Origin of the sequence: Paenarthrobacter sp. YIM B13468 (genome assembly GCF_042788025.1) — a bacterium.
In the GTDB taxonomy this organism is placed as follows: Bacteria; Actinomycetota; Actinomycetes; order Actinomycetales; family Micrococcaceae; genus Arthrobacter; species Arthrobacter aromaticivorans.
The window spans coordinates 56,765-172,107 of the sequence record NZ_JBHZPI010000009.1 but is presented as its reverse complement, the minus strand read 5'-3'; the positions used below and the strand labels follow the sequence as shown (position 1 = coordinate 172,107).

General features: G+C 62.0%; 97 protein-coding genes (2 of these 97 running past the window's edge). 34 read left to right on the top strand and 63 right to left on the bottom strand.

The features are described 5' to 3' along the window. The 6 genes from ACFX4T_RS10945 to ACFX4T_RS10920 form a co-directional block, all read left to right on the top strand. Positions 1 to 609, top strand: partial view of an SDR family NAD(P)-dependent oxidoreductase gene (locus ACFX4T_RS10945; RefSeq protein ID WP_377651817.1) — the 3' portion only. 120 nt of this gene lie to the left of the window's left edge; the window shows 609 of its 729 coding nt (coding positions 121–729); the start codon falls outside the window, past its left edge; its stop codon occupies positions 607 to 609. A 22-nt stretch (positions 610 to 631) separates the two neighbouring features. Beyond that, positions 632 to 1,744: a low specificity L-threonine aldolase gene (locus tag ACFX4T_RS10940; RefSeq protein WP_216923800.1), complete on the top strand. Its 1,113-nt coding sequence runs from the start codon at positions 632 to 634 to the stop codon at positions 1,742 to 1,744. A 69-nt stretch (positions 1,745 to 1,813) separates the two neighbouring features. Next, positions 1,814 to 2,473, top strand: a complete 660-nt coding sequence (locus ACFX4T_RS10935) for a DUF3000 domain-containing protein (RefSeq protein ID WP_216923118.1) — start codon at positions 1,814 to 1,816, stop codon at positions 2,471 to 2,473. 59 nt (positions 2,474 to 2,532) lie between these two features. Continuing rightward, entirely contained in the window at positions 2,533 to 3,876 is a 1,344-nt protein-coding gene (locus tag ACFX4T_RS10930; RefSeq protein ID WP_377651816.1) for an HRDC domain-containing protein, read from the top strand. Positions 3,877 to 4,081: 205 nt separating this feature from the next. Then, positions 4,082 to 5,350, top strand: coding sequence for a thiolase family protein (locus tag ACFX4T_RS10925; RefSeq protein ID WP_377651814.1), 1,269 nt, complete (start codon positions 4,082 to 4,084; stop codon positions 5,348 to 5,350). Next, positions 5,347 to 7,491 (top strand): 3-hydroxyacyl-CoA dehydrogenase NAD-binding domain-containing protein, encoded by a 2,145-nt coding sequence (locus ACFX4T_RS10920; protein ID WP_377651812.1) that lies wholly within the window; start codon positions 5,347 to 5,349, stop codon positions 7,489 to 7,491. The genes ACFX4T_RS10925 and ACFX4T_RS10920 overlap by 4 nt, the downstream gene beginning before the upstream one ends. Positions 7,492 to 7,568: 77 nt before the next feature. On the opposite strand, the gene ACFX4T_RS10915 is transcribed toward ACFX4T_RS10920, so the two are convergent. From ACFX4T_RS10915 to ACFX4T_RS10890, 6 genes are all read right to left on the bottom strand, one after another. Then, the gene (locus tag ACFX4T_RS10915; RefSeq protein WP_223948664.1) at positions 7,569 to 8,546 is read right to left on the bottom strand and encodes an aldo/keto reductase; all 978 of its coding nucleotides are present in this window, start codon (positions 8,544 to 8,546) and stop codon (positions 7,569 to 7,571) included. Between the two features lie 42 nt (positions 8,547 to 8,588). Next, on the bottom strand, positions 8,589 to 8,807 hold the full coding sequence (locus ACFX4T_RS10910) for a hypothetical protein (protein ID WP_223948663.1): 219 nt from the start codon (positions 8,805 to 8,807) through the stop codon (positions 8,589 to 8,591). 32 nt (positions 8,808 to 8,839) lie between these two features. Further along, positions 8,840 to 9,400, bottom strand: coding sequence for a hypothetical protein (locus ACFX4T_RS10905; protein ID WP_216923106.1), 561 nt, complete (start codon positions 9,398 to 9,400; stop codon positions 8,840 to 8,842). Continuing rightward, a complete protein-coding gene (locus ACFX4T_RS10900) occupies positions 9,397 to 9,966 on the bottom strand; it encodes a DUF402 domain-containing protein (protein ID WP_223948661.1) in 570 nt (189 codons plus the stop codon). The genes ACFX4T_RS10905 and ACFX4T_RS10900 overlap by 4 nt, the downstream gene beginning before the upstream one ends. Beyond that, on the bottom strand, positions 9,963 to 11,936 hold the full coding sequence (gene dxs, locus ACFX4T_RS10895) for a 1-deoxy-D-xylulose-5-phosphate synthase (protein ID WP_377651809.1): 1,974 nt from the start codon (positions 11,934 to 11,936) through the stop codon (positions 9,963 to 9,965). Before dxs ends, ACFX4T_RS10900 begins: the two co-directional genes overlap by 4 nt. A 98-nt stretch (positions 11,937 to 12,034) precedes the next feature. Then, the gene (locus ACFX4T_RS10890; protein WP_216923100.1) at positions 12,035 to 12,526 is read right to left on the bottom strand and encodes an Lrp/AsnC family transcriptional regulator; all 492 of its coding nucleotides are present in this window, start codon (positions 12,524 to 12,526) and stop codon (positions 12,035 to 12,037) included. Positions 12,527 to 12,698: 172 nt separating this feature from the next. Between ACFX4T_RS10890 and hisC the strand changes: the two genes are divergently transcribed. Genes hisC through ACFX4T_RS10875 form a run of 3 tightly spaced genes read left to right on the top strand, consistent with a single transcriptional unit; the run spans position 12,699 to position 16,943 of the window. Beyond that, entirely contained in the window at positions 12,699 to 13,832 is a 1,134-nt protein-coding gene (gene hisC, locus ACFX4T_RS10885; RefSeq protein ID WP_377651808.1) for a histidinol-phosphate transaminase, read from the top strand. Positions 13,833 to 13,842: 10 nt separating this feature from the next. Then, the gene (locus tag ACFX4T_RS10880) at positions 13,843 to 15,279 is read left to right on the top strand and encodes an amino acid permease (protein WP_377651806.1); all 1,437 of its coding nucleotides are present in this window, start codon (positions 13,843 to 13,845) and stop codon (positions 15,277 to 15,279) included. Continuing rightward, on the top strand, positions 15,276 to 16,943 hold the full coding sequence (locus tag ACFX4T_RS10875; protein ID WP_377651805.1) for a thiamine pyrophosphate-dependent enzyme: 1,668 nt from the start codon (positions 15,276 to 15,278) through the stop codon (positions 16,941 to 16,943). The genes ACFX4T_RS10880 and ACFX4T_RS10875 overlap by 4 nt, the downstream gene beginning before the upstream one ends. Positions 16,944 to 17,185: 242 nt before the next feature. Here the strand turns inward: ACFX4T_RS10875 and acnA are convergent, their stop codons facing one another. The 3 genes from acnA to ACFX4T_RS10860 all read right to left on the bottom strand — a co-directional run bounded on the left by acnA (position 17,186) and on the right by ACFX4T_RS10860 (position 23,603). Further along, positions 17,186 to 19,996, bottom strand: a complete 2,811-nt coding sequence (acnA, locus tag ACFX4T_RS10870) for an aconitate hydratase AcnA (RefSeq protein ID WP_216923093.1) — start codon at positions 19,994 to 19,996, stop codon at positions 17,186 to 17,188. 266 nt (positions 19,997 to 20,262) lie between these two features. Next, positions 20,263 to 21,630, bottom strand: coding sequence for a class I SAM-dependent RNA methyltransferase (locus tag ACFX4T_RS10865; protein ID WP_377651804.1), 1,368 nt, complete (start codon positions 21,628 to 21,630; stop codon positions 20,263 to 20,265). Continuing rightward, a complete protein-coding gene (locus tag ACFX4T_RS10860; RefSeq protein ID WP_216923089.1) occupies positions 21,627 to 23,603 on the bottom strand; it encodes an APC family permease in 1,977 nt (658 codons plus the stop codon). Before ACFX4T_RS10860 ends, ACFX4T_RS10865 begins: the two co-directional genes overlap by 4 nt. 115 nt (positions 23,604 to 23,718) lie before the next feature. Between ACFX4T_RS10860 and ACFX4T_RS10855 the strand changes: the two genes are divergently transcribed. Both ACFX4T_RS10855 and ACFX4T_RS10850 read left to right on the top strand, forming a co-directional pair. Further along, positions 23,719 to 24,390 (top strand): TrkA family potassium uptake protein, encoded by a 672-nt coding sequence (locus tag ACFX4T_RS10855; RefSeq protein WP_216923088.1) that lies wholly within the window; start codon positions 23,719 to 23,721, stop codon positions 24,388 to 24,390. After that, entirely contained in the window at positions 24,390 to 25,124 is a 735-nt protein-coding gene (locus ACFX4T_RS10850) for a TrkA family potassium uptake protein (protein WP_216923086.1), read from the top strand. Before ACFX4T_RS10855 ends, ACFX4T_RS10850 begins: the two co-directional genes overlap by 1 nt. Here the strand turns inward: ACFX4T_RS10850 and ACFX4T_RS10845 are convergent. Genes ACFX4T_RS10845 through dut form a run of 4 tightly spaced genes read right to left on the bottom strand, consistent with a single transcriptional unit; the run spans position 25,094 to position 27,570 of the window. After that, positions 25,094 to 25,876, bottom strand: a complete 783-nt coding sequence (locus ACFX4T_RS10845) for a DUF3159 domain-containing protein (protein ID WP_216923084.1) — start codon at positions 25,874 to 25,876, stop codon at positions 25,094 to 25,096. The two genes, ACFX4T_RS10850 and ACFX4T_RS10845, sit on opposite strands and share 31 nt — an antisense overlap. Next, the gene (locus tag ACFX4T_RS10840) at positions 25,873 to 26,199 is read right to left on the bottom strand and encodes a hypothetical protein (protein ID WP_216923082.1); all 327 of its coding nucleotides are present in this window, start codon (positions 26,197 to 26,199) and stop codon (positions 25,873 to 25,875) included. Before ACFX4T_RS10840 ends, ACFX4T_RS10845 begins: the two co-directional genes overlap by 4 nt. A 43-nt stretch (positions 26,200 to 26,242) precedes the next feature. Next, the gene (locus ACFX4T_RS10835; RefSeq protein WP_216923080.1) at positions 26,243 to 27,004 is read right to left on the bottom strand and encodes a DUF3710 domain-containing protein; all 762 of its coding nucleotides are present in this window, start codon (positions 27,002 to 27,004) and stop codon (positions 26,243 to 26,245) included. Between the two features lie 56 nt (positions 27,005 to 27,060). After that, positions 27,061 to 27,570 carry a dUTP diphosphatase gene (gene dut / locus ACFX4T_RS10830; protein ID WP_216923078.1) on the bottom strand — a complete coding sequence of 170 codons (510 nt, stop codon included), beginning with the start codon at positions 27,568 to 27,570 and terminating at the stop codon, positions 27,061 to 27,063. A 79-nt stretch (positions 27,571 to 27,649) separates the two neighbouring features. Between dut and ACFX4T_RS10825 the strand changes: the two genes are divergently transcribed. Next, on the top strand, positions 27,650 to 28,135 hold the full coding sequence (locus tag ACFX4T_RS10825) for a DUF3093 domain-containing protein (RefSeq protein ID WP_377651802.1): 486 nt from the start codon (positions 27,650 to 27,652) through the stop codon (positions 28,133 to 28,135). Between the two features lie 100 nt (positions 28,136 to 28,235). On the opposite strand, the gene ACFX4T_RS10820 is transcribed toward ACFX4T_RS10825, so the two are convergent. Next, positions 28,236 to 28,535: a DUF4193 domain-containing protein gene (locus tag ACFX4T_RS10820; protein ID WP_216923072.1), complete on the bottom strand. Its 300-nt coding sequence runs from the start codon at positions 28,533 to 28,535 to the stop codon at positions 28,236 to 28,238. Between the two features lie 306 nt (positions 28,536 to 28,841). Between ACFX4T_RS10820 and sepH the strand changes: the two genes are divergently transcribed. Further along, positions 28,842 to 30,233 carry a septation protein SepH gene (sepH, locus tag ACFX4T_RS10815; protein WP_377651800.1) on the top strand — a complete coding sequence of 464 codons (1,392 nt, stop codon included), beginning with the start codon at positions 28,842 to 28,844 and terminating at the stop codon, positions 30,231 to 30,233. 41 nt (positions 30,234 to 30,274) lie between these two features. Here sepH and ACFX4T_RS10810 read toward each other — a convergent pair whose 3' ends face one another. From ACFX4T_RS10810 to ACFX4T_RS10795, 4 genes are all read right to left on the bottom strand, one after another. Further along, the gene (locus ACFX4T_RS10810) at positions 30,275 to 31,033 is read right to left on the bottom strand and encodes a thymidine kinase (protein ID WP_377651799.1); all 759 of its coding nucleotides are present in this window, start codon (positions 31,031 to 31,033) and stop codon (positions 30,275 to 30,277) included. Then, the gene (locus tag ACFX4T_RS10805) at positions 31,026 to 32,255 is read right to left on the bottom strand and encodes an alkaline phosphatase family protein (RefSeq protein ID WP_377651797.1); all 1,230 of its coding nucleotides are present in this window, start codon (positions 32,253 to 32,255) and stop codon (positions 31,026 to 31,028) included. Before ACFX4T_RS10805 ends, ACFX4T_RS10810 begins: the two co-directional genes overlap by 8 nt. Next, complete coding sequence (locus ACFX4T_RS10800) at positions 32,252 to 32,977, bottom strand: DUF5998 family protein (RefSeq protein WP_216923064.1); 726 nt, start codon at positions 32,975 to 32,977, stop codon at positions 32,252 to 32,254. The genes ACFX4T_RS10805 and ACFX4T_RS10800 overlap by 4 nt, the downstream gene beginning before the upstream one ends. A gap of 81 nt (positions 32,978 to 33,058) precedes the next feature. Next, positions 33,059 to 35,746 carry a GNAT family N-acetyltransferase gene (locus ACFX4T_RS10795; RefSeq protein WP_377651796.1) on the bottom strand — a complete coding sequence of 896 codons (2,688 nt, stop codon included), beginning with the start codon at positions 35,744 to 35,746 and terminating at the stop codon, positions 33,059 to 33,061. Positions 35,747 to 35,800: 54 nt separating this feature from the next. Between ACFX4T_RS10795 and ACFX4T_RS10790 the strand changes: the two genes are divergently transcribed. Further along, the gene (locus ACFX4T_RS10790) at positions 35,801 to 38,326 is read left to right on the top strand and encodes a DNA topoisomerase (ATP-hydrolyzing) subunit A (protein ID WP_223948652.1); all 2,526 of its coding nucleotides are present in this window, start codon (positions 35,801 to 35,803) and stop codon (positions 38,324 to 38,326) included. A 114-nt stretch (positions 38,327 to 38,440) separates the two neighbouring features. Here the strand turns inward: ACFX4T_RS10790 and ACFX4T_RS10785 are convergent, their stop codons facing one another. Continuing rightward, positions 38,441 to 38,824 carry a VOC family protein gene (locus tag ACFX4T_RS10785; protein WP_216923059.1) on the bottom strand — a complete coding sequence of 128 codons (384 nt, stop codon included), beginning with the start codon at positions 38,822 to 38,824 and terminating at the stop codon, positions 38,441 to 38,443. A 128-nt stretch (positions 38,825 to 38,952) separates the two neighbouring features. Between ACFX4T_RS10785 and ACFX4T_RS10780 the strand changes: the two genes are divergently transcribed. Beyond that, complete coding sequence (locus ACFX4T_RS10780) at positions 38,953 to 39,471, top strand: DinB family protein (RefSeq protein ID WP_216923057.1); 519 nt, start codon at positions 38,953 to 38,955, stop codon at positions 39,469 to 39,471. A gap of 10 nt (positions 39,472 to 39,481) precedes the next feature. Here the strand turns inward: ACFX4T_RS10780 and ACFX4T_RS10775 are convergent, their stop codons facing one another. Genes ACFX4T_RS10775 through ACFX4T_RS10760 form a run of 4 tightly spaced genes read right to left on the bottom strand, consistent with a single transcriptional unit; the run spans position 39,482 to position 46,618 of the window. Further along, positions 39,482 to 40,492, bottom strand: a complete 1,011-nt coding sequence (locus ACFX4T_RS10775) for a GNAT family N-acetyltransferase (protein WP_377651794.1) — start codon at positions 40,490 to 40,492, stop codon at positions 39,482 to 39,484. 9 nt (positions 40,493 to 40,501) lie between these two features. Then, positions 40,502 to 43,924: a thiol reductant ABC exporter subunit CydD gene (gene cydD, locus ACFX4T_RS10770; protein ID WP_377651793.1), complete on the bottom strand. Its 3,423-nt coding sequence runs from the start codon at positions 43,922 to 43,924 to the stop codon at positions 40,502 to 40,504. A gap of 7 nt (positions 43,925 to 43,931) precedes the next feature. Next, positions 43,932 to 45,008 carry a cytochrome d ubiquinol oxidase subunit II gene (gene cydB / locus ACFX4T_RS10765; RefSeq protein ID WP_377651792.1) on the bottom strand — a complete coding sequence of 359 codons (1,077 nt, stop codon included), beginning with the start codon at positions 45,006 to 45,008 and terminating at the stop codon, positions 43,932 to 43,934. A gap of 17 nt (positions 45,009 to 45,025) precedes the next feature. Continuing rightward, complete coding sequence (locus tag ACFX4T_RS10760; protein ID WP_377651791.1) at positions 45,026 to 46,618, bottom strand: cytochrome ubiquinol oxidase subunit I; 1,593 nt, start codon at positions 46,616 to 46,618, stop codon at positions 45,026 to 45,028. Positions 46,619 to 46,898: 280 nt separating this feature from the next. Between ACFX4T_RS10760 and ACFX4T_RS10755 the strand changes: the two genes are divergently transcribed. The 3 genes from ACFX4T_RS10755 (at position 46,899) to ACFX4T_RS10745 (ending at position 49,655) form a co-directional block, all read left to right on the top strand. Continuing rightward, a complete protein-coding gene (locus ACFX4T_RS10755; RefSeq protein WP_189016115.1) occupies positions 46,899 to 47,285 on the top strand; it encodes a BlaI/MecI/CopY family transcriptional regulator in 387 nt (128 codons plus the stop codon). 5 nt (positions 47,286 to 47,290) lie between these two features. Continuing rightward, a complete protein-coding gene (locus ACFX4T_RS10750; protein WP_216923047.1) occupies positions 47,291 to 48,292 on the top strand; it encodes a M56 family metallopeptidase in 1,002 nt (333 codons plus the stop codon). A gap of 121 nt (positions 48,293 to 48,413) precedes the next feature. Beyond that, the gene (locus ACFX4T_RS10745) at positions 48,414 to 49,655 is read left to right on the top strand and encodes an MFS transporter (protein ID WP_377651790.1); all 1,242 of its coding nucleotides are present in this window, start codon (positions 48,414 to 48,416) and stop codon (positions 49,653 to 49,655) included. Positions 49,656 to 49,657: 2 nt separating this feature from the next. Here the strand turns inward: ACFX4T_RS10745 and ACFX4T_RS10740 are convergent, their stop codons facing one another. Continuing rightward, positions 49,658 to 51,766, bottom strand: a complete 2,109-nt coding sequence (locus tag ACFX4T_RS10740; RefSeq protein ID WP_216923045.1) for a type IIA DNA topoisomerase subunit B — start codon at positions 51,764 to 51,766, stop codon at positions 49,658 to 49,660. Between the two features lie 220 nt (positions 51,767 to 51,986). Between ACFX4T_RS10740 and ACFX4T_RS10735 the strand changes: the two genes are divergently transcribed. Then, positions 51,987 to 52,208 (top strand): hypothetical protein, encoded by a 222-nt coding sequence (locus ACFX4T_RS10735; RefSeq protein ID WP_021473125.1) that lies wholly within the window; start codon positions 51,987 to 51,989, stop codon positions 52,206 to 52,208. A 171-nt stretch (positions 52,209 to 52,379) separates the two neighbouring features. On the opposite strand, the gene ACFX4T_RS10730 is transcribed toward ACFX4T_RS10735, so the two are convergent. The 4 genes from ACFX4T_RS10730 to ACFX4T_RS10715 all read right to left on the bottom strand — a co-directional run bounded on the left by ACFX4T_RS10730 (position 52,380) and on the right by ACFX4T_RS10715 (position 57,667). After that, positions 52,380 to 53,699, bottom strand: a complete 1,320-nt coding sequence (locus ACFX4T_RS10730) for an RNA polymerase sigma factor (RefSeq protein WP_216923043.1) — start codon at positions 53,697 to 53,699, stop codon at positions 52,380 to 52,382. A 244-nt stretch (positions 53,700 to 53,943) separates the two neighbouring features. Beyond that, entirely contained in the window at positions 53,944 to 55,212 is a 1,269-nt protein-coding gene (locus ACFX4T_RS10725; RefSeq protein ID WP_377651788.1) for a DUF4192 domain-containing protein, read from the bottom strand. Positions 55,213 to 55,331: 119 nt separating this feature from the next. Beyond that, positions 55,332 to 56,693, bottom strand: coding sequence for a nitrate/nitrite transporter (locus ACFX4T_RS10720; protein WP_216923039.1), 1,362 nt, complete (start codon positions 56,691 to 56,693; stop codon positions 55,332 to 55,334). 35 nt (positions 56,694 to 56,728) lie between these two features. Beyond that, positions 56,729 to 57,667 (bottom strand): proteasome assembly chaperone family protein, encoded by a 939-nt coding sequence (locus ACFX4T_RS10715; protein WP_216923036.1) that lies wholly within the window; start codon positions 57,665 to 57,667, stop codon positions 56,729 to 56,731. Positions 57,668 to 58,002: 335 nt separating this feature from the next. Here ACFX4T_RS10715 and ACFX4T_RS10710 point away from each other — a divergent pair, with 335 nt between their 5' ends. From ACFX4T_RS10710 to ACFX4T_RS10690, 5 genes are all read left to right on the top strand, one after another. Next, entirely contained in the window at positions 58,003 to 59,526 is a 1,524-nt protein-coding gene (locus ACFX4T_RS10710) for a leucyl aminopeptidase (RefSeq protein ID WP_377651785.1), read from the top strand. A 299-nt stretch (positions 59,527 to 59,825) separates the two neighbouring features. Next, the gene (lpdA, locus tag ACFX4T_RS10705; protein ID WP_216923032.1) at positions 59,826 to 61,208 is read left to right on the top strand and encodes a dihydrolipoyl dehydrogenase; all 1,383 of its coding nucleotides are present in this window, start codon (positions 59,826 to 59,828) and stop codon (positions 61,206 to 61,208) included. Between the two features lie 114 nt (positions 61,209 to 61,322). Beyond that, positions 61,323 to 63,077: a 2-oxoglutarate dehydrogenase, E2 component, dihydrolipoamide succinyltransferase gene (gene sucB / locus ACFX4T_RS10700; protein ID WP_377651773.1), complete on the top strand. Its 1,755-nt coding sequence runs from the start codon at positions 61,323 to 61,325 to the stop codon at positions 63,075 to 63,077. Positions 63,078 to 63,264: 187 nt separating this feature from the next. Further along, entirely contained in the window at positions 63,265 to 63,618 is a 354-nt protein-coding gene (locus ACFX4T_RS10695) for a hypothetical protein (RefSeq protein WP_216923028.1), read from the top strand. A gap of 187 nt (positions 63,619 to 63,805) precedes the next feature. Continuing rightward, the gene (locus tag ACFX4T_RS10690; protein WP_216923026.1) at positions 63,806 to 64,234 is read left to right on the top strand and encodes an OsmC family protein; all 429 of its coding nucleotides are present in this window, start codon (positions 63,806 to 63,808) and stop codon (positions 64,232 to 64,234) included. Positions 64,235 to 64,371: 137 nt separating this feature from the next. On the opposite strand, the gene ACFX4T_RS10685 is transcribed toward ACFX4T_RS10690, so the two are convergent. Next, the gene (locus tag ACFX4T_RS10685; protein ID WP_377651771.1) at positions 64,372 to 67,881 is read right to left on the bottom strand and encodes a S41 family peptidase; all 3,510 of its coding nucleotides are present in this window, start codon (positions 67,879 to 67,881) and stop codon (positions 64,372 to 64,374) included. 97 nt (positions 67,882 to 67,978) lie between these two features. On the opposite strand from ACFX4T_RS10685, the gene ACFX4T_RS10680 reads away from it, so the two are divergent. After that, on the top strand, positions 67,979 to 68,878 hold the full coding sequence (locus tag ACFX4T_RS10680; RefSeq protein WP_377651770.1) for a TIGR01777 family oxidoreductase: 900 nt from the start codon (positions 67,979 to 67,981) through the stop codon (positions 68,876 to 68,878). Between the two features lie 57 nt (positions 68,879 to 68,935). Here ACFX4T_RS10680 and ACFX4T_RS10675 read toward each other — a convergent pair whose 3' ends face one another. Continuing rightward, entirely contained in the window at positions 68,936 to 70,540 is a 1,605-nt protein-coding gene (locus tag ACFX4T_RS10675) for a serine/threonine-protein kinase (protein WP_377651768.1), read from the bottom strand. A gap of 150 nt (positions 70,541 to 70,690) precedes the next feature. Between ACFX4T_RS10675 and lipB the strand changes: the two genes are divergently transcribed. The 3 genes from lipB to ACFX4T_RS10660 all read left to right on the top strand — a co-directional run bounded on the left by lipB (position 70,691) and on the right by ACFX4T_RS10660 (position 73,239). Beyond that, positions 70,691 to 71,359, top strand: a complete 669-nt coding sequence (gene lipB, locus ACFX4T_RS10670) for a lipoyl(octanoyl) transferase LipB (RefSeq protein WP_216923018.1) — start codon at positions 70,691 to 70,693, stop codon at positions 71,357 to 71,359. Next, the gene (gene lipA, locus ACFX4T_RS10665; RefSeq protein ID WP_223948640.1) at positions 71,356 to 72,363 is read left to right on the top strand and encodes a lipoyl synthase; all 1,008 of its coding nucleotides are present in this window, start codon (positions 71,356 to 71,358) and stop codon (positions 72,361 to 72,363) included. Before lipB ends, lipA begins: the two co-directional genes overlap by 4 nt. Positions 72,364 to 72,477: 114 nt before the next feature. Next, positions 72,478 to 73,239, top strand: a complete 762-nt coding sequence (locus ACFX4T_RS10660) for a DUF4191 domain-containing protein (RefSeq protein WP_216923014.1) — start codon at positions 72,478 to 72,480, stop codon at positions 73,237 to 73,239. 122 nt (positions 73,240 to 73,361) lie between these two features. On the opposite strand, the gene ACFX4T_RS10655 is transcribed toward ACFX4T_RS10660, so the two are convergent. Beyond that, entirely contained in the window at positions 73,362 to 73,799 is a 438-nt protein-coding gene (locus tag ACFX4T_RS10655; protein WP_223948639.1) for an RDD family protein, read from the bottom strand. A 325-nt stretch (positions 73,800 to 74,124) separates the two neighbouring features. Here ACFX4T_RS10655 and glnA point away from each other — a divergent pair, with 325 nt between their 5' ends. Continuing rightward, positions 74,125 to 75,549: a type I glutamate--ammonia ligase gene (gene glnA / locus ACFX4T_RS10650; protein WP_216923010.1), complete on the top strand. Its 1,425-nt coding sequence runs from the start codon at positions 74,125 to 74,127 to the stop codon at positions 75,547 to 75,549. A gap of 120 nt (positions 75,550 to 75,669) precedes the next feature. Here the strand turns inward: glnA and ACFX4T_RS10645 are convergent, their stop codons facing one another. The 5 genes from ACFX4T_RS10645 to ACFX4T_RS10625 all read right to left on the bottom strand — a co-directional run bounded on the left by ACFX4T_RS10645 (position 75,670) and on the right by ACFX4T_RS10625 (position 81,863). After that, positions 75,670 to 76,023, bottom strand: a complete 354-nt coding sequence (locus tag ACFX4T_RS10645) for a hypothetical protein (RefSeq protein WP_216923008.1) — start codon at positions 76,021 to 76,023, stop codon at positions 75,670 to 75,672. A 610-nt stretch (positions 76,024 to 76,633) separates the two neighbouring features. Continuing rightward, positions 76,634 to 76,849: an AsnC family protein gene (locus ACFX4T_RS10640; RefSeq protein WP_216923798.1), complete on the bottom strand. Its 216-nt coding sequence runs from the start codon at positions 76,847 to 76,849 to the stop codon at positions 76,634 to 76,636. Positions 76,850 to 76,929: 80 nt separating this feature from the next. After that, positions 76,930 to 77,493, bottom strand: coding sequence for a GNAT family N-acetyltransferase (locus ACFX4T_RS10635; protein WP_377651766.1), 564 nt, complete (start codon positions 77,491 to 77,493; stop codon positions 76,930 to 76,932). Positions 77,494 to 77,501: 8 nt separating this feature from the next. Further along, positions 77,502 to 80,513: a bifunctional [glutamine synthetase] adenylyltransferase/[glutamine synthetase]-adenylyl-L-tyrosine phosphorylase gene (locus ACFX4T_RS10630; RefSeq protein ID WP_377651764.1), complete on the bottom strand. Its 3,012-nt coding sequence runs from the start codon at positions 80,511 to 80,513 to the stop codon at positions 77,502 to 77,504. 9 nt (positions 80,514 to 80,522) lie between these two features. Beyond that, positions 80,523 to 81,863 carry a glutamine synthetase family protein gene (locus tag ACFX4T_RS10625; RefSeq protein WP_216923002.1) on the bottom strand — a complete coding sequence of 447 codons (1,341 nt, stop codon included), beginning with the start codon at positions 81,861 to 81,863 and terminating at the stop codon, positions 80,523 to 80,525. 188 nt (positions 81,864 to 82,051) lie between these two features. Here ACFX4T_RS10625 and panB point away from each other — a divergent pair, with 188 nt between their 5' ends. Then, complete coding sequence (gene panB, locus ACFX4T_RS10620; protein WP_377651763.1) at positions 82,052 to 82,957, top strand: 3-methyl-2-oxobutanoate hydroxymethyltransferase; 906 nt, start codon at positions 82,052 to 82,054, stop codon at positions 82,955 to 82,957. 15 nt (positions 82,958 to 82,972) lie between these two features. On the opposite strand, the gene ACFX4T_RS10615 is transcribed toward panB, so the two are convergent. Continuing rightward, positions 82,973 to 83,137, bottom strand: coding sequence for an SPOR domain-containing protein (locus ACFX4T_RS10615; protein WP_216922998.1), 165 nt, complete (start codon positions 83,135 to 83,137; stop codon positions 82,973 to 82,975). A gap of 108 nt (positions 83,138 to 83,245) precedes the next feature. Between ACFX4T_RS10615 and map the strand changes: the two genes are divergently transcribed. The 3 genes from map to ACFX4T_RS10600 all read left to right on the top strand — a co-directional run bounded on the left by map (position 83,246) and on the right by ACFX4T_RS10600 (position 85,774). Beyond that, positions 83,246 to 84,124: a type I methionyl aminopeptidase gene (map, locus tag ACFX4T_RS10610; RefSeq protein WP_377651762.1), complete on the top strand. Its 879-nt coding sequence runs from the start codon at positions 83,246 to 83,248 to the stop codon at positions 84,122 to 84,124. A 72-nt stretch (positions 84,125 to 84,196) separates the two neighbouring features. Next, positions 84,197 to 85,000, top strand: a complete 804-nt coding sequence (ppgK, locus tag ACFX4T_RS10605) for a polyphosphate--glucose phosphotransferase (protein WP_275964115.1) — start codon at positions 84,197 to 84,199, stop codon at positions 84,998 to 85,000. Positions 85,001 to 85,027: 27 nt separating this feature from the next. Further along, positions 85,028 to 85,774 carry an SDR family oxidoreductase gene (locus ACFX4T_RS10600; protein WP_377651838.1) on the top strand — a complete coding sequence of 249 codons (747 nt, stop codon included), beginning with the start codon at positions 85,028 to 85,030 and terminating at the stop codon, positions 85,772 to 85,774. Here the strand turns inward: ACFX4T_RS10600 and nrdR are convergent. The 3 genes from nrdR to ACFX4T_RS10585 all read right to left on the bottom strand — a co-directional run bounded on the left by nrdR (position 85,771) and on the right by ACFX4T_RS10585 (position 88,380). Continuing rightward, positions 85,771 to 86,274 carry a transcriptional regulator NrdR gene (gene nrdR / locus ACFX4T_RS10595; RefSeq protein ID WP_216922993.1) on the bottom strand — a complete coding sequence of 168 codons (504 nt, stop codon included), beginning with the start codon at positions 86,272 to 86,274 and terminating at the stop codon, positions 85,771 to 85,773. The two genes, ACFX4T_RS10600 and nrdR, sit on opposite strands and share 4 nt — an antisense overlap. Positions 86,275 to 86,471: 197 nt before the next feature. Continuing rightward, the gene (hisD, locus tag ACFX4T_RS10590) at positions 86,472 to 87,845 is read right to left on the bottom strand and encodes a histidinol dehydrogenase (protein WP_377651760.1); all 1,374 of its coding nucleotides are present in this window, start codon (positions 87,843 to 87,845) and stop codon (positions 86,472 to 86,474) included. 4 nt (positions 87,846 to 87,849) lie between these two features. After that, the gene (locus ACFX4T_RS10585; protein ID WP_377651759.1) at positions 87,850 to 88,380 is read right to left on the bottom strand and encodes a hypothetical protein; all 531 of its coding nucleotides are present in this window, start codon (positions 88,378 to 88,380) and stop codon (positions 87,850 to 87,852) included. Positions 88,381 to 88,495: 115 nt separating this feature from the next. Here ACFX4T_RS10585 and ACFX4T_RS10580 point away from each other — a divergent pair, with 115 nt between their 5' ends. Continuing rightward, on the top strand, positions 88,496 to 88,996 hold the full coding sequence (locus ACFX4T_RS10580; protein ID WP_308169282.1) for a flavin reductase family protein: 501 nt from the start codon (positions 88,496 to 88,498) through the stop codon (positions 88,994 to 88,996). Positions 88,997 to 89,026: 30 nt separating this feature from the next. Here the strand turns inward: ACFX4T_RS10580 and dnaE are convergent, their stop codons facing one another. The 23 genes from dnaE to dinB form a co-directional block, all read right to left on the bottom strand. Next, positions 89,027 to 92,584 carry a DNA polymerase III subunit alpha gene (gene dnaE / locus ACFX4T_RS10575; protein ID WP_216922987.1) on the bottom strand — a complete coding sequence of 1,186 codons (3,558 nt, stop codon included), beginning with the start codon at positions 92,582 to 92,584 and terminating at the stop codon, positions 89,027 to 89,029. A 70-nt stretch (positions 92,585 to 92,654) separates the two neighbouring features. After that, the gene (locus tag ACFX4T_RS10570; RefSeq protein ID WP_377651757.1) at positions 92,655 to 93,581 is read right to left on the bottom strand and encodes an RluA family pseudouridine synthase; all 927 of its coding nucleotides are present in this window, start codon (positions 93,579 to 93,581) and stop codon (positions 92,655 to 92,657) included. Beyond that, positions 93,574 to 94,173 carry a signal peptidase II gene (gene lspA / locus ACFX4T_RS10565; protein ID WP_377651756.1) on the bottom strand — a complete coding sequence of 200 codons (600 nt, stop codon included), beginning with the start codon at positions 94,171 to 94,173 and terminating at the stop codon, positions 93,574 to 93,576. The genes ACFX4T_RS10570 and lspA overlap by 8 nt, the downstream gene beginning before the upstream one ends. A gap of 99 nt (positions 94,174 to 94,272) precedes the next feature. Then, entirely contained in the window at positions 94,273 to 94,968 is a 696-nt protein-coding gene (locus tag ACFX4T_RS10560; RefSeq protein WP_216922981.1) for a DivIVA domain-containing protein, read from the bottom strand. A 172-nt stretch (positions 94,969 to 95,140) separates the two neighbouring features. Continuing rightward, entirely contained in the window at positions 95,141 to 95,428 is a 288-nt protein-coding gene (locus tag ACFX4T_RS10555) for a YggT family protein (protein WP_216922979.1), read from the bottom strand. A gap of 132 nt (positions 95,429 to 95,560) precedes the next feature. Beyond that, positions 95,561 to 96,094, bottom strand: a complete 534-nt coding sequence (locus ACFX4T_RS10550; protein ID WP_216922977.1) for a cell division protein SepF — start codon at positions 96,092 to 96,094, stop codon at positions 95,561 to 95,563. An 85-nt stretch (positions 96,095 to 96,179) separates the two neighbouring features. Next, the gene (locus tag ACFX4T_RS10545) at positions 96,180 to 96,938 is read right to left on the bottom strand and encodes a YggS family pyridoxal phosphate-dependent enzyme (RefSeq protein ID WP_377651753.1); all 759 of its coding nucleotides are present in this window, start codon (positions 96,936 to 96,938) and stop codon (positions 96,180 to 96,182) included. Next, positions 96,931 to 97,641 (bottom strand): polyphenol oxidase family protein, encoded by a 711-nt coding sequence (locus ACFX4T_RS10540; RefSeq protein WP_377651751.1) that lies wholly within the window; start codon positions 97,639 to 97,641, stop codon positions 96,931 to 96,933. Before ACFX4T_RS10540 ends, ACFX4T_RS10545 begins: the two co-directional genes overlap by 8 nt. 24 nt (positions 97,642 to 97,665) lie before the next feature. Next, positions 97,666 to 98,886: a cell division protein FtsZ gene (gene ftsZ / locus ACFX4T_RS10535; RefSeq protein ID WP_216922971.1), complete on the bottom strand. Its 1,221-nt coding sequence runs from the start codon at positions 98,884 to 98,886 to the stop codon at positions 97,666 to 97,668. Between the two features lie 216 nt (positions 98,887 to 99,102). After that, complete coding sequence (locus ACFX4T_RS10530; RefSeq protein WP_377651750.1) at positions 99,103 to 99,963, bottom strand: FtsQ-type POTRA domain-containing protein; 861 nt, start codon at positions 99,961 to 99,963, stop codon at positions 99,103 to 99,105. Next, positions 99,956 to 101,326: a UDP-N-acetylmuramate--L-alanine ligase gene (murC, locus tag ACFX4T_RS10525; protein WP_377651748.1), complete on the bottom strand. Its 1,371-nt coding sequence runs from the start codon at positions 101,324 to 101,326 to the stop codon at positions 99,956 to 99,958. Before murC ends, ACFX4T_RS10530 begins: the two co-directional genes overlap by 8 nt. Then, on the bottom strand, positions 101,323 to 102,441 hold the full coding sequence (gene murG / locus ACFX4T_RS10520) for an undecaprenyldiphospho-muramoylpentapeptide beta-N-acetylglucosaminyltransferase (RefSeq protein WP_377651747.1): 1,119 nt from the start codon (positions 102,439 to 102,441) through the stop codon (positions 101,323 to 101,325). Before murG ends, murC begins: the two co-directional genes overlap by 4 nt. A 6-nt stretch (positions 102,442 to 102,447) precedes the next feature. After that, positions 102,448 to 103,749, bottom strand: coding sequence for a putative lipid II flippase FtsW (gene ftsW / locus ACFX4T_RS10515; protein WP_377651746.1), 1,302 nt, complete (start codon positions 103,747 to 103,749; stop codon positions 102,448 to 102,450). Between the two features lie 2 nt (positions 103,750 to 103,751). Then, on the bottom strand, positions 103,752 to 105,341 hold the full coding sequence (gene murD, locus ACFX4T_RS10510; protein WP_377651745.1) for a UDP-N-acetylmuramoyl-L-alanine--D-glutamate ligase: 1,590 nt from the start codon (positions 105,339 to 105,341) through the stop codon (positions 103,752 to 103,754). Next, on the bottom strand, positions 105,323 to 106,432 hold the full coding sequence (gene mraY, locus ACFX4T_RS10505; protein WP_216922959.1) for a phospho-N-acetylmuramoyl-pentapeptide-transferase: 1,110 nt from the start codon (positions 106,430 to 106,432) through the stop codon (positions 105,323 to 105,325). The genes murD and mraY overlap by 19 nt, the downstream gene beginning before the upstream one ends. Next, positions 106,429 to 107,919, bottom strand: coding sequence for a UDP-N-acetylmuramoyl-tripeptide--D-alanyl-D-alanine ligase (murF, locus tag ACFX4T_RS10500; protein WP_223948625.1), 1,491 nt, complete (start codon positions 107,917 to 107,919; stop codon positions 106,429 to 106,431). The genes mraY and murF overlap by 4 nt, the downstream gene beginning before the upstream one ends. A 6-nt stretch (positions 107,920 to 107,925) precedes the next feature. Next, positions 107,926 to 109,563 carry a UDP-N-acetylmuramoyl-L-alanyl-D-glutamate--2,6-diaminopimelate ligase gene (locus ACFX4T_RS10495; protein ID WP_377651743.1) on the bottom strand — a complete coding sequence of 546 codons (1,638 nt, stop codon included), beginning with the start codon at positions 109,561 to 109,563 and terminating at the stop codon, positions 107,926 to 107,928. 104 nt (positions 109,564 to 109,667) lie between these two features. Continuing rightward, on the bottom strand, positions 109,668 to 111,464 hold the full coding sequence (locus tag ACFX4T_RS10490; RefSeq protein ID WP_377651741.1) for a peptidoglycan D,D-transpeptidase FtsI family protein: 1,797 nt from the start codon (positions 111,462 to 111,464) through the stop codon (positions 109,668 to 109,670). Positions 111,465 to 111,506: 42 nt separating this feature from the next. Continuing rightward, complete coding sequence (locus ACFX4T_RS10485) at positions 111,507 to 112,169, bottom strand: hypothetical protein (RefSeq protein ID WP_223948622.1); 663 nt, start codon at positions 112,167 to 112,169, stop codon at positions 111,507 to 111,509. After that, positions 112,166 to 113,194, bottom strand: coding sequence for a 16S rRNA (cytosine(1402)-N(4))-methyltransferase RsmH (gene rsmH, locus ACFX4T_RS10480; RefSeq protein WP_216922949.1), 1,029 nt, complete (start codon positions 113,192 to 113,194; stop codon positions 112,166 to 112,168). Before rsmH ends, ACFX4T_RS10485 begins: the two co-directional genes overlap by 4 nt. 135 nt (positions 113,195 to 113,329) lie before the next feature. After that, positions 113,330 to 113,761 carry a division/cell wall cluster transcriptional repressor MraZ gene (gene mraZ, locus ACFX4T_RS10475; RefSeq protein ID WP_216922947.1) on the bottom strand — a complete coding sequence of 144 codons (432 nt, stop codon included), beginning with the start codon at positions 113,759 to 113,761 and terminating at the stop codon, positions 113,330 to 113,332. Positions 113,762 to 114,209: 448 nt separating this feature from the next. Next, positions 114,210 to 114,578 carry a DUF3040 domain-containing protein gene (locus tag ACFX4T_RS10470; RefSeq protein ID WP_216922945.1) on the bottom strand — a complete coding sequence of 123 codons (369 nt, stop codon included), beginning with the start codon at positions 114,576 to 114,578 and terminating at the stop codon, positions 114,210 to 114,212. Positions 114,579 to 114,816: 238 nt separating this feature from the next. Beyond that, positions 114,817 to 115,343: the 3' portion of a DNA polymerase IV gene (gene dinB / locus ACFX4T_RS10465; protein WP_377651739.1), read on the bottom strand. 736 nt of this gene lie beyond the right edge of the window; 527 of the gene's 1,263 nt are visible here — the last part of the coding sequence; the start codon falls outside the window, past its right edge; its stop codon occupies positions 114,817 to 114,819.

The following is a 115,343-nucleotide window of genomic DNA, read 5'->3' as shown; positions in this document are numbered from 1 at the left end:
AAGACCGCAGCCTTGGAGGCCGGAGATGGGGTGACTCCGCTGGTTTGCGACCTCGCAAGCCTTGACGCCGTCGGCGAACTTGCACAGACGATTCGTCAACTCGGCGTCGACCGGGTAGACGGCGTCATCCATCTTGTGGGCGGCTGGCGCAGCGCGACCGGCATCGAGGACCAGTCCGACGACGACTGGGAGTCCCTTCAAGAGGGCGCGATTACCACCCTGCGCAACGTCTCGCGCGTTTTCTATCGCCAGTTGGAAGAATCACCCCGCGGCCGCTTTGCCATGGTTTCATCCACTGTCGCGTCCGCACCCACCGCCGCCACAGCCAGTTACGCAGCTGCCAAGGCCGCCGCGGAGGCCTGGACCCTCGCGGTAGCCGACGGTTTCCGGCAAGACCAGTCAGGAAACAAGCAAGCCCCGGCACCCCAACACAGCGCCGCCGCGATTTTCGTGGTCAAGTCCCTCGTCGATGCCGCCATGCGGCGCGAGCACCCGGAGCGGCGGTTCCCCGGCTACACGGACGTCGAAGAACTGGCCGCTGCCGTGGTCGAACTCTTTAACGAACCGGCGGCCACCCTCAACGGCCAGCGCATCCTGTTGGCCAAATAGACTTGAAAGCGTGAATGAACCAGTGACGAGCACAACAGAGGCGCTCCATAGCGCCACCGCCACAAACGGCCACGGCCAACTCCACGACCCCTCGGTTCGAGGCTTTGCGTCGGACAATTATTCCGGAGTCCACCCCGAGGTCCTGTCTGCTCTGGCTACCGCCAACGGAGGCCACCAGGTCTCCTACGGCGAGGACGTCTACACCGCCCGGCTCCAGGAGGTCCTGGAACAGCAGTTCGGCAGCGGCATCGAAACCTTCCCGGTCTTCAATGGCACAGGCGCCAACGTCCTGGCCCTGCAATCGCTCCTCCCCCGCTGGGGTGCCGTCATTTGCGCTTCCACGGCGCACATCAATATGGACGAGAACGGGGCGCCCGAGCGGGTTGGCGGTATCAAGCTCCTGCAGGTACCCACGGAAGACGGAAAGCTCACGCCCGCATTGATCGACCGCGAAGCCTGGGGCTGGGGAGATGAGCACCGCGCCCAGCCCCTGGTTGTCTCCATCACCCAGACCACAGAGTTGGGCACGTGCTACACACCCGAAGAAGTGCGCGCCATCGCCGATCACGCCCATGCCAAGGGCATGAAGTTGCACATGGACGGAGCACGGCTGGCAAACGCCGCAGCTCACCTTGGAGTCCCCCTACGTACGTTTACGCGCGACGCCGGTGTGGACGTCCTGTCGTTCGGCGGTACCAAGAACGGACTGCTTTTTGGTGAAGTCGTGGTTGCCCTCAACCCCGAAGCCGCCGACGGCCTGAAGTTCCTTCGGAAAATGAACATGCAGCTGGCCTCGAAGATGCGCTTCATCTCTGCGCAGTTCATAGCCCTGCTTGAGGACGGCCTGTGGCTGCGGTCAGCTGCCCACGCCAACGCGATGGCAGCACGCCTGCGCTCGGCCATCGAGGGTATCGACGGCGTGGAGCCCACCCAGGCCACGCAGTCGAACGGCGTCTTTGCGATTCTGCCGGCCGGAGTCGCCGACCGCCTGCGCTCATCCTTCGCCTTTTACGATTGGGACGCTGCCCGAGGTGAAGTCAGGTGGATGTGTTCCTTCGATACCACGGAGGAAGATATTGATGCCTTCGTCGCCGCCATTAAGCGGGAGATGGCCAGCGATTTGGCGGCCAGCTAACAAGTGAACAAGGAATTGTCCGGGGCGGCGAGCCTACAGGGATTCGCCGCCCCGGACGCATAATCTGCGATGGTGAACGCCCTCGCCCAGGTTCCCTCGGAATTTCTTTTCGCCTTGGGAACGCTACGAAAAGCACAATGCCGCAGCGAATTGCGGTTGGACGAAATCCCCGCGCCCGCCCGTCTCGCACCATATGCGGTAGCCCTTGGAGCGGAAGTCTTCAGCCCCACGGCAGCCACCCGGCAAGTACCGGTCCATGGCCCTGCAGCCAAAGCCTTCGCCGAAAAGCAGAACGCCGGCCCTCCGGATGAAGAGGATGAGGAACTGGCCACGGGCCGTTTCATCCTGCTGTACGATCCCGATGGATCAGCCGTTTGGGAAGGCGAATTCAGGATTGTCACCTACATCCGCGCCCAGATGGATGCCGAAATGGGAAACGACACCATGCTGGGTTCCGTGGCCTGGACCTGGCTGGTGGAAGCCCTCGAAAACCATGCTGCCCAGTACCGGGCTGCCGGAGGGACCGCAACGAGGATTCTCTCGGAGAGCTTCGGTACCCTGTCCGATCGCCCCGACACGATAGATATCGAATTGCGCGCCTCTTGGACCCCTGCCACGGCCAATGTCCAAGCGCATCTGGAGGCCTGGTCTGACATGGTTTGTACGTTCGCCGGACTGCCGCCCCTTCCGCCTGGGGTCACTGGACTACCCAACAGGAGGCTCAATTGAATGCCCTGAATTCGTCCGCAAGGGCCTGCAGCAGCAGGACTCGGTAAGCTTAAGCCACCATGACCCCTGAAAACCTGGATAAAACCACAGCCGGCGATCCGGTTGCTGATCCCACGACCCACATCAAAGTTGAAGGCTTCGACAGCCACATCCCTGAAGTCATCGATCTCGATACCCCGCGCGAAGGCGTGCCACTGGTCATCGATACCTTGGCAGGCCTGGAGCGATGTGCCGCAGCTATTGCGGCCGGAACCGGTCCCGCCGGCGTCGATGCTGAACGCGCTTCCGGATTCCGCTACGGCCAACGCGCATTCCTGGTACAAATTCGGCGCGAAGGCGCAGGCACCTGGTTGATCGACCCCGAGCCCTTTGACAACCTGGACATCGTCAATGACGCTCTGCGGGGCGCCGAATGGATCCTGCACGCAGCCACCCAGGACCTTCCGTGCCTTTCGGAGCTGGGCATGTGGCCGGACAAACTCTTCGATACCGAACTCGCGGCCCGTCTCGCCGGACTTCCCCGCGTAGGGCTCGCTGCCGTCATCGAACAACTCCTTGGATTCGGTCTCGCCAAAGAACATTCCGCGGCAGACTGGTCCACCCGGCCGTTGCCGGAACCCTGGCTGCGCTACGCCGCCCTCGATGTCGAAGTCCTGGCTGAACTGCGCGAGGAACTTATCGAACTTCTGGAGGCCGACGGCAAGCTCGAATTCGCCGAGCAGGAATTCGCAGGGATCCTTGCTGCTGGTATCGCACCGCCCCGCGTGGATCCATGGCGGAAGACATCCGGGCTGCACCAGATCCGTGACCGCCGCCAGCTGGCCGCCGTTCGGGAACTGTGGCAGGAGCGTGATCAGCTTGCCCGCAAGCGTGATGTCGCTCCCGGGCGGCTCATCCCGGATTCCGCACTCGTCGCGGCAGCCAAGGCGCTTCCCACCACCGTTCCCCAGCTTCTGGCTACCAAAGGCTTCCACGGCAGGTCAGCCCAGCGCGAAGCCCCGAGATGGCTGCGCTGCATAACGACAGCCCGCACGCTCACGGACTTGCCTCCACTGCACTTGGCCACCAATGCCCCACCCCCGCCGCGCGTATGGGCGGACAGGGATCCGGCAGCTGCAGCACGTCTTGCCACAGCCCGCCCTGCGCTCCAAGCAAAGGCTGACGAACTCAAGCTTCCTATCGAGAACCTGCTCACCCCGGACTACCTCCGGCGCGTGGCGTGGCGGCCGCCGTCGGACGTCTCCCTGGAATCGGTGGCCGATGAGCTACGCTCCCTGGGCGCGCGGGAATGGCAAATCTCCTTCGCCGCACCCATCCTGACTGAGGCATGCCTGAACCCCAAGCCATTGCCCGGCAAGGAGTCCAAGCCGAGGGAAACGCAGCAATCCAAGGATTCTGACTGAATCACTACCCCGCTCACAGGCCCGTCACGCGAACTACGGTTCGACGCGGCGGGCCTTCTGCGTCCCGGGACACGCCTGGCATTCATCGCGCACTGGATCCTCAGTACCTTGCAAGCTAAGTTACTCACGAGTAACATTGACATCAATGCCAAACGGAGTTCCTCCCTACGGAATCCGGCACCATGTCTCAACGAGGAGTTAACACATGAGTCCATCACGCAATGCTCAGAGGAGCGTCCGCGACGTCGTGTTCGTGGATGGTGTGCGGACACCCTTCGGTAAAGCCGGCGAGAAAGGCATTTATGCGGGTACGCGCGCTGATGACCTTGTCGTGAAATGCATCCGGGAACTGATGCGCCGCAATCCGTCGTTGCCTGCTGACCGCATTGACGAGGTAGCCATCGCCGCGACCACCCAGACGGGCGATCAAGGCCTCACCATTGGCAGGACGGCGGCCCTCCTGGCAGGCCTGCCCCGCACGGTGCCTGGCTTCGCAATCGACCGCATGTGCGCCGGAGCCATGACAGCAGTGACCACGACGGCGAGCGGCATCGGCTTCGGCGCGTACGACGTCGTCATTGCCGGCGGTGTGGAGCACATGGGCAACCACCCCATGGGCTCAGGTGCTGATCCCAATCCGCGGTTCATGTCCGAGCGGCTCGTGGATCCAGCAGCACTGAACATGGGCAACACGGCCGAGAATTTGCACGACCGCTTCCCTGACATCACCAAAGACCGAACAGACGCATACGCGGCCGCGTCCCAGGCGAAACTGGCCAAAGCATATTCCCGCCAGCAGATCCAGGAAGACCTTGTCCCAGTCGCCACCATGAAGCCAGGGCAGGGTTGGACACTTCACACCCAGGATGAGCCGCCCCGCCCAGGAACCACCGTAGAGGATCTCGCCGAACTGCGAACGCCATTCCGGGCCCATGGGCGGGTTACGGCGGGCAACGCAGCAGGCTTGAACGACGGCGCGACGGCTGCGGTACTCGCTTCGGCAGAAGCCGCTGCGGAATTGGGCCTGCCGGTCAAGATGCGCTTGGTTTCCTATGCCTTCGCGGGAGTGGAACCTGAAGTCATGGGAATCGGCCCCGTGCCAGCCACGGAAAAGGCCCTTAAGAACGCGGGCCTCACCATCGAAGACATCGGACTATTCGAGATTAACGAGGCCTTCGCCGTGCAGGTCTTGAGCTTCCTTGACCACTTCGGCATCGCTGATGACGACCCCCGGGTAAACCGCTACGGCGGGGCGATCGCCGTCGGACATCCGCTCGCTTCCTCAGGCGTTCGGCTGATGAACCAACTGGCCCGGCAGTTCCAGGAAGACCCCTCTGTCCGTTATGGGATTACCACCATGTGCATCGGCCTGGGGATGGGTGCCACAGTGATCTGGGAGAACCCGAACCACGCTGACTTCGAATCATCCGTCCAGGCTTCAGGCCAGACAACCTCAGAAGGAGCCGCCGCATGAGCGCCACAGAATTCCAGAAGCTCGCCTCCCTCTTTCCTGACGAGATCGTGACGCATTCCTACGTTCAGGACATCCAGCTTCCAGGCGGTGCAGGCACCTTTGCGTTAATCACCCTGGACAACGGACTGGACCACTCCAAACCCACCACCCTGGGTCCAAACACGCTGGTGGAACTGGGCGAAGTCCTCGAAGGGCTCAGGGAGCGCGCCGCCAAGGGCGAAATAGTCGGAGTGGGCGTGACCGGCAAACCATACTTCCTAGTCGCTGGCGCAGACCTGTCTGCCGTGAAGACCCTCAAAGACCGGGATCACGGCCTGTGGATGGCCCAGCTCGGACACTCGGTCTACTCCACCCTGGCCAACCTCGGGGTGCCCAGCTTCGCCTTCATCAACGGCCTTGCCCTTGGCGGCGGCCTGGAGATCGCCCTGCAGTCCACCTACCGGACCGTCTCCACCGGCGCAGGCGCCCTCGCACTGCCTGAGGCATTCATTGGCCTTGTTCCGGGCTGGGGCGGCGTTTACATTCTTCCCCGCCTGATCGGACCCGAAAACGCCGTCAAGGTAATGATCGAGAACCCGCTCAGCAACAACCGCACACTGACCGGCCCACAGGCATTTGAGCTCGGTATTGCCGATGCCATCTTCGAGCCGGCAGACTTCGTGGAGCAGTCCCTGGCTTGGGCTGCCCGTGTCATTGCCGGCGAAGAAACACCAGCGCGGAAGAACGCCGTCGACCCCTCGGACGAGGACGTCGCCCGCCGCTGGGCTGCAGCGGTCTCCGCAGGGCGGGCCTTTGTGGAGGCGAAGACCTCCAATGCCTCGCCTGCGCCTGCCAAGGTGCTGGACATCATGGAAGCAAACCGCACCATGAGCCAGGGCGAGTCGGCTGGACTGGAATGTGAAACCCTTGCTGGCCTGATGCAGACGGATGAGTTCCGCTCCACCGTGTATGCCTTCCTGGACCTCGTCCAGAAGCGCTCCAAGAGGCCAGCAGGCGCCCCGGACCGTAAGCTGGCCAGGCCTGTCACCAAGGTGGGTGTGGTAGGCGCGGGGCTCATGGCAAGCCAGTTGGCCTTACTTTTCGCCCGCCAACTCAAGGTGCCTGTCGTGATGACAGACATCGATCAGGCCCGAGTGGACAAGGGCGTTGCGTACGTCCACGCAGAAGTCGACAAATTGCTGGCAAAGAAGCGAATCAAGCCCGACGCCGCCAACCGGACCAAGGCGCTCGTCACCGGTTCGGTATCCAAGGAAGTCTTCGCTGATGCCGACTTCGTCATCGAGGCCGTGTTTGAAGAACTGAACATCAAGAAGCAGGTCTTCGCGGAAGTGGAAGAGATCGTCTCCCCCGAGTGCATCCTCGCCACCAACACTTCCTCGCTGTCTGTTACCGCCATGGCCGAGGACCTCCGCTACCCGGAGCGGCTGGTGGGCTTCCATTTCTTCAACCCTGTTGCCGTCATGCCTCTCCTGGAAATTGTCAGGGCGCCAAAGACTGACGACGCCGTACTTGCTACGGCTTTTGAACTCGCCAAGGGCCTGAAGAAGACCGCCGTCCTCGTAAAGGACGCGCCGGCGTTCGTCGTGAACCGCATCCTGCTCCGCCTCATGGGCGAAGTTATAGCCGCCTTCGACGAAGGCACCCCCGCAGAGGTGGCAGACACCGCTTTGCGGCCCATGGGCCTGCCAATGACTCCCTTCACCTTGAGCGCCATGGTGGGGCTACCGGTTGCACAGCATGTGCAGGAGTCCCTCCATAATGCCTTCGGAGACCGTTTCCCCGTTTCACAGAACCTGCAAAAGCTCATCGACAACGGCGTCACGTCCCTCTGGGCCCCCGGGCCCGATGGAGAGCCCGTCATCCCTGCTGAGACCCTCGCCATCATGTCCTTCGGTAACAACCCCTCTACACGCGAGGAAGTGCTGCGGCGAACACAGGATGCACTGGCCGAAGAAATCGGACTGATGCTTGAAGAAGATGTGGTTGCCGGGCCAGAGGACATCGACCTCTGCGTCATTCTGGGCGCCGGCTGGCCCATGTTCCTGGGTGGCATCACTCCCTACCTGGACCGTGTCGGCGCCTCTGAACGCGTCAACGGGAAGCGATTCCTGGAACCGGGCGTCGCCTCCGCACCAGCCTAAAGCGGCAAGAGAGAAGGGCAGTGGCCGGAGCGAAAGCCCGCGCCACTGCCCTTCCCCTTCTATGAGCCTTTTACGGTCTAGAAGAGTGCCACCTTGGGAGCACGCGGGAAGATCTCGTCCAGTTCCTCGCGCTCCGCCTGGCTCGGGATCCAGCACACTGCTTCCGCGTTCTCACGAATCTGCTCCGGACGCGTCGCTCCAGCGATGACACTGCTGACGCCGGGTTGGGCTGCCAACCACGAGAACGCCAGCTGGAGTTCGGTGATGCCCCGTTCCTTGGCGAACTGGCCAAAGCGGCCCAGCTGCTGCCAGTCAGCATCATGCACCAGATTGGTCCGTGTGTGGCTCAGGCGCGAGCCCTCGGGGGCATGACCGGCGGAGTACTTGCCGGTGAGCAAGCCGTTGGCCAGGGGGAAGTAAGGAAGCACGCCAAGCGAGAAGGCGCCTGCCGCCGGAAGAACCTCGAGCTCCGCGCGGCGGTCCAGCAGGTTGTAGTGGTTCTGGGTTGAAATGAAGCGAACCCCTCCAGACTGCCGCCCAACGTACTCGGCCTCTGCGATCTGCCACCCTGCGAAGTTCGAGTGTCCGATGTAGCGGACCTTGCCGCTGCTGACCAGGACATCCAACGCTGCAAGGGTTTCCTCGATGGGCGTCTGTGGGTCCGGGGTGTGGAACTGGTAGAGGTCGATCCAGTCTGTGCCCAGCCTGCGTAGGGAGGCTTCCACTGCCTTAAGAATGTAGCGCCGGGAACCACGCGCCCCAAGGTCGTTGCCATTGGCCCCGTGCATATCCATGCCAAACTTGGTACCGATGACGACGTCGTCGCGATGTCCCTTCAGCGCTTTGCCAAGCATGGCCTCGCTGAGGCCAGGCTCCCGGCCGTAGACATCTGCGACGTCGAAGAAGGTGACGCCGGCGTCGATCGCAGCATGAACAACGGCATCCGTGCCTTGCTGCGACTCGGTGGGAGTGTTGGCGCGTCCCAGGTTGTTACAACCAAGCCCTACAGCTGATACGGTCAGTCCGGAGTGGCCAAGGCGTCGATATTCAGTCATGGAACCCAGCCTATAACGCTCTTCCAGTGGCTATGGCCGACGTTAAAGCGAGCCGAAAGTGATGCCGGATTCCTCCATTGCCTCCTCGAGTTGGGCTATGGCTACCGGTCCCATGCCGTGGAGCTTGGAGGCCTTCTGCTCGCCATACTCGGCCAACTGTTCCAAGGTTTCGATGCCCTCATGCGCAAGCGCCCGTTTTGCCGGGGCCGCAAGGCCTTTGGGTAGCGGCGTATGCCCGGGCCAATTGCTCTTGGACGACATGGAACATCCCTCCTGAGTGCGTTGGATCCTACTTAGAGGGTAAAGCCCACACCTTGCTTGGGCGAGTGCTTCAGGCGGAATGCGGTGGGGTCGCTGTGCGGAGCCGCTGCGATGGAGAGCTTGGTGAAATCCAGGTCCTCATTGCGAACGCAGATCTTGATGGCATTGACGGCCTTGTTGACATCCGGGCAAAGGCAAAAGACATTCAGTCGCGAATTTCCGATCTCGGTGCGGTCCACGATTCCCAGTCCTCGCCAAGCCAGTTCACCAGTCAGCGCCGCCTTCGCCTTGCGCTCGAAGTGACGGTCACGTTCGGTGCCGTCCTTGGTCTTCAGAGCGAACTGTGCCACCACCCAAAACTGCTCGGACTCGGGGATCTCGGCGAATCCGTCCTCCTCACACTGGGCAGCGAAAGCCGTCATCAAACCATCTACGGAAGAGTCGTCGTCGACGTCTGTTTCATCCGTCTTGCTTTGGTGGCCCACCACACCGTGATTGATCACGAACTGCTGGTCGTCCTCGTCGTACCAAGCTTCACGGAAGTGAAGTACTCCCTCATCGTCGCGCTTGTATGCCCGGATAATGCCGCTCATGTCCGTCCTTTCCTGAACCACTCTGCACTGGTGTTGCTGGTGCCCTCGACGTCGAATGGAGCCTTCATGGCGTCCACTGCTTCACGAAGGGCTGCGCACTCCGCACGCATGGTTTCCACGGTTTCTGCGGGATATCCCATGCCTACCCTGTGGTCCTCAAACTCATCCTCGTCATCGACGAACACACCGTGGAGGGTGGAGCGGATGACGTCCAGGTCCATATCAATCATGTGGAACTCGGTAACGCCCGGCTTGATGGTGTTCCATCCATGACCGGTTGCCAGGTCTACGTAAACCCGGAAGTCACCCGGATACGTGTCGTCATAGAAAGTGGCTACGAATTCGCCGGTCCGCGGTACCAGCAGGACCGCATCCGAGGCTGTGTAGAAGGCAGCACCGGGACGCGAACAGAACTCCCCCGCGCGTTGGAAAATCCACCACCCGTGGATGTCCTCACCCAGGTAGCGGCCCGGCACAACCCAGTGTGCCTTGCCATTCCACTTCCTGTTTCTCGCCACCACGAGGTCGCCGGGCTGCAGTGAGCCCGGCTCGCGATCGGAGCTCACAGCTTGGGCAGACTGCCGGTGGTGGGGTGTTCCTGACCTGGCAGTGGCCGTGCAAAGGGGACCTTTGTACCCAGGACCTGGGCTACGACGTCGTGGGCTATCTTCTGGGCCGTCAGTCCGACGCGCTCCAGGACCTGGCTCCTGGATCCGTGCACCAGGAACTCAACAGGCAAGCCAACCTCGTTCAAAGCCGTGTCAACGCCGGCTGCGCGCATTTCCTGGCGGATGCGCGAACCCACGCCGCCTGCACGGACGCCGTCTTCGATGCAGATGACCAGGCGATGCCGGGCGGCAAGGGCGATGATCGATTTGCGGACGGGCAGGAGCCAACGGGGGTCAACCACTGTGGAGCTGATTCCCTGGGCGCCAAGACGGCCGGAGACATCCAGGGCGAGCTCGGACATGGCGCCAACGCTGATGATGAGGACATCGTTTTCGGTGGAACCCTCGGGACGGCGTGCCAGGATATCCACGCCGTCATGGAGCCGCTCAATGGCCTCCACTTCAGAGCCAACGCTGCCCTTGGAAAACCGCACCACTGTGGGGGCGTCATTGATGGCGACCGCCTCGCGCAGTTCTTCCCGGAGCCGGGTGGCGTCGCGCGGGGCCGCCAAATGGAGTCCGGGAACAATCTGGACCATCGCCATGTCCCACATCCCGTGATGACTGGGACCGTCCGGCCCTGTAACACCTGCACGGTCCAGGACAATCGTGACCCCTGCCTTGTGGAGTGCGACATCCATCAGCAACTGATCGAAGGCACGGTTCAGGAAGGTTGCATAAACCGCCACCACCGGGTGCAGGCCACCGTAAGCCATCCCCGCAGCAGACGTGAGTGCATGCTGTTCGGCGATACCGACGTCGATAACGCGTTCAAGATGGCGCTCCGCGAACTTGTGCAGACCGACAGGTATCAGCATCGCCCCGGTGATACCGACAATCTCAGGACGCTCATCAGCGATGTCGGCGATTTCCTCGGCGAACACCGAGGTCCAGGACCTGGCGCCCGGCCTTTCCGTCGGCTCACCCGTCTCTGGATCGATGATTCCTACGGCGTGGAATTGATCTGCCTCGTTGGCAAGGGCCGGAGCATATCCATGGCCTTTTTCGGTCATCGCGTGCACGATCACCGGGCCACCGTAGGCCTTGGCCGTAGTGAGGGCGTGTTCCATGGCCTGGAGGTTGTGTCCGTCCACCGGACCGATGTACTTCATGCCCAGATCTTCAAACATTCCCTGGGGCGCCCACCAGTCCTTGATGCCCTTCTTCATGGCGTGCAGGCTCTTGTAGGTGAACTGACCTACGGGACCACCGTTCTGGAGCTTCTTCTTCCACCAGTCAAGCATCCGCTCATAGGCCGGCGTCGTCCGCAAGGTGTCGATGGTGGGGCGCAGCGATGCCAGGTAGTCGGCAAAACCGCCCACAGTGGGTGCATAGGAGCGGCCGTTGTCGTTGACCACGATCACCACGCGGCGCCGCTTATCAGCGGCAATATTATTGATGGCTTCCCAGGTCATGCCACCAGTGAGGGCACCATCACCTACAACCGCGACGACGAACCGGTCGCCTTCGCCGGTCAGCTGCCGGGCGCGGGAAATGCCGTCCGCCCAGGACAAAGACGAGGAAGCGTGGGAGCTTTCGACGATGTCATGCTCGGATTCTGCGCGGTCGGGGTAACCGGAGAGGCCACCCTGCTGCCGGAGCGTACTGAAGTCCTGCCTGCCCGTGAGGAGCTTGTGGACATAGGACTGGTGCCCGGTATCAAAGACAATGCTGTCCCGGGGAGACTCGAAGATGCGATGCACAGCAAGCGTGAGCTCGACGACGCCGAGGTTGGGACCCAGGTGTCCACCCGTAGCGGCTACGTTGGTAATCAGGAAGTTCCTGATCTCGCCGGCCAGCTGTTCCAGCTCTTGGCCGGATAGTTTGGCCAGGTCCTGTGGATCCTTGATGGTTTCCAAGAGTCCCAACGGCCCTCCTTAGGGTGAATGACGTGCCTGTTAACTCTAGCGCGTGCCCGGGGCTGGCGTTTTCGCGCCTGTTGGAGGATTTCCGGGAATGGCGACAATCAGCGTTCCAAGGCCTCGACCCTCTTCCGGCCGACCACGTTGAACAGCGGCAGGACCCTGTTCTGGAAGTGGGTCTGCAGGACGATCGCACTGCGGGTCCTGGTGACTGCTCCGGTGCGGGAGATGGAATCCAGGACACGTTGCAGGTCGTCGTTTGATTCGGCGACGATGCGGATGAGGACGTCCTGGTCGCCTGAGACGGTGTACATTTCCACGATCTCGGGGATGACTTCCAGTGCGGCGCCGACGGAGACGTGACCGACGTTTTGAGAGATCTCCACCGAGACGAACGCCATGACGGGGAACCCGAATTTGGCGGGGTTCAGGATCGGGGCGATCTGCTGAATGACGCCTGTCTTTTTCAGTTTGTCCAGCCGGGCCTGGACGGTGGGGCGGGCGACGCCCAACTTTCTGGAAGCGGCCAGGACGCCGATGTCCGCGTCGGCGGTAAAGAGCTCCACGATCTTCGCGTCCAGTTCGTCGATCTTCATCGTTGGCTCCTGCCCGTTCACACTTTATGACTTACAAAGTGTAAGTCTTTTTTGGGCATCTGAAGGGAGATTTATACATAACGGATAGTTTGGGATTGACCAGTTGTCAGGCTTGCCCTTCCCCTGCGAACGTGAGTCATCCCACTGCTCTTCGTGAAGGAGATCACCTCTCATGGAAAACGTTTTGCCCCCATCATCTACTGCGGAACGCGTGCAACTGCGCTCCGCGCTACGTGTCCTTCCCGCCTACAAGCCCGGCAAATTCCCGGCTGTCTCCGACGTCGTTCAGTACAAGCTGTCATCGAATGAGAACCCCTATCCACCGCTTCCTTCGGTGCGGGAAACCGTGGAGAAATCCGCTGCCGGCATCAATGTCTACCCGGACATGGCCTGTGCCGCGATTACCGAAGCTGTGGCCAAGCGCTGGGATGTTCCGGCGGGCTCTGTCAGTTTCGGTGCAGGTTCCGTGGAAGTCGCCTCCCAGATCATCCGGGCCGTCGCCGGCGAAGGCGACGAGGTGATCTTTGCGTGGCGCTCCTTTGAGGCGTACCCCATGCTGACGGCACTGGCAGGCGCGACCGCGGTCCATGTGCCGCTGACCACGGACGAACGCCACGACTTACCCGCGATGTCCGCAGCGGTCACCCACAGAACCCGGCTGATTTTCCTGTGTACGCCGAACAACCCGACCGGAACCTCTGTCACGGCCGGGGAACTGCACACGTTCATGGAGTCAATTCCACAGGATGTGCTGGTGGTTATCGACGAAGCCTACGTTCACTTCAACGTCGACCCCTCCGCAGCGCACGGCATCGACTTCTTTCGGACCTACCCGAACGTAGTCGTCCTGCACACCTTCTCGAAGGCCTACGGCCTGGCTGGACTGCGCATCGGCTACGCCATCGCACCCGACTACATCTCCGCCGCCCTGCGTGCGGTCGCCATTCCTTTCGGAGTCTCCGCCCTGGCACAGACGGCCGCGCTGGCCAGCCTCAACGCCGAAGACGAGATCAAAGCCCGCATCACTACCTTGGTTGCCGAACGAGAAAAGCTGCACAGCGGATTGGTCCGTATCGGCTGGGACGTCGTCGCATCGGATGGCAACTTCCTGTGGCTCCGCACTGGGGAAGCCACCGACGAACTGGAGGAAATCTTCACCAACGCCGGAGTCATCGTCCGGGCTTACCCCGGCGATGGCATCCGCATCAGCATCGGCACCGTCGAGGCAAACGCGAAGGCCCTCGAAGCAGCAAAGAATGCTTTTTCCCGCTTCACCGCCACTACCCAGCGCACCGGAGAAAGGTAGGACAGCACAAATGACCCCAACATCAACATTCGCCACCTCTGCAAAGACCGCCGGCTCATCAACGCGGACAGTCCGTGGCCTGAAGCCACGCCAGCTGACCATGATGGGCCTTGGCGGCGCCATCGGCGCCGGCCTGTTCCTCGGCAGTGGCAAAGGTGTCGCCGCCGCGGGCCCTGCCATCCTGGTCTCCTATATCGTTGCCGGCGCCCTGGTCATCCTCATCATGTGGATGATCGGTGAGCTCTCCGCCGCGAACCCGGCCAGCGGCGCCTTCTCAACCCACGCAGAAACGGCGTTCGGCCCTGTGGCTGGCTACACCATCGGATGGCTCTACTGGGTCCAGCTCGCTGTCGTCGTTGCCGCTGAAGCCGGCGGCGCAGCGGCGATCCTGACCGGCGTCCTCAAATCGGCCCCTGCGGGCACACCCATGCCGCCCACCTGGCTGCTCGCGACGGTCTTCATGGCCGCGCTGACCGCAGTGAACATGTTCGCTGTCGCCAAGTACGGCGAGTTCGAATTCTGGTTCGCCTTCATCAAGGTCGCAGTCATCCTGGCCTTCCTCCTCGTCGGAGCACTCCTTCTCTTGGGTGTGCTCAACGGCACCAGCCCCGGATTGTCCAACTTCAGCGACTTTGCACCAAAGGGCGCAGCAGGAATCGGCGCAGGGCTGCTGATCGTGATCTTCGCCTTCGGCGGAACCGAAATCGTAGCCATCGCCGCCGGCGAGACCAAGGACCCCGAAAAGAGCGTTGCCACGGCCATCCGCACCGTCGCCTGGCGGATCTGCGTCTTCTACGTAGGCTCGGTCTTCATCATCGTTGCAGCACTCAGCCCCGAAGCAGCCAACGCACCCGAAGGGCCCTTCGCCGCGTTGCTGAACGTTGCTGGTCTGCCCGCGGCGGGGACAGTCATGGCCCTCGTCGCTGTGTTCGCCCTTCTCAGCGCCCTGAATGCCAATATCTATGGCGCTTCCCGCATGCTGCACTCCCTCGCACAGCGCCGTCATGCACCGGCTTACCTGAAGAAAACCGCCACCAACAGCGTTCCCCGCCCCGCCGTGCTCTGGACCGTTGCCTTCGGGTTCATCGCCGCCATGCTCGAAGCGATCTTCCCCGGCAAAGTCCTGGAAACCCTGCTTGCCATAGTCGGTTCCACCATCATCGTCATCTGGGCCTCTATCGCCGCATCCCAGATCAAACTCCGCCGCAGCAGGGACCGCGGGACAACGCCGTTCGCCCCTGCCACGTATCGGATGCCCCTGTTCCCATACCTGTCCTACACCGCCGTCGGCCTCCTGCTATTGATCACCATCGTCGCCATGCTCGACGCCGGCACCCGCACCCAGCTGCTGCTGACCTTCGCAGCCACCGCCCTCATTGCGCTCAGCGGCATCGCCATCACCCGCCGCTCGACCAAAATCCCCGAACCACAGGAAGACAACGTATGACCTCCGAAACCCTCGACAATCCAACCACCTGCACCAAACCCGAAACCCGCAAAACCCGCACCGCCGGCCAGGCCGTCATCGACGGCCTCCGCGCCCACGGAGTCAATACCGTTTTCGGCATCCCCGGGGTGCAAAGCTATGAGCTGTTCAACGCCCTCAGGGAAGAAGACAGCATCGAACTGATCGGTGCCCGCCACGAACAAGCGTGCGCCTACATGGCTCTCGGATACGCCCAATCCACGGGCAAAACCGGTGTCTTCAGCGTCGTTCCCGGGCCCGGCATCCTGAACGCCGGAGCCGGAATCCTGACCGCCCTCTCAACCAGCACACCGATCGTGTGCCTGACTAGCGAAATCCCTACCGACTACATGGGCCGCGGCATGGGCCACCTCCACGAGATGCCCGACCAACTCGCAACCATCAAATCCTTCGCCAAGTGGGCAGAAAACGTCCTGGACCCCGCACTGGTCCCCTCCATCGTCGATGAAGCCTTCCGCCAAGCAGGCAGCGGCAGGCCCGGCCCTGCCGTGGTCGCTGTTCCCTGGGACGTCCTGACGCAGCAGGCCGCAATGCCCGAAAACCAGCCGTGGCAGGCGCCGGCACCGCGACTCAATCAGCACGTTCTGCGAGAAGCAGCCGACATCCTGGCTGCTGCCAAGAACCCGATGATCATGGTTGGCAGCGGTGCCCGGCACGCGGGGCCGGAGATCCAGGCCCTGGCCGAGCAACTCCAAGCACCAGTCGTCTCCTTCCGGGGCGGACGGGGAATCATCCCGGACAGCCACCCGCTGGGCTTCACCTGCGCCGCGGGCTTCGAACTCTGGAGTGAGACTGACGTCTTGCTCGGCATCGGATCCCGGCAGGAACTCATGTGGTTCCGCTGGCCGGACAAGCCTGGGAACCTCATCCACATCAACCTGGACATCGACCCCACCCAGCACGACCGCCTCCAGCCACACCTCGGCATCACCGCCGACGCGAAAGAAGCAACCGCTGAGCTCGTAAACGCCCTCGAGACAGCGCCCGCCCGCAAATCACGGCACGAAGAATTCGCTGCCGTGAAGGCAGCCAAACAAACAGAAATCGCTGGACTTGCACCACACACGGACTACCTCAGCGCCATTCGCGAAGCACTTCCGCGTGACGGGTTCTTCGTCGAGGAGGTCTCCCAGATCGGGTTCTCCTCGTTTTTCGCGATCGAGATGTTTGAACCCAGGCATTTCATCACCTGCGGTTACCAAGGCAATCTCGGCTTCGGCTTCCCGACCGCGCTCGGGGTCCAGGCCGGCAACCGGGATAAAGTGGTCATCTCCGTTACCGGTGATGGTGGCTTCATGTACGGGGCACAGGAACTCGCCACCGCAGTCCAGTACGGGCTCAACGTCATCACGATCGTGTTCAACAACGCAGCCTTCGGCAACGTCAAAGCCGACCAACTGCGTATCTACGGTCAGGAAACGGCCTCCGGACTGCGCAACCCTAACTTCGTCACCTTCGCCGAATCATTTGGTGCTCTGGGGCTCAAAGCCCAAACTCCGGCAGAACTGAAGCGCGCCATTGAACAGGCCATCGAGGCCCAGCGCCCCACCGTGATCGAAGTCCCCATGCCGCTATCTCTTGAGAACACCCCGTGGAAGTTCCTCATGCCGGCCAGCCGCAAGTAACCGCCTGCACGCACCCCGGCCGGTTGGGAGGCCTTGAGCTCCAGCCCGCCTCCCAACCGGCAATCACCCTTAATTCCTGACTGAAAGAGCTATTCCGGCAGCACCACGATGACGATGCGCCTGCAAGTGCCAGGACAGCAGTGCCAACCTACTCCGGAAACACACGACGGAGTACGAACCGACAAAGCACAAGTGCCCCGCCAGGCCGAAGCCTGACGGGGCACTTGTCCGAGCTCGTCAGCTCAAGAACCGCTAATTTGACGCAGGACGTACTGCAGGATTCCACCGTTGCGGTAGTAGTCCGCTTCACCCGGGGTATCGATGCGCAGGACGGCGTCGAAGGACTTGGACGTGCCGTCCTCCGCCGTTGCCGTTACCTTTAGCGTCTTGGGCGTGGTGCCGTTGTTCAGCGCCGTGACGCCTTCAACCGCGAAGGTCTCCGTGCCGGTCAGGCCCAGCGTTGCAGCGGACTCGCCGGCGGGGAACTGCAGCGGAAGAACGCCCATGCCGATGAGGTTGGAGCGGTGGATGCGCTCGTAGCTCTCGGCAACGACTGCCTTGACACCCAGGAGTGCAGTGCCCTTGGCTGCCCAGTCACGGGAGGATCCGGAACCGTATTCCTTGCCTGCAAGGACAACCAGCGGCGTTCCCGCAGCCTGGTAGTTCTGCGCGGCATCGTAAACGTAGGCCTGGGGTGCGCCTTCCTGGCTGAAGTCGCGGGTGAAGCCACCCTCGACGCCGTCCAGGAGCTGGTTCTTGATGCGGATGTTGGCGAAGGTACCGCGGATCATGACTTCATGGTTACCGCGGCGGGAGCCGTAGGAGTTGAAGTCCTTGCGCTCCACGCCGTTTGCCAGGAGGTACTGGCCAGCGGGGGTGTCCGACTTGAAGGAGCCGGCCGGGGAGATGTGGTCCGTGGTGACGGAATCGCCCAGCTTCAGCAACACACGGGCGCCCTGGATGTCCTGGACGGGGTCCGGCTGTGCCTTCATGCCCTCGAAGTATGGGGGCTTGCGTACGTACGTGGAGTCCTCGGCCCAGGCGAAGGTGTCGCCTGCAGGCGTGTCGAGTGCCTTCCAGCGCTCGTCGCCGTCGAAGACGCCCTCGTAGCCCTTGGCGAACATGGCTTCGTCGATCGAGGAATCGATGACTTCCTGGACCTCGGTGGGGTTCGGCCAGATGTCCTTCAGGAAGACCTCGTTGCCCTCGGAGTCCGTGCCCAGGGCATCGGTGTCGAAGTCGAAGTCCATGGAACCGGCCAGGGCGTAAGCGATGACCAGCGGCGGGGACGCCAGGTAGTTCATCTTGACGTCCGGGTTGATGCGGCCTTCGAAGTTGCGGTTGCCCGAGAGGACGGCCGTCACGGAGAGGTCGTTGGCCTGGATAGCCTCGGAAATCTCCGGTTCCAACGGACCGGAGTTGCCGATGCAGGTGGCGCAGCCGTAGCCCACGATGTAGAAGCCGAGCTTCTCCAGGTACGGGGTAAGACCGGACTTCTCGTAGTAGTCCGTGACAACCTTCGAGCCCGGAGCCACGGAAGTCTTGACCCACGGCTTGGCAGTCAGGCCCTTGTCAACAGCGTTGCGTGCAAGCAGCGCAGCGGCCAACATGACGGACGGGTTGGACGTGTTGGTGCAGGAAGTGATCGAGGCGATCGACACGGCACCGTGGTCCAACTCAAATTCACGGCCATCTGCGGTCTTCACGTGCACGGGTGCGGACGGACGGCCCTGCGCACCGTTGGCGGCGGACACAACGCGTGCCGTTTCCGTGGTGTGCGAGTCGGCGTGGGTGAAGGACGGAGCATCCGAAGCCGGGAACGATTCGTCCAATGATTCGTCCACGCTACCGTCTTCAATTGCGACGTAGTTGTGGATGTCCTTGCGGAACTGCTCCTTGGCATCCGTCAGCTCAATGCGGTCCTGGGGACGCTTCGGGCCGGAGATGGACGGAACAACCGTTGAAAGGTCCAGCTCGAGGAACTCGGAGAAACGCAGCTCGCGGGAAGGATCGTGCCAGAGGCCCTGTTCCTTGGTGTAGGCCTCCACAAGGGCGACATTCTCTTCGGACCGGCCGGTCAGGCGCAGGTACTCCAAGGTGACATCGTCAATCGGGAACATAGCGGCCGTGGAACCGAATTCCGGGCTCATGTTTCCGATGGTGGCGCGGTTCGCCAGCGGCACAGCGGCAACGCCTTCACCGTAGAATTCAACGAACTTGCCCACCACGCCGTGCTTGCGCAGCATTTCGGTGATGGTCAGCACGACGTCCGTTGCGGTGGCGCCGGCCGGGATGCTGCCGCTGAGCTTGAAGCCCACAACGCGCGGAATCAGCATGGAGACGGGCTGGCCAAGCATGGCAGCCTCTGCTTCGATGCCGCCGACGCCCCAGCCCAGGATGCCCAGGCCGTTGACCATGGTGGTGTGGGAGTCGGTTCCAACGCAGGTGTCCGGGTAGGCACGCAGCACGCCGTCGATCTCACGGGTCATGACGGTGCGGGCCAGGTACTCGATGTTGACCTGGTGGACAATACCGGTTCCCGGGGGAACAACCTTGAAGTCATCGAAGGCCGTCTGGCCCCACCGCAGGAACTGGTAGCGCTCACCATTGCGCTGGTATTCGATCTCCATGTTGCGCTCCAGTGCGCCGGAGTTACCGAAGGCGTCGATCTGGACGGAGTGGTCGATGACCATTTCGGCGGGTGCCAGCGGGTTGACGCGCTTGGGGTCGCCGCCAAGTTCCTTCACGGCCTCGCGCATGGTGGCGAGGTCTACAACGCAGGGTACGCCGGTGAAGTCCTGCATGATGACGCGGGCAGGGGTGAACTGGATTTCCGTGTCGGGCTCCGCATTGGGGTCCCAACCGGCCAGGGCGCGGACGTGGTCAGCCGTTATATTGGCGCCATCCTCAGTCCGCAGGAGGTTTTCAAGCAATACTTTGAGGCTGAACGGAAGGCTGTCTGCGCCCTCTACGGAGTTCAACCGGAAAATTTCATAATCGGTGCCGGCTACATTCAGTACGCCTTTGGAACCGAAGCTGTCCACAGTGCTCATGGCAGGACTCCTCTCGCAACAGTTTCATCTTTGTCGCGTGGTTGGCCGCTAGCCAGTTAGGCGCACCTTACTTAGCCGGGCGGCACTCTCAGTTGGTCAACCCCTGTCCCCCGCGCGGAACCATGCGGAGCGGGGCTGCTATGTGGGACTACTATGCCCATCGTAGTGGCATCGATCACGTTCAAGCACGGCTGCACGGCAGCTCCACTAAATGCGGCACCCCACGTATCGCCCGCCATCCGGTGGCGTGGCGGGCGATAACCGGCCTAACCGGCGGGAACGATGAGGCTGACGGTCTCCAAGTGATGCGTGTGGGGGTACAGGTCGAATGCCCTCAATGACTCCAACCGCCAACCGCCTTGCTGGAAGTAACCCAGATCACGTGCAAAAGAAGCCGGATCACAGGACACATAGGCAATTGCCCGGGGATGTGAGGCCATGAGTTGGTTTACCACCGCTTTTCCGGCCCCCACGCGCGGTGGGTCAAGGACCAGGGAATCGAAGTTCCGGGGACGCTGGTGCAATACCCGCTCCACTCGTCCCTGCACGATCTCAACGTGGGATTCTCCGTGCAGGTTCTTGCGCGCGTCACGGCTGGTGCCGGGCGATCCTTCAACGGACAATACCGAGCCCGTAATGCCTACCGCATCAGCCAAAGGAGCCGTAAACAGGCCGGCACCGGCGTAGAGGTCCGCCACCGCAGCACCGGGTTGGAGATACCCTCCGCCTGCGAGGTAGCCGGTCACCGCGTCCACCAGGGTCTCCGGCGCGTCCTTATGAATCTGCCAGAAGCCTTCGCCCGTCACACGGTACTCATGCCCTGCCGCCGATTCCTGCACCCAGGTCCGCCCCCGAAGTTGCAGCACCTGGCCCTTGCCGGGATCGAAGCTCGCTACGGAGACGTCATTCGGCAACTGCGAAAGGACGCTGTGCAGCCGCTTGGGACTGGTCGTTTCCTCCGGCGCCAGCAGCACCAGCGGCCTGGAGCCATTGGCAGGCGTCGCCACTTCTACGCGTGCTATCCCGCTGAGATCGAGGTCCCACAGCTTGAGGTCGTTGATTCCCGGAAGCGCCAACGGCATCTCCCGGATGGGCACCACGACGTCGGAACGGTGGGCGTGCATGCCCAGCCGCCCCTTGGGGGTCACAGCAAAGCTGGCGCGCGTACGCCAGCCGAGTCCGCCGTCGTCGTTCGCACCTACACCCTCAACCTCCACCCCAAGGTCCAGGCCAGCGAGTCTCTTGAGCTGTTCGGACAGCACTTCAGCCTTGAGGGCGCGCTGCCGCTGCAGGGAAATGTGGCCGAGCTCGGCACCGCCCACGGGCGGATTTCCGTGCTTCCAGGCCGTCAGCGAATCCGCCGGCTTCCAGAAGTGCGGCACGCGGTCCGGCGAGGCTTCCAGGACCTCCACGACGTCGGCACGCCAGAAGCGGGACGAGTCGCCGGAGTCGGTCAATCGAATCCGGACCTTCTCCCCTGGAATGCCGTGGCGTACGAAGATGACGCGACCCTCGTGGCGTGCGACGAAATGGCCGCCATGCGCGACAGGGCCAACGTCAACGGTCAGCTCGGTGCCGGGTGCACCTTGGCCTCCGCTGGTGTCAGTGACGGGTGAAATGCTGTGGGAGGTCATTGGGTATCCTGCAGTGCCTTTGCTTCTTCGGAGGACTTTAGCTGCCACGGAACGCTGGCAACCATGACTCCAGGTTCAAAGTGGAGCCGCGTCTTGATTCTGAGTGCCGTCTGGTTGTGGACCAACTGCTCCCACCATTTGCCCACGACGTATTCAGGGATGTACACCACGATCAAGTCGCGGGGTGAGTCGCGTCTCATGTTCTTGATGTACTCCATGATGGGAGTCACGGTTTCACGGTAGGGGCTGGCCAGCACCGTGAGCGGTACTGGAATTTCCAGCTTCTCCCAATCCCGGACGGTATGTTCTGTCTCTTCGGAGTTGATATCCACGGTGACCGCGTCGAGTCGCGAAGGCCGCGAGGCCCGGGCATAGGCCAGGGCACGCAAAACAGGCTTGCGGACGTGCGAAACAAGCAGTACGGCGTGGACACGGGTAGGCAATGCGCGCGGCGATGAATCCTCGTCAACTGCCAACTCCTTGGCAACATTGTCATAGTGTGCCCGGATACTCCACATGATGAGGAACAGCACGAACATTGCCAGAAGGGCGATCCAGGCACCTTGCTCAAACTTGGTGATCAGGACGATGACCAAGACCAGCCCGGTCATGCCGAAGCCCACCATGTTGATGGTCCTCGACTTGATGATCCTGCGGCGGACCGATTTGTCCCGCGCCAGTTTCAGTTCACGCCCCCAGTGGCGGACCATGCCAAGCTGGCTGGCGGTGAAGGAAATGAAGACACCCACGATGTACAGCTGGATGAGCTTGGTGACATCAGCGTTGAACGAAAGGATGAGCACCAGCGCTCCGGCAGCCAAGGCCAGCACACCGTTGCTGAATGCCAGCCTGTCGCCGCGGGTGCGGAGCTGGCGGGGAAGGTAGCCGTCCTGCGCCAGGATGGAACCCAGGACAGGAAAGCCGTTGAAAGCGGTGTTGGAAGCGAAAACAAGAATGACGCCGGTGGCAGCCACCACGATATAAAACGGGATGGAACCTGCCCCAAAAATGGTGTCTGCGATCTGGCTGATGGCCGGGTTCTGGATATAGCCCTCGGGCAACGGCTTGCCATCAAGAAGGAACTCTTTGGCGGGATCCAGAACAATGTGGACCTTCGTGGCGTTGGCGAGGTAAAGGATGCCGGCCAGCATGGCGGCCGCGATCGCTCCCAGTAACAGCAGGGTTGTGGCAGCGTTCTTGCTCTTGGGCTTCTGGAAATTGGGCACGCCGTTGCTGATCGCCTCCACGCCCGTCAAGGCCGCGGCGCCCGAGGAAAACGCACGGAGCAACAGGAACGCACCGGCGAGTCCAACGAGACCTTCATCGAAGCCGGCCTGGGGCACGATGGTGAAGTTGGCGGACGGCGCCTGGCCCAGTTGTCCCGTAAGGGCCTGGAAGATGCCCACGAGGGTCATGCCCAGGATGGACGCCATGAAGATATAGGTGGGGACGGCAAAGACCGAGCCGGCCTCCTTGATGCCACGCAGGTTGACCAAGGCGAGAATGATCACGCCCACAGTCGCGATCATCGCCTGTTGCCCGTGCAATGAAGGGATCGCCGTGGTGAGGTAGGCGGCGGCGGACGACATCGACACCGCAACGGTCAGGACGTAGTCCACCAGGAGCGCCGAAGCGACGGTGAGCCCGGCATATTTGCCCAGGTTGACGTTGGCGATCTCATAGTCGCCTCCGCCCGATGGGTAGGCGTGCACATTCTGCCGATAGGAGGCAACCACTGTGAGCAACACCACCATCACGGCCAAGCCGACGAAGGGGGAGAATGCCACGGCACTGACACCGGCGAGAGCAAGGGTCAGCAGGATTTCATCCGGCGCGTAGGCCACTGAAGACAGGGCGTCCGAGGCGAAGATCGGCAAAGCGATGCGTTTGGGCAAGAGGGTGTGGGATAGGCGGTCATTCCGGACTGGCCGGCCCACCAACACACGCTTCGCAGCATTCAGTATTGTCAACACTTTCGCAAAACTACTCTGAATCCCCAGCGATGTCATGACGGCGGTCTCCGCCTTACGTCCATCGCACCGGTAAAGTCTTACGCAGCGGCACGGTAAACACACATAAGGAGACACGGTGGCTCACTTCGTGATCATGGGTTGCGGCCGTGTTGGCGCAACCCTGGCACACACTTTGGAAGACGCCGGCCATTCGGTGGCCATCATCGACCAGGACGAGCGGGCGTTCCGTAGGCTTCGCAACACGTTTACCGGCCGCAAGGTCACCGGCGTGGGTTTCGACAGGGACACACTCAAGCAGGCCGGAGTGGAAGAGGCTTACGCATTCGCCGCAGTTTCCAGTGGTGACAATTCCAATATCCTGGCCACCCGGGTAGCACGTGAGACTTTCCATGTGGCACACGTCGTGGCCCGCATCTACGATCCCGGACGCGCCGAAATTTACCAGCGCCTCGGCATTCCCACCGTAGCTGCCGTGCGCTGGAGCGCCGACCAGGTCCTCAGGCGCATCCTTCCCGAACAGCACCTCGCCGGCGATTACCGGGAGCCATCCGGGCGGCTCGTCCTGGCAGAGGTGGACCTGCACGAGGGATGGATCGGCCATAGCCTGACGTCCATTGAAGCTGCCGCGGGGATTCGCGTCGCCTTCCTGACGCGTTTTGGTGAAGGCCTCCTGCCCCTGCCGGGCACGGCCTATCAGGAAGGCGATACCGTCCACGCAATGTTGAGCCTGGACAGGACCTCGGAGATCAGCCGCGTCCTCGCCAAAGCACCGGCCAAGGAGTCTTAGTGAAAGTTGTCATCGTTGGCGCAGGCAGCGTCGGCTCGTCCATTGCCCGTGAGCTCCTGGCCCACAACCATCAGATCCTGCTCATCGACCTCAAGCCTGAAGTCATTGGCCGCAGCGGCCTTCGGGGTGCGCGCTGGCTGGTGGGCGATGCCTGCGAACTCAGTACCCTGCAGGACGCCAAACTTGAGGATGCCGACGTCGTGGTTTCCGCGACGGGTGATGACAAAGTGAACCTGGTGGTGTCCCTGCTGGCCAAGACGGAATTCGCCGTAGGGCGCACTGTTGGACGCGTCAACAACCCCAAGAACGACTGGATGTTCAATGACTCATGGGGTGTGGACGTCGCCGTCAACACTCCCCAGCTAATGACTGCCCTGGTTGAGGAAGCCGTGGAAATCGGCGACATCGTCCGGCTGTTGACTCTGCAGACCGGCGTCGCCTCGATTGTGGAATTCACCGTTCCCCACGACTCCCACGTCATTGGGAGCACAGTGGGCGCAATCGAATGGCCGGAAGACGCCACCTTGGTAGCCATCCTGCGCGATCAGGCACCCATCACCCCAAGCCGGGACGATGTCCTCGATGGTGGCGACGAACTGTTCTTCGTCACCACCATCCAGGCAGAGGACGGCCTGCGCGCCCTGTTGTCACCGGCGTCGATGGCAGGCCAAGGGCCCCGCGACGGCGATGCCAACGTTGCGGATCAGGCCGAGGACGACGGCTTCGACGGCTGAGGTGCCGGCTTGGTAACAAGCCAGGCCACCCACAGGCCAAGGATGTACAGCGGTGCACCCATGAGGAGCCGGGTAGTAGCCAAGGCCGTCAGGCCTGGCTCACCCAGGAAGTACAGGGGCACCTGCACCACCAGCCGCAGCGCCAGCACCGCCACAACAATCCAGGTGCCAAGCTGGTACGCCCGCAGGCGTTCGGGATCCTTGCGCCATTCGAGACCCTCATTACGGACGAATCCGAACAGCAACCCGGCAAGGGGCCACTTGAGGACGATGGAAAGCACCATGCCCGCGATATAGGCAATGTTGGTGAAGAAGCCGAGAACGTAGAAGTCCTCGGCCTTCCCTGTAGTGTTGGCCAACCAAGCAGAAATCCCGACGCCGACCACACCGGCGAGTGCCTGCGTCAACGGGCGTCGTTGGATCAGGCGGACAACAGTGAAGATTGCCGCCGTCGCCAGCGCCGCCACCAGGGAAACCGTCAAGTCGCGGCTTACAGTGAAGGCCACAAGGAAAACGAGGCCCGGGAGGATACTCTCCGCGATGCCTTGCACTCCCCCGGCAGACTTCAACATGTCTACATGGCCGGCACTGTTGCGCTGAAGCCCTGCCTTCTCTGCATAGCCCGCAGCCAAATCCGCGACCCCCGGGGTTTCGACCGCCGGGGTCTTGGCTGATCCTGTGGCAGTGGCTTCACTCTTGCCTGGCGTAGGCTGTGCGGAATCCTTCGGCTCTGATCCATTGGCCACGGTCATAGGTGCTCCTGACGGGAAAGTATTTCGTAGCGTGGATTGAACATCGCAGGCAGGCCGTCCACTTGCGTCACCATGCCGTTCAAGCGCAGTTCCACTCCTGCTTCAATCCCGGGTACACGGTTCCTGCCCAACCAGATGACGCGCAACCGTGCATAAGGCCTTTTAACTCCCCCGCCACCAACAGAGGGCTGGAAACTGTGCTCCAACGCATCCACCACAACTGCTGAAAAGAAGGGTTGCTCACTTGGCGGCTGATGCGTGACAGACTCGATGAATCCAGTGCAGGTGGCCCTGCCGCGGGCAGGGAGATCACGAACCCCCACTGGCGGAGACTGCTGGCCTGCCGGTCCTGGCGAGCCGGGCTTATCAGCCAATCTGGGTGATCTCCGGTCCCCGCTCCGGCTGCTGCATGGCAGGACCGCCTTGCTGTGCACCGGGATCGGGAACGTGGGATGGAGCCTGGGCGGCAGCGTCCTTGGGCAGACGCAGCTGCAAGAGTTCGCGCGGAGGCATCGGATTGTCGCCGCGGACAACCACTACTCGCCGGAAGAGCTCCTCCAAGGCAGCCGCAGCGTCCCGGTCCAGTGCGGCTTCGCCGCCGAGGACACCACGCAGGAACCACCGGGGACCATCCACGCCCATGAAGCGGGCAGCGCGGAAACCCCGGCTGCCGTCCGTAGCTTCCGCGGGGAGCTTGGCGACGAGTTCCGTGCCAAACGTTCCAGCTACTTCTTCTGTCTCGCCACCCTGGCTGGCTACGGATTGGCCGATCTGCTCGCGGATCTCGTCCCACAGACCCTCCGAACGCGGAGCAGCGAACGCCTGGAGCTGAAGGCTTGAGCCAGCCAGGTCCATGGTCACAGCCACCACGCGCTGGGTAGCTTCTTCCACCTCCAGCCGCAGCTGGAGTCCGTCGGAGGGTGCGATCAGCAGAGCGCCGAGGTCCACGTATCCGTCGCGGTCCTCGATCTCATCGATGTCCCAAGGACCTTTGCCAAGCCGGAAATCACCCTTGGTACCGGACGGGCCGGTTGCAGGGGCTGTTGCCTCAGCCGCGTCGTTTTCCTCGACGGTGCCAGCGGTTTCCAGCCGCTCGGCCTTGGACTTTTTACCGCGCCCAAAAAGCATTGGGTTGTCTCCTTAGTAGTGGTCTATCCCCAAGTAAACCGCAACCCCGTGGGTTATCAGGCCACCGGTGCGTTGAATCCGCCAGTGGAACCAAAGCCGCCCGTACCGCGGGCGGAGTCGGATAGATCATCAACCATCACGAAGCGTGCGTACTCGACGCGCTGAATCACCATTTGGGCAATTCTATCGCCGCGCTTGAGCTCAATGGCCTGGTTTTGGTCAGTGTTCAACAAGGTGACCGCGATTTCGCCGCGGTAGCCTGCGTCCACAGTCCCGGGTGCGTTGACAACGGTGAGGCCATGTTTGGTCGCGAGTCCGGACCGCGGGTGGATCAGTGCCACAAAGCCATCCGGGAGGGCAATCGAAACGCCCGTCGGAACCAATTTCCGTTCCCCAGGGGCAAGTTTCACGTCCTCGCGGGCCCGCAGGTCCGCGCCGGCATCGCCCGGGTGCGCGTAGGACGGTGCTTCCAGCCCGGCGTCGAGCATTTTCAGCTGAACGTCCAAAGTGGGCGCGCCATACGCTGCGGTGGTGTCATTACTGAATACTGCGGTCTCGTTGCTCACAGTGGTTCATTCTACGTGGGGCACATCCATGCGGGCACTCCGGGCATATAGCCGGTCCAAGGGCCGATAAGCTGGACCCATGCCTACGTCTGACCAGTCCGCCCCCATGCCTGCCCGGAATACCGCCTCCGAGGTGCTGTTCACCGAGAAATTATGGCCGACCATCTGGATCTGGGTTGTCGTCGTGGGCCTCTCGAGCGCTGGAATCCTGATGTTCGCACCCATCAGTGCCGCCGCGGGCCTCATCGCCGCCCTAGTGCTTCTGGCCGTCATGACTACCCTGTTGGTGGTCACAACACCCACCATCACCGTTACGCGGGACAGCCTTAGGGTGGGGCGAGCCACCATCGACCGCAAATTCGTCGGCACCACCGAGGCGTTCAAAAAAGGTGAGGCCACCGCCGAACGTGGAACCCGCCTCAATGGCCTCGCCTACATGTGCTTCCGCGGGTGGATAGATGCCGTAGTGAAAATCGAGATCACCGATCCCGCCGATCGTACGCCCTACTGGCTGGTGTCTTCGCGCAGGCCGGATGAACTCGTCGCTGCGCTGGGCGGGAATTAGCGACTGGGCGGGCATTAACGCTGCGCACGGCGGGCATTAACGCTGCGCCCGGCCGGCACCAGTTCCGCCCCGTGCCTGGCTCCTGAAGGCGCTGATACTGCTAGCTCTCGCATTCCGTGCAGTACAGGTGTCCGTCCCTCTCGGTGGCGATCTGGGAGCGGTGCTTCACAAGGAAGCAGTTGTAGCATGTGAATTCGTCAGGCTGTGGTGGCATGACTTGAATGAGGAGCTCTTCCCCGGAGAGGTCCGCTCCCGGGAGCTCGAAGCCATCGGCAAGATCGGTCTCATCGACATCCACCGCGGAGGATTGCTTCCCCGACTGGCGCGTCTTGAGTTCCTCAATCGAGTCCTCACTGACGTCTTCCTCGGTCTTTCGAGGGGCATCGTAATCCGTGGCCATGGTCCTTCTTCGTCCTCCGTACTTGCTCCGGGTAGGATTCCGGCCTGGCGAATTTTACTGCCCGCCGCCGGTCTAAGGGTGTAACGCCGGACGCCCCGGATTTGTGCCCGATATCGGCCAGATTGTCCTCCCATGCCCGGCGATTGTCCAGAGGCGGCAAATTGCGCTCGGATTGCGGGGAAGGATCCGCCCAGCAATCTGCCATTTTCGCCGGAATATCACGGCACGCCCTTTGTCCTAGTAGGAAAAGGGCAATGGGGGTGGCAGAGTTTCGAATGTCAGTTATGCCATGTGGTGGAGGGTGTTATGCAGGATCTACGGCTGGTAGGCGTCCACGACGACGGCGGGCATCTGCTCCTGAGCGGACCCGGCGGTGCGATGTTCCAGCTTCCGATCGACGAGGCACTTCGTGCCGCGACGAGCAGGACCCCCGCCCAGGTCGCTGCGCGGGCGTCAAACAGCCCGATTGCCATGTCCCCCAGGGATATTCAGTCCAGAATCCGCAGTGGAGCCACGGCGGCTGAAGTAGCGGAGTTGTCCGGTCTGCCCCTTGCCAACGTGCAGCGCTACGAAGGCCCTGTCCTGGCCGAGCGTGAGTACGTTGCGCAGCAGGCCAGAAACATTGAAGTAGCTTCTCCGGCCCCAGGCCAGGACATCTATCGCTCCGCCTTTGGCGACAATCCAGCGACCCTCGGCGAAATGGTGGCCCACCGCCTGTCCGCGCACGGCATCGATTCTTCAACGGTTGAATGGGACTCCTGGCGCCGATCGGACGGTTCCTGGACCGTCGTCGCGCGCTTTGAAGCGGTCCCCGGTACGCACGGAAGCATCGGCGAGGAGCCACCGGCGATGTGGACGTTCAGTCCGCAGCGGAAATCCCTGCAGAACGCCAACCGCTGGGCTCAGCAGCTCAGTGAGTTGGAGCCTCTGGACGGGCCCGTTCCGGCACGCCGGCTTGCCGCCGTCTCGGACCGCCCTTTCGACTTCGAGACCGACGCCGAAACCGCGGCGCGCGCGTCTGCGAAGGAATCCGACAGCCTCCTGGAAATGCTCCGCTCACGCCGGGGGCAGCGCCTGGGCGTGGACGAAGACGGCGACGACGCCTTGGCCGTCCTGCTCAGCAACGTTCCCGCAGCCCACCCACGTTCCGGCGTTGAAGATCAACACCCGGCCGAGGAACCCGCCGGGGATCAACCAGAACCAGAAGCTTCTCCTGTGGCTGAGCCTCCGCGGAAGGAAGGACGTCCGTCCATGCTGTCCCGGCTAAGCCTCGCGCCCCGGAACCATGACTCAGACGACGACGACTCACTGAAACTCCACGACGGCGTCAGCACGGAGACGCGCGAAATCACCGTTGTCGCCAGCCCATTGCGGCCCGTCACTTCCTTAACCGATCGCAAGCCGGGGGCGGCCAGCGCTCCTGATCCCAAAGATGCGGATCGAATCGATTCCGGGACCACCCAGACGCAACGGGCAGGGCTGGATGAACTGCTTGGTGGAGCCACCACCCCGCAAGCACAGTCTGATCGTGCTGCATCGCATTCAGAGACAGCAGCAGAGGACAAGACATCCCTTGATGCCGGGGACCATAACACGCACAAGGACACTGAGGCAGCCGTAGAGCGCCAGCCCTCCCGTCCAAAACGGTCAAGTATCCCCAGCTGGGACGAGATTGTCTTCGGCGCCCGCGGCGACTAGCGCCTGCCGCGCCGACTAGCCTCCACCGCGGCCACTACTCCCTAACGCGGCGTCAAGCCAGTGCCGGAACCGGCTCCCGGCCAGAGGCAGGCATCGACGTCGAACGGAAGAGTTTGGTCTCCGCCGGCCATCAGGTTGGCCCCGTGGGCTGTCACGCGGCGCATGTAATGGCGCCGGCACAATGTCTCATAGCCAACCACGGGTTCGTGGCCAACAACTTCCCCTGCATGAACTTGATCGCCCACGCCCGGGAGATCACCGGCAGTCCGGGGAGCAACATCGCCAACCATGACCTGGTCCCCTTCCACCACCATGATGCCGTCTACCGTTCGGGCATTTTGAGTTGCCCTGCGCCCGCACCAGCACAGTGCCTCGACCTGCAGTACCTGTACTTTGTCGGCGAGTTCGATCAGACGTTGGGAGCCGGGAAACAGGGTGGTGCGAAAGTCCGAGGTGATCCCGAACGCGAAGACGTCCACCTCCATCTCATCCACCAGGCGCGCCAACTGCTCCACTTGGGCAGCGGAGTAGAACTGGGCTTCATCACAGATCAGGTAGTCCACGCGGAGCCCACTGGTCCGGCGTACAACCACTTCGTCCCAGAAATCAGTATCGGTCCGGACCTCGACGGCGTCGGTCTGTAGGCCCAACCTGCTGGAGATCCTCGAATCACCGGCACGGTCATTGCAGCTGAAACGTACGCCGCCCCTGCCCCGCGCACGGTGGTTGTAATCCATTTGCAGAGCGAGAGTGGACTTACCGCAGTCCATGGTGCCTGAAAAGAAGACCAGTTCAGCCACGTTTTCCCTTTTTACCGGCCGCGGGGAAGCAAAGGAACGGCACTTCGCGTTCCGCCTTCGTCAAGGAACCATGTTGGCCGACTACTTCCAGCGATGCTGGACGGACCCTGCGGGTATCGTAAAGGGCCAAGGTATCCCGGGCGGCGATCATCACATCACCGATCCGCGGTGCCACCTCTGGTTGGACATCACCGAACAAGCCAGCGCCTATCGCCTGCTCGCGGGTGAAGGCCCAGATGCGTTCGCCAAAACGAGTACGCCACGCCGAGATCAGGGACTCGCGCTGCGGATCGGTAACGTCCGGTTCAAGGTAAAGATGAACCATGCGGGGCTCGCCTGCAGTGTGGCGGACCCCTGCAACGAGTGAAGCATCAGCTGAGTAGTCAATGCGCTGGGACTCGGGAACGTCCAGCATTCCGTGATCCCCGGTCAGGACGATGGTGGTTCCCGGGGGCAGCGTGGCGGACAGTCTCTTGACAGTGGAGTCGAGCTCTTCAAGTTGGTGTTCCCAGCGGTCGGACTGGCAGCCGTAGCGATGACCGGCTTTGTCCAACTCGTTGACATAGAAGTACATCAGGGAGCGGCCACCACCGGACATTGCCTCTGCTGCGGCGGCTGTGCGCGCATGCAGGCTTGTGCCGCCCACGAAACGGCTGCCCCGGAGGGCTGCCTGCGTCATCGGGGAACTGCCGAACTGCGGGAGGCTCACGGTGACGACGTCGGCTTCGGCAGCTATGCGTTCGAACACGGTAGCGTGCGGCTGCCAACGCGCAGGGTCCACGTGGGCGTCCCAGTTGCCAAGCAGGTTCACGACTTTGTCCTGGGAAGGATCCAGGACGTCATAGCCCACCATGCCGTGCTGCCCGGCGGGAAGCCCTGTACCCAGGCTTGCCAGTGAAGCCGCGGTGGTGCTGGGAAAAGCCGAATCAATCCAGTTGGGGACGCTGCCCTGTCCGCCGGACAGGATGGAACGCAGGAACGGTGTATGCGAAGCCTTTTGCTTGAGCAGGCTGCGGCCCAGGCCATCGGCGAGGACTACACATACACGTTGCGCGGCCGGCAGGTGAAGCTGGTTGGCAAATCCGGGGATGCCCATGCTCGCGGCAGCACTGGTGAAGACTTCGGCGATCGATCTGCTCCCAAAAAGCGGTGGCGCAGGGAGGTCGGAGGCCGGCGCGGTACCGGACGTTGGCTGCGTGTGCTCCTGTGCAGTCACCCTCAACGCTGGTGTCCGCGGCTCAAGCGGTTGCTGAAGACCCCCGAACGTGGCCGCGGCGCGGGGATGCCGGTGTGTGGGACGGGTGTGGGATTTGCCGTGTTCACGGCCCGAAGGGCGCGTGCGAAGACCTTGGCGTCCTGGACCGCTTGGAGGCCGTCCGCTTCGGCACTGATGCGCAGGACGATGTCCTCCTGCGCGATGGTTCCGGTGTAGCCGTGGTCCGCTTCGCACTGCGGATCACCGCAGCTTGCCGGGCCCATGTCCAGGCGCTGCCCACCGGACCAGGCAATGGACACCGTCATTTCCCGAACGGGATCCGACGGCTTGTAGTCCTGCGGCTGCGAATACATGTAGCTAAGGACCACAGAACGGATCTGCGCCACAGGTACTGACTCCGTGGAAATCTGGGCGACGATCTGTTCCCCGGCTTCATCCAACTGCTGATCGTCAACGTGGGTGATCACCAACATGTCTTCCGTGAGCACCAGCACGGTGATGTGACGGCGAACTTCGGCGCGATCAAAGTGCGTCTCAAGGTGCACCAGGTGTGACAAGCAATCGCGGCCATCCAAGGCGTCATCCACGACGTCGGCCACCAGCCGGGGGTAGAAACCAGCCTGTTGGAGCGCTTGGTCCAGGCTCTGTCCCTGCAAGCTGTGGTTATGGGCGCTGTGGGGCCCGGCATTGGACGGACGGGACTGAGGCGTCGGAGACTGGGTGCTCATTCACCCATTTTCACAGATCCACTGGGGACTTCCTAACTGCCGGCTTCGCCACTGGGCTGGTCGCTGGCGTGCAGGAAGCGCCTATCCACGCATTGCCCTGCGAGCGCTGTCGGTGCGCCTGGCCGCGTTTCCTATCCACACATCGGCGCCCAGAATCGTTGCACCGGCAGGGCCGGCGAGCACAGGGTTGAACTCCACCAAGGCAATTCCGGGGTGGTCATCCTTGAGTTTGGCCAGTCTGGCGGCGATGTCCTCAAGGGCAGGCACGTCCACGGCGGGGAGGCCTTGGTAGCCGAACAGTTTCCTGGAGGCCCGAGGTGAGCGGATGAGGTCGTGCAGGTCAGCCGCCGACAACGGTGGGACTCGGTGCGCCCAATCGTCCAGCAGATTCACTGCATCCCCTGCCAAACCGAATGACACCACTGGGCCCAGCAAGGGATCCTCCATGGCGCGGAACGTGCACGCCTGGCCTACTGGGGCCATTGCCTGAACTTCAAGGGATGGCGAACCGTAAGGTTCCAGTGCCCGCTTCATTTGTGCGATGTTCTGCAGCAAGGAGTCTGCATCCTGGATGTCCAACCGGACGCCGCCCAGGTCCAAACGGTGCCTCAGGGCGGGATCTGTGGTCTTCAGAACCACTGGCCAGCCCACACGTTCGGCTGCTTCAACAGCTTCCTCTGGTGTTCCGAAGCCGATTGTCGGCACCACGGCAATACCGTAGCCAGCGAGTAATTCTGCGGCAGCACCGGCGTCGAGCTTGCGGAGTTTCTCGCCTGTCACGCCGGTCAGCATCCTGGCCAGGGTTTCCTGGGTCCCTTCGGCGTCGCAGCCACCGGGCTCGACAAAAAGGCCTTGGTCGCGATCCAGCCATTGGGCGTAGCGGACGATTGCGGCCAGGGCGCCTACGGCGGCACCTGCATTTGAATAACAGGGGAGTAACGGACCATCGGCGCTGCCTACCATTCCTTCCACGGGGATGGAGGGGTCCAGAATGCCTGTGAACACAGCCACCACAGGCTTGCCGGCCTCCGCCGCGCACTCGGCCAGGACACCGGCCAGCGCTTCTACTGTGAGTCCGCGTGCCGGCAGGAGTGCGGCCACGATGGCGTTTACAGATTCGTCGGCGAGGCTTGCCTGCAGGCTCTCCCGGAGCGCTGGAAGGGCGAGCGACATGCCGGCGTCGAGGTCCACGTCCGTCACCATCCGGTTGACATCAAGCCCAAGGGGTCCCGCACTGTCAGCGACGACCTTGGCCAAGGCGACGGAATTGGAGTAGACAGCGAGGCCGGGGCCGTCGGGCAATGCCTGGGAGGAGACGATCTGGGCGATGTCCATCAATTGCTCGATGGTTCCCACCCTGATGACCCCTGCCTGCCTCATCATTGCGTCCACTGCGGCGGCGGGTGCCTGAGTGGTCCGGACTTCATGTCCGGGCGGAAGGCGGAGGCCCGTGACATCGGATTTTGCGACGATCACTGGTTTGCTCCGGGACAGCCTGCGGGCAAGCCGGGAGAACTTACGGGGATTCCCGATTGACTCGAGGTAGAGCCCCACAGCGGAAGTATCGGCGTCGTCCTCCCAGTACTGCATGGCGTCGTTGCCCGAGACATCCGCGCGGTTCCCGGCGCTGAGAAATGTGGACAGACCCAACCGGCGCCGCCTGGCCGCCGCGTAGACGGCAACACCCACGGCGGCAGACTGGCTGAAAAGGCCCAGTCCCCCGCGGGGCGGCATGCTCGGAGCCATCGAGGCGTTCAGGGATACAGCAGGATGGGTGTTCAGTATCCCCAGGGACTCGGGCCCAATCACCCGCATGCCATTGGCCCGGGCGCGCCGCACCAACTCATGTTGGCGCGCAAGGCCCCTCTCGCCGTCATCGGCAAATCCGGCGGTTGCCACCACGATTCCCTTGACGCCTGCTGCTGCGCACTCGTCCACTACTTTGGGAACTTCCTCGTAGGGAACTGCGATGATCGCCAGCTGCACGGGCCCGGGGATCTCCGATAAGCGTGCAAAGGAGATCATGCCGGCGAGCTCGAAGGCCTCCGGGTTGACCGCATAGACGGGGCCCTCAAAGCCACCCTCAATAATGTGTTCCAGGAGTTGGTAGCCTACTGTCCCCCACTTGCGGCTGGCCCCAATGACAGCCACCGACGACGGCGCCAGTAGGTCGCGCACGCTGCGCGCCTCTGCGCGGTGCTCACGCGATTCCATGACGGCCCGCGATTTCTCGGTGGGGTCGATATTGAACTCGACGCTGACCACGCCGTCGTCAAACTGGCGTTTGAGGTCGTAGCCGGCGTCGGCGAATACCATCAACATCTTGCGGTTTTCCGGCAGGACTTCGGCTGTAAAGCGGCGGATGCCGTTTTCGCGGGCGGCAGCCGCCAGGTGTTCAAGGAGGATCGAGCCGATGCCGCGCCCTTGATGGGCGTCGGAAATGTTGAAGGCGACCTCCGCCTCCGTGGGGTCATCGAGCCGGTCGTAGCGGCCAACGCCCATGATTTCACCGCCGATGGTGATGACGAATGCCACCCGGTTCACATGGTCCACTTCGGTGAAGCGCCGCACTTCCTTGCCGGAAAGCTTGGGCTTGAAGGAGAAGAACCGCATGTAGATGGAAGCCTGCGATTGCCCGGCGTGGAAGGCCTGAAGGGCATCGGCATCCTGGGGCCGGATGGGGCGGATGTGGGCTGTTCCGCCGTCCCGCAGGACGACATCGGCTTCCCAATATTCCGGATAAATGCCGACGTCGGGCTGATCCACCATAGGCTTAGCCTAGCTAAAACATCCGCAGTACATCTTTAAGGATCCACCGACCCCATGGCCCGCAGCCAAACTTCCGCACGCAAAGGCGAGCCCCTCGGCGACTTCACCGAGAACATCGTCGACATCGACGTCACTTCCGAGATGGAAGGCTCCTTCCTGGAGTATGCCTACTCGGTGATCTATTCGCGCGCCCTCCCGGACGCGCGTGATGGCCTGAAACCGGTTCAGCGCCGCATCCTGTACATGATGGCGGACATGGGCCTGCGTCCGGACCGTGGCCACGTCAAGAGTGCGCGCGTCGTGGGCGAAGTCATGGGAAAGCTCCACCCGCATGGTGATGCCGCGATCTATGACGCCATGGTGCGTATGGCCCAGGACTTTTCCCTCCGCCTGCCGTTGATTGACGGCCACGGCAACTTTGGATCGCTCGACGACGGTCCTGCCGCCCCGCGTTATACGGAGGCGCGCCTGGCCGCCGCCGCGCTGACGATGACGGACCACCTTGACGAAGACGTGGTGGATTTCGTCCCCAACTACGACAACCAATTGACGCAGCCTGACGTCCTTCCTGCAGCGTTTCCCAACCTGTTGGTTAACGGCACTACGGGCATTGCAGTGGGCATGGCCACCAACATGGCTCCGCACAACCTTGTTGAGGTCATTGCCGCCGCGCGCCACCTGATCGCAAATCCGGATGCCACGCTGGATGACATCATGAAGTTCGTCCCCGGTCCGGACCTTCCCACGGGAGGCCGCATCGTGGGCCTGGACGGCATCCGTGACGCCTATGCCACGGGCCGTGGTTCCTTCAAGACACGCGCCAAGGTGGAAGTGGAGCAGCTGTCTGCGCGCCGCACAGGCCTCGTGGTGACGGAGCTGCCCTACATGGTTGGCCCGGAAAAGGTCATCGAGAAGATCAAGGACGCCGTCAACGCCAAGAAGTTGACCGGCATCAGCGATGTGGTGGACCTCACGGACCGCAACCATGGCCTGCGCCTGGTCATCGAGCTGAAGAACGGTTTCAACCCCAACGCCGTCCTCCAGCAGCTGTACCGCTATTCGCCCATGGAAGATTCCTTCGGCATCAACAATGTCACCTTGGTTGACGGCCAGCCGCAGACTCTTGGCCTGCTGCAGCTCCTGCAGGTTTATGTGGACCACCGTCTGAACGTGGTCCGGCGGCGGACGGCTTTCCGGTTGGGCAAGAAGAAGGACCGTCTGCACCTGGTGGAGGGCCTCCTGATCGCGATCGTCGATATCGACGAAGTCATCCAGATCATTCGCTCCTCTGATGAAGCTTCCGCAGCCCGTGAACGGCTGATGTCCATCTACGACCTCACCGAGATCCAGGCCAACTACATCCTGGAACTGCGCCTACGGCAGCTGACCAAGTACTCCCGCCTTGAATTGGAGAAGGAGCAGGACGAGCTGCGCCGCGAGATCGAAGCGTTGGAGGCCATCCTTGGCTCCGACGAGCTGCTCCGCGACCTCGTTTCCGGTGAGCTTGCCGAAATCGCCACCAAATACGGTACTCCCCGACGCACCGTGCTCCTGGAGTCCGAGGCAGTCTCACCCACGGTCGCCGCGGCCCTAGCGGCTGCGGTACCGGGACCCAAGGGCAAGGCCGCAGCCCTTCCGCTCGAAATCCCGGACGACCCCTGCTGGGCCCTCCTCAGCGTGTCCGGACAGATCGCACGGACAACCAATCAGGAACCACTGGCCGAGGCTGGTCCGCGCGCGAAGCACGACGTCTTCCGTTCTGTGGTGAAAACCACGGCTCGAGGTGAGATTGGCGCCGTCACTTCCCTGGGCCGGATGTTGCGCCTACAGGTCATGGACATGCCTGTCCTACCCCCTGTAAGCGGCCTTCCAAACCTGGCCGGTGGAGTGCCGGCCAAGGATTTCATCACCCTGGTCAAGGGCGAGACGTTGGTTGCGTTTGTTCCGTTGGATGCCATCCTTGCCATCGGAACCGTACAGGGCGTAGTGAAGCGTGTTCAGCCGGAGTACCCGCTGAACCGTGAGGACTGGGAAATCATTTCCCTTAAGGACAAGGACACCGTTCTTGCCGTGGAACCCGCGCAGGAGGACGACGTCGAACTCGTCTTCGTGACCAAGCAGGCCCAATTGCTGCGGTTCAGTGCGTCGAACGTGCGTCCGCAAGGCCGGACCGCCGGTGGCATGGCGGGCATCAAGCTCGCCGATGGCGACGAAGTCATCCACTTCGGTACCGTCCGCGCAGACGATCCAGCCGCCGTCGTTGTCACTATTGCAGGAACCAATGGCGCGCTGCCGGGCACGGCCCCGGGGACCGCGAAGGTGACGGCATTCGAAGAGTATCCGTCCAAGGGGCGCGCCACCGGCGGTGTCCGCGTGCATCGCTTCCTCAAGGGCGAAGACACCCTGCTCCTTGCGTGGGCCGGACACGGGCCGGCAAAGGCGTCATCGGCCGCCGGTGTTGCCAGGGCACTGCCGCACGAGCACGGCCGCAGGGACGGGTCGGGCGTGCCGCTGTCCCAGCCAGTGGAGGCGATCGGTCCGAGCATGGCCTGGGCTGAAACGTCAGTGTCTGCCGAGTAAGCCAGCGGCCAACGACGGCACGGGAACAGTAACAAGGCCGGCGGTTGCAGACCGCCGGCCCTGCTTCTTGCCTTAGCCTGGCAAGCTGCCCCTGTCAGGCCACTTCCGGCTGGGTTAGCCGTTTTGGTTGATGCTCAGTATGTTTCCCTCTGAGTCCAGGAACCAAGCTGCTGCGCTTCCGTCCGGCATCGTAGCAATGCCGTTTTCAGTCTTCAGGCCCGGGAAATCGTAGTCCTCGAACTTGACACCCTTCCCGCGGAGTTCTTCCATCGTGGCCGCGACGTCACTGACCATCCAGCCCATCTGGGTATTCTTGGCGGTCCCTGCGTTGGATGTTTGGTAGATGAAGAATCCGGTCCCGTCTCCGCACCTGTACTGAAGGTTGTCCTCGGCGTCTGGATTTTCTGGTTCGAGTCCGAGTTTCTCGCTGTAGTACGCGCGGGCCCGGGCAATATCCGATGCCGGAAGAACGGCACCCACTTGCTGATCCTTGAGCATGTTTTTCTCTTTCCGACTCTCTCCCCGGAGCGAACTTTACTCCTGGGCGGCAACGAAGTCAGTGGCAAACAGATGCAGGTTTTACCCCTTGCCTGAGATTGCCAGCGGTGACCCCTTAGACTGGCGACATGCCGATCATCCCTGACGAAAAAGACTGGACATGGGTGCTTTCAAGGCCCTGCCCCGAATGCGGCTTTGACGCCTCCACCGTGACGCCTTCCACTGTCCCGGGCACTGTGCTCAATATGCTTCCGAGGTGGCGCGCCGTCCTGCGCCGCGAGGACGTCGCAGTACGCCCGAACGATCACACGTGGTCTCCCCTGGAGTATGCATGCCACGTGCGCGATGTCTTCAGCCTTTTCGATAAGAGGCTGAACCTGATGCTGAGTGATGACAACGCCGAATTTGCCAATTGGGATCAGGACCAAGCGGCCATCGACGGCGAATATGGACGTTCGGACCCCCGGACCGTCTCTGACGAGTTGATCGCGGAAGGTGAGCAGATCGCGGAGTCCTTCGCACGGGTGGTGCAGGATGAATGGCAGCGTACAGGGCGGCGAAGCAACGGTTCTGAATTCACTGTGCTCACGTTCTCGCAGTACTTCCTGCACGATGTTGTCCATCACCTCCACGACGTTGACGGCTAAGCGCGACTGGCTATAGCGTCTTCTCCCACGTCATGCTCCGGTTCACGGGGCTGTAGCCCATGCGCAAATAGAGAGCCAGCGCGCCCGTGGGATTGGCGGAATCCACATCGAGTGACGCAATGTCCATGCCTGCGTCCGCGAAACGCCGCAGGGCGTCGGCCAGAAGGGCTTGCGCTATTCCCCTTCCACGGAAGGCGCGCCGCACACCAAGGAGTTCCGTATAGCCCTCCTTGAATCCCCTGTCCGCTGCAGCATCGGGATCGTAGCTGGCGAGTTGGTATCCTGCTACCTCGCCAGTCGCGGAATCAACCACCACGGCGCTCCAATCGGGCCGTGCTGTGGGTTCCTCAACGGTGAACCGCCATGATTCCTCGTCGCGTGGCTCGCTTCCCCAGTGGTCCCTGAAGGCATCGTTGTGGGCAAGGCGAACCGGTTCGTGGAGGGAGGCATCCAACGTCCGCAGCTCAAGTCCCGGTTGGAGGCTGGTGTCGGGCGCGGGTATGGACAAGGGCCGGTGCATCTCATTGAACCAGCGGACGATGCCGTAGCCCTTGGCTTTCAGCAGTTGCGCCTGGTGACGGTGCTGTTCCTCGGTCCTGATGCGAAGACGTGGCGGGGCGGTGATGGCTCCTTCCGCGGCGTCGGATTGGAACCGGATGCGTGTCTGTGCCTCTTGCCAGGCAAGGACTGCTGAGCCGATGCCTCGGCGTTGCCAGTCCGGGTCCACGCAGCCCATGCCGAGCGCCTTGTCCCCTCCTGGGTTCTTCGTGATTCTCCCGTACGCGCGGGCAACGCCATCCGCATCGAATCCCAGAAGCGTGTTGGTCCTGGGATCATTTTTGGTGGACTCCAGGACGTGGACGAGGTCGCCACGCTTTTCGAACCAGACAGGATGCTCGACGGCGGCAGTCCGGGCGATCAGTTCCGCCCAGTTGTCGAGGTCCGCAGTTGTGGCAGGCCGCCACTGCAAGCCGGTTTGGCTGGCAACGGGCTGAATCAGGGGTGGAACCTCAGAAGGCATGCCAACAGGCTACTGGGGAGTAGGCACTCTCACCAGTTCAGCCGCGCTGGGGAGTTCAAGCCTGGCATCGGCTGGATCGATGTCCTCGGGGTTGTGCGTCACCAACACCACCGTGACGTTCCGCAAACCCCGGCGAAGGGTGGCCATCATCTCGCGTGCAGCTGCAGCGTCAAGGTGCGCCGTAGGCTCATCCAGCAACAGTACACGCGCGCCCGTCAGGAGTGTCCTGGCCATCGCGAGGCGCTGCCGCTCACCACCGCTGAGGAATGCCCCGGCTGATCCAATACGCGTGTCGAGCCCTTCCGGCAAAGAGTCCACCAACACGTCAAGTCCCACGTCCTTCAAGGCCTGGTGCATTTCCTGTTCGTTGGGCTTCTTCGCCGCGGGCCTCGCCAGGAGGAGATTACCCCGGATGGTGGAGTCGAAGAGGTGGGCTTCCTGTGGACACCACGCCGCTGTCCCCGTGAGCATTGCCCTGCCTTCCTTCACAGGAAGGAAGCCCAGCAGGACGGAAAGCAGCGTCGATTTGCCGGCTCCCGACGGGCCGGTGACTGCCAGCCATCGGCCTGGCCCGGCCTCAGCGGTAACTCTTGAGAACACCGCGGGGCCATCTGGCCATGCTGCGGCAATTCCATTCAACTCCAGCCCCGCCTTGCCATCGCGGTCAGGCAAAGGGTGCGTACCGGCGTCGTGATCTGCGTTGTCCGCATCGGCGGGGGCGGACAACGCGCCGGTAGCTGCTACCCGCCCCAGGACGTCTGCGAGCGCAGGGCCTTGGCGGACGGCGGAAACGGTTGCCGCAAAAGGCTCCACAAGGGCCAGTTGCATGAGCACAATCACGGCAACCAGGGCAGGAGCGGCGGAACCATCCTGAACGGATTCAGCGCCCAGGAGTGCCGCCCACAGGGCAGCGAACGAGCAGGCCAGGACGGTGACGGCCTGGCCGAGACCTTCCGCCCAGGCAGAACGTTGCGCCGAAACAGTAGCGGCACGATCCTTGTCCCTGAGTGCGGTCAGGATGCGTCCGGCCACCCCGTTGGCGGTTAGTTCGGCGCGGGCATCGAGGGCGGCCGCAACACCGCGGAGCACCACCGAGCGCAGCTGTTGTTCGGCCTTGGCGGCGTTCCGGTCAGCGAGTACGGCAAGGAGCGGCGCAACAATGAGTCCCGCTACGGTGGCAGAGGCGACGGCGGGCACGGCAACGGGCAACACCATGGCAGTCGCGACGATGGCCGCAGCGCCGACGCCCGCGGCAGTCAACGGCGGGAGCGCGACCCTCGGGAGAAGGTCCCTGAGCCTGTCCACGTCGTCCACGATCGAGCCCAGGACGTTGCCACCCTGCAGAAGACGGCGAAGTGAGAGTGCACGGCGGCTCAGGGTGGCCCAGAGCGCCCCGCGCAGGCGTGTCATCGCAGCGAAGACGGCGTCGTGGGTCAGCAGACGCTCGCAGTAGCGAAGGACGGCCCTGCCGATGCCGAAGAAACGCACACCAACAATCGCTCCCAGGAGGTAGAGAATGGGTGGCTGTTCGCTGGCCCGGATGATGAGCCACCCTGACAGGCCGGACAGGGCGACCGCGAAAAGTGCGGCGAGGACTCCCACCAAGCCCGCCGCGGCGAACTTGGCCTGAACCGGCCGGAGGACCAGTGCGAGCCGTTCCACGTTGGGAAGCCATCCCTGGTTGAAGGCTGTGTGGAGGGCCCCGTTCTGCGCTTCCAGGCCGCCTGCGTTCGCCTCGGCTGTGACAGCACGGGAGGACTGATACGTGGTGGTTGAACCGACGGCCGGGGTAGATGCAGCACTTCGTTCCGCTACGTCGGCGGGCCCCTTCGCTGCGGTTAGGTGCTCCACCCGGACAACGTGGTCGGCGAGCGCCCTGGTGCCGGAGTCGTGTGCTATCAGGATTACGGTGGCAGAGCCTCTAAGGGACGTGATGGCCGAGCGGACAACGCTGGCTGAGTAGTGGTCCAAATGTGCGGTGGGCTCGTCCAGAAGCAGCACGGTAGCACCGGACTCGAGCCGGGCCAGACCACGGGCAAGGGCCACGCGGCGCAACTCCCCCGGGCTGAGTTCGGCAGGGTGCTTGGCGGCGAGGTGGTCCGCTGAGACCCTCCGCAGGATGCTCGCCACAGCGTGTGCGGTATCCGCTGTCCGTTCCCGGCCAAGGTACAGCTCCATCTCCTCCTGCACGGTGTCGGCCACCATTACAGGGCGTTGCGGCACCCAGGCCACGGTACCCGTTGCCACGCCGGTTACGGTGCCGGTCACGGATGCGCTGGGACCCGGCCCGATAAGGCCCGCCAGGACACCCAGGACTGTGCTTTTTCCGGCACCGCTGACTCCGTCCAGCGCCGTGACCGAGCCTGCGGGGGCGGTGAAATCCAAACGCTCGACGGCGGGTGCGGACCGTCCCGTATAGGTCACGGTGAGGCCTTTGACCACGATGTCGGCCAGCCCAGCGTGAGACGTCACGTTGTCGGTAAGACGCTGGTGAGTGGGGGCCTTCAACACGGTGTTGGCAGTTTCCAAGGCCGCCCTGCCGTCATCGCTGGCATGGTGTGCGGTACCGAGCTCACGCAGGGGCAGGTAGCAGTCTGGAGCGAGGATCAGTGCCAAAAGCCCGGCTTCCAGGGCCATGTCCCCCGCAACCAGCCGTACGCCGATGAAGACCGCTACGACCGCGACTGAGATTGTTGCTATGAGTTCCAAGGCAAGGGCTGAGAGGAACGCCGTCCGGAGCGTGACCATGGTGCGGCTGCGGTACTGCTCGGAAATGTCTTCAAGTGCTTCGCGTTGCTCGCTGGCCCGCCCCAAACCCACGAGCACAGGCAGGCCTTTGGCAAGTTCAAGGATGTGCCCGGACAATCTGCGCAGCGTGGTTTGGGCGTCCCTGACGCTATCTTCCGTGTGGCGGCCTATCAGGATCATGAACAGCGGCACCAAGGGAACGGTCAAGACAATGACAACGGCGCTCACCCAGTCGGCAAACAGTATCCGGGCGCCGATGAGCAGCGGAACGGTGGCGCAGTTCACCAAGGCCGGCAGGTATTGGGTGTAGTAGTCATCCAGTGCGTCCAGGCCCCGCGTGGCAAGGATCGCCAGCCCGCCGTCGTTTGTGCCCTCAACAGCACTTGTTCCACCCGTGTCCAGTGAGCGCTTGAGAAGTTGCGACCGCAATTCCTCCTTGACCCCCAACGCGGCACGGCGCGACGCAACGCCTTGGCCCCAGACGGCCAAGGACCGTAGCACCGCTCCAACGGCCCCCCACACCAGCCCGCTGGTCCAATCGGAGGGACTTCCGGCCAAACCGGCCAGTGCACCCGCCACCGCCTGCGCCATGAGTACCAGCGAAAGTGCCTTGAGGGCTGAGAGCAGGCCTATTCCGTAGAGCGCGGATCGAGTGGCCGGGCCGGAGGGGAACACGGGCTTCATGACGCGGCTAGGCTCCCGGGTTGGAAGGGCTGGTGTTTTCCTTGGCAACCAACACCTTGGCGGCGATGGCTGGAAGGAAACCGTGGGCTTCGGGAATGTGCGCTGAGCTGACACGGCGCCGGAACACCCAGTATGTCCAGGCTTGGTAGGCAATAACCAAGGGAAGCCCCACCGCCGCCACGATGCTCATCAGGCCCAGCGTGTAGTCCGAGGAGGAAGCATTGGAAATGGTCAGGCTGAACGCGGGATCCATGGTTGAGGGGATGACCACCGGGAACGCGGCTCCGAAGATCGATGCCGTGGCGCACACCACGAAAGCTCCGATCGCGGCGAACGCCCGGCCCTCGGACCCGTTGCGGGCCCACTGCCAGGCCAAAACAACTGACGCCACTCCAGCCACCACAATGACCCAGGTCCAGGCCTTGCCGCTCAGGAACTGCACCGCAACCATCCAGGCGAGCATGGGCAGGACGGCAACCGGCACCAGCCGCACAAACCAGCGGCGGGCACGCAGCCGCACCTCGCCGTCGGTCTTCAACGCCAGGAAGGCCAAGGCGTGAACCACAGCGAACGCGACAACCCCGAAGCCACCCAGGAGGGCGTAGCCGCTGAACCAGGCGAACGGGCCGCCGCTGCGGTCCCCATTGGCATCCAGTGGCAACCCGGTGGTGGTGAGGGCCAGGGCTGCGCCGATGCCAAAGGCGGCCAGAAAGGATCCAACGGCGATTGCCCAGTCCCACGTGGTGCGCCAGCGTTCAGTGTCCACCTTGCCCCGGTATTCGAAGGCGACCGCGCGGAAGATCAACGCCACCAGGACGCACAGGAGCGGAAGATAGAGCGCCGAGAACAACGAGGCGTACCACAGGGGGAAAGCTGCGAACGTGGCTCCGGCTGCAGTGAGAAGCCACACCTCGTTGCCGTCCCAGACGGGGCCGATGGTATTGAGCAGTACGCGCCTGTCCGTGTTGTTCCGCGCAAACAGCTTCATGAGCATGCCTACCCCGAGATCAAAGCCCTCAAGGAAGAGGTAGCCGGTCCACAGTACTGCGATGGCCACGAACCAGATGGTTGGCAACAATTCCATTGTCTGTTCCTCTGTTTCTAGTAAGCGAACGCCAGGACGTCGTCGGCTTTGTCGGGGCCGGGTGCGCCGTCGTCGTCCTTGTCACGGTCCTGGCCCTTGGTGTAGGCGAGTTCGGGCATTGCCGAGGCGACGCCGCCACGGACGTACTTGACCAGGAGCTTGACTTCCACCACCAGCAAGACGGCGTAGATGGCGGTCAGGACAACCAGGGAGGTCATGAGTTCACCGGCACTGACACCGGGTGAAACAGCAGCGGCGGTGAACATGAAGACCTGGTCGACGCCGTTCATATCCGGGTTTGGGGCTACGACGAATGGCTGCCGGCCCATCTCCGTGAAGATCCAGCCAGCGGCGTTGGCCCCGAATGGTGCCAGGATTCCGAAGACGGCAAGGCGCATGAGCCACTTTGACCCAGGGACGACGCCCTTGCGGGTAACCCATAGCGCTACCAGCGCGGCCAGGGCGGCGACGCCCCCGAAGCCGATCATCATCCGGAAGCCCCAGTAAGTTACTTCCATGACGGGCACGTACTGGATTTCCTGCCCGGCCCGGTCACCATAGAGCGGGTTGTCCGGCAAGTGCGTGCCGTACTTCTCCTTGTACTCACCAAGCAGGCTGTTCACGCCCTTCACCTCGGTGGTGAAGTCGCCTTTGGCGAGGAAGGAAAGGATCCCGGGCACTTCGATGACAGCCACAATGTCGTCACAGTTCTTGGCGCCCAGGTTGCCGACGCTCAGTACGGAAAAGCCGGTGCCGTCGTGGCATGCTGCCTCCGCGGCAGCCATTTTCATGGGCTGCTGCTCGAACATGAGCTTGCCCTGCAGGTCTCCGGTGAGGGCGGTGCCGGCAAAGGAGATCATCGCCACCACGGCGCCGATCCGAAGGGAACGGATCCATACGGTGTAGTCACCCTTGTCGCGGCCCGGGATGTTGGCCTCGCCGGCGACCAGCCGGCCGTCCGCGCCAATTACGTCAATGCCGTCATGACGACGGCGCCACAAGTGGTACCACGCGATGCCGAGCAGGAAGGCACCGGCAACACCAAGGGCACCGAACAGAGTGTGCGGTACGGCAACCAGCGCAGTGTTGTTGGTAAAGACCGCCCAGGCGTCCGTCATGACGGGCCGGCCATCCACCATCTCAACGCCCACAGGGTGCTGCATCCACGAATTGGCCACGATGATGAAGTAGGCGGAGAAGACGGAACCGATCACGGCAATCCAAAGGCATGCCAGGTGGACACCGCGCTTGAGTTGCTTCCAGCCAAAGATCCAGAGTCCAAGGAAGGTGGACTCGACGAAGAAGGCCAGAAGGGCTTCGAGGGCCAGCGGTGCGCCAAAGACGTCACCAACGAACCGGCTGTATTCGCTCCAGGCCATGCCGAACTGGAATTCCTGGACGATGCCGGTTGCCACACCCATGATGAAGTTGATGAGGAAGAGCTTGCCCCAGAACTTGGTCATCCGGAGATACTCGGGCTTTTCCGTGCGGTACCACAGGGTCTGAATGACGGCCACCACCAGGCCGAGGCCGATGGTAAGGGGCACCATCATGAAGTGGTAGACGGTGGTGATCCCGAATTGCCAGCGTGCGATTTCCAAGGCGTCCATGGCTGTCCTTTGTCCGGCGGCCCGAAGTGCGGTGCGCTTACTTCTACGTTGCGTAGAAAACTATTGTTCTACACAGTGTAGAACAAGTAGCCGAACCACATGCCCATTCTTCAAGTGGCGTTACGCACCTGCAAGGGTGAATCCACATCCGCGGCGCGCCGATAGTTCTACCTCACGTAGAATGAAGGCCTGAAAAGCGGTAGATTTATTGTGGAATGTTGGATCATCGCTCCCGGGTTGCGGCTTTTGCCACCGGGACGCGGAAGGTAGGGAAGTATTGATGGCGAGTCTTGGGGAACTGGAACGGGCAGTGATGGACCTGCTCTGGGCGGGTCAAGAGGCTGCAACTGCCAACACCCTGCGTGATCTTCTCGCGCAGGACTCCGAAGCCGGCGACGGCACAGCAGGACACCAGGGCAAAGACCTGGCAGTGACCACCGTCCTGACCGTGCTCTCCAGACTGGAGAAGAAGGGCCTGGTGGAACGCGAACGCGGCACCCGCCCACACCGCTACCAGGCCGTTTCGAGCCGTGCTGACCACACTGCGGAACTCATGCACGAAGTCCTTGGCTCAGCTCCCGACCGCGAAGCAGTCCTTGCCCGCTTCATTGGCTCAGTCTCCGAAAGTGAAGCCGCTACCCTGCGCAAACTGCTCGGCTACAATTAGCCAGTATGTTCTGGACCTCATACTTCCTGGCGGTCCTGGCTTTGATACTGGCGTGGCCGGTACCCGTTTTGCTTTCGCGCGCGCAATGGCCTGCCCGCTCCCCATTCACCGCAATGGTCCTCTGGCAGGCCATTGCCCTCGCAGGTGGCCTGTCCATGATCGGCGCAATGCTGGTCTACGGACTGGAACCGACCGGCGACAACCTCATTGCGGGCCTCAGGAGCCTGGCCGGCATGGTTTTCAACAATGAGCCAACCACAGTGCTGGGCTTCTGGCACCTCTTCGCCCTGTCTGCGGCCGCACTCTTAACGGCGCACTTGGTGTTCACCCTGCTGTTGACTTACTACAAGATTGAACGGCAACGCAGGCGACACCGCGAATTGCTCACGCTTCTGGCATCACCCTCGGACGACGGCCCGGGCACCGTAGTGATCAACCACGACTCCCCTGTGGCCTATTGCCTGCCCGGCGGCGCACGTTCGGTGACAGTATTGTCCGACGGCCTCATGGCCGCCTTGGAACCTGCGGAGTTGCGGGCTGTGCTCATCCATGAAAACGCCCACCTTTCCCAGCGTCACGATCTCCTGCTCTGGGCGTTCGCAGCATGGCGGCAGGCACTCCCCTGGTTCCCCACCACACGGCTTGCCCAGACAGCCGTGAACTCCCTGATTGAAATGCTTGCGGACGACGTCGCGCTCCGGACCGAAAGCAAAGGCACGTTGATCAAGGCCATCGCCATAGTCTCCAGCGGGTCCTCAACGCCAGGGCCGGGCGGCCAGCCACTCAGCCCGCGGGCGCTCAGCGGCGTGGGCGCCGTCGTCGAAGGCGGCAGCATCAGCGCCACCGGCGGGGCAGATTCACCGCGTACGACGGCGTCACGCGTCAGCCGCCTTCTCTCACCCGAGCCGCCACTCGCCACCGCTCTTCGCGCCCTGGTCTTGGCCACTTCAGCCTTGCTCCTCGCCGTACCCACGGGACTCCTTATTGTCCCGGGGATGCTTGGTTAAGGACGAAACCTGACCACGGGTACGGCGCTGCATCGTTAGGGAAGAGTGGCGTCATGGACCAACGACGAATACCCCTCCAAAGCGGTCACGACCAACGCCCATTTGCCCTAGATTGAGAGGCGTGAACGACGACAAGTCAGGCTTGAGAGCAGACATATCCCCCAGCCGCCGATGGCCCCTCTATGCGGCCGGCTTCACCACCGCATTTGGAGCCCACGCCGTGGCCGCCGGACTTGGCGCCGAAAGCGCGGACATCGGTTTGAGCCTGCTTGGCCTGGGCGTCCTGTTGGCCCTGTACGACATCGCGGAAGTCTTCCTCAAACCGGTCTTTGGGGCCGTCAGCGACCGAGTCGGACCCAAACCCGTGATCGTCGGAGGGCTCCTGGCCTTCTCAGCCGCGTCCCTGATCGGATTGTGGGCCGACCAACCGTTCATGCTGGCCGCAGCGCGTCTTGGCCAAGGCATGGCTGCCTCGGCATTCTCGCCGGCATCTTCTGCAGGCGTTGCCAGACTGGCAGGCAAACATACCGGGCGCTACTTTGGCCGCTACGGTTCATGGAAGGGCCTTGGCTACGCGATCGGTCCTCTGTTGGGCGCTGTCGCAATCATCGCAGGCGGGTTCAGTCTGCTCTTCCTTATCCTCTCCTCAGTGGGCTTGGCAGTAGCGGTCTGGGCGATCATCTCGGTGCCGCGCCTGGCTCCCCTGCCCCGGCCCAGATACACCATCGTTGATGTCTGGAAGCAAAGTACCGAGCGATCATTCCTGGGACCTACTGTGGTGCTGGCGGCCTCTACTGGCGCCTTGGGCGCAGCAGTAGGCTTTCTCCCGGCGCTGGCGGCAAGGGAAGGGCTCGGCACCGCCGGCAGCGTCGCTGTCGTAACGGTCTTGGCCCTGGCGTCATCGCTGGTCCAGCCAAGGATCGGACGATTGCGGGATCGGGGAGTCCTCGCAGACCGGCCAGGCATGGTGGCCGGTCTGCTGGCCATAGTCCTTGGCGTACTCATCGCCGGCCTTCTACCCGGAGCACTGGCTACGGACGGCGTCATGTATCGCGCCGTCCCGATCTACTGTGCTGCCGTTTTTATCGGCTTGGGAATTGGCATTGCCACCCCACTGGCATTCGCGCACTTGGCCGATGCGACTCCCGCGGAACGCCTCGGCCGCACGATGGGTTCGGCTGAACTTGGCCGGGAGCTTGGCGACGCCGGCGGTCCCTTGTTGGTGGGCGGGGTTGCCGTAGCCGCGGGTCTCCCTTGGGGCCTGGGTGCACTGGCTCTGGCGGTAGGAGCAGCGGCCTTTGCGGCACCGGTTTCTGCGGTTTCCGGCTCCGTCACGAAAACGGGCCGGAAACCGCGGGTCTGAACCTAGGCGTCGATGCGTTCCCGGTCCAGCGTCGCTGCCCCTGCGATGATGAATTCCTTACGGGGCGCGACGTCCGAGCCCATGAGGAGATCGAAGACCTCTTCAGCACGCTGGGCACTGTCGATGCCGACCTTCCGAAGGGTCCGGTGGCGCGGATCCATGGTGGTCTCGGCGAGCTGCTGTGCGTCCATTTCGCCCAGGCCCTTGTAACGCTGGATGGGCTCCTTGTAGCGCTTGCCCTCCTTGGCCAGATTGGCCAGGAGAACATGCAATTCTGCCTCGGAGTACGTATAGATCATCTCGTTGGCCTTCTGGCCCGGATTAATGACCTCCACGCGGTGAAGGGGCGGAACTGCGGCGAACACCCGACCCTCCTCGACCATGGGCCGCATGTAGCGGAAGAAGAGCGTCAGCAGCAGCGTGCGGATGTGCGCGCCGTCGACGTCGGCATCCGTCATTAGGATGACCTTGCCGTAACGCGCTGCATCAAGATCGAAACTCCGGCCTGAGCCTGCGCCGACAACCTGGATGAGTGCAGCACATTCTGCGTTGGAGAGCATGTCCCCTACAGACGCCTTCTGGACATTAAGGATCTTGCCGCGAATAGGAAGCAGGGCCTGGAAATCCGAAGACCGGGCCAGTTTGGCTGTACCAAGTGCGGAATCACCCTCAACGATGAAGAGTTCGGATCGCGCCACGTCATCAGTGCGGCAGTCGGCAAGCTTGGTGGGCATCGAAGAGGTTTCCAGTGCGTTCTTTCGGCGCTGGGTCTCCTTGTGCACCCTGGCCGAAATGCGCGACTTCATCTCCGCCACGATCTTTTCCAGCAACAGCGCCGACTGTGCTTTGTCATTGCGGTTGGCAGAGGACAACCTGCTCGAAATTTCCTGCTCGACCACCTTGGCGACGATGGCGCGAACAGCCGACGTGCCGAGGATTTCCTTGGTCTGGCCTTCGAACTGTGGTTCGGCCAAGCGGACGGTGAGCACGGCGGTGAGGCCGGCCAGGACGTCGTCTTTCTCGATTTTGTCGTTGCCTGCCTTCAGCTTCCTGGCGTTCGTTTCTACGGCCTTACGGAAGGTTTTCAGCAGGGCTGCCTCGAAGCCCGCCTGGTGCGTCCCGCCCTTGGGGGTCGCGATGATGTTGACGAAGCTGCGCATCGTGGTCTCGTAACCGATCCCCCAACGCAAGGCAATATCGACTTCGCAATCGCGCTCAACTTCGGCGATCTTGCTGTGCCCGTTTTCGTCAAGGACAGGGACAGTTTCCTTGAACTTCCCCGAGCCGTGGAGGCGCCACACGTCAGTCACGCCGGAGTCGGCCGCGAGGAACTCCACAAATTCCGAAATGCCGCCGTCATGGTGGAAGACTTCCTCATGCACACCGTTCTCACCGGGGGTGCCCGCGAGCTTGCGCTCGTCGCGGACAGTGATCTTCAATCCCGGGACCAGGAACGACGTCTGGCGTGCACGCGATGTGAGGTCATCGTAAGAGAACTTGGCATCGGGAGTGAAAATCTGGCGGTCGGCCCAGTACCGCACCCTTGTACCGGTGACCCCGCGTTTGGCCTTGCCAACTACGTCCAATACAGAGTCTTCAACGAACGGCTCGAAGGGCGCGTTGGGGCTGGGCTTGGCGCCGGAATCAATGAAACGTCCCGGCTCACCACGGCGGAAAGACATCTGGTACGTCTTGCTGCCACGATCGACCTGAACGTCCAGCCGGCTGGACAAAGCGTTGACCACGGAGGCGCCCACGCCATGGAGGCCGCCGGAGGCCGTGTAGGAACCGCCGCCGAACTTACCGCCTGCGTGCAGCTTCGTGAAGACAACCTCGACGCCGGACAGTCCCGTCTTCGGTTCGACGTCAACAGGGATGCCCCTGCCGTCGTCATGAATCTCGACCGAATTGTCTGCATGCAAAATGACTTTGATGTCATGCCCGAAGCCGGCCAGGGCCTCATCAACAGCGTTGTCGATGATCTCCCACAGGCAGTGCATAAGGCCACGGGAGTCGGTGGAACCGATGTACATGCCCGGGCGCTTGCGAACGGCTTCCAGGCCCTCCAGGACAGATAGATGCCGGGCGTTGTATTCAGAACTCGGTGCCACTCGCGGTGTGCTCCTTCGGGGTATATCTCAAGGCAAACACTGCCCATCTTAGGCTAGTCGCGGTCCCCCATCGGCACCGGTTGCCACTCCCGGAAACCGGCATTCTACTTCGTTACGTTACGCACATGTGATACGCGGACAGCGAAAGTGATCCATCCTTGCCATGGTTCTGCTCCGAATACTGGTTATATGGATGTACAGAACTACTAAGGAGGCCGACATGACAACAGCAGTTGCAGACCGCACACTGAACGCAGCTGACCGATGCGATCGTTGCGGGGCTCAAGCATATGTCCGCGTTGTACTCGAGTCCTCCGGCGGTGAGCTGCTGTTTTGCGGCCACCACGCACGCGCAGTTGAGGCCACGCTTCGGCCCCTGACCTCCGACTGGCACGATGAGACCGAGCGCCTCAACGAGAAGGCACCCGTTCCGGTCGACTAGACAGGGCTGGCGGTAAGGCTGGACACTCTCCTGCCACATCACTTCGAGCAAGAACAGGGCTCCTCCCATCCGGGAGGGGCCCTGTTTAGTTTGAAGCCAGGATGCCCCAAAAAAGGTAACGGCCCGATCGGATAGTCCGATCGGGCTGTTAACGTTTGTGAGTGGACCTCTTTAGTCCAGGTAGTCCCGAAGGACCTGCGAGCGGGACGGGTGCCGCAGCTTGGACATGGTCTTGGATTCGATCTGGCGGATGCGCTCACGCGTAACGCCGTAGACCTTGCCGATTTCGTCTAAAGTCTTAGGCTGGCCATCGGTCAAGCCAAAGCGCATTGCTACGACTCCGGCCTCACGCTCGGACAGTGTGTCCAGAACCGAGTGCAACTGCTCTTGGAGGAGCGTAAAGCTCACGGCATCAGCCGGAACAACAGCTTCAGAATCCTCGATGAGGTCACCGAACTCGGAGTCGCCATCCTCACCCAACGGCGTGTGGAGCGAAATCGGTTCACGGCCGTACTTCTGGACCTCCACGACCTTCTCAGGCGTCATGTCCAGTTCCAGCGCCAATTCTTCAGGCGTGGGTTCACGGCCCAGGTCCTGAAGCATCTGCCGCTGCACACGGGCGAGCTTGTTGATGACTTCCACCATGTGCACCGGGATGCGGATGGTGCGGGCTTGGTCAGCCATGGCGCGGGTGATGGCCTGGCGGATCCACCACGTGGCATACGTGGAGAATTTGAAGCCCTTGGTGTAGTCGAACTTCTCCACCGCGCGGATGAGGCCCAGGTTGCCTTCCTGGATGAGGTCCAGGAAGAGCATGCCACGGCCGGTGTAGCGCTTGGCCAAGGAAACAACGAGGCGAAGGTTGGCTTCGAGCAGGTGGTTCTTGGCCCGCTTGCCATCGTGGATAACGAATTCAAGTTCACGCTTGAGCTTCGGGTCCATGGAACCGTCGTCGGCGTTGATCTTCTCTTCAGCAAACAGGCCGGCTTCGATACGAAGCGCCAGATCGACTTCCTGTTCGGCGTTCAGCAAGGCGACCTTACCGATTTGCTTCAGGTAGTCCTTCACCGGGTCAGCCGTGGCACCGGCCGACATGACCTGCTGGACAGGGGCGTCGTCGTCATCGGCGTCCGAGTAGACGAATCCGGATCCGGAGGGCGCTGCCTTGTCTTTGCCGGTTACGGCGCCGTCCTCGACATCGTCGTCTCCGACTTCAACTTCCTCAGCTGCTGCGGGATCGAAATCCTCGTCCTCGACAGCCACTTCTTCGGTGTCGGCCTCGGGATCCGAAGACTTGTTCGCGGCTTCAGCCGCGGCCTTGGCGCCGGGCTTGGGTCCACGCTTCTTTGGTGCCGGCTTGTCAGAGGTGTCCTCTGAGGCCTTGGTGGCAACACGTGTCGCCGCACGCTTTGCCGAAGTGGCCGCCTTGTTTTCCTCAGCGGACAGTTCGGCCTGGGCGGCGGGTTCCTTCTCGACGGAAGACGGGGTCACAGAAAACCTTTCTAGCGGCGGTCTGTGGAATCACCATGCGGGCAACACCACTATGACCCTGTCAAGTCCGCGATCAATTTCAAATGCGATCGCCGTCTGCAGAGTCACTATGTACAACTGCCAACGACACCGTAATGTTCCCGGATTCCGGGCCCATTACGGGCATTCAAACGCGGACCCAACCGGGTCTCGGCATCCATTGTCTCACGGTTTTATGAATCCCACGCTTGATGAAGCGTAATGGCTATCGAAGAGATCCTTTATAGGTCCCCCAGGCGGACTCGGGACGACTTGCCCAGTCGCAGATGCTGCCGTGCCCCAGAATCTCGTCCAGCAATGCGGCGAGCCTGTAACCGGGGCTCGCCGAATTGGCATGCATAAGGCAAGCGTGTGCAGAGGACCCACTCCCCTTGCACCAGGCAATCCAGCCTTGCAAGGTCAATGCAGCTGCAGCAATTTCCCCCATTTCTCCTTGGACGTACAGGTACGACAAGACGGGCTGCAGGGCATCAAGCTGCCCCCAGTCGGGAATAGCTGGTTCAATGCCTAGAAGGATGTCTGCGTAGGCATAGATGCTGAGCATCCCGTTTGATTCAAGGGCCGCCGCAGCCCCTTCATGGGTGTCGGTTGGGGGCAATGCCAACTCTCCGGCGTCGAAGGGAAGTGGCTCAGAGCCATCATCGCTACTGCACAATCCGAACGCTGCTGCCCCTGCCCTAGCGGAACCGGTTCCAGCAGCCGCCATGATCATGACAGCGTCCCGCCATCCGGGCACAGCAAGGGTGGACCTGAGGAAGCCCGCGAGTTGCGGCGTGAGCAAATCTAAGGTCTCGCTGTTGGGACGGATGCGGGCGTTGTCCAGCACCTGACGCCACACCGCCAGTACGGCATCAAGGCACCTCCCACTGCGCCATGACGTTCGCATCCGTTGGGCAAAATCCGACTCGGCTTCCGACACTGCGGGATCGAGGGCACCCGGACGTCCCGGAACGGGTGAATTTTGCTTGCTCCTTGGAGAAGCTCCGATGGTACTGCCTCGATAGACCATCTCTGCGCTGAGCCGGCTGTTCCGGATCTGTTCTATCGGCAGGCCCGGCGCCGGGCAGCACTCCTGGTCGAAGCAGAATGCGCCGCGCCAATACTCAGGACCAACCAACCACGCATCCCGGACAGGCAAATCAGCGTGGCCAAGTGTTTCCTGAAGTTCAGCCAGCAGTGGGAGTGTTTGGGTGACAACCATGCCGTCCTCCCAACCGTCGCCGATGTAAAGGGCAAGCACCACGCCGTCGGCAAGGGTGTCCGCCGCTAAGTAATGAAGTACGTGCTCCGCAAAATCAGCAAGCATGCGGTTCGAAGCAGGGGCAGGCAGGTCGACGCGGAGAGCGGCTCCGAGCATTTTCCCCTGCATCGTGATGGCCACAAGGCTGTCCTCAGGCCAATAGCCCAACAAATGCGGGATGTAACCCAGGATGTCTTCTGGTTGATGAATGCTCAGCGTCTCTTTGGTGGTCATGCTTCAAGCTTGGGCAACGCCACTGGCTGAAAACAGAGACCATCACGCTTATGTGGATAAAGGTGGCCACATAAGGACTAACCACGAAAATGCCCTTACCCGGAGGTTGGTGCCTGCAGTTATTCCTTGCTTCCTTCATCAGACTGCGCACGTGCAGCACGCCGGCGCTCGATCCTTTCGCGGCGCTGCCGGGCCAAGGCTGCAGCCAACGGAGGCACGTGGACGCCCTGCTCGGCCATCTGTAACCGCACCTTCCGTCGGGTCAGCATGATAAGGACCGTCCCGATGCCCAGCAGGACAAACTGGACGCTGAGGGCTACACGGAACGGATCAAGGCCGTACAAGTCCCCGCCTGAGAATCCGCTCGCGTTCAGGACGTCCAGGACCAGGCCAATCAGGTAGATCGCCACCAAGGCAGCGATGAACCCGCCCACGTTGACGATGCCTGTCGCGGTACCAATACGGTGGGAAGGATTGAACGTCCGCGCGAAGTCGAAGCCAATCATGGAGCCCGGGCCGCCAACTGCCAACACCACCACCAGGATCACGAGGAGCCACAGTGGCGCCCGGTCAGGAAGGATGAGCACTGCCGCCCAAGCCAGCGCAGTAGACGCAGTGATCAGCAGGACCATGGCTGAGCGGCGCATTGGGTGTTTGGAGACGAACCGCCCAAATCCAGGCCCCGAGACGATTGCGGTTGCCACGAACAAGGCCATCAAAGCCGAGACCGTCCCCGCATCAAGCCCCTGGGCAGAGAGGAGGAACGGATAACCCCATGTCATTGCAAAGAGGTTGCCACTGAACTGGACGGTGAAATGGCTCCACAAGCCAAGCCGGGTGCCTGGCTGCTTCCAAGCGCGTGACAAGGAGACTCCGGTAGCCCGAAGTCCCTGCCCGGTCTCCCGCGGGGGATGCCCGGGAGGCTGGTCCCGCAACAGCACGAGGACCAGGACGACAGCCAGCACGGACATCGCCGCGAGTGACATGAAGGCGGGCGTCCAGCCGGCAGAGTGAAGGAGCAAGGCGAAAGGCACCACGCTGAAGAGTTGGCCCAACTGCCCGCACATTCCGGTCAGCTGGGTAACCACGGGGACCCTGGCCGGACTGAACCACAAGGGAACGAGCCGGATGACGGAGATGAATGTCATGGCGTCACCGGCTCCCACCAGGACACGCCCCAGTACCCCTCCAGGGATGCTATCGGCGAAGGCGAGCTGCAACTGCCCCAGTCCCATCAGGATGGCACCGCCGGCAATCATGACCCGCGATCCAAACCTGTCCACCAGGACGCCGACCGGGATTTGCAAGCCGGCGTAGACAAGCAACTGCAAGACGGTAAAAAAGGAGATGGCCGAAGCACTGGCATGGAAGCGTTCTGTTGCTTCCAAACCCGCGACACCAAATGAGGTTCGCTGTGCTACGGCCACCAGGTAGGCAAAGACGCCGATCGTCCAGATGAGCCAGGCGCGGGGAGCAGTCACTCCTCAATTATGCCCGCCAACGGTTCAAAGCTGATTTATTGAGGCGAGTCTTTACGCGCCAGATATGCCTCCACAGCCGCTCCGATGTCCTCGGCGTTGGGCAGTTCGTCGTTCTCATCGGCGAGCAACGAACGCCGGACGATGCCCTCGGATTTTTCGTCGTACCGGGCCTCCAGGTTGGCGACTACAGCCTGCACTTCCTCGGAGGCTTCAATCTGCTCCGCAATCTGCCGGCCTACTTCCCGGCCGGCTTCCCGAAGCCGGTCAGTGGGAAGCATTAGGGATGTGGCCGCGCCAAGGTACTCCAGCCCTGCCACCGCCGCTGGAGGATATTCGGCCTCAGCCAGATAGTGGGGCACGTGAATGACATAGCCAGCAACATGGCGTTCAGCCTCGGTGAGCCGGAGTTCAAGGATATGGCCAATGGCGGCGGGGACTTCGACCGTTGGCTTCCAGCTCGAGATACCTTCGATGAGCTCGGGCCGGTTGCCGTGAACGGTTACTCCCACCGGGCGCGTATGCGGTACGGGCATGGGAATGGAGTGAATCCAAGTCACCAGGTTGACGTCGAGTTTCTCCACGATTCCCACGACGGCACGGGAGAATCGCTCCCACTGCAAGTCGGGTTCGAAGCCGGCGAGCAGCAGGAAGGGCTGGCCCAGGCCGTCCGTGAGCTTGTAGAGCGCCAGCTTGGGTGCCTGATAGTCCTGCAAATGGTCTTCGACGAAGCTGATGTGGGGGCGCCGTGAGCGGTAGTCGATGAGCTGGTCGGCGTCGAACATGGCTACCACCTCAGCGTCGAGTTGGTCCAGGAGTTCCGCGTTGATCTGCCTGACTACATGACCGGCATCGGCAAAGCCCGTGAAACCCATGACCATATTCAGCCCCCGCAGTTCCGGGCTGTGGAAAATCTCGATGTTGCTCGCATAGAGCGCCTCGGGGTCCAGGAGGGAGCCGGATATCCGTTCAAACACGGCATGTTCCTTTCGCAGTGGCAAAGTTCGGTGCCCCCATGCACCCCTGGTCATGGCGTCGCTAACGCCATGATTGCGGTGTGGGGACTCTGTGTCTCTTTGTACAACGCTGCACGTCCAGTAGGCATTCCTGCCCTTGGTGTGCCGCAGCTCTCATTTAATTGCTGTCAGCAGCCTGCGAGAGACTACGATCGAAACGGGCCGACGTCCTTTTGCGACGCTGGGCCTGAAGACCAAGGCCGCCGTCGGAACAGGACGTCGGGCGCGTACCGGGGCAGGCCCGCCAAACATGCGGCCCCGCCATGCAATGCAGAGAGAAGTGAGGAAACATCCTCGTGGTCAAGACTACTGACATCATCCTCGGCGTCATCGCCAAGGACCTGAAAAAGTCACCCAGCGACGCACTTGTGATCGGAGTTGCCCAGGGCTCGGACGGACCAGTGCTGCTGGAAAACCCGCTGAGTGCCAAGGCCGCCGAATCCGTGGAGGGATCACTGAAGCTCCTTGGAGTCTCGGGTGCGCCCGACCAAGCGCACCGCCTTCCGGGTTTGCCGGAAACGGGCTCAGGGATCCTGGTCCTGACAGGCGTGGGCAAATTGTCCGAGGACGGCACCATCCCTGAAGAAGCGCTGCGCCGGGCAGCCGGGTCCGCTGTCAGGCAACTTGCCGGAGTCCCCTCAGTGACGTTGGCGTTCCCGACGACGTCCGTCACCGACGTCGCCGCAGTCGCCGAAGGTGCCGCCATGGGCGCCTATTCCTACACCGAACACCGTTCCAGCAAGGACGGGCTCAAGGATCCGGTTGCCAAGGTTCTGATCGTCACCGGCGTTGACGCCAAAGCTGCCCAACCTGCACTTGACCGGGCAACAGTCGTGGGCAGGGCCGTCAACGCAACGCGTACGCTTGTGAACCAGCCGCCCAGCCACTTGTACCCCGAGTCATTCGCCGAATCTGCCAAGGAACTCGCAAAGGGTCTTCCCGTAAAGGTGACGGTCTGGGACGAAAAGCGCCTGGAAAAGGAGGGCTTTGGCGGCATCCTCGGCGTTGGCAAGGGTTCAACCCGTCAGCCCCGCCTGGTCAAGGTCGAATATGCTCCGGCAAAGGCCACCCGGAAGATCGCGCTCGTTGGCAAGGGCATTACCTTCGACACCGGCGGTATCTCCATTAAGCCCGCCCTCGGCATGGGTGACATGAAGAGCGATATGGCGGGCGCCGCCGTCGTTCTTAATACTGTCCTTGCCATCGCCTCCCTCGGCCTGCCTATCAAGGCAACCGCTTGGCTTTGCATTGCGGAGAACATGCCGTCCGGCGCCGCCCAGCGACCCGCTGACGTCCTTACTGTCTATGGCGGAAAGACAGTCGAGGTCCTGAACACCGATGCCGAGGGCCGCCTGGTCATGGCCGATGGCTTGGTGGCCGCGAGCTTGGAAAAGCCGGACGCAATCATCGACGTCGCAACACTCACAGGTGCCCAGCTCATCGCACTCGGATTGCGCACGGCAGGAGTGATGGGTTCCGATTCGGTGACGACAGCGTTGAAGTCCGCCGCTGACAGGGCCGGCGAGCTTGTCTGGCCGATGCCGCTCCCTGAGGAACTGCGTCCCAGCTTGGACTCCCAGGTTGCGGACCTTGCCAACATTGGCGAGCGTAACGGCGGAATGATGACAGCCGCTGTCTTCCTGCGTGAATTCGTAGGCAAGAACGGCGACGGCCAGCAGATCCCCTGGGCCCACGTCGACATTGCCGGCCCATCGTTCAACAACGGCAGCCCCTACGGGTACACGCCGAAGCAAGGAACCGGATGCACAGTCCGTACCTTGGTGGCCTACGCAGAGGATCTGTTGGCAGCCTCCGCGTAAGTAACCCACTCCACCGCGGTTGGAACGGGCAGTGCGGGTAGAGCGGATGCGTCCGCGCTACCCGCACAACCCCGGAATTATGCGGTGTGTAGCGCTGTGTCACAAGTGAACGTGAGTCTGGACACAAGCGCTCCACAAACGCCCGTGGAGGGTGGAGCATGGGTAGGTGGTTCGCTAAGGTGAACTCGATAGTCACAAATGCAAGAGAACTTAGGTGCTGGCATAATCACGGCAGAACAAGTTCCAAAGACCCGATGACACGCAGTCCCGTGTCATCATTCACGCGAGGGAGCGTTTTAGTGGCCGATCAGGCAACTGCGCAAGAATTCGACATCCTGGTACTCGGTGGCGGCAGCGGCGGCTACGCCACCGCTTTGCGGGCCGTACAGCTTGGGTTCACCGTTGGCCTTGTGGAAAAGGCAAAGCTCGGCGGAACCTGCCTGCACAATGGCTGTATCCCCACCAAGGCACTCCTGCACTCGGCTGAACTGGCCGATCACGCACGCGATTCCGCCAAGTACGGCGTGAACGTCACGCTCGACGGCATCGACATGTCTGCCGTGAACGCGTACAAGGACGGCATTATTGCCGGCAAGTTCAAGGGCCTCCAGGGACTCATCAAGTCCAAGGGCATCACCGTCATCGAGGGTGAAGGCAAGCTTCAGGGCAACAACACCATCGTCGTGAACGGCACCGCGTACACGGGCAAGAACATTGTCCTGGCAACCGGTTCGTACTCGCGCTCCCTCCCGGGCCTGGAAATCGGCGGCAGGGTCATTACCTCTGACCAGGCCCTCACCATGGACTACATTCCCAAGAGTGCGATCGTCCTGGGTGGCGGCGTCATCGGCGTCGAATTCGCTTCCGTTTGGAAGTCCTTCGGCGTGGACGTCACCATCATCGAAGGCCTGCCCTCCCTGGTTCCCAACGAGGATGCCTCCATCGTCAAGAACCTGGAACGCGCCTTCAAGAAGCGCGGCATCAAGTTCACCACCGGCATCTTCTTCCAGGGCGTGGAACAGAACGACGACGGCGTCAAGGTCACCCTTGTGGACGGCCAGACTTTCGAAGCCGAGCTCCTGCTCGTGGCAGTCGGACGTGGTCCGGTCACTGCCAACCTCGGTTACGAAGAAGCAGGTCTCACCATCGACCGCGGCTTCGTTATTACCAACGAGCGCCTCCACACCGGTGTTGGCAACATCTATGCAGTCGGCGACATCGTCCCCGGCGTCCAGCTCGCACACCGCGGCTACCAGCAGGGCATCTTCGTGGCCGAGGAAATCGCCGGCCTGAACCCAGCGATCGTCGAAGACATCAACATCCCCAAGGTCACCTATTGCGAACCTGAAATCGCAACGGTCGGCTACACGGAAAAGGCCGCCAAGGAGAAGTTCGGCGACGACCAAGTACAGACCCAGGAATACAACCTTGCCGGCAACGGCAAGAGTTCCATCCTCGGTACCGGTGGCATCGTCAAGCTCGTTCGCCAAAAGGATGGCCCCGTCGTCGGCATCCACATGATCGGCTCCCGCATGGGTGAGCAGATCGGTGAAGCCCAGCTCATCGTGAACTGGGAAGCCTACCCCGAGGACGTGGCCCAGCTGGTCCACGCCCACCCCACCCAGAACGAAAGCCTGGGCGAAGCCCACCTCGCCCTCGCGGGCAAGCCGCTCCACGGCTAAGTCTTTACCCAAGACAAACGGATAGGGTGCATGCGGCGGAATCTGCCGCATGCACCCTGCCCGGACCAGCAGAATTCATCCGCACAAAAGATCAATAAGGAGAACGGGGACGACATGTCTGAATCCGTTAACTTGCCCGCCCTCGGTGAGAGTGTCACCGAAGGAACCGTCACCCGCTGGCTCAAGCAGGTTGGTGACCGGGTAGAGATCGACGAGCCGTTGCTCGAGGTTTCCACCGATAAAGTAGACACCGAAATCCCTTCTCCGATCGCTGGCGTCATCGAAGAAATCCTCGTCGCTGAAGACGAGACTGCAGAGGTTGGCGCCCCCTTGGTACGCATCGGCGACGGCTCCGGCTCTGCCGCACCGGCTGCTGAGGAAGCACCCGCCGCTCAGGAAGCACCCGCTGCTGCCGAGCCGGCTGCTCCCGCAGAAGAGGCTCCCGCTGCCCCGGCTGCTGAGGAACCCCAGGCTGAAGCTCCTGCCGCTTCCGGTGGCGAAGGCCACGAAGTAACCCTCCCCGCCTTGGGCGAGAGCGTTACCGAAGGCACGGTCACCCGCTGGCTCAAGGCTGTCGGTGACACCGTGGAGGTGGATGAGCCGCTTCTTGAGGTTTCCACAGACAAGGTCGATACCGAGATTCCTTCCCCGGTTGCAGGCACCCTGCAGGAAATCCGCGTCAACGAAGACGAAACCGCCGAAGTTGGATCGGTTCTGGCTGTTATCGGCTCCGGCGCGGCAGCCCCCGCCGCTGCTCCGGCTCCCGCGGCTCCTGCCGCTGAAGCTCCGGTCGCTCCTGCCGCTGAAGCTCCGGCCGCTCCTGCCGCTGCACCGGCACCTGCTGCAGCACCCGCTGCTGCAGCACCTGCCGCTGCACCGGCACCTGCTGCCGCACCGGCTCCCGCTGCTGCACCGGCAGAAGCCGGCTCGTCTTCCGAGTCCGGTTACGTCACTCCCCTGGTGCGCAAGCTGGCAAACCAGCAGGGCGTTGACATCGCATCTGTGTCCGGCACCGGCGTCGGTGGCCGCATCCGCAAGCAGGATGTCCTTGCCGCTGCCGAAGCCAAGCAAGCCGCAGCTGCGCCGGCCGCAGCGCCTGCTGCAGCTCCTGCCGCCAAGTCCGCAGCACCCGTTGTTGCTTCCTCCCTGCGAGGCACCACCGAAAAAGCTCCGCGTATCCGTCAGGTCATCGCACGACGCATGCGCGAGTCGCTGGAAGTCTCCACCCAGCTGACCCAGGTGCACGAGGTCGACATGACCAAGATCGCCAAGCTCCGCCTCAAGGCCAAGAACTCGTTCCAGGCCCAGAACGGCGTGAAGTTGACGTTCCTCCCGTTCATTGCCAAGGCTGTGGCGGAAGCACTGAAGCAGCACCCCAAGCTGAACGCTGCCTACGACGAATCCAAGCAGGAAATCACCTACCACAACGCCGAACACCTGGCGATTGCGGTAGACACCGACAAGGGCCTGCTGGTTCCGGTCATCTCCGACGCCGGAAACCTCAACCTCGCAGGCCTCGCCGGCAAGATCGCTGACGTCGCAGGACGCACCCGTGATGGAAAGATCGGCCCGGATGAGTTGTCCGGCGGTACGTTCAGCATCACCAACATCGGTTCTGTTGGCGCCTTGTTCGACACCCCGATCATCAACCAGCCGCAGGTCGGCATCCTGGGTACGGGCGCAATCGTCAAGCGCGCGGTCGTGGTGGACGACGAAAACGGCGACGATTCGATTGCCATCCGCTCCATGATGTACCTGTCCCTCACGTACGACCACCGTCTGGTGGACGGCGCGGACGCTGGCCGCTTCCTCCAGACCCTCAAGGCCCGCCTTGAGGAAGCTGCTTTCGAAGCAGATCTTGGTCTCTAAGCCCAAGCGTTAGCAGGGACCCTCCTCACCGAGGGCGCTCTGGTCAACCAGGCGGGGCAGGCTCCGGGGAAACCCGGTAGCCTGCCCCGCTTCGTTGTTGTCCCAGACCGTTTTGTCCGCCGCGCTGTTTGCCGGCCTAAGCGTGGCTTTGCTACGGGACGTAGAAGCAACTGGATAAGCTGGGGCCATGAGTATTCTCTTCAGCATCCTGGTGTTCTTGCACATCGTCGGCGCGGCCATGATTGTGGGCTACTGGATCGCCACCATCAAGACGCCTACCGTCCACCCCCGCCAGCGGGATGGCGCATTCCTTCAGCTGCTCACGGGCATTGCCATGATGGGCCTCCTGCCACTGATGCCGGATGCCCATCCCAACTACTTCAAGCTCGGTATAAAGTTCGCCATCGGCGTGGCTGTTGCTGTTCTGGCCGTCATCGGCTCCCGCAAGGTCAAGAAGGGCGAGCCAGTCTCCACCGGTCTCGCTCACGGCGTTGGCGGACTGGCCTTGGTGAACATCGCCATCGCAACACTCTGGAACTGAAAGTACGCGGAAGCAGCCCATCCGCCTTTGCCGGGCGGGTAGGCTGCTTCCTTCAAGGCAAGCCAGGGGTCACAATCCACTGACAGCGGAATGACAGTGCAGCGCAGCGCGCAAATCCATAGGATTGATCCCGGTGGCATCCGGCGATGGCTGGTTGCCGACGCACAAACGACCCCAAGGAGTGGACATGGCAGCAACACGCACCGCACACACGGTTTGGAACGGCAACCTGATCGAGGGCGCTGGCAACACGACGCTGGATAGCTCAGGCTTGGGCACCTTCGATGTCACTTGGAAGGCACGCACCGAGCAGTCCGGTGGCAAGACAAGCCCGGAAGAACTGATCGCTGCAGCGCACTCCGCGTGCTTCTCCATGGCCTTCAGCAACGAGCTTGCACAGGCGGGCTTTACCCCTGAAGAAATCCAGACCAAGGCCGACGTGACCTTCGTCCCCGGCACCGGTATCACTGGCAGCCACCTGACGATGACCGCCAGGATCCCCGGCATTTCCGAAGAGGATTTCCGCCGTATCTCCGAAGCGGCAAAGACCGGTTGCCCTGTTTCCGGCGCGCTGGCCAGCATCGACATCACGCTGGACGCAACGCTGGCCTCGTAGCGTCGGGCACCGCTTCACAGCACTAAGACAGCATCAAAGCAAAGGCCCCGCTGCCTCTCCCGTCAGGGAAGGCCGCGGGGCCTTTCGCTCGTTCCCAGCTCAGCGCACTGGAACTACGCAAAGTTGGCGCTGGGCTGCTAGCCCTGTTGCGGACGCGCGGGCAACGGCGCGGGCCGCACCTGGCGGTAGCCTTCACGCAACGGCGGGCGGTCCGTAGGTAGCTCCTGGATCATCTCCTTGAGGGCACCAATGCCATACTCGAGTTGCGGGTCGCTGCCTGCTGCATAGGCATGCGGGGGGAAGAGCACCTCGATATCCGGCTCCACGCCACGGTTTTCAACATCCCAGCCGATCCCACCGCCAAACCACGTGGCGTAGCGGGGCTGCGTCACCCCGGTACCGTCGGCCAGCGCAAAGCGGTTGTCAATCCCCACAACGCCACCCCAAGTCCTTACGCCAATGACCGGGCCAATGCCCCTCAGTTTGGATACTTGGGTGATGATGTCGCCATCTGATCCAGCAAATTCATCTGCCAGGATAATCACTGGACCCCGGGGAGCATGGTGCGGGTAAGTCCGCGGCTTCTCGCCACGCGGCATACTCCACCCAGTGACCTTCCTGCCAATAAGCTCGGCCACGAGCTGTGAAGTGTGGCCCCCACGGTTGCGCCGTACGTCTACGATCAACCCGTCCAAGGCGGTTTCCGTATCGAGGTCACGATGCAGCTGTGCCCAACCATTAGCCATCATGTCAGGGATATGCAGGTAGCCGAACTTACCGCCGGATGCCTCCCGTACTGTGCGCCGGTTGGCCCGCACCCAGTCCTGGTAGCGCAACCGCTCCTCGTCCCGGATGGGGACAACGGCAACGCGGCGCTGGGCACCCGCAGCTGCGCCATGTCCTGGGCCATTCAAGAGTGTCAATTCAACGGTTCGTCCCGCAGCACCCACCAATTGCATGGCAGGCGTCAGCGCCGCGGAAAGCTCGACGCCGTCAATCGCCAGGAGGACGTCGCCCACCTTGGCATCCGCGCCCGGACGCGTTAAGGGCGAGGTTGCAAGAGGATCGGAAGACTCGCCAGCCAGGATTCTGGTGATCTCCCAGCCTTTGCTGCCGAGCTGAAACTCAGCGCCAAGCCTGCCTTGACCATTGCGGCCAGGTTCAGTCACAGCTGCGGGCCGCACATAGGCATGCGAGGTTCCCAGTTCGCCGTGGATCTCCCACAACAGGTCCACGAGGTCGTCATGGGACCCCAACCGTTCCACGATCGGACGGTAGCGTTTGTAGACGGAATCCCAGTCCTGGCCAGCCATGTCCGGCGCCCAGAAGAAGTCCCTCTGCAAGCGCCATGCTTCATCAAAGGCCTGCCCCCAGGCAGCCACGGGATCCAGGATCACGCGGATCCTGTTGAGGTCCACTTTGACCAGTTCCCCGGATTCCTCGTCCACCTTGCGGTCTGACGGGACTGACATGATCTGCTTATCAAGGACATAGACAACCCTCTTGCGATCACCTGACAACCGGTAGCTGTCCACAGCAGCGACGAGGGTGGTTTCCTTGCGCTTGGCAAGGTCAAAGCGCACCAGGGCGGGGGCTGTCTTCTTATCCTGCAGAGTGCCCTTTCCTTCGCCGGTGACACCGGAAAGCTCAGTATCGAGCCACAGCAGCGCCCCGTCACCGGCAGCAAGTCCGGAGTAGTTTCCCTGTGGCACGGGAACAGTGATGACGCGGTGTGCAAGGCCTTCCGCGTCCACGCGCACAACTGGCGCGTCGCCGTCGTCGTGCTTTGCTGTTGTGGCCTGTGCGTCCTCAAGGGTGTCCACGGACGGCCCAAAAGGAGACGGCGTGTCAGCGGCAAGAGCCAGCAGGTACGGCTTGATGGGGCTTGGGAAGGAAAGGTCGAACGAATGGCCGTCATAGACTGGATCGAAGCTCCTGTTAGACAGGAACGCCAGGAACTTCCCGTCGGGGGTGAATCGGGGTGATTCATCGCAGAAGCGTCCGTCGGTGGCATCGATGATGCCGGTGTCGGATGCCGAAGGCCTTGCCAGGCGAAGTTTGCTTCGGGAACCGAAGGACGTCACCGGCTCGGACCAGGCCAGCCACTGCGAATCAGCAGACCACGACAATTGATCCACGCTGCCTTCGCCGATACTGACCAAACGAGTCAATGCCCCGGAGACAGTGTCAGCTACGAAAACGTCTCCAAAAGCCGTGCCGATGGCCAGCCAACGGCCATCGGGGCTGGCCTCCAGTGCGCTCGTCCTTGTTGGTGCAGGGAACTCCAGCCGGAGATCGTCCGCTTGGTCTTCCCGTGTGGCTGCGACCGGTACCGCCGTTTCCCCCACGGTGTCTGGTGAGGGGTCCGCATGGGCGGCTTCATCGGAGGGTTCGTCCGCCTGGCCCATATTCACCGATTGGTTGGCTGGCTGGTTTGCGGCGGAACCTTGCCCCAGGACGTTGGCTGCAGAGACCGGCTTAGGAAGACCGTCGGCATCACTTGAAACAACAGCGGGTTCCGCGGCCTTCGGCACCTCAACAACTCCGGACAAGCGCGCAGCGATGCGCTTGACGTACAAAGCCTCCACTCCCCCGTGGTCGGCCACGTAGGCGATCCGACCATCCGTCAACGGACGCGGAAGGCGGGCCCGGACGCCCGGTGTCGCTTCGACCACCCGCGATGGGCCGTCCTTATGGCGGAGCCAGTGGATGGTGCCATGTGCCTCTACCACGCTGGCTGTTCCTGCAACGTTTGGAAATACGTCGCCCAAATGCTCAGATGCTTTCAGTGGGGCGGGACGCCGCGCCGGGGATGCAGAACCGAGCGTGATCTCCAGCTTCACAGCTTCAGCATCGGCATCGAGTGAGGGCAGGATCCAGAGCTCACCGGCCGATTCGAAGATAATCCGCTGGCCGTCCGTGCTGGCGTGCCGAACATAGAAATCCTCATGGTCCGTGTGGCGGCGCAGTCCTGAACCATCGGGAAGAACGGAGTAGAGGTTTCCGTAGCCTTCGTGGTCTGAAAGGAAGGCGATGCGCCCCTTGACCCACAGCGGGTCAGTCAGGTTGCCCTCAATTTCGGGGATCAAGCGTTCGAACTCACCATTGCCGTCTGCGTCGATCCACAACTTTCCGGCGGTGCCACCCCGGTAGCGCTTCCACCAAGCCGGTTCCCGGGAAAGAACACTCGCCAGGACAACGGGCTTCTCGTCACCGATTTCTGGTCCGAAGGCAACGCCCTCCACCGGTCCGAAAGGAAGTTCGACGGCGGCACCTCCCTCCAGGGGAAGGCTATAGGCGTACGTGTGGCGGCTCTCGGATTGCTGGAACGCGCTGGTTACCAGGACGTTCCCAGCAGGCGTGAAACCCTTGACCCGGGTTGTGGTGTGTCCAAAGTAGCTCAGCTGCTTATAGCCGCCACCGTCGACGTCCGCGGTGACAACCTCCGGTGAGGTGCCAACAACAGCAGTCCACACGAGCCGTTTGCCATCGGGAGTGAATCGTGGGTTCCTTGCCGGCATTTGCTGGGACGAAACACGCCAGGCCCGGCCGCCTGAGACGGGGGCGATCCAGATGTCGTCTTCGGCCACGAACGTGACCAATTCGCCATGCACATGCGGGAAACGGAGGTAGCTGGAGGAGGTCATTGTTCGATCATAGTCAAGAGGCACGGTGTCAAGAGGCACCCGCCCCGCGCTTCGCACGCTGTTTCTGACTCATGCGTGGGTCGTGATGAGATGAGTCATGCGAATCGTAATGTCCGGAGCCTCAGGGATGATCGGGACGGCATTGTCGGAGCACTTGAAAAGTGCAGGTGACGACGTCATCCGGCTGGTGCGGCGGCCTGCAAAGACTGACGACGAAAGGACATGGGATCCAGCCGCGGGAGACTTGGACGAGGCTGTCCTGGAAGGCGCGGACGCTGTGGTGAACTTGTCCGGCGCCGGCATAGGCGACCGTCCCTGGACAAGGCGCAGAATTACTGTCATTCGTGACTCGCGCCTTCAGACCACCCGGACGCTGACTGCGGCCATGCGTCGCCTTGGTCAGCCTAAGTTGTCCTTCGTCAGCCAGTCCGCGTCCGGCTACTACGGCGCCTCCCGGCAAGGCCTCCTCCGCGAGGACTCGGGTCCAGGTGCGGGAGTGCTGGGACCGCTATGCGTCGAATGGGAGCAAACTGCCAGGACCGCTCCATCCAGCGTGCGGGTGGTGACACCCCGGACCGGAGTTGTCCTCAGCACTTCCGGCGGTGCGCTCGGACCGTTGCTTCCGCTGCTCAAGGGTGGGCTGGGTGGACCCTTCGGAAATGGGCGGCAATTCTGGCCGTGGATCACCCTTGCCGACGAAGCCGCTGCCCTGGCCTTCCTCCTCAAGTCCGATCTGGAAGGTGCGGTCAATGTATGCGCCCCGGAAAGCGCAGACGTCAGCACGATCGTCGAGCGGCTTGCGAAAGCGTTCCACCGCCCAGCCTTCGTACGAATCCCACGGCCCGCCCTTCGACTTGTCCTTGGCCAGCTTGCTGACGAACTGGTCCTGGCGAACCAAAGAATGGAGCCGGCAAAGCTTGCCGCCGCTGGATTTCACTGGCAACACCCCGGGCTCGATGAAGCCATGGAGTGGCTGACGGGCAGCCCTTCCAGCTGAACGTTCCGAACCCCCAGAGGGCCACACCCACGTCAAGGAACGTCTCTGACATGACCCCTAACCGGAACCGAGAATCTCCGAGATGCTCCACTGCCCTGCCAACCTGACAAGGACGAGACGCAACTGTTGGGCCTCCCCGGCGGGCTGGGACTTCACCAAACGATCCGACCGGTCGCGCTCCTCGTAGCCGGAGGTCGTTGCAGTCAGGGCAACGACGGCGCGATCAACCTCGTGGGGGCCCAGCACCGATACACTGCTCAAGCTGGTGGTGAGTCCGGCAAAGTGAATACCCTCAGCCCCTAACTGCTGCTTCAACGTCTCATCCGCCGCTTGGGCAGGTGAGCCTGCTGCGTTGACGTTTGCAAGCAATTCAAGACGATCCAGCCCCAGCGCCATATCGCGCACCGCCGATAACGCGTGCACGGCGATTATCGGATCCTCAGAGCGGAGCGCCTCCAAGTGCGTGTCCGGAATGGGCTGGTCGGCTTGGGGAGCTTGGATCGCTGTCCCGGGACTTACTACGGACGTCGAACCCGATGCGGGCTCTTGGACTCCCAGGCAGAAGGCCCACCCAACCGCACCAACCGACGCTCCCGCAGCCACCAGCAAGCCGACCCCTATGGCTATACGTGGCCCTCGCTGCGGTTTCCTTTTTCGCGTTCGCCGTTCGGGACGCGGAGTCATTACTGTCCGCAAGGGACGGAGCCGCAACACAGCCGAAGTCAATGGACTCCTGCGCTGAGGTCGTCCCCCGGCCTGCCGCCGCGTAAGCAGCTCCGGAATCACCGAGGAATGGACGCACCCAGCCAAATCCACAGGCTGTGCCGCAGCGCTGCGATAAACAGCTGTTCCCAGCTCCCGGGCGGTGGGACGCGCCCGGGGATCAGGATCCAGTCCCGCTTCAAGGGCAGCCGCGAGCCCTTTGGGGACATCGGGGACCAAGAGAGGCAGTGGTGGACGGTGCTTGGCGATCTCCGGCGCCACGCCCGTCAAGCAATACCACCCAAGCGCCGCCAGCGAATAGACGTCCCGTTCCGGCTGCAAGGCTTCTCTGGCTCCATCACCAGGCCCGCCCTGGGCGGAAACAGAAGTATCAACAAAGCCGTCGGTGCCGACGTCGAGGCTTTGATTCTCCTCCCCCACAACGCCAGCCACGCCAAGATCCGTCACCAGGGGCTTACCTTGTGCCGTAAACAGCACGTTGCCTGGGGAAATATCCCCATGGGCCGTTCCCTGGGCATGCAGGTAAGCCAAGACCTGGGCAACAGGGGTCAGTACCGTCACAGTTTCCCCGACGCTCAGCTGACGTCGCGCCTTCACCAGGTTCGCAAGGGAACCTCCTGGCGCGAAATCCATCACCAAGCCCAAACTGCCCCGTGCTTCGCCGCCCAGCTCCACCACATCATGAATCCGGATGAGGTGTTCGTGCCTAAGCGCCGACAGGATCCGAACCTCACGGAGGGCAGTTTCACGATTGGCTCCCCGCTGGCTGCGCTGATCCCCCTGGAGCGCGCCTGTGACGCATTTGATGGCGAACCGGGCATGGTCCTTGTCCCTGCTGGCGAGCCAGACCGTCGAGGACCCACCACTGCCCAGTGGGCGTGATGGCGTGTATCCCGGTATGTGCGGGACCGACGTGGCAGGAGCATCCGTAGTTTCCATATCCAAGGTCTACCGGATGATCCGATTTCCCGCAGAAGTTATCCACAGGCAGCTCCGGGTTGCGGGGCAGGAAAGCTACGCCGACGGATGCGACTGAGAGGTTCACCACAAAATCATGGTGAGTGACCTGCTGGGTCTAAGCTTGAACCCATGACTCTTGAGTTTTCACAACTGGGTCTTGCCCCGGATTTCGTTGATTATGTGCAGGGCTGGGACCTACAGCGCGAGATCCACAACAAAGTTGTTGCCGGCGAGAAGAACAGCACCGTCCTCCTCCTTGAGCACTCCGCCGTCTACACGGCTGGCAAGCTCACCGAAGACCACGAACGGCCCTTTGACGGCACCCCTGTGGTCGCCGTGGATCGTGGCGGCAAGTTAACGTGGCACGGCCCGGGACAACTCATCGCCTATCCGATCCTCAAGCTCAAGAACCGCGCGGGAATCCGGGACTACGTCGAGCGGCTCGAAGCAACCATGATCGCCGTCATGACGGACTATGGAATCCCGGCAGTCACCGTGAAGGGCCGGGCAGGCGTATGGATCCTCGCCGATGACAAGGGTCCGGACCGGAAGATTGCCGCGATCGGCATCCGCGTCCTTGACGGTGTCACCATGCATGGTGTCGCCATCAACTGCAGCAATGACCTCGCGCCGTACGCGCAGATTATCGCGTGCGGAATCACCGACGCCAGCGTCACCACCATGTCGCTGGAGACTGGCCGGACCATCAACCCGGCAGACATCGTTGACCGCTTCGTGGAAGAGTTCCGCAAGCATGAAGAAGCACTCGTTTCCACCCCAGAAGGAGCACTCCAGTGACCCTGGCACCTGAAGGCCGTAAGTTGCTGCGCGTTGAGCAGCGTAACTCGGCTGTCCCGGTTGAACGCAAGCCCGAGTGGATCAAGGCCAAGGTCCAGATGGGGCCGGAGTTCGTCGGGTTGAAGAACCTGGTGAAGAAGGAAGGCCTGCACACGGTCTGTGAAGAGGCCGGCTGTCCGAACATTTTCGAGTGCTGGGAAGACAAGGAAGCGACGTTCCTGATCGGCGGGTCCGAATGCACCCGGCGCTGTGATTTCTGCCAGATCGATACCGGCAAACCCTCCCCGGTGGACATGTTCGAACCCACCAAGGTGGCCAGGTCCGTGCAGGCCATGCAGCTGCGCTACGCCACGGTCACCGGGGTGGCCCGTGACGACCTGGCCGATGAAGGTGTCTGGCTGTACGCCGAAACGGTCCGTAAGATCCACGAACTGAACCCCGGCACCGGGGTGGAACTGTTGATCCCGGACTTCTCCGGCAAACCCGAACACATCGCCGCGATCTGCGATTCCCGGCCCGAGGTGTTCGCGCACAACGTCGAGACCGTGCCCAGGATCTTCAAGCGGATCCGACCGGCGTTCCGGTACGAACGCTCCCTGGATGTCATCACCCAGGGCCGGGACCTGGGCATGGTGACCAAGTCCAACCTGATCCTGGGCATGGGCGAAACCCGCGAGGAAATCTCCGAAGCCCTGCGGGACCTGCACGCGGCAGGGTGTGATTTGATCACGATCACCCAGTACCTGCGCCCCTCCGAACGGCACCTTCCGGTGGACCGCTGGGTCAAGCCCCAGGAATTCGTGGACCTGCAGCACGAGGCCGAGGAAATCGGATTCCTCGGTGTCATGTCCGGGCCCCTGGTGCGCTCCTCGTACCGGGCGGGGCGTTTGTGGGCCACCGCGATGCGCAAGAAGGGCTGGGAAATCCCCGCCGCCCTGGCCCACATCGAGTCCTCCGGCACCACCCGCCAGGAAGCCTCCACCATCCTCGCCGCCCACGCCTGAACCCAGGTCGGCAAACACTTCACCAGCAACACCATGAAGCAGTACCGAAAGGGCCGGATGCCAAGCGTAATGGCGTCCGGTCCTTCGACGTACATCACGTAGAATTAAGGCACTATGGCGAATTCCTCTGATTCCAGCAAATCGACCCCCTCGGCCGACGCCCCCAAGCGTGGGCTGTTCCAGCGCAAGCCCAAGGAAGCCAAGGCCAAGAAGCCGAGCCAGCTGAAGCAGATCGCTGAAGTCTTCAAGATGACGCGGCGCAATGATCCCCAGGTCGTGTGGATCATGCTGCTGGCATTCCTGGCGGTAGTTGCCGTGGCCTTCCTTATCGGCTACCTCTTGGAAAACTGGGTTACCGGTCTCATCATCGGTATTCCGCTGGGTCTCCTGGCCGCCGTCTTCATCCTCTCCCGTCGCGCAGAGAAGGCTGCCTTCGCACAGATCGAGAACCAGCCTGGTGCATCCGGCGCGGCCCTGGGTACCCTACGTCGCGGCTGGGTCACCCAGGATCAGCCTGTAGCGGTTAACCCGCGCACCCAGGACGCCGTGTTCATGGCAATTGGTCGTCCCGGCGTCGTTTTGGTCAGCGAAGGTCCCACGCATCGTGTCAAACCGTTGGTGGAAGCCGAGCGCAAGCGCCTCTCGCGCATCCTGCCCAACGTCACCATCCACGTCCTCGAATCCGGTCGCGGCGAGGGCCAGGTGCCATTGAACAAACTCGCCAAGACCATGGGCAAGATGAAGAACGAACTCACCAAGGTGGAGGTCAACGCTGTTTCCAAGCGCATCAACTCCCTTGGTACCCGCCTGCCGATCCCCAAGGGCATTGACCCCTATAAGGCGCGTCCGGACCGCAAGGCTGCACGCGGACGCTGATTGTCCCTAGGCGCTTGAATGCACCAACGAAAAACCGCCCCTCTCTCGAAGGAGACGGGGCGGTTTTTTATTGGTGTTTGCTAGCTTTTGGGGCTGGGTCCAACCGGTGAGGAATGAAGACGCTACATCCGGATGAGGATCGTGTTCATGGCTTTATCGTGAAGTCCGCGCTGGTCCGGATCAAAGATGACTGCGGGGATGACCAGGCACAGGAGCAAGGTACGCACAACCGCGGCAAGCGGGCCTGCGGGGCCTCCCCCCAAGCGGACCACATGAATGCCGGCAATCCTGTGGCCGATGCTGTAGCCGAGGGTGCCGATCAGCAAGATCTGCTCCGCGGCAAAAATTGCGAGCGTTGCCCACTGGTTGCCGCCAAAAGCGAAATTGCTAATGACAAGTGCAATCGTCCAGTCGATCACTATGCCTAGGATTCGTCGCCCAGCCCGCGCCATGGAGCCAGGTCCGGACTCAGGAAGGCCGAGTCTCTCACCCGGATATTTGGAGATGCCGGACGTGTCCGGCCCGCTCAGCCAGGAGCCTATGTCTTTTCGATCAACCACCCTCCAAGCCTAACGGCTTGCGGACGGACAGACCGACGACGAAGGCCACCTTTCATGCCTGCCCTTGCGCATGTATGGCGCCAAAGTGTTCGCCCACTGGACCCGCGTGGACCTGACACCGGAAAGCCGACTACCGTTTACACAACAGATCATTCTGTAACCTGCCCGAAACAATACTGACACTCCCGGGAAATCCCATCTCCCTAAGGTGGTATGAGTTGCTAGCCACCGCGGCAAGGGGAATTTTTTGTGTCTCCGGGCCTCCGGCATGGGCTGGCTCACGCGGCCTTCCGGGCCTGTTACTTGATATGCATAAGGAGCATAGATGTTCAAGACTGCGGACGAAGTCCTCAAGTTCATCAAAGACGAAGACGTCAAATTCGTCGATATCCGCTTCACCGACCTTCCGGGCGTCCAGCAGCACTTCAACGTGCCGGCGAAGAGCGTAGACCTCGACTTCTTCGTGAACGGTCAGCTCTTCGACGGATCTTCCATCCGCGGCTTCCAGGGCATCGCTGAGTCCGACATGCAGCTCATCCCGGATGTGACCTCGGCATTCATCGACACATTCCGCATTGAGAAGACGCTTGCGCTGAACTTCTCCATCGTGAACCCCCGCACTGGCGATCCTTACCACCGCGACCCCCGTGGCGTAGCCGAGAAGGCTGAAGCTTACCTGGCCTCCACCGGTATCGCGGACACTGCGTTCTTCGCTCCCGAGGCCGAGTTCTTCGTCTTCGACAACATCCAGTACCAGTCCTCCCCGCAGGGCAGCTTCTACAAGATCGACTCCGAAGAAGCCCACTGGAACACCGGCCGCAAGGAAGAGGGCGGAAACCTTGGCTACAAGACCCCCGTCAAGGGCGGTTACTTCCCGGTCTCCCCCACGGACAAGCAGGCTGACCTCCGCGACGCCATGTGCGTTGAACTGGACAAGGCCGGCCTCGAGGTCGAGCGCTCCCACCACGAAGTTGGCTCCGCCGGCCAGGCAGAGATCAACTACAAGTTCACCACGCTGACTGCAGCTGCTGACGACCTCCAGAAGTTCAAGTACGTCATCAAGAACACTGCAGACGCATGGGGCAAGTCCGTAACCTTCATGCCGAAGCCGGTCTTCGGTGACAACGGCTCGGGCATGCACTGCCACCAGTCGCTGTGGAGCAACGGCGACCCCCTGTTCTACGACGAAAAGGGCTACGCTGGCCTCTCCGACACCGCCCGCTGGTACATCGGCGGCCTGCTGAAGCACTCCTCCGCAGTCCTGGCCTTCACCAACCCGACGGTCAACTCGTACCGCCGCCTGGTCAAGGGCTTCGAAGCTCCGGTCAACATGGTCTACTCGCAGGGCAACCGTTCTGCCGGTATCCGTATCCCGATCACGGGCTCCAACCCGAAGGCCAAGCGCATCGAATTCCGCGCTCCGGACCCCTCGTCCAACCCGTACCTGGCCTTTGCTGCCCAGCTGATGGCCGGCATTGACGGCATCCGCAACCGCATCGAACCCCCGGCTCCCATCGACAAGGACCTCTACGAGCTCCCGGCCGAGGAAGCCAAGGACATCCCCAAGGCTCCTGGTTCCCTCGAAGAAGCCCTCGAGGCCCTGCGCGAGGACAACGAGTTCCTGCAGGCTGGCGGCGTCTTCACCCAGGACCTGATCGACACCTGGATCGAGTACAAGTACGAGAACGAGATCCGTCCGCTGTCACTGCGCCCGAACCCGTACGAGTTCGAGCTCTACTACGGCGTCTAGCAACACAAGCGGCTAAGCAAGGTTTAGCCGCAGGGAATCCACAGAGATTCCGAAATAAGGAGGGCCGGCAACAGGTTCTAAAACCTGTTGCCGGCCCTCCTTTATTCGTGCCGCTGCCTACTACTCGGATTCTTTGCCCTGATCCCGGTCGCGGATGTTCTTTCCGAACTCGTCCAGTTTTTCCCTGACGGCCTTTGCGGCATCAGCAAGACCTTTTTCGGCTGTGCTCAGAGGATCCAATTGGAGGTACACGTCCCGATCAATGGGGAGGTCATACTCATCCTTCAGATGCGTACCGCCGGAGACGCCATCAAGCGATAGGTACACAAGGGCCTCAGTTCTTGCGATGCCCGCAATCGTCCCAAAGACAACAGTGAAATCATTGGGCTGAAAGCTTATGGACTGGCCCACATGGCGGCGATCCAACTCTCCAGCAGGAATAGCCTTCTCAAACGAACTTCCGTTGTATTCCATGTACTTCTCCTAAGCATCGAGAGTAGTTACGGAACCGAGTCTATAAGGCTTTTCAACGGACGAACCAGCACCTTGTCTATGGTCTTTAGTGCCTGGTTTTCGGGACTTCTCCAGGTTGGTGGGGGGCTGCGCAGTCCGCGCAAAACACCCGATCGGTTTCTTCACCGCAGCACTGACAGCGGTGAACCAGTGCCGCTTGTTCAATCACATAGGTTGTCATAGCAAATATCGTGCCTACCAGGGGCAGGTCAGGGCACGAGTAGTGTGTACTCGTTTTTTACCCTTCCGGCACAGCCAACTACTTGGTTCCGGAGGGGCCCAGCCCCTCCGGGGCACCAGCAGCCAACAGTGAATGGCCCTGCGCTCCCCCATCATCTTGCCGCCATTCGGCGTCAGCAAAAGTGGCGAAACAGCGGCGGCAAACATAAACGTCGCCGCGGCCATGCCGGGAGGACCAGTGCGGCCCGGCCTGCTCGCAGCGAAAGCACAACGCATCTGAGAAGGCTGCACCCTCTGAATCCCGACTGACTGTCACGCGAGAATCCTAAGGGACAGCAGGCCCGGACGAACAGACCCAGGCCAGGCCGGGTTCCTGTCGCCCGGTATAGTGCTACTGCTTCCCGTACTTCTTATGTACCGCCTGCTTTGTGACCCCGAGGCAAAGTGCGATTGCCTCCCACGACAAACCGGCCTGCCTGGCTGCACGTACAAGGGAAGCCTCGGCCCTGCCAACTTCCTTGTGAAGTTCAGCTACGGCATACAGCGCTTCCGCAGGCCCCATGCCGTCCATCGATCCAACAAGTGTTTTCATTCTGTCCACCTCCATGGCGTCAACCATAGTTGACGCCCTGGAGTGGCGTCAACGACCGTTGACGACAGCTCCCCGGGGACGAAGCGTGAGCATCCTCAAAAAGCCTTGTACATGATGCGCTGCGGGCCCGAGTTGCCGCCGAGGTACCGTCCGCAGTCAACGAAGCCGGCCTTTGCATAAGCTGCAAGACCCGCAGGGTTGCGCTCGTTAACAGAAAGCACGACGCCGGCCTGGCCGCCACCCTGCCTCGCCGTCAACTTGCGAGCCTCCTCCACGGCAGCCTTGGCCGCCAGCGCACCGAGGCCGCGGCCCTGGCTTTTCGAGTCGATGAGGAAACCCCTGAGAAGCCATGCGGAGTCGTCGTCCGGCCATCCTGCAAGGCGCGCCGCTCCCCATTGGAGTGTCAGGACGCCCACACCCTCCCCGTTGGCCTCGATCACATAGGGAGAGCGGGATTCTTCTTCAAGACTGATCAGCATCATACGGAGCGGATCGCCGACGAAGTCAGTTTGATCAGCCGCCAAGGCCATTTCCGCCACCGCGCCCAATTGGATGGCGCGCGCGTCATCGTCCAGCATTTTGAGCGGTATAAGCCAAACGCTCGCCAACGCAGGACGATCCCGAGGGAAGACGTCCAGCTCCGGGTCATCATCGGGCATTCCAGGCCTCAATTACCGTAGAACTCTTTTTCGAAGACAGCCCGGGCACGGCGACTCAGGCGCAGGTAGTCCTCCTCGAACTGTCCTGCGGTTCCCGGCGCGTAACCACACCAGCGCGCCACAGCTTCAAGATCCCTCCGCGACGATGGAAGTACGTCCGATGCCCGGCCTGTCACGATGACGTTCGCCGAGCGGACGCGGCTGGCGAGCTTCCAGGCCTCACGTAAGAGTCCGGCGTCGTCCTTGCCAACAAGCCCAAGGTCCTCGGCCGCGGCAAGCGCCTCCAGCGTGGCCGTAGTGCGCAACGCAGGCTGCTTGCCCGCGTGCTGCAACTGGATGAGCTGGACAAGCCATTCAACATCGCTCAATCCACCACGGCCAAGCTTCACATGGCGGGCCGGATCAGCGCCTCGAGGCAGCCGCTCCGATTCCACGCGGGCCTTGATGCGCCTGATCTCCCTGACATCCTGTTCGGCGAGCTCAGCCGGGTAGCGGATGGGATCAATAAGCCGAAGGAAGTCCGCTGCCAAGTCGTCTGAACCGGCCATGGGACGCGCCCGCAGCAACGCCTGCGCTTCCCATATCAGTGACCACCGGCGGTAGTACTCGGCATAGGAATCCAAAGACCGGACCATGGCGCCGTTCTTGCCTTCGGGCCGCAGGTCTGCGTCCACCATCAACACCCGCTCGGCCATGATGGCGGGCTTGAGCGGCTGGGTGAGAAGGCTGGAGACTTTGGCGACTATCGCGGTCGCCTGCTCCTGCGCTTCCTCATCGCTGAATCCAGGCCGGGCGCGGTGAACATACATGACGTCAGCGTCTGAGCCGTAGCCGATCTCGCGGCCACCCTGCCGGCCCATGGCCACCACCAGAACCTCCGTTTTCAGAGGATCGGACTGGGTAGCGATGGCTTCAGCCACGTGAAGGGCTCCGAGGACGGCAGCCCGGTCTGTTTCGGCCAACGCCAGTCCCACGGCGTCTTGGTCAAGCAAACCGGCACTATCGGCAATCGCGGTCCGCAGAATCTCCCGGCGACGGATCAACCGGATGAGGCGCATGGCACTCTCCGGATCCGGATGCCGGGACAATTTAGAGCGGATTTCCTGCCATTGCGCCTCAAAGGGGATGGGAGCCAGGTCCTTGTCGCTGCCAAGCCACGCCACGGACTCCGGTGAGACTTCCAGGAGGTCCGAAATGAGCCGTGAATTGGCCAGTACCTGGCAGAGGCGTTCGGCTGCCGCCTGGGAATCACGAAGCATCCCCAAATACCAGTGCGTGGTGCCCAGCGCTTCGCTGACCCGTCGGAATGCAAGGAGCCCGGCGTCGGGATCCACGCCTTCGGCAAGCCAGCCAAGAAGAATGGGCAACAGTTGCCGCTGCAGTGCCGCACGTCGGCTTACACCGGCAGTCAGCGCCTCAATGTGACGCATCGCGCCCTGGGGATCGAGGTAGCCGAGGGCGGCAAGACGGCCCTGGGCTGCTTCCGGGCTCAACTTGGCGTCTTCGCTGCTGAGTTTCGCGGCGGTATTGAGCAGCGGCCGGTAGAAAATTCGCTCGTGCAGTTCCCGAACGGACCGTTTGGTTTTCTGCCAGGTCGCCCTCAGCTGGTCAGGATGGGGGCGCTCAAGCGAGAAGGGCCCCAGGACAGCCTTCGCCAATACCCGCTGGGCATCCTCCGCCACGGGCATGAGGTGCGTTCGGCGCAACTGGAACAATTGAATCCGGTGCTCCAGAAGCCGAAGATAGCGGTACGCGTTGTCGAAACCGGCGGCGTCGGCACGTCCGATGTAGCCGCCGGCGGACAATGCCGCGATGGCCGAGGTAGTGTCGCGGCAGCGAAGAGACTCGTCCGACTTGCCGTGAACCAGCTGCAACAACTGGACGGTGAATTCGACGTCGCGCAGCCCGCCACGCCCAAGTTTGATCTGCCGCTGTTCCTCGGCAGCCGGAATGTAATCCGTGACCCGGCGCCTCATGGCCTGGACGGACTCGACGAAGCCATCACGGCCGGCAGATGCCCACACGAGTGGCTCGACGGCCTTTTCGTATCGTTGGCCGAGCTCGCGGTCGCCGGCAATCGTCCGGGCCTTCAGCAGCGCCTGGAATTCCCAGCTCTCAGCCCACCGGGCGTAGTAGCTCAGGTGCGAGGGCAGCGTCCGCACCAGGGGCCCTGACTTTCCTTCCGGGCGAAGGTTGGGATCTACTTCCCACAAACCCGGTTCAGGTGCCGACGAGGAAATCGCCCGCGAGATGCCGGACGCCAGGGCGGTGCCGATGGTCGCGGCGCGGGCGTCGTCCAGCTCCTCTGCCTCGATGACGTAAATGACATCGACGTCGGAAATGTAGTTCAGCTCGCGGGCACCACATTTGCCCATGCCAATGACTGCGAGCCCGACGTCGGCAACCTCCGAGGCGTCGAACTGGGCAGCCGCCTCGGCCCGGGAAACGGCAAGGGCAGCTTCAATGGCGGCCCCAGCGAGGTCTGCAAGCTCTGCACCCACGGCGGGCATGAAGTCTTGCGGCGACGCAGCGCAGAGGTCCTTGATGGCAAGCTCTGTTAGCCCGCGGCGGTAGGCCGTCCGCAGGGCCGCGTACGCCGGAAGCCCCGTCAACCCAGCCACTGGACGCTGCGCACCGGGCTCGGCCTTGACCGAACGAAGAAGCAGGGACCTGAGCTCTTCGCTTGATGCCGGGAGTGGCTCCGGGCTAACCCGGACATTAAAAACGTCCAGATGCTCCGGCCTGCGCATGAGGAACTCACCCAGCGCCTCCGATGCCCCCAACAGCCGGTACAGGGATTCGCTCGTGTCCGGGTCAGCGCCAGCCAACTTTTTGAGGCCGGGGTTCTTCTCAATCAGCCGGACAAGTGATTGCAACGCGGTATCCGGGCTCGCCGCCAAGGAGAGCCCGGCGAACAAGGCGTCCTGTTCGATGCCTTCAAGTTCCGGGGCAGCAAGAAAACGCTCACCCTTTTCCAGGTCACTGAATCCGGCTGAGATGAGCCGACGTGCAAGGCTCATTGGCCCTGCCTACAGAATGCCGAGGTTGCGCTGCAGCTCGTACGGCGTGACCTGGAGGCGGTAGTCCTGCCATTCCGCGCGCTTGTTGCGCAGGAAGTGTTCGAAGACCTGCTCGCCCAGGATCTGGGCCACCAGCTCCGATTCCTCCATGGCACGGATGGCATCGTGGAGGCTGGCCGGCAGCGGAGCGTGGCCCATGGCTTTGCGCTCTGCGGAGGTCAGCGACCAAACGTCATCTTCGGCAGCTGCCGGAAGTTCGTAGCCTTCTTCGATACCCTTCAAACCGGCGCCCAAAAGGACGGCATAGGCCAGGTACGGGTTGGTTGCGGAGTCGATGCCGCGGTACTCGATGCGCGCCGACTGGCCCTTGCCGGGCTTGTACAACGGCACACGCACCAACGCGGAGCGGTTGTTGTGGCCCCAGCTCAGATAGCTCGGTGCCTCACCGCCGCCCCAGAGCCGCTTATAGGAGTTCACGAACTGATTGGTGACCGCGGTGAATTCAGGAGCGTGCTTGAGGATACCGGCAATGAATTGGCGGGCAGTCTTGGACAGCTGGAACTCGGCGCCGGCTTCAAAGAATGCGTTGGTGTCCCCCTCGAAGAGCGAGAAGTGTGTGTGCATTCCGGAGCCCGGGTGGTCCGTAAACGGCTTGGGCATGAACGTGGCATACGTGCCCTGCTGCAGGGCAACTTCCTTGATGACCGTGCGGAAGGTCATGATGTTGTCCGCAGTCTGCAGGGCATCCGCGTAGCGAAGGTCAATCTCGTTCTGGCCCGGCCCGCCCTCGTGGTGGCTGAACTCCACCGAGATACCCACCGATTCCAGCATGGTCACCGCGGTGCGTCGGAAGTCCTGCGCAACACCGCCAGGGACGTGGTCGAAGTAGCCGCCCTCGTCAACCGGGACGGGGGCACCATTGGGGCCAAGCTCCTTTGACTTGAGCAGGTAGAACTCGATTTCAGGGTGCGTGTAGCAGGTGAATCCCATATCCGCGGCCTTGGCAAGGGTCCGCTTGAGGACGTTTCGGGGATCTGCTGCTGAGGGTTCCCCGTCCGGCGTCAAGACATCACAGAACATCCTGGACGTTTGTTCGGTCTCACCGCGCCAAGGAAGGATCTGGAAGGTTGAGGGGTCAGGCTGTGCCAGCATGTCCGACTCAAAAACCCGGGCAAGGCCCTCGATCGCTGAGCCATCGAATCCCAGGCCCTCTTCGAAGGCACCTTCAACTTCTGCCGGAGCCAGAGCCACGGACTTCAGTGAACCCACGACGTCGGTGAACCACAAGCGTACGAAGCGCACGTCACGCTCTTCGATCGTCCGCAGAACGAACTCTTGCTGGCGGTCCATAGGGCCTCTTTTCCGGTTCGGTGTCCATGCCGCAGTTCCCAGTCATTGAAGCCACGGCAGCTCAGACTTCACTCTACTAAGCATTCGGTGGGAATGCCGCCGCAGTAGCTGCGCGTAACACAGCGTTTACAAACGTGACCCTTGGCACACTGCTGGCAGGCGTCGTCGGCACGGCTTAGGCTCTATCCATGGCCCCAAGCAACCTTCCTGAGTCCACCACGCCCGCCGAAGTCCCCGCGCCCTACGGCAACGGTCCCGCGGCGGCCGCCCAGGCACCGTCAGTTGGCGCCAAGAAGCAGGTCAGCAGGGTGCGCATCCATCATCTTCAGCAGGCCAAGGATAACGGCGAGCACTTCGCTATGCTCACCGCCTACGAGCAATACACTGCTGAGATCTTCGACCAAGCCGGGATCGAAGTCCTCCTGGTGGGCGATTCCGCCTCAAACAACGTCTTCGGCAACGAGACCAGCCTTCCCGTCACAGTGGACGAGTTGCTGCCTCTGTGCCGGGCGGTGAGCCGTTCATCCAAGCGCGCCCTGGTGCTGGCTGACCTGCCGTTTGGCAGCTACGAGGTTTCAACCGAGCAGGCAGTCGCCACCGGCGTACGTTTCCTCAAGGAAGGATTGGCCCACGCGGTCAAAATCGAAGGCTCTGCCTACTATGCGGAGACTGTGAAGGCCATGGTCCAGGCCGGCATTCCTGTCATGGCCCACATTGGATTCACTCCCCAGAGTGAACATTCCCTGGGTGGCTACCGGGTCCAAGGCAGGGGCGATGACGCCAAGCGGCTCATCGATGACGCTGTGGCCTTGCAGGACGCAGGCGCTTTCAGCGTCCTCATGGAGATGGTGCCCGCAGATACTGCTGCTGCCGTCGATGCCGCGCTGCGCGTACCGACTGTAGGCATCGGAGCCGGCAAGAGCACCACGGGCCAAGTGCTGGTCTGGCAGGACATGGCCGGACTGCGAGGCGGCAAGATGGCAAAGTTCGTCAAGCAGTATGCAGACCTTCGCACGACGCTCACGGATGCCGCCGCTGCCTTTGGAGAGGACGTCAGATCCGGAGAATTTCCCGGACCTGAGCATTCCTTCTAGCTACGTCCTGGCGCCCTAGTCATCGTCCTGGGCGTCCCAGGCATCGTTGCGTTGCTTGACCTTTTCCAGCGCGTGCTCGGCTTCTTCCCTGGTCTTGTAAGGGCCAATCAGCTGTGTCCAATCGGACATGGCGTCCTCTTCGATCTCATGCGTCTTGACGTTGTACCAGTACTCCGTCACGTCTCCTCCTCGTCCCGGTTGCCCTCAAACGCGTAACGTTGGCGGAGTCACGTGGGCCCAGCCGCGCTTTGTTACTTGCGTCTCTTGTGTGCCTTATATGATCAATCTATGCCTTCTCTTGCTTCGACCGCACCCATCGGCACGCTCACTCCGGGAATCATCAGCCCTGAACGGCCCGTCCCGGCGTCGATCCCCCGCCCCGAGTACGTCGGCAAGAAGGCACCCAGCAAGTTCACCGGCTCCGAAGTGAAGTCAGCGGAGACCATCGAGAAGATCCGTATCGCCAGCAGGATCGCTGCCCAGGCCATCGTTGAAGTTGGCAAGCATATCCAGCCCGGCGTGACGACGGACCAGTTGGACAAGATTGGCCATGAGTTCCTTGTGGACCACAAGGCCTACCCCTCCACGCTGGGCTACCGGGGCTTCCCGAAGTCCCTCTGCTCTTCCCTCAATGAAGTTATCTGCCACGGCATCCCCGATTCCACGGTGGTTCAGGATGGGGACATCCTGAACATTGACATCACCGCATTCATCGGCGGAGTGCATGGAGATACCAATTACACTTTCCTGGTTGGCGACGTGGATGAGGAATCCCGTTTGCTGGTTGAGCGTACGCAGGAGTCGCTCAACCGGGCCATCAAGGCCGTGGCCCCCGGCCGCGAAATCAACGTAATCGGCCGCGCGATCCAGTCCTATGCCAAGCGCTTCGGCTATGGCGTGGTTCGGGATTTCACTGGCCACGGTGTTGGTGAGGCGTTCCACACAGGCCTCATCATTCCGCATTACGACGCAGCCCCGGCGTACAACACCGTGATCGAGGCAGGCATGGTCTTCACCATCGAACCCATGCTGACCCTTGGCACCATCGAATGGGATATGTGGTCCGACGACTGGACGGTTGTTACCAGGGACCACAAGCGCACGGCCCAATTCGAGCACACCCTGCTGGTCACCGAGACCGGCGCGGAAATCCTGACCCTTCCCTAGCTTTCCGGAAGGTCAACCGCAGCCCCGGGCGGCTGCGCCATGCCCACCCCTCCTGCCATGATCGGAATTGCATTGTCCAAGAAGGATGAGAAGACCCACAAGAACGCGCCGCTGATCGGAATCGACATCGGCGGCACGGGCATCAAAGGCGGCATCGTCGACCTCAAGAAGGGCAAGCTGATCGGCGAACGCTTTCGCGTTCCCACGCCACAGCCCGCCACTCCCGAGGCAGTAGCCGAAGTTGTGGCAGAGATCGTCAAAGAACTTTCCAGCCGCCCCGACGCCCCTGCCGCGGATTCCCCCGTGGGTGTCACCTTCCCGGGAATCATTCAGCACGGTGTGGTCAACTCTGCCGCAAATGTGGACAAGTCCTGGCTGGGCACCGACATCGACAAGAAGTTCACTGACCGTTTAGGCCGCCCCGTCGAGGTCATCAACGATGCCGACGCCGCAGGTCTCGCAGAGGCCCGCTATGGCGCAGGCGAGGGCGTGGACGGCACCGTCCTGGTCATCACGCTCGGGACCGGCATCGGCTCCGCCTTCATCTTCAACGGCCAATTGGTGCCCAACGCCGAGCTCGGTCACCTTGAGGTTGACGGATTCGACGCCGAAACCAAGGCGTCAGCCGTGGCCCGCGAACGCGATGGCTTGAGCTGGGACGAGTACGGCGTCCTGCTCAACCGCTACCTGCAGCACGTCGAGTTCCTGTTCTCCCCGGAACTTTTCATTATCGGCGGCGGCATCTCCAAGCGCTCGGATGAATATTTCCCGCACCTGCAATTGCGCACCGAAATTGTCACCGCCAAGTTGAAGAACGACGCCGGCATCGTGGGCGCTGCCCTTGAGGTCGCTCTGCACCACAAGCTAGCCAAGTAGCTGAAGTTGCCTGTGGACTACGACGCCATGCCCGGAATCGCGATCGTCACGGGTGCCAGCCGCGGAATTGGCGCGGCAGTTGCAAACGCGGCGGCACGTTCCGGGTATGGCGTAGTGGTCAACTACTCGTTGGACGCCGAGGGTGCTGATGCAGTGGTTGAGGACATCCACGCGCAGGGAGGTAGGGCGCTGGCCGTGCAGGCCGACGTCAGCCAGCCCGCCGACGTCGGGCGCTTGTTCGATGCTGCCGCAGCTTGGGGGCCATTAACAGCCGTCATCAACAATGCGGCCATTACGGGCAACCGGATCGGAACACTGGCAGAGGTGCCTGCCGAGACCGTGCAGCGCGTCATGGACGTGAACGTGGCAGGCATGATTTTCATGTGCCAGGAAGCGGTCCGAAGACTCTCTACCGACCACGGCGGTCCGGGTGGTTCGATCATCAACATTTCCTCGACCGCAACAAAGGCCGGTTCCCCCGGGACATGGGTTCACTACGCGGCGTCGAAAGGTGCGGTGGACGTTTTGACGGTGGGCCTGGCTGCGGAAGTGGCAAAGCAGGGCATTCGTGTCAACGCTGTGGCTCCCGGCAGTACCAACACCGGACTCCACGCAGCCGCAGGAATGCCCGACCGCGTAGAACGGCTCAATCCAACCATTCCCATGGGCCGGGCGGCTGAACCTGAAGAGGTGGCGGCGGCTGTGATGTGGTTAATGTCCGGCGAGGCCGGCTACATTACTGGAGCAGTCCTCCCGGTGTCCGGCGGCCGCTAAAGCTGGCTTTTCTCGGAGCCTTTGGCTTCCTTGGCCCCGGCTTTGGCGTGGGCCTCGGCCTCATGCCGCAGCAAGGATATTGCGGATTCGAAGTCTTCGAGCGACTCGAATGCTTGATAGACGCTGGCAAACCGCAGGTACGCCACCTCATCCAGTTTCCGCAGGGGACCGAGAATGGCAAGGCCTACTTCGTGGGCATCGATTTCAGCGGCACCCGAAGAGCGGATGTTCTCCTCGACTTCCTGCGCCAGCATGGCCAGATCGTCTTCGGTGACGGGGCGGCCCTGGCACGCTTTCCGCACACCGCTGATGACTTTGATGCGGCTGAACGGCTCCCCGACTCCCGAACGCTTGATGACGGACAGGCTGGTGGTTTCCACCGTGGTGAAGCGTCGCCCGCATTCAGGGCATTGCCGGCGGCGCCGGATGGAAGTTCCGTCGTCAGCCATGCGGCTATCAACGACGCGCGAGTCAGGATTCCGGCAGAACGGACAGTACACGCTGGGCCTCCCCTGATCAGCTCCGGCCCGCGTTACACCGGCAGGGTGCCGGAAACGCAAAGGTGCCGGAAGATTCTCTTCCGGCACCAGTTTACGTTCGATGACACCGTAATGACAAGCTTGTAATTACTACATGTAGTGGTGATGACCCGTATATGTAGTGGTCAGGTCCCGTTTAGCCTGTGAGGGTTCTGACGTCAGCTTCGTCCGCTGAAGCGGATCCTGACCGCATCCCCATGTCCTGGAAGGTCCTCAGCTCCGGCCAAACTCACGATGTGGCCACTGACTTGCTCCAGGGCCGTACGGTCGTAGTTGATGACCTGCACTGCGCGCAAGAAGGTGGTGACGTTCAGCCCCGAGGAGAAGGCAGCGGTACCGCTCGTGGGCAGCACGTGGTTTGACCCTGCGCAATAGTCGCCAAGGCTCACGGGGCTGTAGTCCCCCACGAAAATGGCTCCGGCGTTGCGGATCCTCGCCGCCACCGCCGGTGCGTCCGCCGTCATGATCTCAAGGTGCTCAGCGGCGTAGGCATTGCACACCGCAATCCCCTGTTCCAGGTCATCCACCAGCACCACACCGGATTGCGGACCGGAGAGTGCTTCAAGGACGCGTGCGCTGTGCTTCGTGGCGGTTGCTTGCCGTGCCAATTCACCCACGACGGCGTCCGCCAGGTCAGCGGAGTCCGTCACCAGGACAGAGGCGGCCTTGGGATCGTGCTCGGCCTGGCTAATGAGATCGGCAGCCACCAGTGCGGGCTGGGCAGTGGAATCGGCCAGGATAGCGATCTCGGTAGTTCCTGCCTCGGAATCGATGCCGACGACTCCCTTCACCAGCCTCTTGGCAGTGGCGACGAAAATATTGCCAGGTCCCGTGACGAGATCCACAGGCTCGATAGGAGATACTCCCTCCGAACCGGGGATTCCGTAGGCAAACGAAATGATCGCTTGGGCGCCGCCAATCGCGTAGACCTCATCGATTCCCAGCAGCGCTGCCGCCGCGAGGATGGTGGGGTGCGGAAGTCCGCCGAAGTCCTTTTGAGGCGGCGAAGCCAAGGCGATGGATTCGACACCTGCAGCAACGGCGGGAACGACGTTCATGATCACCGAGGAGGCCAGGGGCGCGAGACCACCCGGGACATACAGCCCAACACGCCCCACGGGAATCCAGTTCTGGCTGACAACCGCGCCATCAGCCAAAGCGACGTCAACATTGGCTGGACGCTGCTGATCGGCAAACTGCCTGGCCCGGCTGATCGACTCTTCCAACGCGGCGCGGACACTGGGATCAATGTCAGCCAAGGCCTTGGCAAGCGCCTCGGCAGGTACCCGCGGGTGGGACTGTTCAACGCCGTCGAAGTTCCTTGCAAGTTCGGTCAGAGCAGCAAAACCGCGGCTGCGGACGGCTCCCATAATGTCCAGGACCCTCTGCTCCGCATCTGCCATCGTCTGATGCTTCGCCCTGGGTACAGCAGCGCGCAGCTCAGCCAGCGAGAGGTGGCGGCCGCGGAAATCGATACTGCGGAAATTCAAGGATGCAGCGGCAGGGGCGGAGGTATCCGAAGAAGTGGTCACCCGGCTATTTTACGGGCTTCCTGGAAAGAACCCCGAACAGCGCCAGTACAAACGTCACGAACGCGATAGCGCCGGGCCACAAGATGAGGACGGCGTAGGAGCGAAGAGTGAAACCGTAGTCGGCACCCAGGGAAGGGTCCGGCGCGGGTCCCCATAGCTGCGCTGCAACCAAGCCAACCACCCAGGCAATCGCTGCGCCGGCCGCGCCCCCTGCCAGTGCCAACGCCAACCGCCTGCCGGCCCCGGTTCCCTGGAGCTTTCCGTCGAGCATCAGGCCGGTGACACACCCGGCCACCAGCATCAGCCCGGCAAGGACCAAATCGCGCGGCAACCACGAATCCGGGTTTGCAGGATTTGCCAGTTCGGGGTTCCCCGATACCAGGTTTCCCCCTCCCGGCGCCAGAATCCACCAGAGAATGCCTATGACTACCCCCGCAGCCGCGGGTAGGACAAGCCACAGGGCGTCCCGCGAACGCCAGGGAGTTGCGGCGTCGGGCTGGATTTCCGCGGGAACGTGCACAGTGGGCTGAGTCATGGAACTCACATTAACAAAGGTTCACGTGTGCCCATTAAAATAGAGAAGTGGGGCACAGGGAGGAATACCCTGAGAGAAAGACGCCCCCGACCCCAGTTCCAGGAGATTCATCAACGTGGCAAGCGAACTATCCGGCTTCGAAAAGACGTTCAGGGAAATGTTCCGCCGCCATGCCGCCGGGGTGGCAATCATCACAGCCAACCTCAATGGCAAGCCCTTCGGCTTCACTGCCACCTCCGTTGCATCCCTGTCCGCCGAACCGCCACGTTTCACCTTCAACATGGCCCGAAGCTCAAGTTCCTGGCCGGCCATCGCCAATGCCAACTACATTGGCGTGCACATGCTCGGACTGGAGAACCAGGCGCTGGCAGATCGCTTCGCGAAGACGCGGGACCGCTTCGAGGGTGATCACTGGGAGCCAGGTCCGTTCGACGTCCCCATTCTCAAGGACGTCGCAGGATGGCTGGTGGGAAAGATCCAAATGCGGTTGTCGTTTGAGAACAACGCTGTGGTGGTCGTGGAAGTCGTGGACGGCCAGGTGGGCGACGACGGCGCTCCCCTGCTCTATCACGGTGGCGGTTACAGCCAGCCGAGGCCACTGGACTACGAAATCTAGCCTCCTCCAGCATTCCGGCCTTCCACTGCGCTAGTTATCCAGGCAGGCCGGACCCAACAGGACTTTCAGGTCGCCAAAGAGCGATGGGCTGGGGTTGACCCGCATGTGCACGGGAAGCCCCATGACCTCAACTTTCGTGTCCCCCATGAGCTTGAGCCGGACCTCGGAGTTGCCCCGATGCGTCCGCAGCACATCCCGAAGGTCAGTAACCACTGCTTCGGTGGCCTTGAACGTTGGAATAGTGATCACCACCGGTCCGTTCACACTCTCACTGAGATCCGGCACCGAGAGTTCCATGCAGTTCAGCGTCACGGCTCCGTCGTCCCTGCGCTGGAGGCGGCCCTTGACCACCACGATCAGGTCTTCAGCCAGGACGGAGGCGATGGGCCCGTACACCTGGCCGAAGAACATGACCTCCATGGAGCCGCCCAGGTCTTCAATCTCGGCACGGGCGTAGGCGTTGCCACTGGCCTTGGCGATCCTGCGGCTCAACGAGGTGATCATGCCCGCGATGGTGACTATCGCGCCGTCGTGCGGTCCGTCTTCGGCGATGATCGAGGTAATGGACTGCTCGGCATGCTGGCTGAGGACGCCTTCCAAGCCCTGCAAGGGATGATCCGAAACATACAGGCCCAGCATGTCGCGCTCGAAGGACAGCTTGTCCTTCTTCTCCCATTCAGGAAGGTCCGGAATTTCCGTAGTCAGCGAAGCTTCAGGTTCCTGGTCCTCGAAGCCGGCGAAGAGATCGAACTGGCCGATTGCCTCGTTGCGCTTGAGGGTGATGACGGAGTCGATGGCCTCTTCGTGGATCATGGCCAAAGCACGGCGATGGTGTCCCAGTGAGTCGAAGGCGCCGGCCTTGATCAAGGATTCGATCGTGCGCTTGTTGCAGACCACTGCAGGGACCTTCATCAGGAAGTCCTTGAAGGAGGTGTAGCTGCCTTCGGTGGTCCGCGCAGAGACCATGGCTTCCACCACGTTAACGCCGACGTTTCGGATGGCCCCCATACCGAAGCGGATGTCCGTTCCCACAGGAGTGAAGTTCAACGAGGATTCATTGACGTCCGGCGGAAGAACGGTAATGCCCATCCGGCGGCACTCGTTGAGGTAGATAGCCGATTTGTCCTTGTCGTCACCGACGGACGTGAGCAGGGCAGCCATGTACTCGGGCGCATAATGGGCCTTCAAGTAGGCAGTCCAGTAAGAAATGACCCCGTAGGCGGCCGAGTGCGCTTTATTGAACGCGTAGTCGGAGAACGGAAGCAGAATATCCCAGAGCGTCTTAACGGCGGCCATGGAGTAGCCGTTGTCCTGCATACCTTGGGAGAAGCCGGCGAACTGCTTGTCCAGCTCCGACTTCTTCTTCTTGCCCATGGCACGGCGAAGGATATCGGCTTGGCCCAGCGAGTAGCCGGCAAGCTTTTGCGCCACCGCCATAACCTGTTCCTGGTACACGATCAGGCCGAATGTCCCGCCCAGGATTTCCTTGAGCGGTTCTTCCAACTCCGGGTGGATGGGAATTACTTCCTGGATCCCGTTTTTGCGCAGGGCGTAGTCGGTGTGGGCGTTGGCGCCCATGGGTCCAGGCCGGTACAACGCGAGAACTGCGGAGATGTCTTCAAAGTTGTCAGGCTTCATGAGCTTGAGGAGGGACCGCATGGGTCCACCATCGAGCTGGAACACGCCCAAGGTGTCACCGCGCGCCAGGAGCTCGTACGACGCAGCATCGTCGAGTTCCAGGTTTTCCAGGTCCAGTTCAATGCCGCGGTTCATCTTGATGTTTTCCAGGGCATCCGAAATGATCGTCAGGTTTCGAAGGCCCAGGAAGTCCATCTTGATCAGGCCGAGGCCTTCGGACGTCGGATAATCGAACTGGGTGATGACCTGGCCGTCCTGGAAACGGCGCATGATAGGGATGACATCAATGATGGGATCCGAGGACATGATGACGCCGGCCGCGTGCACGCCCCACTGGCGCTTCAGTCCCTCAATACCCAGCGCGGTCTCGAAGACTTTGGCGGCCTCGGGATCCGTGGCGATCAGCTGGCGGAAATCTCCTGCCTCGCTGTAGCGCTTGGACTCGGGGTTTTGGATATCTGCTAGCGGGATGTCCTTGGCCATGACGGCGGGCGGGAGCGCCTTGGTCAGCTGCTCTCCCATGCTGAACGGGTAGCCAAGCACGCGGGAGGAGTCCTTGAGCGCCTGCTTGGTTTTGATGGTTCCATACGTGACGATCATCGCCACGCGCTCGTCGCCGTACTTCTTGGTGACATAGTCGATCACCTCGGAGCGGCGGCGGTCATCGAAGTCGACGTCGAAGTCAGGCATCGAGACACGGTCCGGGTTGAGGAAGCGTTCGAAGATCAGGCCGTGCTGGAGCGGATCAAGGTCAGTAATACGCATGGCGTAGGCCACCATGGAGCCTGCACCGGAACCACGCCCCGGACCAACACGGATCCCGTTGTTCTTGGCCCAGTTGATGAAGTCGGCGACCACCAGGAAGTACCCGGGGAAGCCCATGGAGGTGATGACCCCGAGCTCGTAGTCAGCCTGCTTGCGCACCTTGTCCGGCACGCCCTGCGGATAGCGGTAGGCCAGCCCTTTGTCCACTTCCTTGACCAGCCAGGAGGTTTCGTCCTCGCCCGGCGGGCAAGGAAAGCGCGGCATGTAGTTGGCGTCGGTGTTGAAGGACACCTCACAGCGTTCTGCAATGAGCAGCGTGTTATCGCAAGCATCCGGGTGGTCGCGGAAAAGCTCACGCATTTCCTGCGGGGATTTCAGGTAATAGCCGCTGCCGGAGAAGGCAAAACGGGACCCGCCATTATCGTAGGTGGGCTCAAGGAGTGTGGAACCGGACTGAATGGCCAGCAGTGCCTCGTGGGCCTTGGCATCGTGCTCGTGTGTGTAATGGAGGTCGTTGGTGGCTACCAACGGAAGGTTCAGGTCCTTGGCCAGCCGCAGGAGGTCCCCTGTGACACGGCGTTCAATGTCCAGGCCGTGGTCCATCAGTTCGCAGAAATAGTTCTCCGCACCAAAGATGTCCCTGAACTCTGCCGCGGCCTCCAGCGCTTCGCGGTACTGGCCAAGCCGAAGGCGTGTCTGGACTTCACCGGACGGGCAGCCCGTCGTGGCAATGAGCCCCTCGGAGTACGTATTGAGCAGTTCCCGATCCAGGCGGGGCCACTTGCCGAAGACGGAATCCAATGAAGCAATGGACGAAGCCCGGAACAGGTTCCGCATGCCCACGTTGTTGTAGCTCAAGAGCGTCATGTGGGTGTAGGAACCACCACCTGAGACATCGTCTTTGCGCTGGCTCTCATCTCCCCAGCGGACGCGTTCCTTGTCACCCCGGGCCGTACCAGGGGTTACGTAGGCTTCTACGCCGATGATCGGCTTGATGCCCTTGTCCGTGGCCTTGCGCCAAAAATCGAAGGCACCAAAGAGGTAGCCGTGATCAGTGGTGGCCAGGGCGGGCATTCCCAGGCGTTCGGTTTCATCGAACAGCTCACCCAGCCTGGCCGCTCCATCCAGCATGGAGTATTCGGTGTGGGTGTGCAGGTGGACGAACGAATCATTGCTGGAAGTCACCACGACAGTCTACCGTCCCGCCCCTGACAAAATGCGGAACCCTTGGACCGGGCCGGCCCGGAAGGATGGCCTAGGCTGAGCCCGTGGCCAGCAGGTCCAAGGCGTACTGAAGGTCCGCTGGGTAGTCGCTGGTGACTTCCACCCAATCGCCGGTCCGCGGGTGCGTGAAGCCCAGTTGCCGTGCATGAAGCCACTGCCGGGTCAGTCCCAGGTTTGCCGCGAGGCGGGGATCAGCACCGTAGGTGAGATCGCCTGCGCAAGGGTGCCGCAACGCAGAGAAGTGGACCCTGATCTGGTGCGTCCGGCCCGTTTCCAGGTGCACCTCAACCAACGTAGCTTTACCAAAGGCTTCCAGGACTTCGTAGTGGGTCACTGAGGGCCGGCCATCTTCGATAACCGCAAAGCGCCAGTCGTGGCCAGGGTGGCGGCCGATCGGGGCATCAATAGTGCCCTCAAGCGGATCCGGAAGTCCTTGGACAACCGCGTGGTAGACCTTGTCCACCGTGCGCTCCTTGAACGCCCTTTTCAGGACCGTGTAGGCATGCTCCGTCTTCGCCACAACCATCACGCCGGAAGTGCCGACGTCGAGCCTGTGGACGATGCCCGCACGCTCGGGTGCTCCCGACGTCGAGATCCGGTAGCCGGCTCCAGCGAGGCCGCCGACCACCGTGGGTCCCACCCAACCAGGCGATGGATGCGCCGCCACTCCCACTGGTTTATCGATGACAACGAATTCCTCGTCATCCAGCAGGATCTTCAGGCCTTCCACAACTTCCTCCACGACTTCCAGGGGATCCGGCCGCTCGGGAACCGTAACGTCCAGCACCGCGCCCGCAACGAGCTTTGCTGACTTGCCGAGGGCCGTACCGCCGCTGGTGACGTTGCCTTCGGCAATCAGCAGCGCCGCAGCCGAACGGGAAATGTCGAGCAACCGTGCTAGCCCGGCGTCAGCGCGCGCACCTGCAAGCTCCTCAGGCACCACAACCGGCTCACTCACCGACGATCTCCTCGCTGGAGCCCGGAGCCGGCTTGGCTGGTTTCTTCGGTGCTGCCACTTGCCGGGTGCCATCCATGCCCACCCCACGCAGGGTCAGCAGGCAAATGATGACAACGCCGGACACCACAGCTGAGTCGGCGATGTTGAAGATCGCAAAGTTCGGTACCTGGATGAAATCCACTACATGGCCCATGGCGAAGGACGGTTCACGGAACAAGCGGTCGGTCAGGTTGCCCAATGCACCGCCGAGCAGCAACCCCAGCGACAATGCCCACCAAGCGGAGCCGAGTCGCCGCAACTGGAAAAGGATGGCAACGGACACCCCGGCCATGACGATCGTGAAGATCCAAGTGACGTTCTCACCAATGGAAAAAGCCGCCCCTGAATTCCGGATGTAGTACCAGTGCAGCAGTGGTGGCAGCACTGGAATGCGCTCACCTTCTGTCATGGTGCTGGTCACCCAGAGCTTGGTGAGCTGATCAAAGGCATAGGCAAAAACTGCAAAGCCGGCAAAGAGCCACAGCATTGCAGGACGCCATTTCCGGACGGGAAGTTCCGGCCGCGATGCGTCGTCAGTGAGGTCGTCGGTCATAATGCTTTCGTTCGTGGAGCGTTGCGGGCTGCTGGCAGGGTGTTAACAGCAAAAGCCGGTGGCGGAGGAGTCCCCAGCCACCGGCTTTCAGAATACTTGCTAAACGTCAGCGGTTGCTTCGCCGACCTCAGGGGCAGCGACGGAACCACGGGCGTCGAGGTCGCGCAGCTGGCCCTCGATGTATGCCTTCAGGCGTGAGCGGTAGTCACGTTCGAAGCCACGGAGCTGCTCAACCTTGCGCTCCAGGACCGAACGCTGCTGCTCAAGGGCACCAAGGATCTTACGGGACTTCTCCTGGGCGTCGTTGACCAGGCTGGAAGCCTCGATCTGCGCCTCGGCGATAATCTTTTCCTTCTGCTGTGCACCGTCGGCAACGTGTTTGTCGTGCATCTGCTGCGCCATGGCCAGCAGGCCTGCAGCGGACTCAGCGGTAGGCGTAACACCATTGCTGGGGGCCGGTGCCTTGGCGGCGGCAGCCGCAGCGGCCTGCTCGGCTTCCTTCTTCTTGGCAGCCTCAGCAGCCTTCGCTTCGGCTTCCGCCTTGGCCTCGGCTTCCTTGTCCACCTTGGCCGGAGCCGGAACCTTCTCGACGACCGGAGCCGCAGCAGTTGCCGCGGGCACGGCCGAGCCAGCTTCGCCGAGCTTCTTACGAAGTTCGTCGTTCTCCTGGTTCAGGCGGCGCAGTTCAACCACGATCTCGTCGAGGAAGTCATCTACCTCGTCCTGGTCGTAGCCTTCGCGGAACTTGGTCGGCTGAAAGCGCTTGTTGACAACGTCTTCTGGCGTCAAAGCCATCTGGTCACCTCGTTGGTCTAGTTAGTCAGTAGGCCTTCCGGCCGTTCAAAACTACGGTACCTAAATATCATCTGGTTCCTCCAATTCAACACCATCGTGTTGAATTGGAGAATTTGCGGCCTTCGGACCCTCACGAGCCCCCCCGGTTCCGCGGTACAGCCTCACCGCGCAGCTACGCCAGGCCGCTGCTCACCGCCATGGCAATACTCACGGCGATAATCAGGATCAGGAAGCCCAGGTCCAAGGAGATTCCACCCAGTTGCAGTGGCGGTATCAACCTGCGAAGCCTCCTCAGGGGCGGGTCCGTCACAGAGTAGACAACATGGGCTGTTACCAACGCCACACCGCGGGGCCGCCATTGTCGGGCGAACATCTGGACCCATTCGAAGATCAGCCTGATGATAAGGGCAATGAAAAACAGCAACAACACAATATAGATAAGGCCGAAAACAATGCCCACGAGTTAGCTCAGATCTCCCACTTGTTCCGGAATGCCGATCAGTCCCTGCTCTTAAAAAGCCGATCGGTCCTTACTATTGCAACACAGATGCCAGGCAGGTTGACCCGCCTGGCATCCTCGTAGCGATGGTTCTTAGCTCTGGTTGAAGAAGCTGGCCTGCGTTTCGCTGGCCTTCTTGTCGTCCCCGATGACTTCAACATACGACGGCGACAACAGGAAGACCTTATTGGTTACCCTCTCGATGCTGCCATGGAGGCCAAAGACCAACCCGGCCGAGAAGTCCACCAGACGCTTGGCATCTGCCTCACCCATGTCGGTAACGTTCATGATCACGGGAATGCCATCCCGGAAGCTCTCGCCAATGATCTTGGCGTCGTTGTAAGAACGCGGATGAACTGTGGTGATCTGCCTCAAACCCGAGGCATCTTCGCGGCTCGACGCCGCACGCTTAATGGGTGTCACGGGTGCGCGGTATTCCTCTTCGGCGTCAACAGTGGGCATTTCACGGACAACTTCCCGGACGGGTGCAGGCGCTCGGCGCTCTTCCCGGTCCTGTGCCTGGGGGCGTTCTTCGTCGTGGTGCGCGACGGCCTGCTCAGATTCGTAGTGTTCATCGCCGTCGGCGAGCCCAAGATAGATCATTGTCTTGCGCAGAGCGCCAGCCATGGTGCACTCCTATCGTTTCTGCAGTAGGCGGGCCGCCATGACTTGACATATTGGAACCCCGGCCCGTCATTCCAATACTTTGACGCTACCCCACGGCCGGACGCGAACCGAGAATATCGGAGCCAATTCTCAGGTGTGTCGCCCCAAACTTGATAGCGGCCTCAAGGTCCTGGCTCATCCCCGCCGATACCCCTGAAGCCTCCGGATGATTGGCGCGGACTTCCGCGGAAACAACCGCAAGTCGTTCAAAGGCCGCTTCAGGATCGGCGCCCAGCGGAGCCACGGCCATCACGCCGGCAAGCTTCAGTCCGGGCGAGGAAGCGATCTTTGCCGCCAGGGATTCCACCTCCGAGGGGCGGGCACCACCGCGGTGCGCCCCGGCGTCGTCGTCCAAACTCACTTGGATGTAGCACTCAAGGTCATGGCGCCCAGTGAGGTCCCTTTCACGGGCGACAGCCTTTTCAAGTGCCTCGATCACCTGGGGACGATCTACTGACTGCACGGAGTAGGCGTATTTAGCCACTGATTTCGCTTTTTTGCTCTGCAACTGGCCTATGAAGTGCCATCGGACGTCCAGGTCCGTGAGTTCGGCGCTTTTGCCTGCAGCCTCCTGGTCCCGGTTCTCGCCGAAATCCCGGACGCCCAGCGTAGCCAGTCGCCGGACATCAGCTGCCGGGTGGAACTTGGTCACGACGATCAGTCCTGGCAGATCCACACGTCCCGCCGCAGCCGTCGCCGCGGAAATCCGTGCCTGAACAACCTCAAGCCGCCGGGCGAGTTCAGTGGTGCGGGCGTCCGAAGCTGCAACGCCGGACAGGGCGTCGTCGTGTCCAAGGCTAGTCATGCGTCCACACCAAACCTGCGAATCGCCCCGTACGGGAATCCCGCCGGTAGGAAAAAAGGGACTCATTTTCCAAGGTGCATTCCCCGGAGTACTCAACGGTGACGCCAGCTTCGGCCAGCTGGGCACGAACACCGGCAGGAAGGTCCAATGCCGGCGTTCCCCACGACGTGCTCGACCAGGCAGCAGGTGCCACCGCGGCAACTTCGTCGCGAAGCTGCTCGGGAACCTCATAGCAGGAGCCACAAATAGAAGGCCCCAGCCAGGCACTGATATTCACGGCACCGAGTGTGCGCATCTCGTTGACGGTTGCGGGAACAACCGCGGAAGCGACGCCCGGACGTCCTGCGTGCGCGACAGCGATGACGGGACCGCGATTGCCTGCATCTCCAACGAGGACCACGGGAACACAGTCAGCCACCATGACGGACAATGGCTGGGCAGCTTGGTTGCCCGAAGGCGTTGAAACCATTGCATCCGCAGTAGGACCGGGACCGTAGCTCGAAATAAGCGCGACCTCATTGCCATGAACCTGGTCCATGTACTGAAAGCTACGATTGCCCAAGTTTGCGGCATCGTCCAACCGGGCACGACGCGCGGTCACATCGCCGGGGTTGTCCCCCACATGCAGGGCCAGGTTCCCGGCGCCTGTGTCCGTGAAGGCAACAGAAACGCCGGGCTGTACTTCATTGCGCCACCAAAACACCGGATATCGACTCTCGAAGCCCGCTTACTTCAGGAAATCGGGAACGTCGAGGTCATCTGAGCGGCTGCCCGACAGGTCCGGCTCCACAACGGCCGGAAGGTCGACGTCGAAGCCTGAGTCCGCGGGAAGCGCCGACGGACGCTGCTGGCCCCAGTTGCTCAGCCCTGCGGCGCCGATGCCTGCAGTTGCATGCTGCGGCGCGTTTGCGTTGGACGGAGCCGTGCTTGGCGCAGCAGGACGCTCGGCAGGCACGGGGTTCTGCGCGGGACGCGACTGGTCCATGGACGGTGAGGTTGCCTTGACGTCGTCGAATCCGGCGGCAATGACAGTGACACGGGCTTCGTCGCCGAGGGCATCGTCGATAACCGCACCGAAGATGATGTTCGCCTCCGGGTGCGCCACTTCCTGCACCAAGCGGGCTGCCTCGTTGATTTCGAACAGGCCGAGGTCTGAACCACCCTGGATGGAGAGCAGCACGCCATGCGCGCCGTCGATGGAGGCCTCCAGGAGGGGCGAGGCGATGGCCAGCTCGGCAGCCTTCACTGCGCGGTCTTCGCCACGGGCGGATCCGATACCCATGAGGGCGGAGCCGGCACCCTGCATGACGGACTTGACGTCGGCGAAGTCGAGGTTGATGAGGCCCGGGGTGGTGATGAGGTCCGTAATGCCCTGGACACCGGAAAGCAGTACCTGGTCAGCTGAGCGGAAAGCGTCCAGGACGGAGACGTTGCGATCGCTGATGGACAGGAGTCGGTCGTTGGGGATGACGATCAGGGTATCGACTTCATCACGCAGGGCGTCGATACCGGCTTCGGCGGAGCCAGCACGACGGCGGCCCTCGAAAGTGAAGGGGCGGGTTACCACGCCAATGGTCAGCGCACCCAGGGAGCGGGCGATGCGCGCGACAACAGGGGCTCCACCGGTGCCGGTGCCACCACCTTCGCCGGCCGTAACGAAGACCATGTCAGCGCCGCGGAGAACTTCTTCGATCTCGTCGGCGTGGTCTTCAGCGGCCTGCTTGCCGACCTCGGGGTTGGCTCCGGCGCCAAGGCCGCGCGTAAGCTCACGACCGACGTCGAGCTTGACGTCGGCGTCGCTCATGAGGAGCGCTTGCGCGTCAGTGTTGATGGCAATGAACTCGACGCCCCGGAGGCCGACCTCGATCATGCGGTTGACTGCGTTCACGCCACCGCCGCCGATGCCGACGACCTTGATGACGGCCAAGTAATTCTGCGGTGCTGCCACGTTTCGTGCCCCTTGCTTGTGTCCTATAGCGAAACTGATCGAGTCCAACTTGAATCCTTGGACCTTAACCCTCTAGTTGAAGGTTATAGTTATGTCAAGTAACTCTACTGCGACGGTATTTCCTCCGCTTCGGACATGCAATGACCGCTTGCGCGTGTCGCTTGATTGTCGCGAAATAAGGTCCCCGAGGCCCGCAGGTTACGTGCTCAATGCTCTTTATTTGGTGAATGGATGCCGGGGCACGCTGACGTCGTAGACGTTCACGGGAACTTTGGGATCCGGCGGCATCTTCAATAGTGCCTCAAGCGCCTTCGCCTTCAGTTCCTTGTCCTCGGCATTGCCCCACACTACCGTCTTTCCGTCCACCAGTTTTAGCTCAACGGCATCAGGAGACGCAGCAGATGCGGTGGACATCCTGGCGAGCACATCGGCCGGCAAAGTGTTCAGGACAGCTGCAATTGCTTTGAACAACCCAGTGTTGGTGGCACCTGCGCCAGCGTCGATCAGGGGCAGCGCCACCGCTGACTGATCCTGCGTGGCTCCGAGCTGAACTCCATCTACATCCACCATCACGAATGAGTCGCCTTGCTTCAACAGGGCCACGGGTACGCGCTCATTGACGTGCACAAGCAATTCCGACGGCGGCCTTGCCTCCACAGTTGCCGAACGCACCTGGACCAGGGGCTTCAGGAGCTCATTGACTTCCTGCTCGCTCACCTGCGGCAGCGGCTTGCCCTCCATTCCTGACAAGGCCTTCTGCACGTCCTCAGGAGTCAGCAGCTTGGTGCCGTCCACTGTGATGGTGCGGACCGCGAGCACGGGCGAATAGATGGCACCCGCTATGAGCACCGCGACGACAGCCGTAACGATGGAGAGCGTCCACAGCAAGAGCCTGCGCTTGCGTTTGCCCTTCGGCTCCGGAAAGGCAATGACATTGTCCGCGCTGTTTTTTGGGGAAGGCTCAACGGACCGCTGGGCGGTGATGACGCTTTCCGTGGAACCACCGGCCGGACGGCCCTTATTCTCCCGGCCGGAATCCACGGCGGGCTTGAAGGTTGGCCTGCGGGTGCTAGCCACCCAACGCCTCCACAATCACCGGGCCGTAAGCAGTGACATCGCCGGCTCCCACCGTCAGCACTATGTCACCCTCACCAGCGGCCGCCACAATAGCTTCCACAGCTTCGTCACCGGAGACCAGCCGCCCCTGGGAGAGCCGGTCAGCAATCAACGAACTGGTGACGCCGGGGATGGGGTCTTCACGGGCAGGGTAGATGTCCAGGACCAGCGCCGTGTCAGCAGCGTCCAGAGCCGATGCAAACTCCGCAGCGAATTCCCGGGTCCGGGAAAACAAATGCGGTTGGAAGAGAACGTGGACCTTGTTGCCGCCAGCCACAGAACGGGCGGCGGACAAGGCGGCACGCACTTCGGTTGGGTGATGGGCGTAGTCGTCGTACACACGCACACCCCTCCCCTGCCCTTTGAGTTCAAAGCGCCGGGACGCGCCAGTGAAGTGTCCAAGCGCCGTAGCCGCCGTCACTGGCGCCACGCCAAGCTCCAGGGCGACGGCGAACGCGGCAGCGGCATTCAGCGCGTTGTGCCTTCCGGGGACCTGCAGGTTCAAGGTATAGCTGGCTCCATCAACCGCTACCGACACATCACCCGGACCGCCGTCGCCTAGGCGGATATCGGCGTCGTCGCCTGTCCCGTACGTCAGCACACGCGTGGTTCCCTTGGCGGCCGTCCGCTCCGCCAACGCGCGGGCGCCCGCGTCGTCCGCACATGCCAGGAGGAGTCCGTGGGGCGGCAGGAGCGCTGCGAAGTTATCGAACGAGGCGAAAACAGCTTCAGCGGTTCCATAGTGGTCCAGATGGTCCGCTTCCACATTGGTGACGACGGCGATCAGTGGACGGTAGTTGAGGAACGAGCCATCCGACTCGTCCGCTTCAGCCACGAAGATGTCCGAGGATCCGTGGGCCGCGTTGACTCCCAGCGCCGGGACGTTGGCGCCAATGGCGAACGACGGATCCAGTCCTGCTTCCTTGAGCAGGACAGCAACCATGGAGGTGGTGGTGGACTTGCCGTGCGTACCGGCGATGGTGACCACCCTGTGGCCGTCCATGGTCGCAGCGAGTGCCTCGGAACGATGCAGCACGGGCAAACCGGCCTGACGTGCCGCAGACAACTCAGGATTGTCCGCACGGATTGCGGAGCCGGCAACAACAGTCTGGGCGTCCCCCAGATTGCCGGGGTCGTATCCCACGGCAATACGGGCACCTGCTGCAGCCAGGTCATGCATGACCGGAAGGTCCTTGGCGTCAGTACCACTCACGGGAACACCGCGGGCCACCATGATCCGGGCGATGGCAGACATTCCCACCCCGCCGATGCCGATGAAATGTACTCGTCCGAGGGACTCAAGTGGTGCAATCGGGTGCGTCATGCGGCTACCGCTTCCAAGACAAGATCAGCCATGCGCTGATCGGCGTTTCTGATGCCAAGGGCCTCGGACCTGCGGGCCATTTCGACCAGCCTGCCGCGATCCGATACGAGTGGAATGAGTTCTTCCTTGAGCCATTCCGGGGTGAATTCTTTGTCTAGAACCATCAGCGCTCCGCCGGCCTCCACCAGGGCAGCTGCATTAAGGGCTTGCTCACCATTGCCGATGGGCAAGGGCACGAACACCGCAGGAACCCCTACAGCTGCCACTTCGCTGACCGTTGCGGCTCCGGCCCGGGCGAGCAGGATGTCTGCAGCGGCGTAGACATCCTCCATTCGATCCACGTACTCCACCTGCCGGTACCCGTCAGCGGCGAGGAGTCCGCCGTCGTTATCCAGAACAGCCTTGCCGGTACCGGTGATATGCAGTGTCTGGATCCCCGCAGCTGCCAGCGCGGGCAAGGCAGCAGCCACAGAACGGTTGATGCTTAGTGCTCCGGAGGACCCACCAGTCACGATCAAGGCAGGACGGTCCGGATTGAGGCCCAGCGAAGCCTTGGCAGCAGGCGCGGCCATAGAGCGGTCCAGCCCTGAGATAGCGCGACGCATCGGCATTCCCACGTGGCGGGCGCCGCGCAGGCGCGTACCGGCAAACGCCACGGCAACATGGCGGCTGAACCGTGCACCCACGCGGTTTGCGAGCCCCGCCTTCATGTTGGCCTCATGGATCACGATGGGCGTACCGCGCCTGCGGGCCGCCAGGTACATGGGAGTGCAGACGTAGCCGCCCACACCCACCAGGACATCGGCCCGGGCCTCATCAAGGATTCGTTCCGCTTGCTTGACGGCGCCCCGCAAGCGCCCCGGCAGCTTCAGGAGATCAAGGGACGGTTTTCGTGGCAACGGGACGCGGTCAATAGTGGCGAGCTCGTATCCGGCCGCCGGGACAAGCCTGGTTTCCAAGCCCGACGGCGTGCCGACAGCCAGGATGGCAGCTTCCGGACGCTTTTCCTTGATTGCATCCGCGATGGCCAGCAAGGGACTGACATGGCCGGCCGTGCCACCGCCAGCAAGCACGACGGACAACGGCTTGGACGCATGGGGGGAATCTGAAGTCATGAAGTGCTATTTACGCTTTCGTGCGGTCTTGGACAAACGACGCGGCAAGAGCCGGGGACGCTGCTGTGGTGGCAACTGTCCGCGGGCCAAGGACAACACTACGCCCACGCCGCACAGCGACATCACCAAGGCCGAGCCACCTGCAGATATGAAAGGCAGCGGGACACCGATCACTGGAAGCAGCTGGGTCACCACTGCCATGTTCATGCTTGCCTGTCCCAGGAGCCACACCATAATGCCACCAGCGAGCGTGCGCTGGAACGGATCGGTCTGCCGGACAACGACGCGGAAAATGGCGATGCCAAGGATAGCGAACAAGACCAGGACTACAAGGGTGCCCACGAGTCCCAGTTCCTCGCCGATGATGGCAAAGATGAAGTCGTTGTGGGCCTCAGGAAGCCAGTTGTACTTTTGCCGGCTCTGCCCCAGCCCAAGTCCGGTCCAACTGCCCTGCGCCAGCCCATACATGCCGTTGGTGGACTGGTAAGTGAAGTCGGAATCTGCGGTGCAGGAATCCCCTGCCATGCCCAGCCAGGCTGTCACCCGGCAGATCCGGTTTGGACTGATGATTGTCATCGCTGTAGCGCCAAGGGCTCCGGCGACGCCCGCAATTGCCAGCATCTTCGTGGGAACCCCGGCAAAGTACAACCCCGCAGCCACAATGGCCATGACAACGATTGCGGTGCCCAGGTCATTGCCCACGAGGATCAGCCCAAGGACAAGGCCAGCCCCCGGGACTACCGGTATGATCACGTGCATCCAGCGATGCAGGTATTTCTCCTTGCGTGCCAGGACCGCTGCTATCCAAACACAAAGAACCAGCTTCGAAATTTCCGAGGGCTGGATGCTGATGCCGCCGATGTCGATCCAGTTCTGGTTGCCCAGGGTGCTGCGACCGAAAACCTGCACAAGTATCAGCAGGACCACAACGGCACCGAGTCCCCACCAGGACAGCCTCTTCATCCAGCTGACGTTGGTCCGGGAGATCAGGTACATCGCCACAAGTCCAACGACGCCAAACATCGCCTGCTTCAATGCATCGGCGTACGGAGACTTACCTTCGGAGATCGCCTCCACACTGGAAGCAGAGAGCACCATCATCACACCGATTGCGGTAAGGGCCAGGGCGCATCCAAGAATGAGGTAGTACGTGGAGCTGTTGGGCGCTTTGCTCTTGCCCTCCAGGCCTTCCCAGAAGGAGCGGACGTGGCCCCGAAGCCGGGCTGGTTTCTTGCGGGCAGCCGGCGAAGCCTCGGCTCCGACGTCCCCGGAAGCCTTGCCGCGGCTGCGGGTGGGCGTGCTGACCATTGTTACTCCTCGGTGGTCTTTGCCTGCCCTTCCACGAGCTCGCGTACTGCCTGGACGAAAGCGTCGCCACGGTGAGCGTAGGAAGAGAACTGATCCATGGATGCAGCCGCTGGAGCCATGAGCACGGTGTCACCTGGTTCCGCCACGCTGGCCGCTGCCCTCACAGCCTGGGCCATGATGGTCTCACCAAAAATCGGCGAGGAGGCGTTACCGTCTGCGGTCTGCACACTTTCAGTGTCGCCCTTGGGCTGGGCTATCACGGGGACATCCGGTGCGTGTCGCTGGAGGGACGCTTCCAAGGCCTCCGTGTCAGTGCCGATGAGCACTACGGACTTCAAGCGGGGAGCGTGTTCCTTGACGAGGTCATCGTAATTGACGCCCTTGGAGAGCCCCCCTGCGATCCATACCACATTGTGGAAAGCTGAAAGAGCGGCCGACGCAGCGTGGGGGTTGGTGGCCTTTGAATCGTTGATCCACAGCACGTCGTCCTGTTTGGCCACGAGCTGGATACGATGCGCACCGGGCAGATAGTTGACCAGGCCCTCCTTCACGGAGGCAGGGTCAACCCCATAGGCACGGACGAGGGCCGCGGCGGCCAGGGCATTGGCCACCATGTGGCGAGGTGCCACTGGCCCAAGATCGGCAATGGACGCGAGTTCGGCGGCTGAGTTTTTCCGCTCTTCGATAAACGCGCGGTCAACCAGCAATCCGTCCACGACGCCGAGCATGCTGATGCCAGGGGTGTTCGTGGTGAATCCGACCGCGCGGCAGCCTTCAACGACGTCCGCGTTCTCTACCATGCGTTCGGTTTCAATTTGATCGGCGTTGTAGATGGCAGCCTTCTGCGTGTTCTCGTAGACCTTCGCTTTATCGGCAAGGTACGACGCGTACGAGCCATGCCAGTCCACGTGGTCCTCGGCGACGTTCAGGCATACGCTGGCCACCGGTGACAACGAATGGCTCCAATGCAACTGGAAGCTTGAGAGTTCCACCGCAAAAGCGTCGTACTCCACCGGATCCCTGAGCGCGTCAAGGATAGGCGTACCCACGTTGCCCACGGCAATGGCTTTGAGTCCGGCCGCCTGCAGCATGGACTCGGTCATCCCTACCGTGGTGGTCTTACCGTTGGTGCCGGTGATGGTGAGCCAATCAGCGGTCTTCCGGCCAGCCCGTTCGCGGACGCGCCACGCCAATTCGACGTCGCCCCATACGGGAATGTGCTTGCGTTTGGCAGCGGCCAGCAGGGCTTGGTCCGGGCGCCAACCCGGCGAGGTCACAATGAGCTCCGGCTTCTCGCCGTCAATGAGGGGAAGGACCTTCACGGCCTCTTCGCCCAGCAGCACATCCACTGCACCCACGATTTTCAAAGTGTCGGCCTGCGCCTTTGCTTTCGCCGTGGTCGAGGCATCCACCACCACAACTTTTGCACCGAGTTCGATGAGGGTGTCAGCGGCAGCAAAACCGGACACGCCAATTCCGGTCACCACCACCCGCAAGCCACGCCAATCAGCATCCCAGCTGGTGAGATCCTTCAGGCGGTCGTTGGCCGACGGCGCGCTCTCCTGGCTTGCGTTCACAGCAGCACCACCCATTCAGCGTAGAAGATTCCAAGGCCTGCGGCCACGAAAAGCCCGGCAAGGATCCAGAAGCGGACAACAACCGTGACCTCTGCCCAACCCTTCAGTTCGAAGTGATGTTGCAGTGGGGCCATCTTGAAGACCCGTTTGCCACCTGACAGTTTGAAGAAACCCACCTGGATGATGACGGAAAGGGTGATCAGGACGAACAAACCACCGATGAAGGCCAGCAAAAGTTCCGTGCGGGACAGGATGGCGAACGCCGCGACAGCGCCTCCGATTGCCAGGGAACCAGTGTCTCCCATGAAGATCTTGGCCGGTGATGTATTCCACCAGAGGAAGCCCACCAAAGCAGCGCTCAGGATTGCCGCCAGGAGCGCCAGGTCCATGGGGTCGCGTACTTGATAACAGCCGCTGCCCGCCTCACGGGGCGAACCACAGGCCTGGTTGTTCTGCCAGATCCCCATGATGGTGTACGCGCCGAACACCATGATGGATGCTCCCGACGCTAGGCCATCCAGGCCGTCTGTGAGGTTCACGCCGTTGGTAGCCGCCGTGATGATGAGGTTGGACCAAACGACAAAAAGAATTGCGCCCAGGATGGTCCCACCGAAAGCAAGATCAAGCCAGGGGATGTCACGGACGAGGGAAATCTGCGTGGAAGCCGGACGGAGCCCGTCCTCGTTGGGAAACTGCAGCACCAGAACGGCAAAAATGATGCCAACGGCGGCTTGCAGGATCAGCTTGGCGCGGGCGTTCAGGCCCAAACTGCGCTTGTTGGAAATCTTGATGTAGTCATCCAAGAAGCCAACGAATCCCATTCCTACCATGAGGAACAACAGAAGCAGCCCGGATGCGGAGGGTCCCGCGGACCGTGGATTCATCATCCACATGATCAAGTGGGTCACGAAATAGCTGATCAGAACCGCGGCAACAACCACGGTTCCACCCATGGTGGGCGTGCCGCGCTTGGTGTGGTGCGAGGTTGGGCCATCATCGCGGATGAACTGCCCATAGCTCTTGGCCACCAGGAACCTGATGAACAGGGGCGTCCCTATCAGGGCTAACAGAAGGGCGACGCCGGCGCCGATCAAAAGTGCAATCACAGCAGCTCGTTCCCTTCGCTTGCGACATCTTCAGCCGCGCTTTCCCCGGTGGGCTCGGCCCGTGGGGGTAATGCTATCCGATCGCCCAAATGCCTCAGCCCCACTCCATTGGAGGACTTGAACAAGACCAGGTCGCCGGGTTTCAGCTCCCTTTGCAGGAGTTCGTAAGCTTCCTCGGCGGTCTCCGTGAACGAACATTCGTCCCCCCACGAACCTTCCTGGATGGCCGATATATAAAGGGCCCGGGCTTCGCGTCCCACCACCACGAGTCTGGAGATGTTCAAGCGCACAACCTGCGTTCCCACGGCAGTGTGCTCGCGGATGGAATCCTCGCCGAGCTCCAGCATGGCGCCAAGGACGGCCCAGGTCCGCCTGCCCTGGCCGAGATCAGCGAGTGTGCGCAGCGCAGCCCGCATCGACTCAGGATTGGCGTTGTACGCGTCGTTGATGATGGTGACACCGTCAGGGCGTTCGGTTCGTTCCATGCGCCAGCGGCTGGCCGCGGACTGGGAACTAAGCGAGGAAGCAATGTCTGCCGCCGGGATGCCCGCGGCAAATGCCGCAGCAGCGGCAGCCAGCAGGTTCGTCACGTGATGGCCGCCGATCAGGCGGCTTCGGACAGGAACGGAAGGGCCGCCGTCGGGCAGTACAAGATCAAACTCGGGGTGGCCTTCGGCGTTGACCACAACGTTGCGGGCTTCCACGTCTTCGTTCGTCGCGGGAGAGGCACTGAAGCCCAGGACTTTGGCCCTGGTGCGGGTCTTCATGGCGGCAACGCGGCCGTCGTCCAGGTTCAGGACGGCCGTGCCGTGCTCACTGAGCCCTTCAACGAGTTCGCCCTTGGCCGTGGCGATGTTTTCGACACCGCCGAATTCCCCGGCGTGGGCGGTGCCCACCACCAGCACCACACCAATATCGGGCTGCACCATCCCAACGAGGTACTTGATGTGCCCGATACCAGTGGCTCCCATCTCAATGACGAGGTAACGAGTGTCCGTATCGGCAGCAAAGACCGTCAGGGGGACCCCAACCTCACCGTTGTATGAGCCCCGCGGAGCCACCGTGGGCCCGGCTTGGGACAACACGCCGGCGAGTAGGTCCTTGGTGGTGGTCTTGCCGGCGGAGCCGGTAATGCCGATCACTGTAAATTCCTCGCCGCGCTGCTCCCGGGCAGAGCGGATGCGGCGGACTGCTTCGGCAGCAAGGGCTCCCATGGCGAGCACCGCGTCATCAACAACGACGGCGGGATACGGCTTGCCGTCGGCGTCGGTGACATCGCGTTCGGCCAGCACCAGGACGGCACCCCGCTCGAAGGCAGCGTCAACGAAGTCATGACCGTCTGCGTGCTCGCCGGGCTTCGCGACGTAAAGCGAACCAGGAGTAGCTTCCCGGGAATCAGTGACGACGGAAGTGGGCGCGATGTCCCCGTCTCCGGTTAAACGGCCATGGGTGATGTGGGCGATCTCCGCCGCAGTAAGTGCAATCATCTCGGTTTAGGACTCTATCCGCTGGTCCGTTGAAACGCTGAATCCCCTGGATGTCAAGGCGGTCCGCAATTCCACTCTGTCGTCAAGAGCCAGGTTGACGCCCTTGACCTCTTGCCATACCTCGTGGCCTCGACCTGCAATGAGGATAGTGTCCTTCGGGGTGGCATACTCCACTGCGAGTCGAATGGCGGCATCCCGCGGCGAGGATTCGATGATTTCACAGGTCAAGTTCGCTGCCTCACGGGCGGCATAGGCACCTGCCAGGACCTCTGACCGGATAGCTGCCGCATCCTCATCGTGGGGGTCGTCGTCGCTGATGATGACAATGTCCGCCAAGCGTGCCGCGATGGCGCCCATCGTAGGACGCTTGCTTTGGTCCCGTTGCCCGGTAGCCCCGAACACCACGATCACGCGGGAGCCTTCTTCACGGGACCGGACGGCCTGCAGCGCGCGGGCCAAGGCATCCGGATTGTGGGCAAAATCCACCACAGAGGCCGGCGCCGCGGAGATGAGCTGCATTCGTCCAGGGACGGCCACGGTAAAGGGATCATGCGCCTCGAGTGCGCCCTGGAGGGTCTCTACATCGATGCCTGACGACAGGACCATGATCGTGGCCAGGGCCGCGTTCGCCACATTGAAGTCACCCGGCAAGCCAGTGTGTACGCGCAGGACGCGGCCGTCTGTGTGCCGCAGTTCAAAATCGGTGCCGAGTCCGCGGGCGGTGGTTGAGGCAACGGACCAATCGGCAGGGGTGCCTCCTGTCGTTGCGGTAAGTGTTGTGACCGGAATGTCCGCTGTTCGCGCCAGGTTGCGGCCCCACTCGTCGTCGACCATCACCACTGCGTGGCGTGCCCGTCCTGCGGTGAACAGCTCAGCTTTGGTGCGGAAGTACTCTTCCATGCTGCCGTGCAGGTCCAAGTGGTCCTGGGTGAGGTTCGTGAACCCGGCGACGTCGAACATCACGCCATCCACGCGGTGATAAGCAACGGCGTGGGAGGACACCTCCATGGACGCCGCCTCCAGCCCACGTTCCCGCATCAGGGCAAGCAGTGCATGGACGTCAGTGGATTCCGGTGTCGTCAACAGGCTCGGAATGGGATCTCCCCCGGCCAGGATTTCTATTGTTCCGATGAGCCCCGGGGTTTTTCCCAAGGCACGGAGCAAGGAGTTGATGAAGTACGTTGTGGTCGTCTTACCGTTGGTCCCGGTTACTCCAAACAGCGTCGGGAACCCGCCGTCGTCCGGCTGGCTGCGGTAGATCAGTGCAGCCAAACGCCCGACAACGGTGCGCGGCTCGTCGACGATCAGGACAGGTACGGGTTGCTCGCCTGCCAGGGCAAGCTGCCGTGCCCCGGCATCGTCCGTGACTACGGCGACGGCGCCAGCCTCTACCGCCTGTGGGACGAAGTCGGCACCATGGCGCGAAGCCCCGGGAAGTGCCATGTAAAGGTCACCAGGTTCAATGGCCCGGGAGTTCAGCGAAATCCCCGTCACTCCCCTGGTGTCGCCGTCCGCCGGGACGGCCACCCCCAGGGCTTCTGCGAGGGTCGACAAAGGCACTGCAGCCACAGACGCCGGGCGGAAGCCGGATGTGCCGGTCTCCGGCGTCTCGGCGTGGGAAGCGGCCTCATTGTGCTCTGACACGTGGTTCTCCGTTGATGCTCGGTGGAACGACCGGCTTGGGGCCAGCGGCGCCCAGCCGGTAGTGATGGATCAAATTCTTTGGCCGAAACAGACGCCCAAGAAGCTTACTTGACGAACTGCGGCAGGCGCGCAGGGGTGCCGGTTGATGGCGGCACGTTGTAGGTCCTGAGGACCTGGGACATGACGGAACGGAACACGGGACCATTGGTGATGCCGTAGATATTCCCCTTGGGCCGCTGCAGGACGACCTCTACGATGAACCGCGGGTCATCCATGGGCGCCATGCCCACCATCGAGGCCGTATACCCGTCAAAGCCGGCGAGTCCATCTTCGCGGGGTGCCTGTGAGGTACCCGTCTTGGCGCCCACCCGGTAGCCATCAATGGCCGCGTCCTTGATCTGGCCCTCGGTCACTGCGCTTTCCAGGATGTCCCGCATTTGTTGCGCTGTTTCCTTGGACACCACCTGCCGGGACTCCTTGGCCGGAACCTTCTGCTCTTCCCCCTCGGGGGTGATGTAGCTGTCTATGAGCCTGGGCTGCAACATCACGCCACCGTTGGCAATCGTCTGGAAGGCCCGCACGGTCTGCAGCGTGGACTGCGAAACTCCCTGACCAAAGAGAACCGTGTACTGCTGGCGTTCATCCCACTGATCAGGCTTGGCGAGGATACCCGTCGCTTCCGCGGGGAGGCCGATATCCGTTTGTTCGCCAACACCAAACTTCTTCAGCCATTCGTAGCGCTGCTCTTTGCTCAGCCTGCTTCCCGCCATCACGGTGCCGGTGTTCATGGACCAACCCAGGATTCCGGCCAGCGTGCGTTCTTCGGTGCCGTGCTCGAACGCATCGGTGAACGTCTGGCCGTCAATGGTGTAGGACGGCGGGATGGTGAAATGGTCCAGCGGAAAGGACTTGCCCTCCTCGATTACGGCAGAGGCAGTGATCATTTTCTCGACTGATCCGGGCTCGTAGGCGGCCGTTACAGAACGCACACCCCGGTCCTTGGCATCAACTTTCCCGGGATCGTTGGGGTCCGGGGCATTCGTGTCGGCCAGGGCAATAAGGTTGCCCGTCTTGGTGTCGATCACAATAATCGAACCCCACTCGGCGTTCATCTTGTTGACCTGGCTTTGGATGGCCTGCTGTGCGAAGTACTGGATGTCCGTGTTGAGGGTCAGCTTGACGTCGCTTCCATCCACGGCCGGCGTGAGCTCGTCAGTGGCAACGGGAATCCTGAGGCCATCGGCGCCAATCTCGAATACGCGCTTGCCCTCGGTACCGCGGAGGACCTGGTCCTGGGTTTGCTCGATGCCTGCCTGGCCTGTGGTGCCGTCCTGAAGGAAACCCACCACTCCGCCGGCCACGCTGCCGTTCGGATAGACACGCTTACTGACGCCTTCAGCGGCCACACCGGGAATATGCAGCTTGGAGATGCGGTCTTCAAGCTCGGGTTTCACATCCTTGGCCACCGTGAAGTACTTCTTGTCACCAGTGAGCGACTCCCGGACCTTGGCGGGATCGGCCCCCAGGAGCGAAGCCAGTTCGGAGATACCCTGGTCCCGCGGGATTGTCTCTACTTCTTCAGTCTTCTCGTTGTACCGCTTGAACTCAGCGGTGGCGGTGTTCAGGACCTGGTCCACAACAATGTTGTAGCGGATGACACTGCTGGCCAGGACAGTACCATTGGCGTCCAGGATCCTGCCGCGTTCGGCCGGCAGTACCTGTGGCGTGAGACGGTTCGCGAGGGCGGCCTCGGCCATGCCACCGACATCAAGGCCTTGCACCATGAAGAGTTTCCCGCCCACCACCAACAGCAGTGTCAGCATGATGCCAAGACCAACCCGGAGCCGCTTCCTCGCCGCCGGCACCTTCGTCTTTTTTGATTTGCCGGGGTTTTGCGCCACGTGGATTCCTTGCTGCTGGCCTTGCGTCGGTGATCTTGTGGGCTAGTGCCCTGGTGCCTTCTGCTGGGGAGCGGGAACGGATCCCCCGTGAAGCTCCGCAGGCGAAGACGCGGGGGTTGCCGGCTTTGCAGCTGGCGCGGCCGGTGTGGCCGCGGGCGCTGCAGGGGTTGCCGGTTTGAGGTTTTCCAACGGATCCTTGGTAGTCACCGAAGGCACCACATCAAGCTGGCCGGCAACGGCCGGTGGGGCAATCACGGCCGCGGGGTTGTCTCCCTTGACAGCCGGGGTTGCCTTTCCGGTGACCGTCATGGTGTTCACATCGATCTGGCCCTTGACGGTGGACTGTACCATTCCCAATTCTGCAGCCTTTGCGGCCAGATTCTGGGGAGCCTCGAAGTTCTGCTTCTTCTGTGTCAGGTCCTGGTTTTCCTTGTTCAGCGTGGCTGCTTCTGCTTTGAGCTGTACCAAGCGGTACTGGGCTGTGGATACAGAAATGTTAAGGACGAGCACCGTCAGCAGGGCGGCCGCCATCACCACGAAGCACAAGACCACAAAGGGAGTGCGCCGCTTCCCGGGGGCGCTGCGCACAAGCGAAAGCGGCGTACGCGCCTTTCGGCCGACGTCGGGCTTGCCGGCCGGGGCCGGGAGCGCCCTGGCCGTGTTGCCTACCACGGAGGGCAGTGTCTTCGCTGCGGCGGTGCTCATGCGACTCTCCTTGGCTTGATGCGCTCCACGGCCCTGAGTCGGGCAGACGCCGCGCGTGGGTTCTCGGCAATTTCTGCGGCCGTAGGCACTTCCGTGCCTTTGGTCAGCGTTTTCAGTTCGGGTTTATGTTCTTCGAGTTCAACGGGGAATCCGAGCGGTGCTGAGGACTTGGATCCGGCCTGGAAAACGGACTTTACGATCTTGTCCTCAAGGGAGTGGTAGGACATGACCACAATCCGCCCGCCCAGTGCAGTCGCTGCGACAGCGGCTGGAATAGCCCGTTCCAGGACGTCGAGTTCTTCGTTGACCTCGATACGCAGTGCCTGGAAGGTCCGTTTGGCCGGGTGGCCACCGCTCTTGGCTGCGGCAGCAGGTACTACACCGCGGATTTGCTCAACGAGTTCTCCGGTGGTGGCGAATGGCTTCTCGGCCCGGGCAGTGACGATCCTGTTCGCAATCCGTCCGGCAAACTTCTCTTCGCCCCACTTGCGGATGATACGAACGAGCTCTTCTTCGCTGTAGTTGTTGACGACGTCTGCCGCGGTTTGCCCCCGGCTGGTGTCCATGCGCATGTCCAGCGGAGCATCGTAGGAGTAGGCGAAGCCACGCTCCCGTTCATCCAACTGCAAGGACGATACTCCGAGGTCCATGAGGATGCCGTGGACTTCAGCGATGCCGAGATCGGCCAGGACGTCCTCGATTTCGTCATAGACCGCGTGAACCAGATCCGTGCGGTCCGAGAAGGGTTCCAGCCGCGCGCCAGCCAACGCCAAGGCTTCCTCATCGCGGTCGATCCCCACGAGGTGCAGATCAGGGAAGCGTTGCAGCATGGCCTCGGAGTGGCCGCCCATCCCAAGCGTCGCATCGATAACGATCGGCGTCTCGCCACGGCTCCGGGCTGCTTCGAAGCCAGGGGCGAGCAAGTTGATGCAGCGGTCCTTCAGGACGGGCACGTGGCGCTCAGATGTGGGCTTTGCCGCGTCCTGCTCTTCCACGTTGCCTCCTCTTTCCTCAATCGCTTGCATTCAGTTCCTTGGACCGGATCCCCATCCGCGCCTATCGTTCCGCCGGCCTGGCTCAGGGGAAGTTGAGTCAGGAAGACAGTTCGATGGGCGGCTGGAGATCCCATCCAAGGACCGGGGCCAGGGCCCCATTTCCGGTTAGATGAAACCGGGGAGGTTGTCATCGTCGGTCTCCGAGAAGGCTGCTTCCTTCTCGGCGAGGTATTCATTCCAAGCCTCGGCATCCCAGATCTCTGCGCGGGTACCGGCACCGATAACTGCCAATTCCCGGCCGAGCCCTGCATAGGCCCGGAGCGCCGGCGGAATCGTCACGCGCCCCTGCTTGTCAGGTACCTCGTCAGAGGCCCCAGACAGGAAAACCCGAATGTAGTCACGAGCCTGCTTGGAGGACAGTGGTGCCTCCCGCATCGATTCGTGAATGCGCTCGAATTCCCTCTGGCTGAAGACGTAAATGCAACGCTCCTGACCCCTTGTGAGAACCAGGCCCTCGGCAAGTTCCTCACGGAACTTCGCGGGAAGTATGATCCGGCCCTTTTCATCAAGGCGTGGGGAATGGGTGCCAAGAAACACCGGCCCACCGCCCCTCAGTCAAGGTGCCCGTTCATACCCAACACTGCCAATACCCTCTTATGCGCTCCACTTTACTCCACAAAGCCCCACAGTCAACGCACGATGGGGTGTTTCTCCACCACTTTGAGTTTCCGAAGGCGCGTTATTGCACGGATTCAAGGGCGTGGTGGGAAGTGGAGGGCAAAGGAACGCCTGGGGCATGGCTCTATGGGCGGCCGAGGAAATCAGGCCCGGGATGATCGCGTTGCGGATCCAGAGTGGGCTGGCAACCTCGAAGGGGGTGGAAAGTGGAGGACACAGGGTTAAACGCAAAAAGACCCGCAAAGGGTCTTTTGTGTCCCCTGCAACCCAGGGGCATGCACCATTTGTCGGCGCAGGTTATCGGCGCAGCTTATTAAGGAATCGTCGCTTGGAAAGGATCCAGGGCCGGGCTAATGCTGGCGGACACTCAATTGTCGTCGCGGCGGCGCTCGTCCCAGCGCTCCTCAAGATTGCTCATGAACGAACTCTTGGACTTTGACTTTCCGGCTTTCGCTTTCCGGGTCTTACCGAACGCCGCGCCCCTAAGAGTCGCAAAGTAGACACCTGCGCCCATCACTACGAAGCCGAGGACACCAACGAAAATCTGTTGGAGTGACACGCCGACCAGCAGCAAAAGTATGCCTGCGATGGCACCAAGGACACCAATTATCACGTGCCGGGTTGACCAGCTGCGGATGGGATCCGAACCCATCGTGTTGGCAAACTTCGGATCGTCCTCATGAAGCTGCTTCTCAAGTTGCTCAAGCAGCTTCTGTTCATGCTCCGAGAGGGGCATCGCGACCTCCTTTAGTCAGCCAGCGTCTGGACGAATCGCGGCCTGTGCGTCTGTTTCCAAAACGATCGGGCCACGAAAAGCGTTCCCAAAAAATTTCCGCTTTGTTAGCGGACATCCTGGGACCGACTGCTCAGGAAACAGCTGTCCAGACGATCTAAATATCTGTACTAATTAGGATAGTTTGTCAGGCGCTGTTCTGAAAGACGCTCGGAGGGCGCCTGGGCGGGCATCGCGGGGGTCATTCGACGTCAGGAGTCTTGCGCGGATCCAGGAGCCTGGCCGGGAGCAACGTTTTGGAGCCGAAGCGTTCCGCGACGCGGTCAAGGGCCTGCTCCGCGGCCCTCCAGTTGTCATCGCGTCGATCAAGGCTGAGCTGCATGGACGCTTGGCCGGCCGGTTCCAGTTGCTCCGCACGGACACCCACAAGACGAACACTCATGGATCGTGGCCCCAAGGATTCCAGCAGTTGCACGGCAACCTGGTAAATGAGCTGGGCGCTGTCAACGGGAGTATGCACGGTCCGGCTGCGGGTCACAGTGGAAAAATCGGCGTACCGGAGTTTCAGGGCTACGGTTCGGGCCAGCATCCCGGAACTGCGCAGCCGCGCTGCCGTGCGATGGGACAACCTGAGGAGCTCCCTGTGCAACAGGGCGTCGTCTGCCGAATCTGTGGCAAAAGTCTCCTCCGCCCCGATGCTCTTTTCCAGCCTCGTAGGAGTGACCGGCCTGGGATCTATTCCCATCGACAGCCTGTGCACGTGCTCTC

Bases quoted from the DNA above. Each gene is read 5' to 3' on its own strand.
- ACFX4T_RS10935 (WP_216923118.1), top strand. From the start codon at position 1,814: ATGGTGAACGCCCTCGCCCAGGTTCCCTCGGAATTTCTTTTCGCCTTG.
- ACFX4T_RS10930 (WP_377651816.1), top strand. From the start codon at position 2,533: ATGACCCCTGAAAACCTGGATAAAACCACAGCCGGCGATCCGGTTGCT.
- ACFX4T_RS10925 (WP_377651814.1), top strand. From the start codon at position 4,082: ATGAGTCCATCACGCAATGCTCAGAGGAGCGTCCGCGACGTCGTGTTC.
- ACFX4T_RS10920 (WP_377651812.1), top strand. From the start codon at position 5,347: ATGAGCGCCACAGAATTCCAGAAGCTCGCCTCCCTCTTTCCTGACGAG.
- ACFX4T_RS10915 (WP_223948664.1), bottom strand. From the start codon at position 8,546: ATGACTGAATATCGACGCCTTGGCCACTCCGGACTGACCGTATCAGCT.
- ACFX4T_RS10910 (WP_223948663.1), bottom strand. From the start codon at position 8,807: ATGTCGTCCAAGAGCAATTGGCCCGGGCATACGCCGCTACCCAAAGGC.
- ACFX4T_RS10905 (WP_216923106.1), bottom strand. From the start codon at position 9,400: ATGAGCGGCATTATCCGGGCATACAAGCGCGACGATGAGGGAGTACTT.
- ACFX4T_RS10890 (WP_216923100.1), bottom strand. From the start codon at position 12,526: ATGAAGATCGACGAACTGGACGCGAAGATCGTGGAGCTCTTTACCGCC.
- hisC (WP_377651808.1), top strand. From the start codon at position 12,699: ATGGAAAACGTTTTGCCCCCATCATCTACTGCGGAACGCGTGCAACTG.
- ACFX4T_RS10880 (WP_377651806.1), top strand. From the start codon at position 13,843: ATGACCCCAACATCAACATTCGCCACCTCTGCAAAGACCGCCGGCTCA.
- ACFX4T_RS10875 (WP_377651805.1), top strand. From the start codon at position 15,276: ATGACCTCCGAAACCCTCGACAATCCAACCACCTGCACCAAACCCGAA.
- acnA (WP_216923093.1), bottom strand. From the start codon at position 19,996: ATGAGCACTGTGGACAGCTTCGGTTCCAAAGGCGTACTGAATGTAGCC.
- ACFX4T_RS10865 (WP_377651804.1), bottom strand. From the start codon at position 21,630: ATGACCTCCCACAGCATTTCACCCGTCACTGACACCAGCGGAGGCCAA.
- ACFX4T_RS10845 (WP_216923084.1), bottom strand. From the start codon at position 25,876: ATGACCGTGGCCAATGGATCAGAGCCGAAGGATTCCGCACAGCCTACG.
- ACFX4T_RS10835 (WP_216923080.1), bottom strand. From the start codon at position 27,004: ATGCTTTTTGGGCGCGGTAAAAAGTCCAAGGCCGAGCGGCTGGAAACC.
- ACFX4T_RS10825 (WP_377651802.1), top strand. From the start codon at position 27,650: ATGCCTACGTCTGACCAGTCCGCCCCCATGCCTGCCCGGAATACCGCC.
- ACFX4T_RS10820 (WP_216923072.1), bottom strand. From the start codon at position 28,535: ATGGCCACGGATTACGATGCCCCTCGAAAGACCGAGGAAGACGTCAGT.
- sepH (WP_377651800.1), top strand. From the start codon at position 28,842: ATGCAGGATCTACGGCTGGTAGGCGTCCACGACGACGGCGGGCATCTG.
- ACFX4T_RS10800 (WP_216923064.1), bottom strand. From the start codon at position 32,977: ATGAGCACCCAGTCTCCGACGCCTCAGTCCCGTCCGTCCAATGCCGGG.
- ACFX4T_RS10795 (WP_377651796.1), bottom strand. From the start codon at position 35,746: ATGGTGGATCAGCCCGACGTCGGCATTTATCCGGAATATTGGGAAGCC.
- ACFX4T_RS10790 (WP_223948652.1), top strand. From the start codon at position 35,801: ATGGCCCGCAGCCAAACTTCCGCACGCAAAGGCGAGCCCCTCGGCGAC.
- ACFX4T_RS10785 (WP_216923059.1), bottom strand. From the start codon at position 38,824: ATGCTCAAGGATCAGCAAGTGGGTGCCGTTCTTCCGGCATCGGATATT.
- ACFX4T_RS10780 (WP_216923057.1), top strand. From the start codon at position 38,953: ATGCCGATCATCCCTGACGAAAAAGACTGGACATGGGTGCTTTCAAGG.
- ACFX4T_RS10775 (WP_377651794.1), bottom strand. From the start codon at position 40,492: ATGCCTTCTGAGGTTCCACCCCTGATTCAGCCCGTTGCCAGCCAAACC.
- cydD (WP_377651793.1), bottom strand. From the start codon at position 43,924: ATGAAGCCCGTGTTCCCCTCCGGCCCGGCCACTCGATCCGCGCTCTAC.
- cydB (WP_377651792.1), bottom strand. From the start codon at position 45,008: ATGGAATTGTTGCCAACCATCTGGTTCGTGGCCATCGCAGTACTGTGG.
- ACFX4T_RS10760 (WP_377651791.1), bottom strand. From the start codon at position 46,618: ATGGACGCCTTGGAAATCGCACGCTGGCAATTCGGGATCACCACCGTC.
- ACFX4T_RS10755 (WP_189016115.1), top strand. From the start codon at position 46,899: ATGGCGAGTCTTGGGGAACTGGAACGGGCAGTGATGGACCTGCTCTGG.
- ACFX4T_RS10750 (WP_216923047.1), top strand. From the start codon at position 47,291: ATGTTCTGGACCTCATACTTCCTGGCGGTCCTGGCTTTGATACTGGCG.
- ACFX4T_RS10735 (WP_021473125.1), top strand. From the start codon at position 51,987: ATGACAACAGCAGTTGCAGACCGCACACTGAACGCAGCTGACCGATGC.
- ACFX4T_RS10725 (WP_377651788.1), bottom strand. From the start codon at position 55,212: ATGACCACCAAAGAGACGCTGAGCATTCATCAACCAGAAGACATCCTG.
- sucB (WP_377651773.1), top strand. From the start codon at position 61,323: ATGTCTGAATCCGTTAACTTGCCCGCCCTCGGTGAGAGTGTCACCGAA.
- ACFX4T_RS10695 (WP_216923028.1), top strand. From the start codon at position 63,265: ATGAGTATTCTCTTCAGCATCCTGGTGTTCTTGCACATCGTCGGCGCG.
- ACFX4T_RS10690 (WP_216923026.1), top strand. From the start codon at position 63,806: ATGGCAGCAACACGCACCGCACACACGGTTTGGAACGGCAACCTGATC.
- ACFX4T_RS10685 (WP_377651771.1), bottom strand. From the start codon at position 67,881: ATGACCTCCTCCAGCTACCTCCGTTTCCCGCATGTGCATGGCGAATTG.
- ACFX4T_RS10680 (WP_377651770.1), top strand. From the start codon at position 67,979: ATGCGAATCGTAATGTCCGGAGCCTCAGGGATGATCGGGACGGCATTG.
- ACFX4T_RS10675 (WP_377651768.1), bottom strand. From the start codon at position 70,540: ATGGAAACTACGGATGCTCCTGCCACGTCGGTCCCGCACATACCGGGA.
- lipB (WP_216923018.1), top strand. From the start codon at position 70,691: ATGACTCTTGAGTTTTCACAACTGGGTCTTGCCCCGGATTTCGTTGAT.
- ACFX4T_RS10660 (WP_216923014.1), top strand. From the start codon at position 72,478: ATGGCGAATTCCTCTGATTCCAGCAAATCGACCCCCTCGGCCGACGCC.
- glnA (WP_216923010.1), top strand. From the start codon at position 74,125: ATGTTCAAGACTGCGGACGAAGTCCTCAAGTTCATCAAAGACGAAGAC.
- ACFX4T_RS10645 (WP_216923008.1), bottom strand. From the start codon at position 76,023: ATGGAATACAACGGAAGTTCGTTTGAGAAGGCTATTCCTGCTGGAGAG.
- ACFX4T_RS10640 (WP_216923798.1), bottom strand. From the start codon at position 76,849: ATGGAGGTGGACAGAATGAAAACACTTGTTGGATCGATGGACGGCATG.
- ACFX4T_RS10635 (WP_377651766.1), bottom strand. From the start codon at position 77,493: ATGCCCGATGATGACCCGGAGCTGGACGTCTTCCCTCGGGATCGTCCT.
- ACFX4T_RS10630 (WP_377651764.1), bottom strand. From the start codon at position 80,513: ATGAGCCTTGCACGTCGGCTCATCTCAGCCGGATTCAGTGACCTGGAA.
- ACFX4T_RS10625 (WP_216923002.1), bottom strand. From the start codon at position 81,863: ATGGACCGCCAGCAAGAGTTCGTTCTGCGGACGATCGAAGAGCGTGAC.
- panB (WP_377651763.1), top strand. From the start codon at position 82,052: ATGGCCCCAAGCAACCTTCCTGAGTCCACCACGCCCGCCGAAGTCCCC.
- map (WP_377651762.1), top strand. From the start codon at position 83,246: ATGCCTTCTCTTGCTTCGACCGCACCCATCGGCACGCTCACTCCGGGA.
- ACFX4T_RS10600 (WP_377651838.1), top strand. From the start codon at position 85,028: ATGCCCGGAATCGCGATCGTCACGGGTGCCAGCCGCGGAATTGGCGCG.
- ACFX4T_RS10585 (WP_377651759.1), bottom strand. From the start codon at position 88,380: ATGACTCAGCCCACTGTGCACGTTCCCGCGGAAATCCAGCCCGACGCC.
- lspA (WP_377651756.1), bottom strand. From the start codon at position 94,173: ATGACCGACGACCTCACTGACGACGCATCGCGGCCGGAACTTCCCGTC.
- ACFX4T_RS10560 (WP_216922981.1), bottom strand. From the start codon at position 94,968: ATGGCTTTGACGCCAGAAGACGTTGTCAACAAGCGCTTTCAGCCGACC.
- ACFX4T_RS10550 (WP_216922977.1), bottom strand. From the start codon at position 96,094: ATGGCTGGCGCTCTGCGCAAGACAATGATCTATCTTGGGCTCGCCGAC.
- ACFX4T_RS10545 (WP_377651753.1), bottom strand. From the start codon at position 96,938: ATGACTAGCCTTGGACACGACGACGCCCTGTCCGGCGTTGCAGCTTCG.
- murC (WP_377651748.1), bottom strand. From the start codon at position 101,326: ATGACGCACCCGATTGCACCACTTGAGTCCCTCGGACGAGTACATTTC.
- murG (WP_377651747.1), bottom strand. From the start codon at position 102,441: ATGACTTCAGATTCCCCCCATGCGTCCAAGCCGTTGTCCGTCGTGCTT.
- ftsW (WP_377651746.1), bottom strand. From the start codon at position 103,749: ATGGTCAGCACGCCCACCCGCAGCCGCGGCAAGGCTTCCGGGGACGTC.
- murD (WP_377651745.1), bottom strand. From the start codon at position 105,341: ATGGGTGGTGCTGCTGTGAACGCAAGCCAGGAGAGCGCGCCGTCGGCC.
- murF (WP_223948625.1), bottom strand. From the start codon at position 107,919: ATGATTGCACTTACTGCGGCGGAGATCGCCCACATCACCCATGGCCGT.
- ACFX4T_RS10485 (WP_223948622.1), bottom strand. From the start codon at position 112,169: ATGAGCACCGCCGCAGCGAAGACACTGCCCTCCGTGGTAGGCAACACG.
- rsmH (WP_216922949.1), bottom strand. From the start codon at position 113,194: ATGCAAGCGATTGAGGAAAGAGGAGGCAACGTGGAAGAGCAGGACGCG.
- ACFX4T_RS10470 (WP_216922945.1), bottom strand. From the start codon at position 114,578: ATGCCCCTCTCGGAGCATGAACAGAAGCTGCTTGAGCAACTTGAGAAG.